Origin of the sequence: Phaeacidiphilus oryzae TH49, from assembly GCF_000744815.1 — a bacterium.
GTDB classification, from domain to species: Bacteria; Actinomycetota; Actinomycetes; order Streptomycetales; family Streptomycetaceae; genus Phaeacidiphilus; species Phaeacidiphilus oryzae.
Genome location: NZ_JQMQ01000005.1, coordinates 5823848 through 5935989 on the forward strand (window position 1 = coordinate 5823848; position 112142 = coordinate 5935989).

General features: G+C 74.4%; 100 protein-coding genes and 2 pseudogenes (2 of these 102 running past the window's edge). 55 read left to right on the forward strand and 47 right to left on the reverse strand.

What is annotated here, in order from left to right:
- The 5 genes from BS73_RS29640 to BS73_RS35210 form a co-directional block, all read left to right on the forward strand.
- A protein-coding gene (locus BS73_RS29640) for an IclR family transcriptional regulator (RefSeq protein ID WP_037581713.1) crosses the window boundary here: on the forward strand, positions 1-617 show its 3' portion. 100 nt of this gene lie to the left of the window's left edge; only the last 617 of its 717 coding nucleotides appear in the window; its start codon lies beyond the left edge, outside the window; the stop codon is at positions 615-617.
- A 96-nt stretch (positions 618-713) separates the two neighbouring features.
- The gene (locus BS73_RS29645; protein ID WP_037577559.1) at positions 714-1241 is read left to right on the forward strand and encodes a PadR family transcriptional regulator; all 528 of its coding nucleotides are present in this window, start codon (positions 714-716) and stop codon (positions 1239-1241) included.
- Positions 1238-1921, forward strand: coding sequence for an ABC transporter ATP-binding protein (locus BS73_RS29650; RefSeq protein ID WP_037577560.1), 684 nt, complete (start codon positions 1238-1240; stop codon positions 1919-1921). Before BS73_RS29645 ends, BS73_RS29650 begins: the two co-directional genes overlap by 4 nt.
- A complete protein-coding gene (locus tag BS73_RS29655; RefSeq protein ID WP_051941101.1) occupies positions 1918-4365 on the forward strand; it encodes an FtsX-like permease family protein in 2448 nt (815 codons plus the stop codon). Before BS73_RS29650 ends, BS73_RS29655 begins: the two co-directional genes overlap by 4 nt.
- Positions 4362-5858 (forward strand): glycosyltransferase family 39 protein, encoded by a 1497-nt coding sequence (locus BS73_RS35210; RefSeq protein ID WP_051941103.1) that lies wholly within the window; start codon positions 4362-4364, stop codon positions 5856-5858. The genes BS73_RS29655 and BS73_RS35210 overlap by 4 nt, the downstream gene beginning before the upstream one ends.
- On the opposite strand, the gene BS73_RS35215 is transcribed toward BS73_RS35210, so the two are convergent.
- From BS73_RS35215 to BS73_RS29715, 11 genes are all read right to left on the reverse strand, one after another.
- Complete coding sequence (locus tag BS73_RS35215) at positions 5849-6874, reverse strand: CAP domain-containing protein (RefSeq protein WP_051941106.1); 1026 nt, start codon at positions 6872-6874, stop codon at positions 5849-5851. The two genes, BS73_RS35210 and BS73_RS35215, sit on opposite strands and share 10 nt — an antisense overlap.
- A 170-nt stretch (positions 6875-7044) precedes the next feature.
- A complete protein-coding gene (locus BS73_RS29670; RefSeq protein WP_037577561.1) occupies positions 7045-8238 on the reverse strand; it encodes an XdhC family protein in 1194 nt (397 codons plus the stop codon).
- Positions 8239-8437: 199 nt separating this feature from the next.
- The gene (locus BS73_RS29675; protein WP_037577562.1) at positions 8438-9928 is read right to left on the reverse strand and encodes an NCS2 family permease; all 1491 of its coding nucleotides are present in this window, start codon (positions 9926-9928) and stop codon (positions 8438-8440) included.
- Positions 9929-10116: 188 nt separating this feature from the next.
- Positions 10117-12477 carry a xanthine dehydrogenase subunit D gene (gene pucD, locus BS73_RS29680; RefSeq protein WP_037577563.1) on the reverse strand — a complete coding sequence of 787 codons (2361 nt, stop codon included), beginning with the start codon at positions 12475-12477 and terminating at the stop codon, positions 10117-10119.
- Complete coding sequence (locus BS73_RS29685) at positions 12477-13019, reverse strand: (2Fe-2S)-binding protein (RefSeq protein ID WP_037577564.1); 543 nt, start codon at positions 13017-13019, stop codon at positions 12477-12479. Before BS73_RS29685 ends, pucD begins: the two co-directional genes overlap by 1 nt.
- Positions 13016-13924, reverse strand: coding sequence for an FAD binding domain-containing protein (locus tag BS73_RS29690; protein ID WP_037577565.1), 909 nt, complete (start codon positions 13922-13924; stop codon positions 13016-13018). The genes BS73_RS29685 and BS73_RS29690 overlap by 4 nt, the downstream gene beginning before the upstream one ends.
- 144 nt (positions 13925-14068) lie before the next feature.
- Positions 14069-15202, reverse strand: a complete 1134-nt coding sequence (locus BS73_RS29695) for an alanine racemase (RefSeq protein WP_051941108.1) — start codon at positions 15200-15202, stop codon at positions 14069-14071.
- Positions 15203-15249: 47 nt separating this feature from the next.
- On the reverse strand, positions 15250-16158 hold the full coding sequence (locus BS73_RS35220) for an SCO family protein (protein ID WP_152617770.1): 909 nt from the start codon (positions 16156-16158) through the stop codon (positions 15250-15252).
- 31 nt (positions 16159-16189) lie between these two features.
- Positions 16190-17098, reverse strand: coding sequence for an isocitrate lyase/PEP mutase family protein (locus tag BS73_RS29705; RefSeq protein ID WP_051941112.1), 909 nt, complete (start codon positions 17096-17098; stop codon positions 16190-16192).
- Positions 17099-17130: 32 nt separating this feature from the next.
- A complete protein-coding gene (locus tag BS73_RS29710) occupies positions 17131-17937 on the reverse strand; it encodes an ArsR/SmtB family transcription factor (RefSeq protein WP_084704445.1) in 807 nt (268 codons plus the stop codon).
- Between the two features lie 40 nt (positions 17938-17977).
- On the reverse strand, positions 17978-18679 hold the full coding sequence (locus BS73_RS29715; RefSeq protein WP_037577566.1) for an SDR family oxidoreductase: 702 nt from the start codon (positions 18677-18679) through the stop codon (positions 17978-17980).
- Positions 18680-18789: 110 nt separating this feature from the next.
- Here BS73_RS29715 and BS73_RS29720 point away from each other — a divergent pair, with 110 nt between their 5' ends.
- The 3 genes from BS73_RS29720 (at position 18790) to BS73_RS41045 (ending at position 21222) form a co-directional block, all read left to right on the forward strand.
- On the forward strand, positions 18790-19389 hold the full coding sequence (locus tag BS73_RS29720) for a TetR/AcrR family transcriptional regulator (RefSeq protein ID WP_037577567.1): 600 nt from the start codon (positions 18790-18792) through the stop codon (positions 19387-19389).
- A 196-nt stretch (positions 19390-19585) separates the two neighbouring features.
- Positions 19586-20815 carry a PucR family transcriptional regulator ligand-binding domain-containing protein gene (locus BS73_RS29725; protein WP_407675086.1) on the forward strand — a complete coding sequence of 410 codons (1230 nt, stop codon included), beginning with the start codon at positions 19586-19588 and terminating at the stop codon, positions 20813-20815.
- On the forward strand, positions 20812-21222 hold the full coding sequence (locus tag BS73_RS41045; RefSeq protein ID WP_407675087.1) for a PucR family transcriptional regulator: 411 nt from the start codon (positions 20812-20814) through the stop codon (positions 21220-21222). The genes BS73_RS29725 and BS73_RS41045 overlap by 4 nt, the downstream gene beginning before the upstream one ends.
- On the opposite strand, the gene BS73_RS35225 is transcribed toward BS73_RS41045, so the two are convergent.
- A complete protein-coding gene (locus BS73_RS35225) occupies positions 21198-22490 on the reverse strand; it encodes an MEDS domain-containing protein (protein WP_084704446.1) in 1293 nt (430 codons plus the stop codon). The two genes, BS73_RS41045 and BS73_RS35225, sit on opposite strands and share 25 nt — an antisense overlap.
- A gap of 144 nt (positions 22491-22634) precedes the next feature.
- Between BS73_RS35225 and BS73_RS29735 the strand changes: the two are divergent.
- From BS73_RS29735 to BS73_RS29790, 12 genes and pseudogenes are all read left to right on the forward strand, one after another.
- Positions 22635-23853, forward strand: a pseudogene (locus tag BS73_RS29735) (ROK family glucokinase).
- A 550-nt stretch (positions 23854-24403) separates the two neighbouring features.
- A complete protein-coding gene (locus tag BS73_RS41050; protein ID WP_235215580.1) occupies positions 24404-24865 on the forward strand; it encodes a winged helix-turn-helix domain-containing protein in 462 nt (153 codons plus the stop codon).
- A 64-nt stretch (positions 24866-24929) separates the two neighbouring features.
- Positions 24930-25253 carry an L-rhamnose mutarotase gene (locus tag BS73_RS29745; protein WP_037577568.1) on the forward strand — a complete coding sequence of 108 codons (324 nt, stop codon included), beginning with the start codon at positions 24930-24932 and terminating at the stop codon, positions 25251-25253.
- 111 nt (positions 25254-25364) lie between these two features.
- Positions 25365-26159 (forward strand): MHYT domain-containing protein, encoded by a 795-nt coding sequence (locus BS73_RS29750; protein ID WP_037581743.1) that lies wholly within the window; start codon positions 25365-25367, stop codon positions 26157-26159.
- A 22-nt stretch (positions 26160-26181) separates the two neighbouring features.
- On the forward strand, positions 26182-29004 hold the full coding sequence (locus BS73_RS40515) for a sensor histidine kinase (RefSeq protein ID WP_051941120.1): 2823 nt from the start codon (positions 26182-26184) through the stop codon (positions 29002-29004).
- Positions 29001-29465, forward strand: a complete 465-nt coding sequence (locus BS73_RS29760) for a roadblock/LC7 domain-containing protein (protein ID WP_051941122.1) — start codon at positions 29001-29003, stop codon at positions 29463-29465. The genes BS73_RS40515 and BS73_RS29760 overlap by 4 nt, the downstream gene beginning before the upstream one ends.
- The gene (locus tag BS73_RS29765) at positions 29446-29865 is read left to right on the forward strand and encodes a DUF742 domain-containing protein (RefSeq protein WP_037577569.1); all 420 of its coding nucleotides are present in this window, start codon (positions 29446-29448) and stop codon (positions 29863-29865) included. Before BS73_RS29760 ends, BS73_RS29765 begins: the two co-directional genes overlap by 20 nt.
- A 160-nt stretch (positions 29866-30025) precedes the next feature.
- Positions 30026-30598 carry a GTP-binding protein gene (locus tag BS73_RS29770; RefSeq protein ID WP_051941597.1) on the forward strand — a complete coding sequence of 191 codons (573 nt, stop codon included), beginning with the start codon at positions 30026-30028 and terminating at the stop codon, positions 30596-30598.
- 79 nt (positions 30599-30677) lie between these two features.
- Entirely contained in the window at positions 30678-31664 is a 987-nt protein-coding gene (locus BS73_RS29775) for an acetylxylan esterase (RefSeq protein WP_037577570.1), read from the forward strand.
- A gap of 96 nt (positions 31665-31760) precedes the next feature.
- Complete coding sequence (locus BS73_RS29780) at positions 31761-32495, forward strand: response regulator (RefSeq protein ID WP_037577571.1); 735 nt, start codon at positions 31761-31763, stop codon at positions 32493-32495.
- Entirely contained in the window at positions 32492-33631 is a 1140-nt protein-coding gene (locus BS73_RS29785) for a sensor histidine kinase (RefSeq protein WP_037577572.1), read from the forward strand. The genes BS73_RS29780 and BS73_RS29785 overlap by 4 nt, the downstream gene beginning before the upstream one ends.
- Positions 33632-33826: 195 nt before the next feature.
- Complete coding sequence (locus BS73_RS29790) at positions 33827-35272, forward strand: sugar porter family MFS transporter (protein ID WP_407675088.1); 1446 nt, start codon at positions 33827-33829, stop codon at positions 35270-35272.
- 349 nt (positions 35273-35621) lie between these two features.
- On the opposite strand, the gene BS73_RS29795 is transcribed toward BS73_RS29790, so the two are convergent.
- The 3 genes from BS73_RS29795 to BS73_RS29805 form a co-directional block, all read right to left on the reverse strand.
- A complete protein-coding gene (locus tag BS73_RS29795) occupies positions 35622-36389 on the reverse strand; it encodes an SDR family oxidoreductase (RefSeq protein ID WP_037577573.1) in 768 nt (255 codons plus the stop codon).
- A gap of 115 nt (positions 36390-36504) precedes the next feature.
- Positions 36505-37398 (reverse strand): Cof-type HAD-IIB family hydrolase, encoded by an 894-nt coding sequence (locus BS73_RS29800; RefSeq protein WP_037577574.1) that lies wholly within the window; start codon positions 37396-37398, stop codon positions 36505-36507.
- 55 nt (positions 37399-37453) lie between these two features.
- Positions 37454-38320 carry a class I SAM-dependent methyltransferase gene (locus tag BS73_RS29805; protein ID WP_037577575.1) on the reverse strand — a complete coding sequence of 289 codons (867 nt, stop codon included), beginning with the start codon at positions 38318-38320 and terminating at the stop codon, positions 37454-37456.
- Positions 38321-38414: 94 nt separating this feature from the next.
- On the opposite strand from BS73_RS29805, the gene BS73_RS29810 reads away from it, so the two are divergent.
- Positions 38415-38996 carry a TetR/AcrR family transcriptional regulator gene (locus tag BS73_RS29810; protein ID WP_037577576.1) on the forward strand — a complete coding sequence of 194 codons (582 nt, stop codon included), beginning with the start codon at positions 38415-38417 and terminating at the stop codon, positions 38994-38996.
- Between the two features lie 48 nt (positions 38997-39044).
- The gene (locus BS73_RS29815; RefSeq protein WP_037577577.1) at positions 39045-39833 is read left to right on the forward strand and encodes an enoyl-CoA hydratase/isomerase family protein; all 789 of its coding nucleotides are present in this window, start codon (positions 39045-39047) and stop codon (positions 39831-39833) included.
- Positions 39834-40057: 224 nt separating this feature from the next.
- Here BS73_RS29815 and BS73_RS29820 read toward each other — a convergent pair whose 3' ends face one another.
- Complete coding sequence (locus tag BS73_RS29820; RefSeq protein ID WP_037577578.1) at positions 40058-40696, reverse strand: class I SAM-dependent methyltransferase; 639 nt, start codon at positions 40694-40696, stop codon at positions 40058-40060.
- A 227-nt stretch (positions 40697-40923) separates the two neighbouring features.
- On the opposite strand from BS73_RS29820, the gene BS73_RS40520 reads away from it, so the two are divergent.
- Positions 40924-44565, forward strand: a complete 3642-nt coding sequence (locus BS73_RS40520; RefSeq protein ID WP_037577579.1) for an NACHT domain-containing protein — start codon at positions 40924-40926, stop codon at positions 44563-44565.
- 500 nt (positions 44566-45065) lie between these two features.
- On the opposite strand, the gene BS73_RS29830 is transcribed toward BS73_RS40520, so the two are convergent.
- Complete coding sequence (locus BS73_RS29830) at positions 45066-45920, reverse strand: NmrA family NAD(P)-binding protein (RefSeq protein WP_037577580.1); 855 nt, start codon at positions 45918-45920, stop codon at positions 45066-45068.
- Positions 45921-46026: 106 nt separating this feature from the next.
- Between BS73_RS29830 and BS73_RS29835 the strand changes: the two genes are divergently transcribed.
- Both BS73_RS29835 and BS73_RS29840 read left to right on the forward strand, forming a co-directional pair.
- Entirely contained in the window at positions 46027-46626 is a 600-nt protein-coding gene (locus BS73_RS29835; protein WP_037577581.1) for a TetR/AcrR family transcriptional regulator, read from the forward strand.
- A 430-nt stretch (positions 46627-47056) separates the two neighbouring features.
- On the forward strand, positions 47057-49033 hold the full coding sequence (locus BS73_RS29840) for an MFS transporter (protein ID WP_161789717.1): 1977 nt from the start codon (positions 47057-47059) through the stop codon (positions 49031-49033).
- Between the two features lie 7 nt (positions 49034-49040).
- Here the strand turns inward: BS73_RS29840 and BS73_RS29845 are convergent, their stop codons facing one another.
- Complete coding sequence (locus tag BS73_RS29845) at positions 49041-49964, reverse strand: LysR family transcriptional regulator (protein WP_037577582.1); 924 nt, start codon at positions 49962-49964, stop codon at positions 49041-49043.
- A gap of 204 nt (positions 49965-50168) precedes the next feature.
- Here BS73_RS29845 and BS73_RS29850 point away from each other — a divergent pair, with 204 nt between their 5' ends.
- Positions 50169-50942 carry an SDR family NAD(P)-dependent oxidoreductase gene (locus tag BS73_RS29850; protein WP_037577583.1) on the forward strand — a complete coding sequence of 258 codons (774 nt, stop codon included), beginning with the start codon at positions 50169-50171 and terminating at the stop codon, positions 50940-50942.
- Positions 50943-50954: 12 nt separating this feature from the next.
- Here BS73_RS29850 and BS73_RS29855 read toward each other — a convergent pair whose 3' ends face one another.
- Complete coding sequence (locus BS73_RS29855) at positions 50955-51812, reverse strand: alpha/beta fold hydrolase (RefSeq protein ID WP_037577584.1); 858 nt, start codon at positions 51810-51812, stop codon at positions 50955-50957.
- 142 nt (positions 51813-51954) lie between these two features.
- On the opposite strand from BS73_RS29855, the gene BS73_RS29860 reads away from it, so the two are divergent.
- Positions 51955-52461 carry a GNAT family N-acetyltransferase gene (locus BS73_RS29860; protein ID WP_037577585.1) on the forward strand — a complete coding sequence of 169 codons (507 nt, stop codon included), beginning with the start codon at positions 51955-51957 and terminating at the stop codon, positions 52459-52461.
- Here the strand turns inward: BS73_RS29860 and BS73_RS29865 are convergent.
- Positions 52456-53004, reverse strand: coding sequence for a YciI family protein (locus BS73_RS29865; protein WP_037577586.1), 549 nt, complete (start codon positions 53002-53004; stop codon positions 52456-52458). The two genes, BS73_RS29860 and BS73_RS29865, sit on opposite strands and share 6 nt — an antisense overlap.
- Positions 53005-53069: 65 nt before the next feature.
- Here BS73_RS29865 and BS73_RS29870 point away from each other — a divergent pair, with 65 nt between their 5' ends.
- Complete coding sequence (locus BS73_RS29870) at positions 53070-53555, forward strand: GNAT family N-acetyltransferase (RefSeq protein ID WP_037577587.1); 486 nt, start codon at positions 53070-53072, stop codon at positions 53553-53555.
- 45 nt (positions 53556-53600) lie between these two features.
- On the opposite strand, the gene BS73_RS29875 is transcribed toward BS73_RS29870, so the two are convergent.
- The 6 genes from BS73_RS29875 to BS73_RS29900 form a co-directional block, all read right to left on the reverse strand.
- A complete protein-coding gene (locus BS73_RS29875; protein WP_037577588.1) occupies positions 53601-54062 on the reverse strand; it encodes a DUF1877 family protein in 462 nt (153 codons plus the stop codon).
- A complete protein-coding gene (locus BS73_RS29880; protein ID WP_051941128.1) occupies positions 54062-54598 on the reverse strand; it encodes a DinB family protein in 537 nt (178 codons plus the stop codon). The genes BS73_RS29875 and BS73_RS29880 overlap by 1 nt, the downstream gene beginning before the upstream one ends.
- Positions 54599-54638: 40 nt before the next feature.
- Positions 54639-55739 (reverse strand): ABC transporter substrate-binding protein, encoded by a 1101-nt coding sequence (locus tag BS73_RS29885; RefSeq protein WP_051941130.1) that lies wholly within the window; start codon positions 55737-55739, stop codon positions 54639-54641.
- Positions 55740-55815: 76 nt separating this feature from the next.
- Entirely contained in the window at positions 55816-56889 is a 1074-nt protein-coding gene (locus tag BS73_RS29890; RefSeq protein ID WP_037577589.1) for a FecCD family ABC transporter permease, read from the reverse strand.
- Positions 56886-57953 (reverse strand): FecCD family ABC transporter permease, encoded by a 1068-nt coding sequence (locus tag BS73_RS29895; RefSeq protein ID WP_037577590.1) that lies wholly within the window; start codon positions 57951-57953, stop codon positions 56886-56888. Before BS73_RS29895 ends, BS73_RS29890 begins: the two co-directional genes overlap by 4 nt.
- A gap of 309 nt (positions 57954-58262) precedes the next feature.
- Positions 58263-60800: a DEAD/DEAH box helicase gene (locus tag BS73_RS29900; protein WP_037577591.1), complete on the reverse strand. Its 2538-nt coding sequence runs from the start codon at positions 60798-60800 to the stop codon at positions 58263-58265.
- 224 nt (positions 60801-61024) lie between these two features.
- Here BS73_RS29900 and BS73_RS38450 point away from each other — a divergent pair, with 224 nt between their 5' ends.
- From BS73_RS38450 to BS73_RS29920, 4 genes are all read left to right on the forward strand, one after another.
- Complete coding sequence (locus tag BS73_RS38450) at positions 61025-61885, forward strand: hypothetical protein (protein ID WP_161789718.1); 861 nt, start codon at positions 61025-61027, stop codon at positions 61883-61885.
- On the forward strand, positions 61882-63561 hold the full coding sequence (locus BS73_RS29910) for a coiled-coil domain-containing protein (protein WP_037577593.1): 1680 nt from the start codon (positions 61882-61884) through the stop codon (positions 63559-63561). Before BS73_RS38450 ends, BS73_RS29910 begins: the two co-directional genes overlap by 4 nt.
- 62 nt (positions 63562-63623) lie before the next feature.
- Entirely contained in the window at positions 63624-64436 is an 813-nt protein-coding gene (locus tag BS73_RS29915; protein ID WP_084704451.1) for a molybdopterin-dependent oxidoreductase, read from the forward strand.
- Positions 64420-65040 (forward strand): cytochrome b/b6 domain-containing protein, encoded by a 621-nt coding sequence (locus tag BS73_RS29920; RefSeq protein WP_037577594.1) that lies wholly within the window; start codon positions 64420-64422, stop codon positions 65038-65040. The genes BS73_RS29915 and BS73_RS29920 overlap by 17 nt, the downstream gene beginning before the upstream one ends.
- 13 nt (positions 65041-65053) lie before the next feature.
- Here the strand turns inward: BS73_RS29920 and BS73_RS29925 are convergent, their stop codons facing one another.
- The 4 genes from BS73_RS29925 to BS73_RS29940 form a co-directional block, all read right to left on the reverse strand.
- On the reverse strand, positions 65054-65806 hold the full coding sequence (locus BS73_RS29925) for a Type 1 glutamine amidotransferase-like domain-containing protein (protein WP_051941131.1): 753 nt from the start codon (positions 65804-65806) through the stop codon (positions 65054-65056).
- 22 nt (positions 65807-65828) lie between these two features.
- Entirely contained in the window at positions 65829-66749 is a 921-nt protein-coding gene (locus BS73_RS29930) for a dihydrodipicolinate synthase family protein (protein ID WP_037577595.1), read from the reverse strand.
- Positions 66746-67603, reverse strand: a complete 858-nt coding sequence (locus BS73_RS29935) for a fumarylacetoacetate hydrolase family protein (protein ID WP_084704452.1) — start codon at positions 67601-67603, stop codon at positions 66746-66748. The genes BS73_RS29930 and BS73_RS29935 overlap by 4 nt, the downstream gene beginning before the upstream one ends.
- A 202-nt stretch (positions 67604-67805) precedes the next feature.
- Positions 67806-68588, reverse strand: a complete 783-nt coding sequence (locus BS73_RS29940) for an IclR family transcriptional regulator (protein ID WP_037577596.1) — start codon at positions 68586-68588, stop codon at positions 67806-67808.
- Positions 68589-68681: 93 nt separating this feature from the next.
- Between BS73_RS29940 and BS73_RS29945 the strand changes: the two genes are divergently transcribed.
- Entirely contained in the window at positions 68682-70178 is a 1497-nt protein-coding gene (locus tag BS73_RS29945) for a UxaA family hydrolase (RefSeq protein ID WP_037577597.1), read from the forward strand.
- A 67-nt stretch (positions 70179-70245) separates the two neighbouring features.
- On the forward strand, positions 70246-71232 hold the full coding sequence (gene bla / locus BS73_RS29950; protein ID WP_084704453.1) for a class A beta-lactamase: 987 nt from the start codon (positions 70246-70248) through the stop codon (positions 71230-71232).
- Between the two features lie 51 nt (positions 71233-71283).
- Here the strand turns inward: bla and BS73_RS29955 are convergent, their stop codons facing one another.
- On the reverse strand, positions 71284-71604 hold the full coding sequence (locus BS73_RS29955) for an EthD family reductase (RefSeq protein ID WP_037577598.1): 321 nt from the start codon (positions 71602-71604) through the stop codon (positions 71284-71286).
- Positions 71605-71860: 256 nt separating this feature from the next.
- On the opposite strand from BS73_RS29955, the gene BS73_RS29960 reads away from it, so the two are divergent.
- The gene (locus tag BS73_RS29960) at positions 71861-74617 is read left to right on the forward strand and encodes a beta propeller repeat protein (RefSeq protein WP_037577599.1); all 2757 of its coding nucleotides are present in this window, start codon (positions 71861-71863) and stop codon (positions 74615-74617) included.
- Positions 74618-75062: 445 nt separating this feature from the next.
- Positions 75063-75854: an alpha/beta fold hydrolase gene (locus tag BS73_RS29965; RefSeq protein WP_037577600.1), complete on the forward strand. Its 792-nt coding sequence runs from the start codon at positions 75063-75065 to the stop codon at positions 75852-75854.
- Positions 75855-75896: 42 nt separating this feature from the next.
- On the opposite strand, the gene BS73_RS29970 is transcribed toward BS73_RS29965, so the two are convergent.
- Entirely contained in the window at positions 75897-76601 is a 705-nt protein-coding gene (locus BS73_RS29970; RefSeq protein ID WP_037577601.1) for a maleylpyruvate isomerase family mycothiol-dependent enzyme, read from the reverse strand.
- Positions 76602-76694: 93 nt separating this feature from the next.
- Positions 76695-77834, reverse strand: coding sequence for a hypothetical protein (locus BS73_RS38980; protein ID WP_037577602.1), 1140 nt, complete (start codon positions 77832-77834; stop codon positions 76695-76697).
- Positions 77835-78119: 285 nt separating this feature from the next.
- Between BS73_RS38980 and BS73_RS29980 the strand changes: the two genes are divergently transcribed.
- Positions 78120-78857: a class I SAM-dependent methyltransferase gene (locus BS73_RS29980; RefSeq protein WP_037577603.1), complete on the forward strand. Its 738-nt coding sequence runs from the start codon at positions 78120-78122 to the stop codon at positions 78855-78857.
- A 62-nt stretch (positions 78858-78919) separates the two neighbouring features.
- On the opposite strand, the gene BS73_RS29985 is transcribed toward BS73_RS29980, so the two are convergent.
- The 3 genes from BS73_RS29985 to BS73_RS29995 form a co-directional block, all read right to left on the reverse strand.
- Complete coding sequence (locus BS73_RS29985; protein ID WP_037577604.1) at positions 78920-79123, reverse strand: cold-shock protein; 204 nt, start codon at positions 79121-79123, stop codon at positions 78920-78922.
- Positions 79124-79397: 274 nt separating this feature from the next.
- On the reverse strand, positions 79398-80693 hold the full coding sequence (locus BS73_RS29990; RefSeq protein ID WP_235215582.1) for a glycoside hydrolase family 47 protein: 1296 nt from the start codon (positions 80691-80693) through the stop codon (positions 79398-79400).
- 459 nt (positions 80694-81152) lie between these two features.
- On the reverse strand, positions 81153-81830 hold the full coding sequence (locus BS73_RS29995; protein WP_084704454.1) for a TetR/AcrR family transcriptional regulator: 678 nt from the start codon (positions 81828-81830) through the stop codon (positions 81153-81155).
- A gap of 110 nt (positions 81831-81940) precedes the next feature.
- Here BS73_RS29995 and BS73_RS30000 point away from each other — a divergent pair, with 110 nt between their 5' ends.
- Both BS73_RS30000 and BS73_RS38455 read left to right on the forward strand, forming a co-directional pair.
- Positions 81941-83347 (forward strand): MFS transporter, encoded by a 1407-nt coding sequence (locus BS73_RS30000; RefSeq protein WP_051941133.1) that lies wholly within the window; start codon positions 81941-81943, stop codon positions 83345-83347.
- 14 nt (positions 83348-83361) lie between these two features.
- A complete protein-coding gene (locus BS73_RS38455; RefSeq protein ID WP_037577606.1) occupies positions 83362-83622 on the forward strand; it encodes a DUF6126 family protein in 261 nt (86 codons plus the stop codon).
- Between the two features lie 44 nt (positions 83623-83666).
- Here BS73_RS38455 and BS73_RS30010 read toward each other — a convergent pair whose 3' ends face one another.
- Positions 83667-84206: a hypothetical protein gene (locus tag BS73_RS30010; protein ID WP_037577607.1), complete on the reverse strand. Its 540-nt coding sequence runs from the start codon at positions 84204-84206 to the stop codon at positions 83667-83669.
- A gap of 225 nt (positions 84207-84431) precedes the next feature.
- Between BS73_RS30010 and BS73_RS30015 the strand changes: the two genes are divergently transcribed.
- The 6 genes from BS73_RS30015 (at position 84432) to BS73_RS30040 (ending at position 91765) form a co-directional block, all read left to right on the forward strand.
- Entirely contained in the window at positions 84432-85169 is a 738-nt protein-coding gene (locus tag BS73_RS30015) for an HAD family hydrolase (protein ID WP_051941134.1), read from the forward strand.
- A gap of 244 nt (positions 85170-85413) precedes the next feature.
- Positions 85414-85833 carry a hypothetical protein gene (locus BS73_RS40785; RefSeq protein ID WP_051941135.1) on the forward strand — a complete coding sequence of 140 codons (420 nt, stop codon included), beginning with the start codon at positions 85414-85416 and terminating at the stop codon, positions 85831-85833.
- A gap of 159 nt (positions 85834-85992) precedes the next feature.
- Positions 85993-87618: a phosphoglucomutase (alpha-D-glucose-1,6-bisphosphate-dependent) gene (pgm, locus tag BS73_RS30025; RefSeq protein ID WP_037577608.1), complete on the forward strand. Its 1626-nt coding sequence runs from the start codon at positions 85993-85995 to the stop codon at positions 87616-87618.
- Positions 87615-88883: a glycogen synthase gene (gene glgA, locus BS73_RS30030; protein ID WP_322987300.1), complete on the forward strand. Its 1269-nt coding sequence runs from the start codon at positions 87615-87617 to the stop codon at positions 88881-88883. The genes pgm and glgA overlap by 4 nt, the downstream gene beginning before the upstream one ends.
- 126 nt (positions 88884-89009) lie before the next feature.
- Positions 89010-90233 (forward strand): glucose-1-phosphate adenylyltransferase, encoded by a 1224-nt coding sequence (gene glgC / locus BS73_RS30035; RefSeq protein ID WP_037581788.1) that lies wholly within the window; start codon positions 89010-89012, stop codon positions 90231-90233.
- Between the two features lie 122 nt (positions 90234-90355).
- The gene (locus BS73_RS30040; RefSeq protein WP_037577609.1) at positions 90356-91765 is read left to right on the forward strand and encodes a glutamate decarboxylase; all 1410 of its coding nucleotides are present in this window, start codon (positions 90356-90358) and stop codon (positions 91763-91765) included.
- Between the two features lie 4 nt (positions 91766-91769).
- Here the strand turns inward: BS73_RS30040 and BS73_RS30045 are convergent, their stop codons facing one another.
- The 3 genes from BS73_RS30045 to BS73_RS30055 form a co-directional block, all read right to left on the reverse strand.
- On the reverse strand, positions 91770-92645 hold the full coding sequence (locus tag BS73_RS30045; RefSeq protein ID WP_051941136.1) for an acyltransferase domain-containing protein: 876 nt from the start codon (positions 92643-92645) through the stop codon (positions 91770-91772).
- 149 nt (positions 92646-92794) lie between these two features.
- On the reverse strand, positions 92795-93856 hold the full coding sequence (locus tag BS73_RS30050) for an adenosine deaminase family protein (RefSeq protein WP_051941137.1): 1062 nt from the start codon (positions 93854-93856) through the stop codon (positions 92795-92797).
- A gap of 64 nt (positions 93857-93920) precedes the next feature.
- A complete protein-coding gene (locus tag BS73_RS30055) occupies positions 93921-94622 on the reverse strand; it encodes a TetR/AcrR family transcriptional regulator (protein ID WP_063837090.1) in 702 nt (233 codons plus the stop codon).
- Between the two features lie 173 nt (positions 94623-94795).
- Between BS73_RS30055 and BS73_RS30060 the strand changes: the two genes are divergently transcribed.
- The 6 genes from BS73_RS30060 to BS73_RS30085 all read left to right on the forward strand — a co-directional run bounded on the left by BS73_RS30060 (position 94796) and on the right by BS73_RS30085 (position 101451).
- The gene (locus BS73_RS30060) at positions 94796-95707 is read left to right on the forward strand and encodes an ABC transporter permease (protein ID WP_037577610.1); all 912 of its coding nucleotides are present in this window, start codon (positions 94796-94798) and stop codon (positions 95705-95707) included.
- Positions 95700-96557 (forward strand): ABC transporter ATP-binding protein, encoded by an 858-nt coding sequence (locus tag BS73_RS30065; protein WP_407675090.1) that lies wholly within the window; start codon positions 95700-95702, stop codon positions 96555-96557. Before BS73_RS30060 ends, BS73_RS30065 begins: the two co-directional genes overlap by 8 nt.
- A gap of 111 nt (positions 96558-96668) precedes the next feature.
- Positions 96669-97697 carry a cytochrome c oxidase assembly protein gene (locus BS73_RS30070; protein ID WP_051941138.1) on the forward strand — a complete coding sequence of 343 codons (1029 nt, stop codon included), beginning with the start codon at positions 96669-96671 and terminating at the stop codon, positions 97695-97697.
- Between the two features lie 118 nt (positions 97698-97815).
- Entirely contained in the window at positions 97816-98535 is a 720-nt protein-coding gene (locus tag BS73_RS30075) for a DedA family protein (RefSeq protein WP_063837091.1), read from the forward strand.
- Between the two features lie 118 nt (positions 98536-98653).
- On the forward strand, positions 98654-100537 hold the full coding sequence (gene ggt, locus BS73_RS30080) for a gamma-glutamyltransferase (RefSeq protein ID WP_051941139.1): 1884 nt from the start codon (positions 98654-98656) through the stop codon (positions 100535-100537).
- Positions 100538-100647: 110 nt separating this feature from the next.
- Positions 100648-101451 (forward strand): exodeoxyribonuclease III, encoded by an 804-nt coding sequence (locus BS73_RS30085; protein WP_037577611.1) that lies wholly within the window; start codon positions 100648-100650, stop codon positions 101449-101451.
- Positions 101452-101497: 46 nt separating this feature from the next.
- Here the strand turns inward: BS73_RS30085 and BS73_RS38460 are convergent, their stop codons facing one another.
- From BS73_RS38460 to BS73_RS30110, 5 genes are all read right to left on the reverse strand, one after another.
- Positions 101498-102604 (reverse strand): mannosyltransferase family protein, encoded by a 1107-nt coding sequence (locus BS73_RS38460; protein WP_161789719.1) that lies wholly within the window; start codon positions 102602-102604, stop codon positions 101498-101500.
- Positions 102605-103016: 412 nt separating this feature from the next.
- On the reverse strand, positions 103017-104291 hold the full coding sequence (locus BS73_RS30095; protein ID WP_051941141.1) for an amidohydrolase family protein: 1275 nt from the start codon (positions 104289-104291) through the stop codon (positions 103017-103019).
- A complete protein-coding gene (locus BS73_RS30100) occupies positions 104291-105607 on the reverse strand; it encodes an amidohydrolase family protein (protein ID WP_037577613.1) in 1317 nt (438 codons plus the stop codon). Before BS73_RS30100 ends, BS73_RS30095 begins: the two co-directional genes overlap by 1 nt.
- A gap of 9 nt (positions 105608-105616) precedes the next feature.
- Positions 105617-106534, reverse strand: a complete 918-nt coding sequence (locus tag BS73_RS30105; protein ID WP_037577614.1) for an SDR family NAD(P)-dependent oxidoreductase — start codon at positions 106532-106534, stop codon at positions 105617-105619.
- Positions 106534-107340 (reverse strand): acetoacetate decarboxylase family protein, encoded by an 807-nt coding sequence (locus BS73_RS30110; protein WP_037577615.1) that lies wholly within the window; start codon positions 107338-107340, stop codon positions 106534-106536. Before BS73_RS30110 ends, BS73_RS30105 begins: the two co-directional genes overlap by 1 nt.
- Before the next feature lie 45 nt (positions 107341-107385).
- On the opposite strand from BS73_RS30110, the gene BS73_RS35230 reads away from it, so the two are divergent.
- The gene (locus BS73_RS35230; protein ID WP_051941142.1) at positions 107386-108063 is read left to right on the forward strand and encodes a TetR/AcrR family transcriptional regulator; all 678 of its coding nucleotides are present in this window, start codon (positions 107386-107388) and stop codon (positions 108061-108063) included.
- Between the two features lie 250 nt (positions 108064-108313).
- On the opposite strand, the gene BS73_RS38990 is transcribed toward BS73_RS35230, so the two are convergent.
- Entirely contained in the window at positions 108314-109228 is a 915-nt protein-coding gene (locus tag BS73_RS38990) for a lysozyme family protein (RefSeq protein ID WP_051941143.1), read from the reverse strand.
- A 50-nt stretch (positions 109229-109278) separates the two neighbouring features.
- The gene (locus BS73_RS30125; RefSeq protein ID WP_051941144.1) at positions 109279-109569 is read right to left on the reverse strand and encodes a hypothetical protein; all 291 of its coding nucleotides are present in this window, start codon (positions 109567-109569) and stop codon (positions 109279-109281) included.
- Between the two features lie 214 nt (positions 109570-109783).
- Between BS73_RS30125 and BS73_RS30130 the strand changes: the two genes are divergently transcribed.
- The 3 genes and pseudogenes from BS73_RS30130 to BS73_RS30140 form a co-directional block, all read left to right on the forward strand.
- Positions 109784-110653: a nitrilase-related carbon-nitrogen hydrolase gene (locus BS73_RS30130; protein ID WP_037577616.1), complete on the forward strand. Its 870-nt coding sequence runs from the start codon at positions 109784-109786 to the stop codon at positions 110651-110653.
- A 14-nt stretch (positions 110654-110667) separates the two neighbouring features.
- On the forward strand, positions 110668-112044 hold the full coding sequence (locus BS73_RS30135; RefSeq protein ID WP_084704457.1) for an aspartate aminotransferase family protein: 1377 nt from the start codon (positions 110668-110670) through the stop codon (positions 112042-112044).
- Positions 112045-112053: 9 nt separating this feature from the next.
- A pseudogene (locus BS73_RS30140) lies at positions 112054-112142 on the forward strand (amidohydrolase family protein); its annotated part runs 418 nt beyond the window's last position; the annotation flags it as partial.

The following is a 112142-nucleotide window of genomic DNA, read 5'->3' on the forward strand; positions in this document are numbered from 1 at the left end:
TTCGGCGGCTGCTGAACACCCTTGAGGCGGAGGGCTACGTCCACCGCCTCGACGACGGCTGCTACATCCTCGGCGGCGCGCTGGCCCTGCTCGGGCAGAGCAACCGGGAGCAGCTGGTGCGGGCCCGGCTGGTGGCCAAACTCAGTTCGCTCCGCGACGAGTTGGGGGCGGCCGTGTACTTCAGCCGCTACCACGACGGCGAGGTGACGGTCGACGCGGTGGTCGACGCGCCGGAGACGCCCCGGGTGCAGGAGTGGGTGGACTTCCGGGCCAGCGGGCACGCGTCCGCGATCGGCAAGTGCCTGCTGAGCCAGCTGGACGTGGACGGCAGGCAGGACCACTTCTCCCGGCACCCGCCCGCGCGGTTCACGTCCAGGACGCTGATCGACCGGGGCGCCCTGCTGCACAGCCTGGACCGGCAGCCGGCCACGGTGCCGACGCTGGATCTCCAGGAGTACGCGCTGGGGACGGTCTGCGCTGCGGTGCCGATCACGGCCGGCGACACGGTCGGCTGCCTGGCGCTCTCGCTTCCGCTGGACGACGCCTACCGGCTGCGGGACAGCGCGGAGGTCCTCTCCGCGCGGGCGGCGCCGGTCCTGCTGGCGCTGGCGCTGTAACGGTTCGCTCCGACCCTCCGGCCCTCCGGTCCCTCGGCCTGCCCTTGCGCGGGGGTATACACACCCCTGAATACACTCACGTGTATAGTCCCGCTCATGTCCTTGAGCCACGTCTTCCTCGGGCTGCTGGAGAACGCGCCCCGGCACGGGTACGACCTGAAGCGGAGCTATGACTCGCGCTTCGCCCACACCCGGCCGCTGCACTACGGGCAGGTGTACGCCACCCTGTCCCGTCTGCTGAAGAACGGGCTGGTGACCGTCGACACCGTGGAGCCCGGCGGGGGCCCGGAGCGCAAGCGGTACGCGATCACCGACGCCGGCGTCACCGACATCGAGGGCTGGCTCGGCAAGCCGGAGAGCCCCGAGCCGTACCTCCAGTCCACGCTGTACACCAAGGTCGTGCTGGCGCTGATGACCGGACGCCCCGCTGTGGAGTTGCTGGACGTCCAGCGCGCCGAGCATCTGCGCCAGATGCGCGAGCTGACCCGCCGCAAGGCCGACGGCGACCTCGCCGAGCAGTTGGTCTGCGACCACGCCCTCTTCCACCTGGAGGCCGACCTGCGCTGGCTGGAGCTGACCGCCGCCCGCCTGGACGAGCTGGGCAGGGAGGTGGCGGCCGCGTGACCGCCCTCCTCGAAGGCCTGGGCCTGGCCAAGGACTTCGGCGGCACCCCCGCCCTGCGCGACGCCTCGCTCCGGCTCGCGGCCGGGGAGATCGTGGCCCTGCTGGGCCCGTCCGGCTCCGGGAAGTCCACCCTGCTGCACTGCCTGGCGGGGATCATCGCCCCGGACGCGGGCACCGTCCGCTACAAGGGCCGCGACCTCGCCGAGTACAGCGACTCCGGCCGCAGCGCGCTGCGCCGCGGGGAGTTCGGCTTCCTCTACCAGTTCGGCCAGCTGGTGCCCGAGCTGTCCTGCCTGGAGAACGTCGCGCTGCCGCTGCGGCTCTCCGGGATCCGCCGGCGCGAGGCGGAGCGGGCGGCCACGGACTGGCTGGAGCGGTTCGGCGTCGGCGAGTTGGCGCGGAAGCGGCCGGGGGAGATATCCGGTGGCCAGGGCCAGCGGGTCGGCCTGGCCCGGGCGCTGGTCACCGGACCCCGGGTGGTCTTCGCGGACGAGCCGACCGGCGCGTTGGACTCGCTCGCCGGGGAGCAGGTGATGCGCCTGCTCACCGAGACCGCGCGGGCCGGCGGCGCGGCGGTCCTCCTGGTCACCCATGAGCCCCGGGTGGCGGCCTACGGCGACCGCGAGGTGGTCGTCCGGGACGGGCGCACCACCTCCCGGGCCGGGGCGGTGACCCTTTGAGGCGGCAGCCCGGGCCGAAGGCGCGCGCCGCCCTGGCCGAACTCGCCCTGGGCGCCCGGCTCGCCGCCACCGGCGGCCGGGACTGCCTGCTGCGCACGGTCCTCACCGCGGTGGGGGTCGCGGTCGGGGTGGCGGTGCTGCTGCTCGCCGCCTCGGTGCCGACGATGCAGGAACGGCGCACCGACCGGATCCACGCCATCACGGACGCGCTCTTCGCGGAGCCGGCCGCGCGGCCCACCGAGCGCACGGTGCTGGCGCTGTCGGTCGAGACCTCCTTCCGGGGTGCGGACATCCGCGGTGCGGTGGTCCGTCCGGAGGGCGCCCACCCGGTCGCCTACCCCGGGGTGGTGCGCTACCCGGCGTCCGGACGGATGCTGGTCTCCCCGGCGCTGGAGCGGCTGCTGAGGCAGCCCGGCAGCGCGCTGCTGCGCGGGCGGCTGGGCCTGAGCGGCGGCCGGGCCGACCGGGTGATCGCCGGTACCCTCACCGAGGCCGGGCTGACCGGCCCCCAGGACTATGCCTACGTGCTGACCTCGACCACCCTCCAGGCGACGACCGACGGCGCCGGCCGCTACGACCACTTCGGCTCCTCGCCCAGCCGACGGCCGCTGAGCGCCCCACTGCTGCTGTTGCTGCTGGTCGGCATGGTGGTGCTGTTCGCGCCTGTACTGGTCTTCATCGCGGTGTCGGCGCGCTTCGGCGGGGAGCGCAGGGACCGGCGGCTGGCCGCGCTCCGGCTGGCCGGCGCCGACCGGGCCGGGGTGCAGCGCATCGCGGCCGGGGAGTCCCTGGTCGGCTCCACGCTCGGACTGCTGCTGGGGGCGGCGGTGTTCCTGGTCGGACGCCGGTTCGCCGGTCTCGTCGTCGTGCAAGGGCTCAGCGTCTACCCGTCCGATCTGGTGCCGCGGCCCGGCCTGGCCGCGTTGGTCGCCGTCGGCGTCCCGGGGCTGGCGCTGGCCGTCACCCGGTTCTCGCTGCGGCGGGTGACCGCCGATCCGCTGGCCGAGGTCCGGCGCGGCGGCCGGCCGCACGGGGCCGCGGGGGAGCGGCCGCGGGGGCTCCGGGCCTGGGCGGTGGTCTGGCGGCTCGCCCTGCCGGTGCTGGGACTGGCCCTGCTCGCCGTCGCCGTGCCCCAGGCCGACGCGCTGTATGCCAGCCGGGCCAGGCTGGTGCTGGCGGTGGCGGCGATCCTGCTGGTGGTCCTGGGTGTGGCGGCGCTGCTGCCCTGGGTGCTGGCGGCGGTGCTGAGGGTGCTGCCGAGGGGGACGGTCTCCTGGCAGCTGGCCGTGCGCAGACTGCAGTTCGGGGGCGGCGCCGGACATCGGTCGGTGGTCGGGGTGGTGGTGCTGGTCACCGGGGCGCTGGCGGCGTCCATGCTGTTCAGCGGCATCAGCCAGGGTCTGGTGGTGCCGGCCGGTGCGCTCGCGGGCGTCGGCCCGGAGTCGGTTCCGCTGTCCAGGATGGCCGGGGCGGACGCCGTGGCGCAGCTCCACGTCCCGGCCATCGCCGCTGCGCGGGAGGTCCGGGACCTCGCTGCCCGTCCGGGCGTCTCCTGGGCCGAGGCCTACGGAGAGCTGGACCTGCGCGGTCCGGGCGACTGGTACGGCACGCTGGTGGTCGCCGACTGCCCGATGCTGCGCGGGCTGCTGGAGATCGCGCGCTGCGCCGACGGGGACGCCTTCGTCACCGAGGACCCGGCCGCCGCCCCGCCCTCCGGCAGCCGGGTCGTGGTGGCCGCCCCCGAGGGCAGCGCCGTGCAGGCGCGCTGGACGCTGCCGGCGGCGGGCGACCGGGTGCCCGGCGGCACCGCCCGGTACACCGCCGCACCGGCCGCTCCCGGCGCCGGCCGGTTCCTGATCGGCGGGACGCGGCTGCTCACCCCGCGTGCGGCGGCCGCCTACCCGGCGCTGGCGCGGTCGGTCGGCGTCCGCCTCTTCCTGGGCGTGGACCGACGGCGCGCGGACGCCGACGACCTGGTGCGGAACGCCGTCGCGGCCCAGGACCCGCTGGCCGAGACCCGGTTCGCCGGCGACCTCGGCACCGACAAGCAGTTCGCCGCGGTCACCCGCGACCTGCTGGCCGCCGCCGACACCACGATGCTGCTGGTCGCGCTCAGCATGCTGGTCGGACTGCTGGAGCAACTGCGCGAACGCAGAAGGCCGTTGGCGGTGCTGGACGCCTTCGGCACCCGGCGCGGCACCCTCGCCCTCTCCCTCCTCTGGCAGAGCGCCCTGCCCGTCGCGGTGGGCCTGGCGCTGGCGGCGGTCTTCGGGCTGGCCTGCGGCGCCCTCCTCCAGCACAGCGCGGGCCTGTCGTCGAGTCTGCCCTGGGCGCGGCTGGCGGTGCTGCTCGGCTCGGGCGGCGGGGTGGTGCTGCTGGTCACCGTACTGACGCTGCCGGCGCTGGGCCGGCTCACCCGCCCGGAAGGGCTGCGCTACGAATGACCCTCGTCGAAGACGGCCGCCGGCCGGCGCCGGTCCGGCTCTCCCGGCCGGCGCCGGGCCGCCGCCTGCTCGTGCTGCCCTCGTGGCTCTGCTGGGCGCTGCCCGGGCTGCTGACACTGGCCGCCTGCCTGGTGGAGATCGGCTCGCGGCCGGTCTGGCGGGACGAGGAGGCGAGTTGGGCGGCCGCCCGACTGCCGCTGCCGGAGCTCTGGCGGCTCGTCCAGCACGTCGACTTCGTCCTCGCGCCCTACTATCTGCTGCTGCATGGCTGGATCGCGGTCTTCGGCGACGGTCCCACCGCCCTCCGCCTGCCGTCCGCGCTGGCGATGGCGGGCGCCGGGGCGCTCCTCGGCGCACTGGGGCGCCGGCTGCTCGGCAGCCCGGGGGCCGGGCTCCGCGCCGGACTGCTCTTCGCGGTCACCCCCACGGTCGCCCGCTACGGGCAGGAGGCCAGGCCGTACGCCTTCGCCATGCTCTTCGCGCTGCTTGCCACCCTGCTGCTGACGCGCCGTCAGTGGCTCGGCTACAGCGCGGCTCTGGTGTGCTGCGGTGGGGCCCACGCGGTCACCCTCACCATCCTGGCCGCGCACGCGGCGTATGTCTGGCAGAGCGGCCGTGGTGAGCGGCGGCGCTGGGCCGCCGCGGTGGCGGCCGCTGTGGCGCTGCTCTCCCCGCTGCTCTGGTACGGGCACCGGCAGGGCGGCCAGATCGCCTGGAACCACACCACCTGGCCGGACGCGGCGGCGATGCCCTATATGCTCTTCCGCTCCCCGGCGGTCTGCGCGGCGGTACTGGCCGGAGTCGTGGCCCTGCTGCGGTCGGCCCTCCGGCGCGCGGTGCCCGCGGACCGGAGGCCGAGCCGCCCGGAGACCGCACTGCTGGCGCTCTGGGCCCTGCTGCCGCCCGCGGTGACCCTGCTGACCACGGACGCACTCCACCTCTTCCTCCCGCGCTACCTCCTCTTCACCGTTCCGGCCTGGGCGCTCGCGGCTGCGTACGGGTGGGGCGGGTGGGGCGGGTGGCCCGGCGGACGGCTCTGCGGGCGGCTGCGCGGCCGGGCTCTGCTGGGCGCGGGGCTGGTCCTCCTCGGCCTGGCGCTGCTCTCCCGGCCCGGAGTGGTGCTGCGCAACGACCCCTCGGAGCCCGCCTACCGGCCGGTCGCCCGGGCGGTGCTGGCGGGATACCGGCCCGGCGACGGCGTCGCCTACGCGGGGCACCGCCAGGAGCGCCGGGCGATGGCCTACTGGTGGCGGAACACCCCGCCGAAGGCCCGTCCCGCGGAACTGCCCGCCGGTGCGGGCTGTGCCGCGCAACCGACCGGCCCTCCGCGGGTATGGCTGGTCAGCACCGCCGCCGGCGGCGGCCCGTACCGGGCGATGCCGGCCTGCGAGGCCCGTGCGCTGCGCTCCCGCTATCGGGTGGAGCGGATCGAGCGGTTCCCGAACGTACGGCTTCTCCTGCTGGTGGCGCGGGGGGAGAGCGGTCAGCCGTAGAAGTCCTGGGTCATCCAGACCACGCCGGACGCGGTCCGGTGGACGGTTATCCCGACGTACTGGAAGGTGCCGCTGAGGATGTTCCGCCGGTGGCCGTCGTTCGGGGCCCGCTCGGCCAGCATGTCGCGGGTGAGGCCGACGGCCGCCTGGCTGATCGCCGAGGAGCCGTCCGCCGTGCCGGAGGCCTCGCCGATGTTCTCGCCGACCATCGACCAGCCGGTGACGCCCGCCGCGGATATCCGGTCGCCCAGCCCGGCCTCGCCGGGGCACTGGTGGGAGAGTCCGCAGCCGCTCGCCATCAACTCGGTGTGCGCGGCGGAACTGGCCGCCAGCCCGCTGCTGAGCCGCAGCGGCGGCAGCCCGGCCTGGGCGCGGGCCTGGTTCATGGCGTTCAGCACGGCCTGGGTGGCCGCGCTCGCGCCGGCGGCGGCGCCGAAGGTGCCCGAACCCCCGGTCGCGGAGGGCGAGCCGCTCGGGGAGCCGGTGCTCTGCCCGCCGTGCCCGGCCGCGGTCGGGGCCGGCTGCCGCGGGCTCCCGGAGGCGGAGCCGGAAGGCGAGCGGTGGCGCCCGGCGCCGGTCGGGGACGGTGTGGCGGAGGCCGAGCCGGTGCCGTGCCCGCCGCCGGACGCCGATCCGGACCGTCCGCCCGCGACCGCCCCGCCGCGGTGCCGTCCGGCGTCGGCCGGGCGCGAAGCGCCGGCGGTCGGGTGGGTGGCGGCGGAGGCGTCCTTCGCGCTCGGCGAGCCCCCATCGGTGACCGGCGTGGTCGCCGCGTCCCGCCATACCGCGCGCTTCCCGCCGCCGAGCGAGGAGGCAGCGTAGGCCGCGCCGCCGCCGAGGACCACCACCGCGGCTCCGGCCGCGATGGTGCCGCGCAGCCGGCGCAGCTCGCCTGCCCGGCGCTGCCGGGCGTGCCGGCCGTGGTGGGGGCGCGGCGGAGGGCCGAGCGGATCCGCGGCGGGGCCGTCGACGAGGTCGTAGGGCTCGTCGTACGGCCGCTCGCTCCCGATCGTCACCCTGCCTCCACGCCGTCGCTTCGATTCACTCGAATTCCGCGACAGACCCTAGGGCTGCAGTTCGAAGATCATGCGCCGGGGGCCCCTTCTTAGGGTTCCCCTAAGCCGGATTTAGGGTGGGCAGGCGAAGGCCTCACGGGCCCGGGGACCCGAAGGCCCCGGGGGTTCGCTCAGGCTATCCGCTGCTCGCCGCCCGGCAGCGGGGTGTGGTCGTGGTGGATCGGGGTCCGCACCGCGCTGAGCGGCAGATGGCCGCCGCCCCGGCGGTGGGCGACGATCTCGGCGGCGACCGCGACCGCGGTCTCCTCCGGGGTGCGGGCGCCCAGGTCCAGGCCGATCGGCGAGCGGAGGAGGGCCAGCTCGTCCTCGGTCAGCCCGGCCTCGCGGAGCAGCGCCAGACGGTCACCGTGGGTGCGGCGGGAGCCCATCGCACCCACGTAGCCGAGCGGCAGCCGCAGCGCGCGCTCCAGCAGCGGCACGTCGAACTTGTGGTCGTGGGTGAGGACGCAGACCACCGTGCGGCCGTCGATCCGGCCCGCCTCGACCTCGCCGTCCAGATAGCGGTGCGGCCAGTCCACGACGACCTCGTCCGCCTCCGGGAAACGCCGCTCGGTGGCGAACACCGGGCGGGCGTCGCAGACCGTCACCCGGTAGCCGAGGAAGGTGCCGATCCTGGCCACCGCCGCGGCGAAGTCGATCGCCCCGAAGACCAGCATCCGCGGCCGCGGGGTGTAGGACTCGACGAAGAGGGTGATCGCCTCCTCGCCCTCGGGCGAGCAGGGGCGGCCGTCCCCGGCCAGCGCCACCACCCCGGTGCGGCCGACCTCCAGCATGGCCCGGGCCTCGGTCGCCGCGGCGGCCCGCAGGCCCGGGTGGACCCCGGCCGGCTCCCCGTCCCAGGAGAGGGTGCCGGACTCGGCGTCTGCGGTCACCGCGACCGTCCCGCCGAGGAGGGCCGGGGGACCGTCGATCACCCTGGCCAGCGCCACCGGGGTGCCGGCGGCCAGGCCGGCCACCGCCGCCCGGACCCCGGGGGTGTCCCCGGCGGCTCCGGGAAGGACCGGCTGGACGAAGATGTCGATGATCCCGCCGCAGGTCAGGCCGACCGCGAAGGCGTCCTCGTCGGAGTAGCCGAAGCGCTGGAGCACCGGCCGGCCGTCCTCCAGGGCCTGTTGGCACAGCTCGTAGACGGCGCCCTCGACGCAGCCGCCGGAGACGCTGCCGACGACCTCGCCGTCCGCGTTCACCGCGAGCGCCGCACCGGGGTCGCGGGGGGCGCTCCCGGAGACCGCGACCACGCTGGCGATCGCGAAGGCCCGGCCGGCCGCGTGCCACGCGTTCAACTGCTCGGCGATCTCCCGCATGGGGGTTCCTTCCCTGTCGTTCGAGCCACTGGGGCCACCCGGGCCGTTCGGGCCGCCCGGGCCACCCGGCGACGGGCGCCCCTCCGCCTCTGGCAACGCGCGCGCCCGCCGGATCCTTCCTAGCCGCTGACCGGGCCCGGCTCAAGGGGTGCGCGGTCCCGGTCCTCCGCGGCTCGGCCCGCGGCCTCCTCACGAGACGTCAACTCAGGCCCAGCCACTCCTTGATGGGATGGAGGGCGAAGAAGACCACGAAGACCACGGCCAGCCCCCACATCAGCGCCCCCGGCTCGCGCCAGCGCCCGCGCCCCGCCTTGATGACACAGTACGAGAGGACGCCGGCGCCGACCCCCGCCGTGATCGAGTAGGTGAACGGCATCAGCGCGCAGGTGAGGAACGCCGGGACGGCCACCTCGCGGTCCGACCAGTCGATGTGCCGGGCCTGGGCCAGCATCATGGACCCGATCACCACCAGCGCCGCCGCCGCGACCTGGTCCGGGACCATGCCGGCGAGCGGGGTGAAGAAGAGCATCAGGGTGAAGACCGCCCCGGTCACCACGCTGCTCAGCCCGGTCCTCGCGCCCTCGCCGACACCGGTGGCCGACTCGACGAAGACGGTCTGCCCGGAGGCGCCGACCAGTCCGCCGATGGCCCCGCCGGCGCCGTCCACGAAGAGCGCCTTGGACAGCCCCGGCATCCGGCCCCGGGCGTCCGCGAGTCCGGCCTCGGTGCCGATCCCGATGATGGTCGCCATCGCGTCGAAGAACCCGGCCAGCACCAGGGTGAAGACGGCGAAGGCGGCGCTCAGCGCGCCCATCCCGTGCGAGCCGAAGGCGCCGAACAGGTCGACGTGCCCGAAGAGCCCGAAGTCCGGTGAGGCGACGGGGTTTCCGGGCCAGCGCGGCACCGAGAGCCCCCAGGCGCTGGCCGGCACCGCGCCGGTGGCGTTGACCGCCACCGCGACCACCGTGCCGAAGACGATGCCGATCAGGATGGCTCCCGGCACTCTTCGGGTCTGCAGCACGAAGATGGTCAGCAGGGTGACGCCGAAGATCAGTACCGGCCAGCCGGTGAGGTTGCCGGTGGCGCCCAGCTGGACGGGGGTGGTGGAGTGGCCGGCATCCGGGACGCGGCTCACGAAGCCGGCGTTGACCAGGCCGATCAGCGCGATGAACAGTCCGATGCCGATGGTGATGGCGTGCTTCAGGGCCAGCGGTATGCCGTTCATGATCTTCTCGCGCAGCCCGGAGACCACCATCAGGACGATGCAGGCGCCGTAGATCACGCACAGCCCCATCGCCTGCGGCCAGGTGACGTGCGGCACCATCACCACGGCGAGGGTGTTCGACACCGACAGCCCGGCCGCGGCGGCGAGCGGGGCATTGCCGACCACACCGAGGAGGACGGTGGTGACCGCCGCGCCCAGCGCGGTGGCGGTGGTGAGTTGGGCGTGGCTGAGATGGCGGCCGTGCACGTCGGCGACGGAGAGGATCACCGGGTTGAGGAGGAGGATGTAGGCCATCGCCATGAAGGTGGTCAGGCCGCCTCTGATCTCCCGCCCGAGGCTGGAGCCGCGGGCGCTGATCCGGAAGTACGCGTCCAGCGGGCCGCGCGGCTCGCCGGGCAGGGGCGGAGGGGTTCCGGTGTCCCCCTGCGCGGCCCTGGTGGGGGTGACGGGTGGTGTCTGGGTCATCGTGCGCTCCCAAGTTTCGTAGGGGGTTGGGCAAGCGCAGAGCAGTGGGGGACGGGCCACGACTCGCGTGTGCGGGCGGTTCTCCGGCGAAGTCTCATGGAATGCGGGCGAGTTGGGCGGCGGCCCCGGCGGCGGCGGACTCGGACGCCCATCGCCGTCCATCGCCGCCCTCCGCCGCCCAGGGCGGCTCAGGTGCCGGTCAGATGCTCCGGCCGGACCGGCACCCGGTCCAGCGGAAGCCCGGTGGCGGCGCGGATCGCCGCCACCACGGCCGGGGTCGAGGACAGCGTCGGCGCCTCTCCCGCCCCGCGCAGTCCGTACGGCGCATGCGGATCCGCCAGCTCCAGCACGTCCACCGGCTGCGGCGGCGTGTCCAGGATGGTCGGGATCAGATAGTCGGTGAAGGACGGGTTCCGCACCTTCCCGGCCTCGACCAGGACCTCCTCCATCAGCGCGAGCCCCAGGCCCTGGGTGGAGCCGCCCTGGATCTGGCCGACCACCGACTGCGGGTGGATCGCCCTGCCGACGTCCTGCGCCGCCGCCAGCTCCACCACCCGCACCAGGCCCAGTTCGACGTCCACGTCGACCACCGCGCGATGGGCGCAGAAGGAGTACTGGACGTGGCCGAAGCCCTGGCCGGTCTCGGGGTCGAACGGCTCGGTCGGCCGGTGCCGGAACACCCGGGTCTCCTCGACCACCTCGTCGCCGAGGAGGTCCGCGACCCCGGCCAGCACCCCGGCGCCGGCCGCCACCACCTTGCCGCCGGCCAGCGCCAGGTCCCCGTCCGGCTGGGCCCATCCGTACCGGGCCCGGCCCCGGGCCAGCACGGCGGCGCGCACCGCCGCGCAGGCGGCCCGCACCGCGCCACCGGTCATATAGGTCTGCCGGGAGGCGGAGGTGGACCCGGCCGAGCCGACCGCCGTGTCGGCCGGCCGGATCGCCACCCGCTCGACGCCCAGCTCGGTACGGGCGATCTGCCCGTGGACGGTCACCCCGCCCTGGCCGACCTCGGCCATCGCGGTGTGGACGGTGGCCACCGGCTCGCCGCCGATGACCTCAAGGCGCACCCGGGCCGTCGAGTAGTCGTCGAAGCCCTCGGAGAAGCCGACGTTCTTGATGCCGACCGCGTAGCCCACCCCGCGGACGACGCCCTCCCCGTGCGAGGTGTTGGAGAGCGCCCCCGGCAGCGCGCGGACGTCCGGCGCGGAGGTGTCCAGCGCGGGCGGCAGCGGCAGCGCCTTCACCCGGCGGAGGATCTCGGCGACCGGCGCGGCCGAGTCCACGACCTGCCCGGTGGGCATCACCGAGCCCTCGTGCATCGCGTTGCGCCGCCTGAACTCCACCGGGTCCAGGCCGAGTTCGGCGGCCAGCCGGTCCATCTGCGCCTCGTAGGCGAAGCAGGCCTGGACGGCTCCGAAGCCGCGCATCGCCCCGCAGGGCGGGTTGTTGGAGTAGAGGGCGACCGCCTCCATCCGGGTGTTCGGGATCTCGTACGGGCCCATGCCGAGCGAGGCCGCGTTGCCGACCACGGCCGGCGAGGAGGACGCGTACGCGCCGCCGTCCAGCACGATCCGGGCGTCGCAGTAGAGCAGCCTGCCGTCGGCGGTGGCGCCGTGCTCGTAGCGGAGCACGGCCGGGTGGCGGTGGACGTGCCCGAAGAAGGACTCCTCCCGGGAGTACACGATCTTGACCGGCCGGCCGGTGCGGAGGGCCAGCAGGGAGGCGTGGATCTGCATCGACAGGTCCTCCCGGCCGCCGAAGGCGCCGCCGACGCCGGCCAGGGTCAGCCGCACCTTCTCGGCCGGCAGGCCCAGCACGGGGGCGATCTGCCGCTGGTCGGCGTGCAGCCACTGGGTGGCGACGAACAGGTCCACCCCGCCGTCCTCGGCGGGCACCGCAAGCCCCGACTCGGGGCCGAGGAAGGCCTGGTCCTGCATGCCGACCCGGTACTCGCCGCGGACCACGGCGTGCGCGCGGGCCCGCAGCTCGTCGGTCACGCCCTGGCCGGAGACGATCCGCTGACGGTGCACCACGTTTCCGGAGGCGTGCGCCCGGTACTCGTCCGGGGCGTGGACATGGCCGTGGGTCTCGGGGTCGAGGCACTGCTCCTCGGTCCAGATCGGCTCCAGCGGCTCGTAGTCCACCACGATCCGGTCCAGTGCCCGCCGGGCGGTCTCCGGGTGGTCGGCGGCGACGATCGCCACCGCCTCGCCGTGGTAGCGGATCTGGTCGATGGCCAGCGCCGGCTGGTCGGCGATCTCCAGGCCGTAGAACTTGTCGCCGGGGACGTCCTCGTGGGTGAGCACCGCGTACACCCCGGGCAGGGCGAGGGCGCCGGTGATGTCCACCGAGCGGATCCGGGCCCTGGCGTGCGGGGCGCGCAGCGCCATCCCCCACAGCATGTCCTCGGCCCACAGGTCGGAGCCGTATGCGAACTCGCCGCGGACCTTGAGGTTCCCGTCCGGGCGGATCGGGGAGCCGCCGACGCCGCCGGGGTGGCTGGAGTCGATCCGCTCCAGGTTCTTCTCGCTCCGCATGGTTCCGGCCATCAGTCGACCACCGCCTCCTGCCTGCGCGTCGCGGCGAGGCGGACCGCCTCCATGATCTTCTCGTAGCCCGTGCAGCGGCACAGGTTCCCGGACAGCGCCTCCCGGATGTCCAGGTCGGACGGGGCCGGATCGCGCTCCAGCAGATCGTGGGCCTGCACCATGAGCCCGGGCGTGCAGAAGCCGCACTGCACGGCGCCGGCGTCCAGGAAGGCCCGCTGGACGACGGCCAGCGCCTCCGGCCGCCCGGCGCCGGCGGCCTGGCCGGGTGCCTCGCCGGTGGCCTGCCCCGCCGGCGCGTCCGCCTCCGCCAGGCCCTCCACCGTGCGCACCTCGCGCCCCTCCACCTGGCCGGCCGCGACCAGGCAGGAGCAGACCGTCCGGCCGTCCAGATACACCGTGCAGGAACCGCATTCGCCCTGCTCGCAGGCGTTCTTGGAGCCGGGGAGGCCGAGCCGCTCGCGGAGGACGTAGAGGAGGCTCTCGCCCTCCCACACGTCGTCCGCCTCGACCGTGCGGCCGTTGGCCGTGAAGGTGACCCTCATGCCGCCCTCCTCAGGTTGGTGGCGTACTCGTCCCAGGTCCAGGCGAGGGTGCGGCGGGCCATCACCGCCAGGGCGTGCCGGCGGTAGGCGGCGCTGCCCCGGACGTCGTCGATCGGGCGGGCGGCCGCCGCCACCAGCTCACCGAAGCGGCGGACCAGCCCGTCGTCCAGCCGCGCGCCGGTCCGCCACAGCCCGCGCGCGGCGAGCTCGCCGGTGAGGAACTCCTCCGCCTCGGCCGGGCGGATCGGGGTCGGTCCGGCCGAGCCGATCCCGGCGCCGACCGCGCCCCCGCCGGTCGCCGGGTCCGGGTGGAGCGCCACCGCGAACGCGCAGACCGCGATCACCATCGCGTTCCTGGTCCCGACCTTGGAGAACTGCTGGGGCCCCGCCGCGACCGGGATCCGGACGGCCCGGATCAGCTCGTCCTCGGCGAGGGCGTTCCGTTTCACCCCGGTGTAGAAGTCGTCGATCGGGATCAGCCGGGTCCCGCGGGCGGCGGACTCCGCCTCCACCCGGGTGCCGGGCCCGGCGGCCAGCAGCGCCGGATGGGAGTCCCCGGCGGGGGAGGCCGCGCCCAGGTTGCCGCCGACGCAGCCGCGGTTGCGGATCTGCGGCGAGCCGACGGTGTGGGCCGCGAGGGCGAGCGCGGGCGCCGCCGCCCGCAGCTCCCGCACGATCCGCGCGTACGGCACGGAGGCGCCGAGGCGGAGGACGCGGCCGCCCTCCGCGGTCTCCCAGTCCTCCAGCTCCCGGACGCGGTTGAGGTCGAGCAGCGCCTCCGGGCGGCGTCTGTCGAAGTTGAGCTCGACCATCAGGTCGGTGCCCCCGGCGATCGGGACGGCGGCCGGCCGCTCGGCCTTCGCCGCCAGTGCCTCCCCCCAGGTGGCCGGCCGCAGGAACTCCATCCGGTGACTCCTCGTCGGTCTCGGGCAGTTAGTGAGGTAGTACACAATCCCCGACCGGTGGGGCCCAGTCACCGAACCCCCGAACCCGTGTCGCCTCCCTGGCGCGAGACTTGTAGCTTCCGCCAGATCAGCAGGTCAACCGGGTCAGTTGAGGGCACCGCGGGCGGCCACCGGCCACCGGTCCACCACCTTGCCCTGCTGGACGACCACCAACCGGTCCACCAGGTTGACCGCGTTGCAGACGTGGTTGGGCAGCACCGCCACCCGCGTGCCGATCCCCGGCGCGGCCTGCCCCTCGGCGAGCGTCACCGTCGCATGGTGCTCGGAGAGCGCCGAGACCACCGCCCCCGGGAAGGCGGGCAGGCAGCCGTGCCCCGGGGCCCACGGCGAGAGGTCGGCGCCGAGCACCTTGCTCCCCGCGTCCAGCACGAACCGGCCGCCGCCCGGCGCGCTCACCACCGTGGCCAGCGCGTACAGGGCGACGTCGGCCGGGCCGCAGCTGCCGAGCCCGAGCTGGCCGGCGTCGTTGAAGACGTAGACGCCCGGACGCAGCTCGTCCACCACGCCCGGCCGCCACAGCCCGGCGGTCGGGGTCGAGCCGCCGCTGCGGACCGGGTCCGCGAAGCCCGCCTCGCGCAGCGCCTCGGCGGCCTCGCCGAGCGCCCGCTCCTCGTCCCGGGCGGCCCGCCCGCGGGCGCGGGGGTCGTGGCCGTAGCCGTGGCCGGGGAAGGTGAAGACGCCCGCCACCTCCAGACCGGCCTCGGCGGCGGCCTCGGCGACCGCGCGGGCCGCGGCGGGGTCCGCGACGCCGGTGCGGTGGTGCCCGGAGTCGACCTCCACCATCACCCGGACGTTCCCGCCGGGGCCGCCGGCCCCTCGCAGCGCCGCGCCGAGCCGCCGCGCCCCCTCCACCGACTCGGCCCCGACCCGCAGCTCGGCCACCTCTCCGGCGAGCGCGCGCAGCCGGGCCGCCTTGGACTCGTCCAGCCACAGCGGATAGGCGATGAAGAGGTCCTCCGCCACCCCCGAGCGCGCGAAGACCTCCGCCTCGCCGATCGTCGCCACCGTCAGCCCGACCGCCCCGGCGTCGAGTTGGCGCCGGGCGATCTCCGGGCACTTGTGGGTCTTGGCGTGCGGCCGGAGCGCGCATCCGCCCTCGGCGGCGGCCCGCGCCATCCGGGCGATGTTGCGGTCCAGCACGTCGGCGTCGACGACCAGCGCGGGGGTGGCCACGCCCTGGGGCAGATGATCCAGATGATTCGCGTGATGCGTAGTCATACCGGTCACACGTCCACCCCCGCCCCCGGGTTCCCGCGGGATCGACGTCAGGAGGACTTCTGGCCGGTCGGGAGCGGGCGGCCGAGGAGCCAGCCCACCGTCTGGAGGCCCTCGGGGACGGTCCAGGAGCTGGAGTCCGGGTGCTCGAGGTTGTTCACGCCCTCGGAGTCCAGGTAGTTCCGGACCGTCGGCGGGAGCACCGTGCCGGGCTGTACGTGCCCGGCGCCGTCGATGACGAAGCGCTCGTGGCCGCGTCCGTCGATGAAGAAGATCTCGTCGGAGTGGTTGAGGTCGTAGGTGAGGGTCTGCCCGGTGCGCCAGTTCTTCGCCGGCGGCTTGCCCTGCGGCACCTTCTGGTACCAGACGCCGAAGTACTTCCAGAGCTTCTGGACCACCGCCGGACTGCCGGTGAGCGTCTGCCAGTCGGCCGGCGGCGGCGAGTAGAGCCGGCGGTAGGCGGCGAGCTGGGCCGGGGTGTCCCGGGCCGGGTCGATGGTGATGGAGAGGAACTCGACGTCGGAGCCGGCGTGGTCGGCCTCCACCCGCTGGGCGGTCTGCACCACGTTCGCGGTGTCCAGCGGACAGGTCTCGGCGCAGAGCGTCATGATGTCCGAGACCACCAGCACCTTGTTCTTGAAGGCGGCCAGCGAGGTCGGCCTGCCGTCCTGGTCGGTGAGCGGGAGGTGGAGGATGTCGGCCGGCAGGGCGTGGTCGATCCGGGTGCCGACGTCCATCCCGGGCGCGGAGACCGCGTCACCCCTGCCGCTGCCGCTGTCGCTGCCGCCTCCGCTGCCGCCGGCCGCCGTCGAGCAGCCCGCCGCCAGCAGCGCGAGCACCGCCGCGACCGCCGCCCCCGTCGCCGTCCTCCGCTGGACGTCCGCCATCTCCGCCTCCGCGCTCCCGCCGTCACCGCTCCAGGACACCGCCGCCGACCCGGGCATACCGGTCGAACCCACCCGGCGAGGTTACCCGTCGCGCTCGGGCGGGCTACGCGGGCCCCCGCCCCCGGGCGGCGGAGCCCAGGGCGTCGGCCAGCCGCCCGTACGGCAGCCGGTCGGCCGGCCGTAGCGGGTCCGGGGTGCCGGTGCCGAGGAGGGCGGCCATCGAGTCCCGGGCGGCGGCCATCGCCAGCCGGTAGAGCGCCGAGCCGACCGTCACCCGGGCCACCCCCAGCTCGCCGAGGACCGGCAGCGGCGGCAGATCCGGGCGGTAGAGGAGGTTGACCGGCACCCCCTCCGCCAGGGCGACCAACTCCCTTATGGCGGACCGCTGCTGAGCGGGGGTCAGGCCCGGCTCGGGGAAGCCGGGGACGAAGAGGCAGTCCGCGCCGGCCGCCCGGTACTCGTCCAGCCGGCGGATGGTGGCCGCGAAGCGGTCCGGTCCCTGGTAGGGCCGCCAGTAGGTGTCGGTGCGGGCGTTGACCACGATCGGGACGCCCAGCTGGTCGGCGGCCGAGCGGGCGGCGGCGACCCGGGTCGCGTGCTCGCCCGCGGGCAGCAGCCGGCCGGGGGCGCCGGGATCGCCGTCCTCCAGGTTGACCCCGCAGGCCCCGCACTCCACCACCGAGGCCACCGAGTCGGCGACCTCCTGCGCGGAGCCGCCGTAGCCCGCCTCCAGGTCCACGCTGTACGGCAGTGCGGTCGAGCGCCCGATCAGCATCAGCGAGGCGAGGAGCCGGTCCAGGCCCAGCCGCTCGCCGTCCGGCAGGCCGTGCGCCGCGGCCATCCCGGCGCTGGTGGTGGCCAGCGCGCGGACCCCGGGGAGCTGTCCGAGCAGCGCCGCGGATCCGGCGTCCCAGACGTTGGCCGGCAGCAGCGGTCCGTCCCCCGGCGACCGGTGGAGCTCCCGGAAGAGCCGGGCCCGGGCCTGGAGGGCGTCCATGTCGATCCCACGCATACCGCTCACTCCCCTCACTCCCCTCACTCCCCTCACTCCCAGTCGATGCCGAATCGCGACCGCAGGACGTCTCGCCCCGTATCCGTCACCCGGACGGCTCGGCCGCGCTCCGGGCGGACGATCCACTCCGCGTCCAGGAAGCGGTCCAGCAGCGCCCGGCCGAGGCCGCCCGCGAGGTGGTGGCGCTGCTCGCTCCAGTCCACGCAGTAGCGGACCAGCGGGCGGCGGCGTCCGGCCGCCTCGCCCAGCGGCACGCCGAGGCCGGTCAGGAAGTCCGCGGCGGCGGGGCCGAGGGCGTAGTCGACCTCGCGGCCGCGGCCGCTGAGCCGGTCCGCGCCGGCCTCGTCCAGGTGGTGGAGGCCGTCCCCGCCGGTCAGGTGCCCGTCCCGGATCAGGGCGGCCATCAGCTCCACGCCGAGCCGGCCGGCCAGGTGGTCGTAGCAGGTGCGGGCGGAGCGCAGCCGGGCCGCGCGGTTGCCGTCGCGCAGCGAGCGGACCGGCCGCGCGGGCGCCAGCCGGCTGATCCGCTCCAGCAGTTCGCCGACCTCGGGGCCGGAGAGCCGGTAGTAGCGGTGCCGCCCCTGCGCCTTCACCGCCAGCAGCCCCGCCTCGGTGAGCCTGGCCAGATGCCCGCTCGCGGTGGAGCGGCTGACCCCCGCCTCCTCGGCCAGGACACCGGCCGGCAGCGCGCGGCCGTCGTTCAGCGCCATCAGCACCCGGCAGCGGGCGGGGTCCGCGAGCAGCGCGCCCACCTGCGAGATGTCGGCGTCCCCCGGGGCGGCCTCCGCGGCCGCCGCCGGGGGCGCCGGGGCGAGGGCGCGGGCCTGGTTCGGTTCCATGTGCCGAAGCTACCGCCGGGACGATTCGCCGCCGGCCGAATCATCCGGCCAGCTGCGGGTAGAGCGCCCCCACCTCTCCGGAGAGCCCCGCCTTGACCTGCCGGGAGACCTCGTCGGCCAGCACCTCGTACGCACCGCTCGCGATGCCCTCCACCGCCTGTGCGGCGACGTCCCGGGCGTCCGCCTTCGGGCCCTCGACGCCGGCCGCCATGTCGGTGTCCACGTATCCCACGTGGAGGCCGGTCACCGAGATGCCGCGGGGGCGGAGCTCCAGGCGGAGGGCGTTGCTCTGGGCCCACAGTGCGGCCTTGGAGGCGCTGTACGAACCGCCGAGGCCGATCCAGGAGAGGACGGAGTGGACGTTGAGGATGTGGCCGCCGCCGTTGCGCTCGATGGCTGGCACCAGGGCGCGGGTGACCAGCAGCGGACCGTAGAAGTTGGTCTCGAACTCCCGGCGGATGTCGTCCAGCGGGGAGTCCAGGAAGGGCGCGCGGACCAGCGCGCCGGCGTTGTTGACCAGGATGGTGGTGTCCGCCGCCTGCTCGGCGGCGGCCGCCACCGAGGCGGGGTCGGTCACCTCCAGGGCCAGCGGGACCGCGTCGGGGTGGGTGACGGAGCGCGGGTCGCGGGCGGTCGCGTAGACCTTGCGGGCGCCCCGGGCGTACAGCTCCTCGACGAACGCTCTGCCGATCCCGCGGCTGCCGCCGGTGACGAGCGCGACGGCGCCTTCGATGCCGGTCATGTGAGGGGTCCCTTCCTGGAGCCGGAGCCGGAAACCGATCGGTTTCCGGTGCGGCCGACTGTAAACCGATCGGTTTCCGATCGGCAAGCGGCCGCGCTAGCCTGAGGCCCATGACCGACCGCACGACCGCCGCCCCGGCCGACCGCACGCCCGCCCCCACGAGCCGGGAACGTCTGCTGGACGCCGCCGCCGAGCTGTTCTACCGGCGGGGCGTGCACATCGGCGTCGAGGAGCTGTGCCGTACCGCCGGCGTCTCCAAGCGGTCCATGTACCAGCTCTTCGCGAGCAAGGACGAGGTGGTCGCGGCCGGGCTGGCGCACCGGGCGCCCGGATACCGCGCGGGGCTCCTGCCGCCGGCCGACGACGGGCGCTCGCCGCGCGAGCGGATCCTGTACGTCTTCGAGCGGGTGGAGGAGGCCGCCGCCGATCCCGGCTACCGCGGCTGCCCGTTCCTCGCCGCCGCGGTGGAGGTCAAGTCCCCCGAGCATCCGGCGAGCCTGGTGGCCAGACGGGTCAAGTCCGGTCTGACCGCCTTCTTCCAGCGCGAGGCCGAACGCGGTGGCGCGCGCGAACCGGCCCTGCTGGCACGTCAGTTGACCGTCGCCTTCGACGGGTCGGGCGCCTGGTCGGTGGTCCGCGCCGAGCCGCTGGACGGCCTCGCCCTGGCCACCGCCGGGGCGCTGCTGGACGCGGCGGGGCTGACCGGCTGACCGAGGGGGCGAGCCGTCGCTCTCCAGCGTCCGTCGCTCCCCAGCGTCCGCCGTCGCCGCCGCCCGGACGAGGCGCGAGGGTCCACGACGCGGGCCTGGGGCCGCCGCGCCCGGCCGTCCGGTACCGTGCGGAAGACCCGGCCGACCTTGCCGACCAGGCCACCCGTGTCCACCCGTCCCCCCGGAGGTGCCCGCGTTGCGGATCGAGGCGCTGCTCGACCCCGCCGCCCCGCGACTGCAGCTCCTCACCGGAGAGGACCTGCTGGACCGGACGGTGACCGGGGTGATGACCACCGACCTCCGGGACCCCGGCCGCTACCTCCACGGCGGCGAGCTGGTGCTCACCGGCATGCTCTGGCGGACCGGCCCGGAGGACTCCGAGCGCTTCGTCCGCACCATCGCCGAGGGCGGCGCGGTCGCGCTGGCGGCCGGGGTCGCCGAGGTCGGGCCGGTGCCGGACGACCTGGTGGCGGCCGCGCTGCGGCACCGCGTCCCGCTCTTCTCCGTCCCCGAGGACACCGCGTTCGGGACGATCACCGAGTACGTGGTCAAGCAGATCTCCGCGGACCGCGCCTCCGACCTGGCCGCGCTGGTCGAGCGGCACCGGATGCTGGTGTCCGCCGCGGGCGGGGCCGGCGGGCTGGACGCGGTGCTCCAGCTGCTGGGCGGGGACCTCGACCTGGACTGCTGGGTGATCGCCCCGACCGGGCGGATCGTCGCCGGTCCCGCCGAGGCGCTGCCGGAGGCGCGGCGGCAGGCGCTGGCGCGCGCCGCGCTGGCCGCCCTCCGGCGCGGGCGGGCCGCGCCGTACCCGGTGCCCGGGGGTGGCGGCGAGGACGGCGGCCCGACCTTCTCCGTCCTCCCCGTCCCGGCGGAGGACGCGGAGCCGCAGCCGCTCGCCGACTGGCTGCTCGTGGTCGCGGGGGACGTCACGGAATGGACCCCGAAACGGCGTCATCTCGCCGAGAACCTGGCCCGGTTGGCCGGCGCGGAGCGCTCCAGGCGGGACCGCGGACAGGCGCTGCGGGCCCGGCTGGCCGACGAGGTCGCGGAGCTGCTCCGGCACGACGGCGACCCGGGCGAGCTGGCCCGCGCGCTGGACGCGGCCGCCGCGATGGCCGCCGGGGGCGGCGCCGGCGGCACGGAGGCCCGGCCGAGCTGGCTGGTGGTCTCCGCCGAGGGGCCGGGGCTGCCGCCGTACGCGGTCAAGGCGGCGCTGGCCGAGGCGCTGGCCCAGCCCGCTCCCCGGGCGCTGGTCGCGGCGGCGGGGGAGAGCGGGGCGATCGCGCTGGTCCCGGCCCCCGGGGGCCGGCGGCCGGGCCGGAGTCCGCGGCGGACGGGGGTTCCGCTGCCGAGCGGCTCGCCGCCCTGCTCGCCCCGCTGGAGGCCGCGCTCGGCGCCGACGCCCGGCTGGTGCTGGGGGTGAGTGCCCCGGCGGCCGAGGTCGGCGGGCTGCGCGGGGCGCTGGAGGAGGCCCGGCACGCGCGGCGGATCGCCGAGACGCGGGTCGGCCGGGTCACCGCGGCCGGCCCGGAGCAGCTGGCCTCGCATGTCCTGCTGCTGGCGGCGGTGCCGGACGAGATCCGCCGGGCCTTCCGGGAGCGCCTCCTCTCCCGGGTGATCGCCTACGACCTGGAGCACCAGGCCGACCTGGTCGACACCCTGGAGGCGTTCCTCCGCTACGACGGCTCCTGGACGCGCTGCGCCTCGGCGCTCCACGTCCACGTCAACACCCTGCGCTACCGCATCCGCCGGATCGAGGAGCTGACCGGCCGCGACCTCGCCCGCCTGGACGACCGGGTGGACTTCTACCTCGCGCTCGAACTCGCCTGACGAGCCGACGCGGCGGCTTGGCCGCATGCGGGGGGCGGGTACCGGTGAGTGGTCGGGGACCGGCCGGGTGCGCGAACCGGGGGCGGAACCGCGCGCCGAGCCCGCGCTTCCACGTCGGTCCGCGCTGCCCGCCGGGCGGCGAGCGCCGGCGGGGCCCCGGCGGGCACGGGCTCGGCACGGTGGCGGGTTCGGGCTCGGGTTCCGGCCCGGTTCGGGGCCGGTCTCGGGTTCGGGGCCCGGCCCCCGGGGCCGCGCCGGGGGATCGCAGCCGGGCCGGGGGTCGGGTGTCTCGGGGCGCGGCGGTGGGGGTCAGCGCGCGGGGGACGGCAGGGCGGGGCGGCCGGCGGGCCGGGGCCGCAGGTGGGGAGGGCGCCGCCGTACTGGTCTCCGCGTTCGCCGCCCCGCTCGTCCACGATGACCAGACCGGGCGTCAGGTCCCAGCCGACCACCCGCATCACCCGGCGGAGATGCGGGGCGAGGCCCACCAGCACCAGCCGCCGGCCGCCCTCGGCGTGCAGCCGGGAGGCGGTCTGCACCAGCAGCCGCATCCCGGTGACGTCGATGAAGTCCAGCCGGCCGGCCTCCAGCCGGAGCGCTTCCGGCTGCCCGCCGGGCCCTGTCGCCGGGCGCCGGCGGAGCCGGACGCACTCGGCGCCCAGCACCCGCGCGAGGTGGACGACGTTGGAGGCGTCGATGTCGCCCTCGGCGCGGAGGGCCGGCGGGGTGAACCGCCGCACCACCCGCAGCAGCCCGTCCTCGTACAGCGGGTCCAGCTCGACCAGGCCGCCGCCGTGGTCCCGGATCGCCTCCTGGATCTCCGACTGGGTGAAGGCCACCGCGTTGTAGGCGCAGAGCGCGAGCACCGGCTGCGAGGCCACTGCCGCCGCCAACCGCTCCTCCGTCGCCCGTAGTTCGTCGGCGGCCAGGCTGCGCGGGGCGTCCCGGCAGAGGCGTACCGCGGGGGCGCCGGAGAGGAGGGCCGCCTCCACGGCCCGGGCCGCGTCGGCGGCCGGGCGTACCGCGAGCACCCCGCTGTCGAGGTACGCGCCGGGATCCAGGCCGCGCGCGCCGACCGCGGTCAGCAGTCCGGAGAGATCGCCGAGCGTGCCCTCCGCGGAGAGGAGGAGCACCTTCTGGCGGTCCATCAGGCCGTCCGCGATGAAGTCCGCGAGCACCGACTCGCGCTCTTCAGGGGTCTCGTGGACCAGGCACAGATGATCCCCGGGTCGCATGCGGCCCACGCCGGAAACGGCCACGGGCATGCTCATCGCGGGCACCTCCCCCCGAGGGCCACTCCCCACCGCTGGAGAGCTGGGGTGTGCTCAGCCTATTTCCGGCCAGCCGGATTGTCACCCGTCGTGCGCGAAAGCCGGGCGATCGTATGCGCACGGTCACCGCACCGGCCGGACGCGATGGGCGTTCCCGGCCCGCTCCCGGATACGGTGGACACCGACCGAACAGCCGGCCGCGCGCCGGGCAAGACCGAGGGGCGGACCGTAGGTGAGCGGCCAGAACAGATATTCGATGCTGGGATCGGGGCGGTCGAACCGGGCGGAGCGCACCCGGCGCCTCGCCGCCCGCCGCGAGCGGGCGGTCGGCAACGGCGGGACCACCGCCGCCCAGCTCCTCCGGCTGCCGACGGTCGGCATCGACATCGGCGGCACCAAGGTCGCGGCCGGCGTGGTGGACGGCAACGGCAAGGTCGTCGAGCGGCTGCGCACCGAGACCCCGGACAAGAGCAAGAGCCCCAAGGTGGTCGAGGACACCCTGGTGGAGCTGGTGCTCGACCTCGCCGACCGGCACGACGTCCACGCCGTCGGCATCGGCGCGGCCGGCTTCGTGGACGCGGACCGGGCCAACGTCCTCTTCGCCCCGCACCTCTCCTGGCGGAACGAGCCCCTCCAGGAGGCGCTGACCGACCGGCTCAAGCTGCCCGTGGTGGTGGAGAACGACGCCAACGCCGCGGCCTGGGCCGAATGGCGGTTCGGCGCGGGCCGGGGCGAGGACCAGTTGGTGATGGTCAACCTCGGCACCGGGATCGGTGGGGCCATCGTGCGCGACGGCCGCCTGGAGCGCGGCCGGTACGGGATGGCGGGCGAGTTCGGGCACATGCAGGTGGTGCCGGGCGGGCACCGCTGCCCCTGCGGGAACCGCGGGTGCTGGGAGCAGTACTCCTCGGGCAATGCGCTGGTGCGCGAGGCGCGGGAGCTGGCCGCCGCCGAGTCGCCGGTCGCCCAGCCGCTGCTGGAGCGGGTGGGCGGCGACGTCTCGGCGATCACCGGCCCGCTGGTCACCCAGGCCGCCCAGGAGGGCGACGCGGTCGCCGTCGAGCTGCTTCAGGAGATCGGCCACTGGCTGGGCGTCGGCATCGCCAACCTGGCCGCCGCGCTGGACCCCGGGCGGTTCGTCATCGGCGGCGGGGTCTCGGCGGCGAACGAACTCCTGATAGGGCCGGCGCGGGAGGCCTACCGGCGGCAGCTGACCGGGCGCGGCTTCCGCCCGGAGGCCGAGATCGTGCTGGCCGAACTGGGCAACGAGGCCGGACTGGTCGGGGCCGCGGACCAGGCGCGGATGGTGGCCCGGCGCTTCCGGACGGTCAAGCGCCGGCGGGTGGAGCGCTCGGGGCGGTAGCGGACCCGCAGGGCCGCCGGGGCCGGGATCCGGCCGGGGGAGCGGCCCCGGGGAGCGGCCCCGGGCCCTGGTAATTGCTCCCTGCCAGCACGGTTGGCACATGTCAGATGACCGGAAACCGCCCCCCGGCCGGGCGCGAAGCGAAATTTCGTGCTTGGCCGGGGGATAGCGCTTAACCCCAAGTCGGCCACGGCCCGCGTTCGCTGACGGTGGGTCAGCGCCGGGCCCGGGGATCGGGCGGTTTGGTGATCTCTCGTCGATCACCCGGTGAAACCGCAGGTGGGAAGCGTCCGGTAGGGCGGCTGTGAAGGCACTTTCTGAGCACATGTCAACTCAGGGGGCCGGTTATCCGCCTTTTCCACTTTGGGTGATCGCCAGGCTACTCCCCGCAAGGTAGGTTCGTGGCAGACGGGCCGTCGCGGCACCGTCCCCACCACCGATGCCCCGATCCCCCGAAAGCGCAGGCAGACCGGTGACGAATCCGCAGATCCCGCCGATAATGCTGACCCGTGTCCCGGACCCCAGGGCCGCCGGAGAGGGAGACCTCCTGGTGGCCCATGTCGTCCTGGGGGTGGTCCGGGGGACCGGAGGGGTACCGCAGGATCCGCCTCAACCACCGCCTCCGCAGCAGCGGTTGGCGACGCAGACACCGCCGCATGCGCAGTCCCAGTCGCAGCCGCAGTCACCGCCGCACCCGTCGGAGGAGCAGGACGGGGCCCCCGCCCGGCGCGGCGTCGTCGTCGACCGGGACCGCCGGCTTGCCTGGGCCGATGGTGAGCAACTCGACCTGACCTACCTGCAGTTCGAGCTTCTCGACCACCTGGTGTCTCAGCCCGGCCGGGTCTTCCGCCGGGAGCAGCTGATCTCCGCGGTGTGGGGGTACGGCGGCGCCGGCTACGCCTCGGACCGGACCGTGGACGTCCACATCGCCCGGCTCCGCCGCCGTCTCGGACCGGCCGGCCGGCACCGGATCGTCACCGTCCGCGGGGCCGGCTACAAGTACGTGCCCTGAGGGGCGCATACGGTGGGGTGGCACGATCCGACGTCCGCAGATCCCACCGCCGAGGAGCCGCCCCATGGAGCGCCACGCCCAGATAGTCCGCCTGCGTCCGGAGCACGAGGCCGAGTACCGCCGGATCCACCAGCAGGTGTGGCCGGCCGTGCTGCGCACCATCCATGCCTGCAACATCCGGAACTACAGCATCTTCCTGAACGACGGAGTGCTCTTCGCGTACTACGAGTACGTCGGGGAGGACCACGCCGCGGACATGGCGAAGATGGCCGAGGACCCGGAGACGCAGCGCTGGTGGAAGATCACCGACCCGATGCAGTCCCCGCTCGACGGCACTCCCGAGGGCCAGTGGTGGGCGCCGGCGGAGGAGGTCTTCCATACCGACTGAGGCCGGGGAGAGGAGCCCATTGGAGCACACCTCCGCCCCCCGGACACTCCGTTCGCACAACTCCGCGTGGGGAGTGAAGGACGCGCGGTAACCTCCGGCGCCATGGGGAACATGGGCGCGATGACGGAGCTGGGTTACGGCTGGCTCACCCCCCTGCTGTCGTACCTGATGGCGGTGGTGGGCTCGGCGTTGGCGCTGCGCTGCATGGTGCGCGCGCGGGCGGCGGAGCCGGGCAGCCGCGGCCGGTGGAACTGGCTGGCGGTCGCCGCGGTCTCGCTGGGCATCGGCATCTGGACGATGCACTTCATCGCGATGCTGGGCTTCGGGGTGACGGGCAGTGAGATCCACTACGACGTTCCGCTGACCGTCGCCAGCCTGGTGATCGCGGTGGCCTTCACCGGGGCCGGAGCGCTGCTGGTCGGCCGCGGCGGCGGGGCGGTCCGGCTGCGCCGGCTGCTGCCGGCCGGGCTCCTCACCGGGGTGGGCGTCGCGGCCATGCACTACCTGGGCATGGCCGCGATGCGGCTGCACGGAGCGGTCTCCTGGGATCCGGTGCTGGTGGTCCTCTCCGTGCTGATCGCCGTCGTGGCGGCCACCGCGGCGCTGTGGGCCGGGCTGCGGGTGCGCGGGCGGGCCGCCGGGATCGGCGCCGCACTGGTCATGGGCGTGGCGGTGTCCGCCATGCACTACACCGGGATGGCCGCTATGCGGGTATCGCTGAGAGCCGCCGACCACACGCCCCTGGGAGGGGCCGGGACCATGGCCTTCGTCTTCCCCCTGGCCGTCGGTCTCGGCTCCTTCCTCTTTCTCACCTCGGCGTTCGTCGCCCTCTCCCCCGAGACGGAGGCGGACGCCGAGTCCGCGCGCGAGCGGCGGGGCGGGCCGAGCCTGCCCGTGCGGCCCTGAAACCGAAACGAGGAGCCGATCGATGCCGGACCAGCGCGAACAGCGCAGCAGGGCGCGGGCGCAGGGCCGGGACCGGCCACGCGGACGCGGGGCGCACGCCGGCCCGCCCGCCGACGAGAGTCCCGAACTCCTTCTGGGGCTGGGCGGATCGGCGCCGGGCCAGGACTCCGCGGGCGGCGGCGGGCAGACCGCGGCGGGGGCCGCCCTCGCCGTGCTCGCCGCCCGGCTCCGGCCGCGTACCGTGCGGGCCCGGGTGGTGGCGGTGCTCGCACTGCCGGTGGTGTCGCTGCTGGCACTGTGGGCGCTGGCCGCGGTCACCACCGCGCAGTCCATCGACCAGCTGATCCGCGCCGGGCGCACCGACGCCCGCCTGCTCGGCCCACTGGACTCCGCGATCGGCGCCCTCCAGGCCGAGCGCCTGGCCGCCGCCGCCTACGCCGCGGCCCCCAGTACCGGGCGCGCCCGGCAGTTGAGCGCGGGCGCGGCCGGCACCGACGCGGCCGCCCGGGCGCTGCGCACGGCGCTGACCGTGGCCGGACCGGACGCCTCCACGGCGGCCGCCGATCTGCCGGCCCGGATGACCGCCCTCTCCGGTGGGCTCGACCGACTCGCCGATCTCCGGCGGGAGTTGACGGGAGATCAGCAGCCGCCGCAGCGGCCCGCCCCCGGCGCCTGGCGAACCGCCACCGCGGCTTACGGCGGGGTCGTCGACCAGGCGCTCTCGGTGGTGTCCGCGCTGTCCGCCGGGCGGCCCGCGCTGGTCGCCTCGGCCCGCGAGGAGGAACTGCTGGCCCGCGAGGACACCGCGGTCCGCTCGGCCCAGGCGGCGGGCCGGCTCACCCCGGACGAGTACCAACTCCTCGACGGGGCCGCGTACGCCCGCGCGCATCCGGACCCGTCCGCCCCGAGCGATCCGATGGCGACCGACCTGGCGGACCCGGTCGCCGCCGCCGATCCCGCGGACGCCCGTACGGTGGCCGCGGCCGAGGCGGCCATCCGGCAGACCGGGCCGGGCGCAGGAGCGGGCGCGGGGGCAGGGGCGGGCGGCGACGCGAGCGTCCGGCTACCCTCCGACCCCTCCCTGACCGGCTGGCCGGACGCCGTCGGCAGGCTCGAATCAGCCCTCCAGGCCCGGGTCTCGGCGCAGCGCGCGGCGCTGACCGCGGCCGTCGCCACCCCCTACCGCACCGCCCTGGCCTCACCGGCGGGCGTCGCGGTGCTCCTCGGACTGCTCGCGGCCTGCGTCTCGCTGCTGCTCTCGGTACGAGTCGGCCGGGCCCTGGTGGTCGAGCTGGTGGCACTCCGCAACTCGGCCCTCGACCTGGCCTTCCGCCGGCTGCCGGACGCGCTGCGCAGGCTGCGCTCCGGCGAGGAGGTGGACCTGGACCTGGAGACCGCCCGGGCCCGGCCGGCCGGGGTGGCGGGCCGCGGGGAGGTCGGCGAGGTCGGCAACGCCCTCGGCCTGGTCCAGCGGGCCGCGCTGCAGGCGGCGGTCGAGCGGGCCGAGGTGATGAGCGGGGTCTCCGGGGTCTTCGTCAACCTCGCCCGGCGCAGCCAGGTGCTGCTCCACCGCCAACTCCGCCAGCTGGACGCGATGGAGCGGCGCACCGAGGACCCGGCGGAGCTCTCCGAGCTCTTCCGCCTCGACCACCTCACCACCCGGATGCGGCGGCACGCGGAGAGCCTGATCATCCTCTCCGGCGCCTCCCCCGGACGCGGCTGGCGCCGGCCGGTGCCGCTGCTGGACGTGGTCCGGGCGGCCGTCGGCGAGGTGGAGGAGTACGCCAGGGTGGACATCCGCCGGCTCAGCGACACCCGGCTCACCGGCGGCGCGGTCGCCGACGTCACCCATCTGCTGGCCGAACTGGTCGAGAACGCCACCGCGTTCTCCCCGCCGAACACCCCGGTGACGATCAGCGGCGACCGGGTCGGCGCGGGCTACGCGCTGGAGGTCGAGGACCGCGGGCTCGGGATGGGCGCGGATGCGCTGGCCGCGGCCAACCGCCGGATCGCCGAGTCCCGGCAGGGCGACTTCTTCGACGGCGACCGGCTGGGCCTGTACGTGGTGAGCCGGCTGGCCCAGCGCAACGGTCTCGACGTCGCGCTGCGCCGCTCGCCGTACGGCGGGATCACGGCCGTGGTGCTGATCCCGGCGGGGCTGCTGGCGGCCGGCGGGCCGGGCGAGGAGGCCGCCACCGGCGGCCCGCGCCGCCCCGAGCGGCCGGCCCCCGTACCGCGCCGGGTGCCCGCGGCGCCGTCCGCGCCCACCGTGGAGTGGGGCCCGCCGGCGGCCTCGGCGGGCGGGGAGCCGGATCTGCCGCCGTCCGCGGGCGTCCGTCCGGGCGGGCCGATCGCCTCGCCCCGGCCGCTCACCGCGCTGCCCGGCGGCGGCGGGCTCTTCCCGCTCGATCCGCTGGAGCCGACGCCGCCGGTGCCCACGACGCCACCGGGGCCCGCGACGCCGCCGGAGCCCGCGACGCCGCCGGCCTCCCAGGCGCCGCCCGAACCCCCGGTTCCGCCGGAGCATCCGGCCCCGCCGACGCCCACGCTGCCTCCGCTGCCTCCGCTCCCTCCACTGGCCGCCGATCCGCCCGGTGCGGACGAGGCCCTGCCGCGCCGGGTCCGCCAGGCGAGTCTGGCGCCGCAGCTGCGCGAGGAGCCGCCGGCCCCCGGCGGGGCGGAGCCGGCCGAGTCGGTGGAGCCGGACCGGGCCCGAGCCACCATGTCCGCCCTGCAACGCGGTTGGACCCGCGGCCGGCTGGACGACGCCGAGCTCCTCGGCGAATCCGCCGACGACCTCGGCGGCGCACACGACGTCACGAGGAAGGGACGGGGGTCAGCATGATCGGCACCGTTCGACCGTCGACCGAAGTCGACTGGCTGCTGGACGAGTTGGTGGCGGGCTGCCGGGGCGTGCGCAGCGCCGTGGTCCTCTCCGACGACGGGCTGGCCATCGGCCGCTCCACGCATCTCGGCCGCGCTGACGCGGACCATCTGGCGGCGGTCTCGTCCGGCTTCCACAGCCTGGCCAAGGGCACCGGCCGGCACTTCGGCGCCGGCTCCGTGCGGCAGACCATGGTGGAGCTGGAGGACGCCTTCCTCTTTGTGGTCGCCGCCGGGGACGGCACCTGCCTCGCCGTCCTCGCCGACACCCAGACCGATCTGGGCCAGGTCGCCTACGAGATGGCCCGGCTGATCCGGCGGGTCGGCGAGCATCTGCGCGCCGGCCCCCGGCAGGGGGCGCCGGGCGGCCCGTCCGCCGCCGCCGACCACTCGATCGGGAACGATGCGCACCCCGGACTCTGACGACCGCCCCAACCAGCCCTCCTGGTACGACGAGGAGGCCGGTCCGCTGGTCCGGCTGTTCGCGCTGACCAGGGGGCGCACCCGGCCGGACGCGCGGGAGGCCTTCGACCTGATCGCCCTGGTCGTCGCGGACAGCGCGTACGGCGGGGCGGGCTCGCCCTACGGCTCCGAGCCGGGTCTCGCGCCCGAGCACCGGCGGATCCTCGACCGGTGCCGGGAGGATCCGGCCTCGGTGGCCGAGATCGCCGCCCACAGCGATCTGCCGGTCGGCGTCGTCCGGGTGCTCCTGGGCGACCTGCTGGACCTCGGGCTGATCCGGGTCAGCCGGCCGGTGCCGCCCGCGCAGCTCCCGGACGAGCGGCTGCTCCGCGAAGTGATCAATGGACTCCGGGCTCTCTGAGCCGAACCGAGGGACCCAGAACCGAGGGATGATGACCCCGACTCCGGAACCACCCGAGAACCCGGCTCCCGCCGGCACCCCGTCCGGCACCTCTGCCACCTCCCCCGGCACCCCCGCCGGCACCTCCGCCGGCGGCCCGGCTGACCTGCTGGAGGCCGCGATGGCCCTGAAGATCCTGGTCGCCGGGGGCTTCGGGGTGGGCAAGACCACGATGGTCGGCGCGGTCAGCGAGATCCGCCCGCTGCGCACCGAGGAGACCCTCACCGCGGCCGGGGCGGGCGTCGACGACCTGGGCGGGGTGGAGCGGAAGACCACCACCACGGTGGCCATGGACTTCGGCCGGATCACCATCCGGGAGGGGCTCTCCCTCTACCTCTTCGGCACCCCTGGACAGGATCGTTTCTGGTTCCTGTGGGACGAGTTGGCGAACGGCGCGCTGGGCGCGGTGGTGCTCGCCGACACCCGCCGGCTGTCCGACTGCTTCCCCGCGGTGGACTTCTTCGAGCGCCGCGGCATCCCCTTCGTGGTCGCGGTGAACTGCTTCCACGGGGAGCGCCGGCACACCCCGGCCGCGGTCTCGGCCGCGCTCGACCTGGAGCCTGACACGCCGGTGCTGCTCTGCGACGCGCGGCAGCGCGCCTCGGGGAAGCAGGTGCTGATCGACCTGATCGAGCACGCCTCCCGGCGGCATGCCGCCCGGGTGCTGGCCCGCGCCTCCGGCTCCGGAGCGTGATCCGGGCCCTCTTCCCCTCGCGGGGTCCTTCTCCGGAGAATCTGGGGAGATCCCCTAGGAGCAGAGAGAAGAGAGCAGCGTGCCACTCACCGATCTGTCGCTGGACCAACTCCGCGAGTACCGCCCGGAGGTCCCGGAGCCCGCGGACTTCGACGCCTTCTGGGAGCGGACGCTGAAGAGCGCCCGCGAGTACCCGATCGGGGCGGTCTGGACCCCGGTGCCGGAGGCGGAGCACCAGCTGACCGAGTTCGAGGTCTTCGACGTCCGGTTCAACGGCTGGGCCGGGCAGCCGGTCGCGGCCTGGCTGCTGCTGCCGCGGGTGCGCCGGGGCCGGCTGCCGGTGGTGGTGCGCTACCTCGGCTACTCGGGCGGGCGCGGGCTCCCGCTGGAGCACGTCTTCTTCCCCGCGGCCGGCTACGCCCACCTGGTGGTGGACTCCCGCGGGCAGGGGCGGGACACCCCGGACCCGGTCGAGGGCGGCGGCACCCAGTGGGTGAACGGCTTCATGACCCGGGGCATCGAGCACCCGGACAACTACTACTACCGCCGGCTGACGACCGACTGCGTGCGGGCGGTCGAGGCGGTCCGCGAGCACCCGGAGATCGACCCGGACCGGGTCGTGGTGACCGGCGCCAGCCAGGGCGGCGGCCTCACCCTCGCGGTGGCCGGGCTGGTTCCCGACCTGGTCGCGGCGGCGATGGCGGACGTGCCCTTCCTCTGCCACTTCCGGCGGGCCGCGGAGATCGCCCCGCAGGCGCCGTACACGGAGTTCACCGACTACCTGAAGATCCACCACCGGGGGGCCGAGGAGACCGTCTTCGGCACCCTGGACTACTTCGACGGCGTCCACCACGCCGCCCGGGCCGACGGCGTCCCGGCGCTGTTCAGCGTGGCGCTGATGGACCCGATCTGCCCCCCGTCCACGGTCTACGCGGCCTACCACCGCTACGGCGGCCCGGCCGAGATGCAGGTGTGGCGGTTCGGCGACCACGGCGGCGGCCGCGCCGACCAGATCCGGGTGCAGATGGAGTGGCTGCGGTCACAGGGGCTCGCCCCGTCCCGTTGACCTCTCCCGCCCCTTCGAACCCCTACGCTACGGGGAAAGCGGGGCAGGGAACGGGGCGAAGAGGCAGTGAGCGAGACAAACGGGACGATCTCGGTGATGATCGTCGACGACGAGACGCTGGTCCGGTCCGGGCTGAGTCTGATCGTCGGCGCCGCACCGGACATCGAGGTGGTGGCCACCTGCCCGGGCGGCCGCGCCGTCGAGGAGGCGCGGCTGCACCGGCCGGACGTGGTGCTGCTGGACATCCGGATGCCGGACGTGGACGGCCTCACCGTGCTGTCCCGGCTGCGGGCGATGCCCCGTCCGCCCGCGGTGGCCATGCTGACCACCTTCGACATGGGGGCGCCTCCGGTCCCCGGCGGGGACGGGGGAGAGTACATCGGCTCGGCGCTGCGCGGCGGCGCCGCCGGCTTCCTCCTCAAGGACACCGACCCGGACCAGCTGGTGCACGCGGTACGGGTGCTGGCGCAGGGCGGCAGCATACTGTCCCCCGGCGTCACCGAGACGGTGATCAGCGGATACCTCTGCTCCGGCCCGGACCGTGCGACGGCGGCCAGACTGCGCACCAGGACCACCCGCGAGCTGGACGTCCTCGCGCTGCTCGGCGAGGGCCTCTCCAACGCGGAGATCGCCCGCCGGCTCTTCCTCTCCACCGGCACGGTCAAGGACCACATCAGCGCGATCCTGGCCAAGCTGGGCTCGGCGAACCGGGTGCAGGCCGCGGTGATCGCCCACCGGGCGGGGCTGGTCGGGCTGGACGGCGACGGCAGCGGCGACGGCAGCGGCAGCGGCGGCAGCGGCGGCGGCCGGCCAGGGGCGGGCCAGGAGTGACCGAGCGCCGCTGGTACCAGGCGGGCTGGCTGAACGTCCTGGTGCCGTTCCTCCTCGCGGTCGCGGACGCGCTGCTCGCCGACGACCTCCACTCGGTCTCCGAGATGGCCACCGCGCTGCCGGCCGCGGTCGTGCTGCTGGTCCGCCGCCGCTGGCCGGTGCCGGTCCTGCTGCTGACCCTGCCGGGCATGATGATGAGCTACATCTGGCTGGCCCCGATGATCGCCCTCTACACGGTGGCCGCCCGCTACCGGAACCGCTGGCTGATCGGGATCTGCGGGCTGCTGGTGGCCTTGACCCAGTTCATCCCGTGGCCGATGGACATCCCCTTCGGCCTGGACCGCACCACCCTCCTCTCCGGCGTGTACGCGGCGCTCACCGCGGGCGCGCCGGTGGCGCTCGGCCTCCTCGTCGACACCCGGCGCGAACTCGCGGTCCGGGTGGACGAGTTGACCCGCGGGCAGGAGCGCGAGCAGCGGCTGCTCGCGGCCACCGTGCTGTCCACCGAGCGGGCCCGGCTGGCCCGGGAGATGCACGACGTGGTCTCCCACCAGGTCAGCCTGATCAGCATCCAGGCGGGCGCGCTCCAGGTGCGGGCGGACAGCCCGGAGCAGCGGGAGGCCGCGCAGGCCATCCGCCGGCTGGCCGTCACCACCCTCAAGGAGCTCCGGCACATGGTCGGCGTGCTGCGGGCGGCCGGCGGCGACGCGGGGGAGCTCACCCCGCAGCCGACCCTGGCCGAGCTGCCCCGGCTGCTGGAGGGGGCCGGTCTGGACGCGGAGCTGGACCGGTCGGCACTGCCGGACGGCCGCCGCTTCCCGGTGCCCGTGGAGCGCGCGGCGTACCGGACGGTGCAGGAGGCGCTGACCAATGTCCGCAAGCACGCGCCGGGGGCCCCGGTCGAGGTCCGGCTCGGCCTCGGTCTGGACGGCGGCGGGCCGGACCGCCTTGTGGTCCTGGTCACCAACGGACCGCCGGCGGACGCGGCGGCCGGCCCCCAGCTGCCCGGCGGCGGCCACGGCCTGGTGGGGCTGCGGGAGCGGGCGGCGCTGCTGGGTGGAGCCCTGACGGCGGGCCCGCGGCCGGACGGCGGCTTCCGGGTGCGCGCGGAGTTCCCGACCGGTTTCAAGCCCTGACGGCAGCACCGCGTTCAAGTTGTGACCCGACCTCTGCGGGACGATCCCGACATCTTCACGACAACGCGACTTGTGTGGGGAGGCGTTGTTTCCGTAAGTTAAACGCTAATCATCAGAACAGCGGCGTGTTCGTTCAAAGACTGAACACAACTGCTGCACCCGACCGGCTCGACGTTGAGCCGCCAGGAGTCATCCGTGAGCATCACCAAGTCGTCCACGGGCCGATCCGAGACCGCGCCCGGGGCTTCCGCTCCTCGGCAGGAGCGACTCGGCCGCGTTGTCTTCATCACGGCAGCCGCCGCGCTCGGCGGCTTCCTCTTCGGCTACGACAGCTCCGTCATCAACGGCGCGGTCACCGGCATCCAGGACCACTACCACGTCGGCTCGGGGGAGACCGGCACGGTGGTCGCCACCGCGCTGCTGGGCTCCGCACTGGGCGCGATATTCGCCGGCCGGCTGGCCGACCGCCTGGGCCGGATCCGCATCATGCAGATCGCCGCCGCCCTCTTCGCCGTCAGCGCCGTGGGCTCGGCCATGCCGGGCAATATCGTCGGCCTCGGCATCTGGCGGGTCTTCGGCGGCATCGCCATCGGCCTGGCCTCCGTGATCGGCCCGACCTACATGGCCGAGATCGCCCCGCCGCGACTGCGCGGCGCGCTCTCCTCCTTCCAGCAGCTCGGCATCGTCGTCGGCATCACCGCCTCCCAGCTCATCAACTGGGGCATCGCGCAGGGCGCGGGCGGCGCCAGCCAGAACAAGCTGGGCTCCCTGGACGCCTGGCAGTGGATGCTGATGGCCTGCGCCATCCCGGCGATCATCTACTTCGTCCTCGCCTCGATGATCCCCGAGTCCCCGCGCTGGCTGATCTCCGTCGGCCGGCACGAGAAGGCCGCAGCGGTGCTGCGCGACGTCGAGGGCGGATCCATCGACGCCGACGCCCGGATCTCCGAGATCGAGCACGGTCTGAAGACCGATCACAAGCCGCGCTTCGGCGACCTGTTCAAGGGCAAGGCCGGGCTGCTCCCGGTGGTGTGGGTCGGTATCGGCCTCGCCGTCTTCCAGCAGCTGGTCGGCATCAACGTGATCTTCTACTACTCCTCGATCCTGTGGCAGTCGGTCGGTATCGACCAGTCCAGCTCGCTGCTGATCTCGCTGTCGACCTCGATCATCAACATCATCGGCACCGTGGTCTGCATGCTGCTGATCGACAGGGTCGGCCGCAAGCCGCTGGCGCTGATCGGCTCGGCCGGCATGACGGTCTCGCTGGGACTGGCCGCCTGGGCCTTCTCCTACAAGACCGGTTCCGGGACGAACATCTCGATCCCGCAGGTGGACGGCACCATCGCGCTGGTCGCGGCGCACGCCTTCGTCTTCTTCTTCGCGGTCTCCTGGGGCGTCATCCTGTGGGTGATGATCGGCGAGATGTTCCCGATGAAGATCCGCGCGGCGGCGATGTCGGTCGCCACGGCCTTCAACTGGATCGCCAACTGGGCCGTCACCAAGACGTTCCCGCAGATGTCGGACTGGAACCTGTCCGCCACCTACGTCATCTACGCCGCCTTCGCGGCCCTCTCCTTCTTCTTCATCGCCAGGTTCGTCCGCGAGACGAAGGGCAGGAAGCTGGAGGACATCACCGCCTGAGGCTGCCGCCTCGGCAGCCCCAGCGCGCACGGCCCGCCCGCGCCACCGGTCGTTCCGGTGGACGCGGGCGGGCCGTTTTGGCGGTGGTGCCGCTCTTGGTGGGCCGTCCGCGCCCGTCCGGGGCCGTCCGCGCCGGGCCGTCCGGGGCCGTCCCGCCGGGGCCGTCCGCGCCGGGGCCGTCCGGGGGCCGTCCCCGCCGGGCCGTCCCGCGCCGGGCCGTCCGGGGGCCGTCCCCGCCGGGGCCGTCCCGCGCCGGGGCCGTCCGGGGGCCGTCCCCGCCGGGCCGTCCCCGCCGGGCCGTCCGGGCCGGCGGCGGGCGCCGAGGGCGCGGCCCCCGGGCGGTGTGCGGTCAGGCGCGCTGCGCCGAGGGGGAGGCGAGCCAGGAGTCCACGTCCGGGCCGGCCACCCGGGCCGAGTCCGGGGCCAGCAGCACGCCCTCGGCCAGCTCCGGGAGGCGCGGCGGGACGGTGCGCACCGGGCGGGCGTCGCCGCGGGCCTTCAGCAGGCGGGCGGTCAGCTCCGGGAGGCGGATCCGCTGCGGGCCGGTGAGCAGCAGCGGTACCGGCCCCAGCGGCTCGCCGAGCGCGGTCTCCGCGAGCACCGCCGCCACGCTGTCCACCGCCACCGGCTGCACCAGCCAGTCCTGGACCACCACCTCGTCGCCGCTCTGCTCCACCGCCGCCGGGTTGGTCGCGAACTCGAACCACTGGGAGGTCTTGACGATGCTCGGCCGCACCGGGCCGGAGGCGACCAGCCGCTCCTGCTCGCGCTTGGCCAGGTAGTAGGGGAAGCCGTCGAAGACCGGCTGCTCGATGCCGATGATGGAGAGGAGCACCAGATGGCCGACGCCCTCGGCCGCGCAGGCGTCCAGCACGTTGCGGGTGGCCCGGGAGACCGCCTCGACCACCTCCGGGGAGGCCGATCCGGCGGCCGGGACCGGGTTCGAGGCGTCGACGACGGCGTCCGCCCCGCGCAGCGCCTCGGCCAGGCCCTCCCCGCCGACCAGGTCCACTCCGCGCGAGCGGGAGGCCTCGACCACCTCCGCTCCGCGTTCGCGCAGCGCCTCGGCGGTGCGCGAACCCGCGGTGCCGGTTGCTCCGAGCACGGTGATCCTCATGGCGTCGGCCTTTCTCCGGTGTCGCCGGTCCACCGCCGGCTCGGGTGCCGCCCACGGTAACGATCGTGGATAGTCGCTGTCCACGAATTGCGGCGGTGGGGGCTCCCGGGCCGGCTCATCCCTCCAGACCGAGTACCCGGTCCAGCACCTGGAGAACACCCGCGTCGGTGTGGGCCGGGGCCTCGTGCCGGGCCCGGCGCCTGATCTCCGGGTGGGCGCCGGCCATCGCGTACGACCAGTCGGCGGCGTCCAGGAGCTGGAGGTCGTTGAGGTAGTCGCCGAAGGCCATGGTCTGGGCGGGGGTGACGCCGAGCTCGCGCTGGAGGGCGCGGAGGGCGGTGCCCTTGTCGGCGTCCTTCCTCAGCACGTCCACCCAGTGCTGCCCCGAGACGACGACCTGGTGGCTCTCGGCGAAGGCGCGGAGGGCGGGGGCGGTGTTCCGCTCGCCGCTCTGGAAGTCGTAGAGGGCGATCTTGAGGACCTCGTCCACCGGGGCCAGGACGTCGTCCACGGTCTCCAGCGCGGCGTAGTAGGTGGCCGCCTCGGAGCGGAAGGCGTCGTCCCGGCGCTCTATGTAGGCGGAGCGCTTCCCGCAGACCACCACGCCCAGGTCCGCACCGCCGGCGGCCAGGCCGCGGGCGGTCCGCACGACGTCGACCACCGTCCGCCGGTCGAGCGGGGCGGAACTCAGCTCGCGCCCGTCGCGGACCACATAGGTGCCGTTCTCGGCGATGAAGACCATCTCGGACAGCGCCTCCGCGCCGGCCCGGGCGAACTGCCGGGCCAGGGTGGCGTACTGGCGGCCGCTGGCCGGGGCGAAGGCGATGCCGCGCTCGCGCAGCAGCTCCAGCCTCGGCCAGAGGCCGTCCGGTATCCGGCCCTCGCCGTCCAGCAGGGTTCCGTCCATGTCGGTGGCGACCAGGCGGATGTCGGGGGTGATGGCGGCGGGAGCGGTGGTGGCGGCAGCGGTGGTGGCGGGAGCGATGGCGGCGGGGGTGGTGCGGGGCATGGTGCGGGTGCTTTCTCGGATCGGTCGGCGCGATCCCCGAGCCTAGCCCAACGGATCAGGCCTCCCGCCGGACCGCCTTCACCAGCCAGGCCGAGGTGCGCAGCCGGACGCCGTCCGCGCCCTGGTGCGCGGCCAGCTTGCCGACCAGCGACTTGCGGGCGGTGGCCAGCGCCTCCGGGTCCAGACCGCTGGTCAGGTGCCGGCCGGGGCCGGAGCCCAGCATGAAGTCCGCGGCGGCCTCGGCGTCGGCGCCCCAGCGGGGCAGCGCCTCGGCGCGGTCCACAGTGATGCCGGAGAAGCCGGCGGCGGTCAGTGTCGAGCGGGTCCGCTCCGGGTCGGCGAGGGAGAACATCCCCGGCTCGGTCGGCGACAGCGGTGCCGCGGGGGCCGCAGCGCCGGGCGGCAGCAGGCCGCCCACCAGGGCCACCCAGTCGTTGCGGAGCGGTTCGCCGCCGCAGACGAAGGCCAGCCGCCCGCCGGGGCGCAGCGCGCCCGCGACATTGCGGAAGGCCGCCACCGGATCGGCGAAGAACATCACGCCGAACCGGCTGACCGCCGCCGCGAAGCGGTCCCGGGGGAGCGGATGGAGCTGGGCGTCGGCCTGCACGAAGTCGATGTTCTCCAGCCCCTCCGCCCGGGCCGTCTCGCGGGCCCGCCGCAGCATCGGACCGGAGAGGTCCACCGCGAGCACCCGGCCGGGCGCGGCCCGGCGGGCGGCCAGCCGGCTGACGGCGCCGTTGCCGCAGCCGATGTCGAGCACCTGGTCGCCCGGCCGGATCCCGGCGGCGTCCAGCAGCGGGTCGTTGAACTCGGCGTTGATGGCGTCCCACTGTGCCTGGTGGTCCGCCCAGTGGCGGCCCTCGTAGCCGTTCCAGGCCTCGGCCTGCGCGGGGGCGGCGGCGCGGGGTACTGACTCGGACATGGTCCCTCCCCTAATATGGGCACTTGCCCAAACTGTATGGGCGCTTGCCCAAACCCGCAACGGCCTTACGCGGAAAGGAAACTGACGAGGCGACATGTCACCACGCGGACGTGCGACACCGGATGTGCGAGGGCTGCTCTTCGACGCCGCCGAGCGGGTCGTCCTCAGATCCGGTCCGGCCGGGCTGACCAGCAGGGCGGTGACCACCGAGGCCGGCTGCGCCAAGGGCCTGCTGCACGCCCACTTCGGCGGGCTCGACGAGTTCGTCGCCGAACTCTGCCTGGACCGGATCGACGGGGTGGCGGCCCGCGCCTCCGCGCTGGCCGACCGGGCCGGGCAGGGCGAGGTCGCGGAGAACCTCCACACCGCGCTGGACGTCCTCCTCGGCTCGACCGGCCCCGCGCTCGCCGCCGCCGCGATGACCAGGGCCGGATCCGCGCGGCGCGTACGGGAGGCGATGGCCTCGGGGGACCGCGGCTTCGCCGTCATCCAGGACGCGCTGGCCCGCTACCTCGCCGCCGAGCTGCGGCTCGGCCGGGTGCCCGCCGGGACCGACCCGCAGGCCGCGGCGCTGGCCCTGGTCGGCACCGCCCACCACCTGCTGATGACCGCCCCGCCCGGCGAGCCGGCGGCGGCCGGGGGGCTGTGGGCGGTGGTGGCGCTGATCCTGGGGTGATCGGCGGGCGATCCTCGGGTGATCGGCGGGCCGCATAGGGTGGCCGCCATGACGAGCTCTCATCTGCGGTTGGACGTGTCCGGTCCGGTGGCGACGATCACCATCGACCGCCCGGCGAAGCGCAACGCCATGAGCCTGGAGATGTGGGGGGCGATCCCGGCCCTCGTCAAGGAGGTGGAATCCGACCCCGCCGTCCGGGTGCTGGTCCTCCGCGGCAACGAGCACTTCTCCGCCGGCGCGGACATCTCCGAGTTCCAGACCCACCGGCAGGGCGCCGAGGGCGCCCGGAACTACAGCGCCGTGGTGCACGCCGCCGAACGCGCCCTGGCCGAGCTCGCCCTGCCCTCCCTGGCGGCGGTCCGCGGGTTCTGCATCGGCGGCGGCTGCGAGCTCGCCCTCGCCTGCGACCTCCGGATCGCGGCGGCCGACGCGCGGTTCGGGATCACCCCCGCCAAGCTCGGCATCGTCTACCACTACTCCTCCACCAAGCAGCTGGTGGACGCGGTCGGCCCGGCCTGGGCCCGCCAGATCCTGTACAGCGGCGAGCAGTTGGACGCCGCGACGGCGCTGCGCATCGGCCTGGTCAACGAGGTCCACGAGGTCGCCGACGGCGCCTTCGACCGCCGCGTCGACGAACTCGCCGAGACCATCGCCGCCCGCGCCCCGGTCTCCGTCCGCGGCACCAAGGCCATCACCCGCCGCATCCTCGACCAGGGCGCGGCCGGCGCCGACGCCCCCGAGGTCGAGGCCCTCTACCAGGCCTCCTACACCAGCCGGGAGTACGCCGAGGGCGTCCAGGCCTTCCTGGACAAGCGTCCGCCCCGCTTCGCTCCGTAACACGCGGTGCCATGCCTCGTCGGGCGATCGCCCCGCCGGCACCCTCGGCGATGTGGTCTGTGACGCGCTGGTGGCGACGACAGCGGTCGAGCTGGGGGCGGCCGGCGTGGCGAGCGCGGATCCTGGGGACGTCCGTGGCTGCCTCGCCGAGATCCCAGGGGGGCACCGCCGTCGACGTCCTGCCGGTCTGAACTCCCCTTTGCAGACCGAAAGCTGATCGGCCGTCAGTAATCGGCTCGGGCCAGCAGCATGGGGGCCGTCGGCGGGGCCAGGCGCGTCGGGGGGAGGCGGAAGCGGGTGAGGTCGCCGGGGCGGAGGGTGAAGCCTGCGGCGCGGAGGGCGGGGAGGGGGTCGCGGTGGGTGTGGCAGTTGCCGGCCAGACGGGGCCAGCCGCAGGCGTCCGCGATCCGCTGGAAGCGCTCCATCGGGGTGCCGGGCGGGGCCTGGACGTGTTCCCAGAGGCGCAGCCGGCCGCCGGGGCGGAGGATGCGGCGGGCCTCGCGGACGGCCGCGTCCATGTCCGCCACCGAGCAGAGGACCAGGGAGAAGACCACCGCGTCGGCCGAGTCGTCGGGGAGCGGCAGGCGTTCCGCCGTGCCGTCCACCACGCGGATCTCGGGGAGGGCGATCCGGCCCGCGGCGACGCCGGCGGAGGCCCGCAGTCGCCGTTCGGGCTCGACGGCCGTCACCCGGCGCACCGACCGCGGATAGTGGCCGAAGTTGAGCCCGTTCCCCGCGCCCACCTCGACCACCTCGCCCCCCAGCCCGGCCAGCAACCGCCGCCGGTACTCGGCGAGGAGGGGCTCCGCCCGGACGCTCATCCGCGCGTAGTACCGGGCGAAGAGGGGGTGCTGCTCGGCCATTCCGGCTCCCGGCGGTGAGGGCGCGCACGGGCGCGTGAGGGGCGCCCGGGATCAGGATGCGGGAGCGGGGACGGGCGGACAAGGCGGTCGGTGGGGCCGTCCGCGGGCTCGCGCCCCCGGTCGGGACTCCTGGTCCGGCCCGCGCTCCCCCGAAGGGGTGATCTGCGGTTACGGGCTACCGGCCCCGGCGGCCCGCAGGCTAAGAGTTGGCTGTGATCAGGGAGTTGATGGCACGCCATCTCCGCACCGGGCTCCTAGTCGGCCTGGGCGTCTTCGGGGGCTGGGTCTCGCTGGTGTTCCTGCGGGACTCGCAGGGCTCGCAGGAGTTCATGGGCTACGCGGGCTTCGTGGTGTCGGCCGGGGCGCTCGGGGTGGCGCTCCTCGAACTGCCCCGCAGGGGCGTGCCCACCGACGCCGCGCGGCCGGCCGAGGAGCTGGCGAACGAGGTGCGGCAGCAGTGGGAGGAGGAGGCGCGGGTCCGCGGCCTCTTCGAGCCGGAGGCCGGGACGCTGCCGCTGAGCTGGACCGCCTCGGCCCGGGGGCTGCGCGACAGCCGGCCGGCCCGGCTCGCCTCGGTGGCCGGGGGAGAGCGGTACTCGCTGCCCGCGCGGGGCGGAATCAGCGGGGACGCGCGGTGTGCGGCGCGGGAGTTGGCCGAGCAGTACCGGCGGGTGCCGGGCGGCCGACTGGTCGTGCTGGGCGAGCCGGGGGCCGGGAAGACGGTGCTGGCACTGCTGCTGGTGCTGGGGCTGCTGGGCGAACCGGGAGGCCGGGAGCCGGGGCCCGTTCCGGTGCTGCTGGCCGCCGCCCGCTGGGACCCGGTCTGCGAGTCGCTCGACGACTGGCTGCTGGACAGCATCGCCAGGCACTACTACGGCGGCCGGCGGGACGTGGCGCGGCGGCTGCTCGCGGCCGGGCTGGTGCTGCCGGTGCTGGACGGCCTCGACGAGGTCTCGGAGGTCGCCCGGCGGAGCGCGATCGAGCGGATCAACAGCGCCCTCTGCGCCGACGGTGACCGTCCGATCGTGGTCACCTGCCGGTCGTTGGAGTACGGCGACCTGATCGCGGCCGGCTCGCCGGTGCTCCGGCGGGCCTCGGTGGTGGAGGTGGACCGGCTCACCGCCGAGGAGGTCGCCGACCATCTGCTGCCGCGCGGGGCAGGCTGGCTGACGATCCGTCAGGCACTGCTGGCCGACCGCGACGGGCCGCTGGCCGAGGCGCTGTCGACCCCGCTGATGGTGGGTCTGCTGGTCCGCGTCTGCGGGCGGTTGGACGGGGCGGTCGCGGCGGACAGCGCGGACGCGGCCGAGGGGGTGGCGGAGGGCGCGGAGGGCGCGGAGGGAGCGGCTGCGGCGGTCGGCGGCCAGGGGCCCGGCGGAACGGCCGGGAGCGCCGCGGCGGCCGAACTGCTCGCCGCCGCAAGGGAGTCCCGGACGGCGGTGGAGAACCACCTGCTGGACGCCTTCGTGCGGATGGCCTTCGAGGAGCCCGCCGCGTCCGGTGCGGCGGCCGGCCGCCGGTGGCCTGCGGACCGGGCCGAGCGGTGGCTGACCTATCTCGCCACCTACCTCCACGCCCACCGGGAGCGCGAGCTCGCCTGGTGGCGGCTGGCGCCGAGGCTGCTGTCGCCGTGGGTGGCGCCGGTGCTCGCGCTGGTCGGCGGAGGCGGGCTGGCCTGTGCGATGGCGGCGTGGATCGCCTGGCTGGACCCGGGGATGAGCCAGGCCCCCAGCGTGGGCGGCGGTGTGCTGTTCGCCGTGCTGGCGCTGGTGGTCTGGCTCGCGGTGCCGGCGCCCGAGCCGCGCCGTACGGTGCCCTCGCTGCACGGTGGGGCCGGCCGGTTGCGGCGGGGATTCCTGCGCGGCGCCGGGCTGGTGGCGCTGATCGCCGTGCCGGTGGTGGTCGGGCAGCTGGTGGTGGACGCGATGTCGCCGGGGGGTTGGACCGAGGAGCCGATGGACGCGCTGGGGACGCTGCTCGGCGGAGGGGCCGGGGTGGCCTCGGCGTTTGGCCTCGCGCTCGCCGTCGAGCAGTGGCTCCAGGTCGAGCCGAGCCAGGCGCGGAAGGCGGCGGTGCTGGACTCCGTACGGCAGGACCGGAGGTCCTCGCTGGGCAGTACGCTCTGCACCGGCCTCGTGGTCGGGCTGCTCGGGCTGCCGGGGTGTGCGGCCGGGATGGGACTGGGGCGGGCGGTGTTCCAGGCGCTGACCGGGGGGTCCGGATTCCCCGGCGGCTGGGCGCCGTTCCGGGTGGTGCGCTGGTGCTGGGATGTGCTGCTGGAACGGCTGCCGGGGGCGGAGCAGCCGATTCCCGCCGCGCGCTCCGGGTTCCTGGTCCCGGTGGCGCAGTACGCGCTGCTCCCGGGGGCCGTCACCGCCGCGCTGGTGCTGCTGTCGCAGGCGTGGCCGCGCTGTGTGGTGGTGCGGTGGTTCCTCGCCGCGCGGGGGCGGCTGCCGTGGCGGCTGCTGTCCTTCCTCGAGGACGCCCGGGCGCGGGGGCTGCTGCGGCAGGCGGGCGGGGTCTACCAGTTCCGGCATGTGGCGCTGCAGGAGCGGCTGGCCGGGCGGCCGGGGAGGGGGGACCGTCACGCGGCCGCGGAGTCCCCCGCGGAGCCCTCCGCGGAGTCCCCTGGCGGGGCGGCGCGCCGGCGGACCCGGCGCAGCGTGCTGGCGGGGGCCGGGGTCGGGGCGGTGGCGGTGCTGGCCCCGGTGCTGCTGCGGGAGGCGGAGCGCAGCGGTGACGCGGCCTTCGCCGTCCAGGCGGATCGGCTGGGGGCCTGGGCGGTGGCCCCGGACCGGCCGTGGATCGCCCGGGTGCAGCGCCGGGCCGCCCCCGATCCGCGCTGCGACGTGGAACTGCTGCGGCTCGGCGAGGAGGACTGGCGGACCGTCCTCGCCCGGGACGTGGTGGCCGGGATCGGGGAGATCCGGGTGGGCGCGGGCGGGGCGTACACCGTCTGGACCGCCGACACCGGGGTCCTCTACCGGCACGACCCGGCGAGCGGTGAGGTGCGGTGGCTGCCGGTGGAATCGGGCTGCGCGCTGGCGCCCGACGGGTCGTCGGCCGTGCTGCTGGGCGCGGACGGGCGGCCGTTCCGGCTCGATCTGCGGGCCGGCCTGCGGGGCGGACGTGCGGGGTTGGGACCGGGGTTGGGGCTGGGACCGGGAACGGGGCCGCGGACGGGGCCGGGGACGGGGACGGGGACGGTGGTGGGGCGGAACCCGGCCCGCGGCTTCTCCGCCCCCGGCACGGTGCTGCTGCCGACGGTCGACGGGCGGTACTGCGCGGTGGTGGAGGACGGCGGGCCGTGCGCGGTGTGGGCGCTGGAGGGCGAGGGCACGCCGGTGCGGCTCGGCGGGATGCCGGGCGTCGGCTCCGGCGGCGAGCTGCTCGGCCTGCGGGCGGACGGCCGGGTGCTGGCGTATCTGGCCGGGTCCGGGGCGGCGGCGCCGAGGCGCTGCGTGCTGTGGTCGGTGGCGGACGGGAGGGAGACCGGCGGCTTTCCGTCCGGCGACGCGGCCCCGGCGGTGAGCGCCGACGGGCGGGTACTGGCCGCCTACGACCAGGACCGGGAGCGCTGGGCGGTCCGGTCGGGGAGCGGGGGGCGGCTGCTGGCCGAGGTGGGCGACTTCGGCGCGGAGGACACGCTGTATCTGAACCCGACCGGGACGGTGCTGCTGGGGCCGGGGCCCGCCGACACCGTCCTGCTGTGGGACGTCCGTCCGGGCGCGGTAAGGAGGTTGAGGCATCCGCTGGGCGGTGACACCGGCGCGCTGGCGGCGGCGAACTTCTCCTTGGACGGGCGCTGGGCGGCGACCCACGACGGGCTGATGCTGCGGGTGTGGCGGGGTGGCTCTCCGAGAGGGTGAGGGGAGGGGCGGAGCGGGGTCGGTGCGGCGGGGTGGGTGGTTGGCCGCGCAGTTCCCCGCGCCCCCTACTTGCGCCTGCGGCGCTGCGGTTGGGTGCGCGGTTGGGTGCGGCTGGGTGGGTGGTTGGGCGCGCAGTTCCCCGCGCCCCCTACTTGCGCCTGCGGCGCTGCGGTTGGGTGCGCGGTTGGGTGCGGCTGGGTGGGTGGTCGGGCGCGCAGTTTCGCGCGCCCCCTACTTGCGCCTGCGGTGCTGCGGTTGGGCGATCGTCGGCGTCGGACTGCGCCGGCAGCGCGGTGAGCACTCGCCGCCAAGTGCCGTCAATGGCCCACATTCCGGTCTGGAACTTGAACGCGACGGCGTCGATGACCTGCCGGTGGTCTCTCCACCTGCCACCGCGCTTCGGTGTCCGACTCGGAGGAGGTGGCTCGACCCGCGCCCACCGGGCGTCGGTCAACGGCATGCCCAGACCCACGATCAGGGGATCGAGAAGAAGCTCGGCTTCAGGTGGCGATGGGACCTGCGAGCCGTTCCGCGATGGTGCGCGGCCCGCGGCCGAGCAGTTCGGCCAGCAGGGGGCCGGCTTCGGCGAAGTAGCCGGCGCGGGCGGCCTGGTACCAGGTGAGCATGAGACGGGCCATCTGCTCCGGGACACCGATCGCGATCTGGTCGGCGACCCACTGCTCGTCGTCCACGACGATGCGCTCAACAGGGCGACCGGTGAGGGCAGACGCGGTCTGGGCGACATCGTCGAAGGTGACGGCGTTCGGCGCGGTGAGGTTGACGGGGCCGTCGAAGGCGCGGTCACCGGCGAGAAGGACCGCGGTGGCCTCGGCTATGTCGTCCCGGTCCGTATAGGGGACGGGGCCGTCTTGCGGCTGGGCGATCACGCCGGTGTGCTGCCACGGGCCGAGCACCTGATCCAGTGGGCCGTAGGCGCCGTTGCGCAGAGCGGTCCAGGCGATGCCCGAGTCGTCGAGGAGTGCCTCGGTGGCGATGTGGATGTTCGACGGCTGGTACGGGTTGCCGGGGACGGCGCCCTGCTGGCTGGTGTAGAGGATGCGCCGGGCCTCGGCTGCGACCGCGGCTTCGATGGCGTTGCGGTGCAGGCTGACCATGTCGGCGGCCGGGTCGTTACCGGATATCAGAAGGATCTGCTCGGCACCGGCGAAGGAGTGGCGCAGTGCGGCCGGATCCTCGTAGGTGCCCTGCCGTACGCGTATGCCGCGGTCGGCGAAGTGCTGCGCCTTGGCGGTGTCGCGGACGCTGACGCCGATCTGGTCAGCGGGTAGGCGGTTGAGGAGGTGCTCGACGACGGTGCCGCCCAGTCCGCCGGTGGCGCCGGTCACAACGATCATGTTCTTGACCTCTCGGAGCTTAAGTTGACCAAGTGGGTCAGTTTCGCTTCTGGATGCGACCGTAGGTAAACTGACCAGGCGAGTCAAGTTATGGCGATGAGGGGAGGTGAGTGCGGTGTCTTCGGGAACGGGGCTGCGCGCTGACGCCCGGCGCAATTCCGAACAGATCCGCTCTGCCGCGATCGACGCTTTCCAAGGGCAGGGCCTGACGGTGCCGCTGGAGCAGGTCGCCGAGGCGGCAGGGGTGAGCAAAGCCACGATCTTCAACCGGTTCGGCGGACGGGTCGGCCTCATCGAGGCCGTTATCGAGGAACTCGTAGCGAACGAGCTGTTCGCCGTCATCGACCACGCTCGGGCCATCGACGACGTGAGCGAGCGCATCACCTACTACGTCACCGCGCTCCGCGACCTCCAGTACCGCCAACCCGCCTTCAACGACGTGCTGTTGCAGACGTATCCGCATTCGCGGCAACTGATGAGGATCTGCCGGGTCGGAAGCGAGGCCAACGAGGAGCTCATCACAGCCGCTCAAGCCGCTGGTGCGCTGCGGCCTGAGTTCACGGCGGGCGACCTGCACGCACTCGTCGTCGACAACGCCCTTGCCCTCAAGCACGGCAAGCGGCCTCTCCGTGACGACTACGACCGCCGAACCAGCTACCTCCTGGACGGAATCCGAGGCCCTTCCTCCGCTGTCGGCGAACGATAGCTGCATCCTTGCCCTGCCCCGGAGCCGGAGGCCTGCCGTCGGCGCCCGGCGCCCGCGCGGCCGTCGACAAATCCCCGCCGGAGGAGGAGAGTTCACCCATGACGGCCGCGTCCGCCGCTCGCCGGATCACCGGAGGCGAGCGCGGTGGGGACGGGCCGCGGGGGACCGCGAAGGCGGGTACCGGCGTCGCGTGACCGGGGAAGCGCCCCGGCGCCCGCCCGCCGGCGTACCGGTGGATTCCGGGTCTCCCCCGCCCGGGACCGCCCGATCCGACGACGCATCGGGCGAGGCGCGGGACGGTGCCGCGCGCCGGCCGCGCGCGGACCGCGCGAATCGAACACCGATCGCGCGCGAAACTCGTACAGTGGGCGCCCGCGAGTGGGTCCGTATGGGAACGGGCCACGCGGCGACGGGGAGGCGGGGGAGGAGCATGGCATCGAGACAGGCCGCGCCGGCGGCGGTGGCCGCGGCGGCGGATGCGGGACCGGGGGCGAGGGAGCGCTGGGTCCTGCCGATCGTGCTGGTCGGGACCTTCATGGCGATCCTGGACGTGGCCATCGTCAACGTCGCCATTCCGTCCATCAGGAGCGGACTCCACGCCGGCTTCGGGGCGGTCGCGCTGGTGGTGTCCGGCTACACCATCACCTACGCCTGCCTGCTGGTCACCGGCGGGCGGCTGGGCGACGTCCACGGCCGGCGGAGGCTCTTCGTCATAGGCCTGCTGGTCTTCACCGCCGCCTCCGCGCTCTGCGGGGCCGCCCCCGGGATCGGGGTGCTGGTCGGCGCCCGCGCCCTGCAGGGCGTCGGCGGGGCACTGCTCTACCCGCAGGTGCTGGCGATCATCCAGACCACCTTCAAGGGGGCCCGGCTCGGGCGCGCGCTGGGCACCTTCGGCGCGGTCATCGGCATCGCCTCGATCGCCGGGCAGTTGATCGGCGGGGCGCTGCTGGCCGCCGACCTCTTCGGCTGGACCTGGCGGCCGGTGTTCCTGGTCAACGTCCCGGTGGGGCTGATCGCGGCGGCCCTCGCCTGGGTGGTGCTGCCCGCGGACCGGCCCGATCCGGGCATCAGGCTGGACCTCGGCGGGGTGGGGCTGGTGACCCTCACCCTGGTGCTGTTCTGCGTGCCACTGCTGGTCGGCCGGGACGCCGGCTGGCCGGTGTGGCTGATCGTGGCACTGCTGGCCTCGCTGCCGGTGGGCTGGTGGTTCGTCAGGTACGAGCGGGGAGTGGCAGGCCGGGGCGGTCAACCGCTGGTGCGGTTCGACCTCTTCCGCAACCGCTCGTTCGCCACCGGGGTGCCGATCGCCATGTGCTTCATGGCCTCGTACGCCGGCTTCCTCTTCACCCTCGCCGTCTATCTGCAGACCGGCCTCGGCTTCTCGCCGATCCGCTCGGCGCTCGTCTACACGCCGTCGGCGCTGGGCTTCTTCGCCGCCTCGCTGCTGGCGCCGCGGCTGGTGCCGGTCTTCGGCCGGCACGTGCTGTCGGCCGGCTACCTGCTGGCGGCCTTCGGCCTGGCCGCGACGGCGCTGGCGGTGTACGAGGCGGGGACCGGCCTCACCGTCTGGACGCTCGCCCCCAGCCTGCTGCTGACCGGCGTCGGGCAGGGACTCGGGCTGAGCCCGCTGGTCGGCACGATCGTCTCCGGCATCCCGCCGGAGGACGCCGGGTCGGGGTCGGGCGTCGTCACCACGTCGATGCAGACGGCCAACGTGCTGGGGGTGGCCGGGTTCTCGCTGCTCTTCTTCTCGCTGCTCGGGGCGGCGGGCGCGGGCGCGGGCCGTGGCTACGTCGACGCCTACGCCGAGGTGCTGCCGGTCTGCTCGCTGCTGCTGGTGGTGGCCGCGGTGCTGGTGCACCGGCTGCCGACCGCGCCGGGGCAGCCTGCCAACGCGCTGATCGAGCGGCTGCCGGGCTGGGCGGGCGGCTTCGCCTGGTCGATGTTCCTGGCCACCGGCGGCCGGGTCGGCGACGCGCTCTTCGCGGACGTACTGCGGGGGGTGCGGGCCCGGCGTCTCTCCCGGGTGGAGGCGGCGCCGGCCGGGCTCGGCGAGTTCCTCGCCTTCCACCACCGCGAGCAACTCGCCGGCGACCAGGCCTGGTTCCACTACCTGGAGCGGGAGGCCCTGGCGTACGGCGAGCGGCCGGTGCCGCACGAGGAGGAGCGGCGTCCGGTGATCCGGGCGCAGGTGGAGGAGATCGCCCGGCGGGCGGCCGAGGGCGGGCTGGACGACGCGGGCGACCCCGAGCTGTTCCGCCTGGTGTGCTTCGCCCTGGTCAGCTACCCGTCCCTGCTGCCGCAGATCACCCGGATGGTGACCGGTCTCGCGCCCTCGGACCCGGAGTTCACCGAGCGCTGGGAGGCGTTCCTGCGGGTGATGGGGGAGCGGCTGGCGCGGCCGTGAGGCCCGGTCAGTGCCCGGGCCAGTCGGCCAGCACCCGGCGGGCGCAGGCGGCGACCGCCTCCGCCCGCCGGGTCGGCCGGGTGCCCGCCACCCGGGCCAGGGCGACCGGCAGCGCCGGCAGCTCGTCGCGGAGGGCCAGTGCGGCCACCCGGCCGCCGTCGTAGGTGCGGTCGCCGACCGGGCGCTGGTTGAGGATCGACCAGCCGTACCCGGCCGCGACCAGCGAGCGCACCGTCTCGTAGCTGGTGGTGCGGTGGCGGACGATCGGCTCGGCGCCGGTCCAGGCGACCAGCGAGCGGAAGTAGTCCCTGCTGTGCGGCAAGTCGTAGAGGACCATCGGCTCGCCGGCCAGGTCGGCCAGCCGCACCGGACCGCCGCCGGCGGCCAGCCGGTGGTCCGGCGGGACGATCGCGTACGGCGGCGCCTCGGCGAGGATCTCCAGATCCAGGCCCTCGGCCCCGTCCAGGGCGTAGCCGATGGTGAGCTCGCACTCGCCGGAGAGGAGGGCGGAACGCAGCCGGGCGGCGTCGCCCTCGATGACCTCCAGGCTCAGCCCGGGGTGGCCGGCCGCGCAGGCCGTCAGCAGCCGGGGGAGGAGGAAGGGCGCGACCGAGGTGAAGCAGCCGACTGTGATCACGCCCACCGCCGTCGTCCCCAACCCCCGTGCCGTCTCGGCGAGTTCGGCGGCATGACCGAGGAAGCCGCGGGCCTCCTGAAGGAACCGCTCCCCGGCGGGGGTGAGGGAGAGCCCGCGCGCGTGGTGCCGGATCAGCAGCTGCACCCCGAGCTCCCGCTCCAGCTGCGCCACCGCGGTCGACACCGCCGACTGGGAGACCAGCAGCCGCTGTGCCGCGCCCGTCATCGACCGCGCCTCGGCGGCCGCGGTGAAATACCGCAGCTGCACCAGAGTGAACGGCGGCACCTCGCCCACCCGCACCCACCTCCCTGCCGTCCGCGACCCGGTCCGAGCCGCTCGGGGGTACCACACGGTACCGAGGGGCGGGGGGATGCGGGGCGCGGGGGCGCGGGCGCGGTGGATTGTACTTGCCGGTCCATTTTTCGCTCGGCACAGTGGCCGTAGCGCCCCCGCGAAGGCAGGCGGGGGCGGAGCGACTGTCGAGGAGTGCCGGGCATCATGTCAGGACGACTGCAGGGCAAGACCGCGCTGGTCACCGGTTCCACCAGCAACATCGGACGGGCCATCGCCGAGGCGTACGCCGCCGAGGGCGCGTATGTGCTGGTGTCCGGCCGGAGTGAGCGCCGCGGAGCGGAGGTGGTGGAGGGGATCCGTGCGCGCGGCGGGCGGGCGGACTTCCTCCGGGCGGAGCTGGACGGCAGCGCGGCGGCCTCCACCGAGCTGGCCGAGCGGGCCGAGCGGGCCGCGGCGCTCCTCGGCGGGCGGATCGACATCCTGGTCAACAACGCCGGGATCTACCCGGGCGACGGAACGGCGGACACCGACGAGAAGACCTTCGACGCGGTCTACGCGGTCAATGTGAAGGCGCCGTTCTTCCTCACCGCGGCCGTCGCCCCGGCGATGGCCGAGGCCGGCGGCGGGGTGATCGTCAACATGGGGTCGTGGATCGCCCGGCTGGCCGTGCCGATGGGCGCCCTCTACAGCTCCACCAAGGGCGCCATGGAGACCCTCACCCGCGCCTGGGCCGCGGAGTTCGGGCCGCGGGGGGTCCGGGTGAACGCGATCTCCCCCGGGGTGGTGCTGGAGCCGTCGGAGGACGACTCCCACCCGGCCGGGCGGATGATGGCCGGCACCCCGGCGGGCCGGCTGGGCCGGCCGGAGGAGATCGCGCAGGCCGCGGTCTACCTCGCCGCCGAGGAGTCCTCCTTCGTCCACGGCACCGTCCTGGACGTGGACGGCGGCCGCACGGGGGCGGCCGTCATCGCGGCCTGAGCGGCGCCGCGGTCAGGCCGAGGTCGGGGGGACCCGCGCCAGCAGGAAGGCGAGCAGCCGACGGTTGAACTCCGCCGGCTGCTCGGCGCCGGGCAGGTGACCCGCGTCCGGGATCACGGCCAGCTCGGCGTCGGGCAGCAGTCCCGCCAGCTCCTCCGCCTGCGGCAGCGGGGTGTAGACGTCGTCCGCGCCGACCAGCACCAGCGCGGGGACGGCGGCCGCGGACAGGGTCGGGCGGTAGTCGGGGCGCTCGGCGCGGCCGCGCAGCGCCGCGGCGGCCGCCCGCGGGTCGGTCTCGCGCATCATCCGCCGGATCCGCTCGGCGAGCCGCGGTTGGGCGTCGACGTTGTAGGGGGCGATCATCTTGTCGATGACCTCCTCGGCGTAGCCGGCCATCCCCTCCGCCAGCAGCCGGTCCGCCATCCGGTTGCGGAACTCCCTCCCGTCCGGGGTCTCCGGGGGAGCGGAGGTGTCCGAGAGCACCAGCGCGAGCACCCGTTCGGGGTGCTCGGCGTGCAGCGCCATGGCGATCTGGCCGCCCATCGACACCCCGCCGACCACGGCCTGCCGTACGCCGAGCCGGTCCAGCAGCTCGGTCAGATCGGCGGCGAAGTCGGACTGGAGGACGATGCCGGCCTCCGCGCCGTCCGCGCCGTCCGCGCCGTCCGTGTCATCCCCCAGCGGGCTCTCCCCGTAGCCGCGTAGATCGGGGGCGATCACCCGGTACCCGGCCGCCGCCAGCGCCTCGGCCTGCGGTCGCCACATCCCGCGCGCGAACGGGTGCCCGTGCACCAGCAGCACGGCGGTGCCGTCGGCCGACCCGAACTCGTCGTAGCCCAGGACGTGTCGGCCTATCGCAACACGTGGCATGGAACGGCTCTCCCAACTGGCGTGGTGGTGAGGACACGATCATGGCAGGGAACCCGCCCGAGATCGGTCCGCAGCCTACGGCGCCGGTGCCGGTGCCGAAAACCCTTGTCCTGATGGGCGGGAGACGTGGTAGTCCGTTGCCATGGATGCTTTCCGCACCGCCCGGCTGCTGCTCCATCCGCTGTCCCCGGACGAGGCCGAGCGGCTGGTCGCCGGCGTGCCCGGGGCGGGTGAGGAGTGGGCGCCCGGCTACCCGCCGGAGGGCGACATCCGGGCCGCCAGTGCCTTCCTCCGCACCTGCGCGGAGGAGGGCGACCCCTGGCCGTTCGGCGTCTACCAGATCCGCCTGCTCGGGGACGGCCGCGCGATCGGCGGCATCGGCTTCCACGGCGCTCCGGACGCCGAGGGCTGGGTCACCGTCGGCTACGGCCTCGTCCCGTCCGCGCGCGGCAACGGCTTCGCCTCCGAGGCGCTCCGCGCGCTCCTGCGCTTCGCCAGGGAACACGGAGTCAGCGGCGTCCACGGCGACACCGAGCCGGGGAACCTGCCCTCGCAGCGGGTGATGACCGCCGCCGGGATGTCCCCGCAGCCGGTCGGACGGGAGCCCGACGGCCTGCTGCACTACGCCGTCGCCTGGCCGGTGTCATGACGGGCGGCCGCCGAACTGCCAGGCGTGGACGTGGATCTCGGTGTGGCGGTCGGGGCTGAGGAGCGCGCGTGCGGCCTCCCGGTCCGGCGCGCGGAGGAGGGCCGCGGTGCCGAGGCGCCGCTCGCCGTCGTCGGAGAGGAGGGGGCCGTAGGCGATCAGCTCGCCGGCGTCCTGAGGCGCGGAGTCGTCCTTCTCGCCCTCGCCCAGGCCGAGCACCAGGTAGCGGTTGCCGCCCGTGCGGCCGCCGGGGAAGTCCCACATCGTGCGGCCCAGCAGGTTGCGCCACCGGCGCAGCAGCACGTCCCGGTAGACGCCGGCCTGGTAGCCGGGCTCGTCGAAGGCGAACGCCCGGGCCGCGGCCGGGTCCGGCAGGCGGACGATGTGGACGCTCCCGGTCGGCAGCCCCGCCGGGCCGTCCAGCGTCGGCCCGCGCGCGATCAGCTCGGCGGCGTACCGGTCCATGTACGCCCAGTGCTCCTCGACCAGCTTCTGACGCAGCGTCAGCACACCGCGCCGGTCCCGGTGGTAGCAGAAGAACTCCATGCCGGGCAGTCTCGCCGGGGCGGCGTCCCTGGTACAGCGGATATCCGGGTCCGTACCCTCCCTCCATGGACATTCGAGTCGCGCTCGACGAGGACTGGCCCCGGATCTACCCGTTCTACTCCGCGATCATGGCCGAGGGCCGGACCTACGCCTTTCCCGAGGGGCAGAGTCCGGAGGAGGCGCGGCCGTGGTGGATGGAGCGGCCGCCGGGGCGGACGGTGGTCGCGGTGGACGGGGAGACCGTCCTCGGTTCGGCCAAGATGGGGCCGAACCGGCCGGGCCGGGGCGCCCACATCGGCACCGCCTCCTTCCTGGTCGACCCGGCTCACCGGGGCAGGGGGGTGGGCCGCGCCCTGGGCCGGGAGATGATCGAGTGGAGCCGCGGGCAGGGCTTCCGCGGCATCCAGTTCAACGCGGTGGTCGAGGTGAACGCGCCGGCCGTGCACCTCTGGAAGTCCCTCGGCTTCGAGGTCGTCGGCACCGTCCCGGAGGCCTTCGACCATCCCGAGGAGGGGCTGGTCGGCCTCCATGTGATGTACCGCCGGCTGTGACCCGGGGCGGGCGGCCCCGGGCATCCCGGCCCCGGGCCTCCCGGCTCAGAGCCAGAAGGCCTTGATCACGGCGTCGCCGGAGTCGGCGGCGTCCAGGTAGAAGTCGAGGAGGTCTTCGTGGGTGTCCAGGTCGTCCTCCTCGTCCAGACCCAATTCGCGGCGCTGGGCCGTGAGTTCGTCTATCGGGAAGGCGGAGAGGAAGGCGGCGGCGCGGCGGACCTCGGTGGGGTCGAGGACCAGGACCGGCGGGTCGACGTCCTCCGGGTCGGGGTAGGAGCGGCCGCCGTAGACGGGGAGTTCGCCGTCGCCCGGGCCGTACATCCGGGCGATCCGGTGGGAGTTGCGGCAGAGGGAGGTGGCGATGCCGTCCTCGGTCTCCTCCTCGTGGTCCTCCCAGGCGTCCAGCATGAAGTCGACCAGCTCGGTGTAGTCGTCCTGGAGGTCCGCCAGCTCCTCCGGGGTGACGGCCCGGAGGTGGAGGTGGAGGGCGAGCTGAGGGAGGGTCATCAGACGCCCACCGTTCCGTCCACGGCCTCGCGGAGGAGGTCGGCGTGCCCGTTGTGCCGGGCGTACTCGTGCACCAGATGGTTGAGGATGTGGCGGAGCGAGACGTCCTCGCCCCAGCGCTCGGCGTGCACGGTGACGTCCAGCGAGGCCGCCTCGCGCTCGATCCGGCGGGCGTGCCCGACCTCGGCCTGCCAGGCGGCGAAGGCCTCCTGCCAGGTGCAGTCGCCCGGCTCGTAGGCGGCCTGGTAGTCCATCGAGTCGGACCAGACCAGCGGCAGTTCGCTCTCCCCGGCGAAGACGATCCGGAACCAGGTCCGCTCGACCTCCGCCATGTGCCGGAGGAGGCCGAGGAGGGACAGCGTGGAGGGCGGGCAGGCGCGCCGGCGCAGCTGCTCGTCGGTCAGCCCGTCGCACTTCAGCGCGAGGGTGGCGCGGTGGAAGTCCAGGAACTCGCGCAGCGTCCGCCGCTCGTCCGCGGTGCTGGACGGGCCTATCCGCTCGATGCCGCCGGCGCTCACGCCGCTGCTGGTGGTCATGGGCTAGAACCTAGCGCATGCGATACGCCGTCAGGCGAGGTCAGCCCAGGTGCTTCTGGAGGTCGTCGAGGACCGAGTCGGCCGCGGTGACGCCCAGGCCCAGGTACCAGGTCTCGTCCGGGACGTCGACGGCGTGGCCGGCCTTGACGGCGGAGAGGTTCCTCCACAGCGGGCTGTTCCGGGTCTGCGACTGCTTGGTCTGGTCGGCGGGGCCGTAGACGCCGGTGAAGATCCAGTCCGCGTCGGCCTGGTCGATGTTCTCCGGGCTGGTCTCCACCGCCAGCTCGTCCACGTCCTGGTTCTTCGGCCGGGGCAGGCCGGTGTCCTGCAGGATGGTGCCGATGAAGGACTTGTTCGCGTAGAGCCGGATCCGGTCCGGCATGAAGCGCAGCATCGAGATGGTCGGCATCCGGCCGCCGTTGTGCCGCTTGACCGCGGCGCCGACCTGTTGCGCCTTCCGCTGGTAGGCGCTGAGTTCGGACTCCGCCTGCGCGGTCCTGTCCAGCGCGGCCGCGTTCAGCAGGAAGTTCTGCTTCCAGGTGTAGCCGGGGCGGACCGAGAAGACGGTCGGCGCGATCTGCGACAGCGTCTTGTACTGGCCGCCGGCGCGCAGCTTGCTGCCCAGGATCAGGTCGGGGTGGAGGCCGGCGATGGCCTCTAGGTTGAGGTTGTCGATGGTGCCGACCGACTTCGGCGTGCCGGCCTTCGCCTTGAGGTAGCTCGGCATCTTCTGGGAGCCGTCGGTGTAGGCCACGCCGACCGGCTTGACGCCCAGCGAGACCACGTTGTCGAGCTCGCCGACGTCCAGCACCACCACCCGCTCGGGCCGGGACTCGATGACGGTGCTCCCCATCGCCTGCTTGATCGTCCGCGGGAACTGCCCGGCCTTCGCGGTGGTGCCGAAGGCGGCGCTGAGCTGCCCGGCGGTGCCGAACCCCTTGCTGCCCTGGGCGACCGCCCGGTCCCCGGCGCCGCTGCCGGCACTGCCGCCGCCGGCGCCGCCGTCCGCGCTGGAGCCGGACGAGCCGCAGGCGGTGAGGACGACGGCGGCGGCCGCGGCCGCCGCGGTTCCGGCGACGATGCGACGGCTACGGCGGCGGCTTCGGCTGTGGCTTCCGCTGCGGCGGCGCTGCTGCTCCACGGGGCACGACTCCTCGGCAGGGGGGGCCGGGCCCGCGAGAAGACCCGGCTGTCAGTTAGGTAAGACTAACCTAACATCATCCTCGACTGGCCTGTCCCGGCCGCCCCCTGACGAGCAGCCACATCAGATACGGCGCGCCGATGAACGCGGTCACCACCCCCACCGGCAGCTCCGTCGGGTCCAGCGCCGTCCTGGCCAGCAGGTCCGCCAGCACCACCAGCAGCGCCCCGCCCAGCGCCGAGGAGGCCAGCGGGATCTGCGCGGTCCGCGCCAGTCGCAGGGCCACCTGCGGAGCGACCAGGGCCACGAAGTCCACCGGCCCCGACGCCCCGACCGCGATCGAGGCGGCCAGCACGCCCAGCGCGGCCAGACCGAGGCGGCTGCGCCCCAGCCGGACGCCCAGCGAGGTCGCCGTCAAGTCGTCAAGACCGACCACGCGTTGGGCCCGGGCAGCCCACGGCAGCGCGCAGGCGACCACCGCCAGCACGCCGAGCACCGGCCAGGACTGCGACCAGACCGCCCCATTGAGGCTGCCGGACATCCACACCTTGGCCTGCTCGGCCTGCAGGGCGTCGCCCTTGGTCAGGAAGAGCTGGGTGACCGCGCCGAGGGCGATGCTGATGCCCACCCCGATCAGCACGAAGCGCTGCGCGTTGATCCCGCGCCGCCAGGCCGTGCCCCAGACCAGCGCGGCGGTGGCGACGCCGCCGGCCACGGCGGCCAGCGCGGCCTCCGCGGTGTCGTCCACCACCCCGTACGCGAGGAGGCCCACCGTCACCGCCGAGGCGCCGTGGCTGATGCCGATCACGTCCGGGCTGGCCAGCGGGTTGCGGGCGACCGTCTGCACCAGCGCTCCGGAGACGCCGAAGGCGGCGCCGACGAGCGCGCCGAGGACCACCCGGGGGAGGCGGAGGGTGCCGACGGTGAAGCCGTCGGGGTCCTGGCCGCCGAGAACGACCCTGAGCGCATGGGAGGGGGCGACCAGGGTCTCGCCGACGCAGAGGGAGAGGAGCATCGCCGCCGCCAGCAGCACCAGCAGGCTGGAGGCGAGGAGGAGGGAGCGGCGGTGGGTCAGGAAGGAGGCCCGGCCGCGCCGGGTGAGGGCGTAGCCGGCGGGGCGGACCGCCGGCTCTCGGACGTCGGCGCTCACGACGCGACCACCGCCCGGCGGCGGACCAGGAACACCAGCACGGGAACTCCGATCAGCGCGGTCATCACCCCGGCCGGGACCTCCGACGGCGGGAACAGGACGCGGCCGGCGACGTCGGCGAGGAGCAGCAGCGAGGGTCCGAGGAGGGCCGACATGGCCAGCACCCAGCGGTGGGAGGCGCCGACCAGCGCCCGCGCGGCATGCGGAACGGCAAGTCCGACGAAGGCGATCGGGCCGGCCGCGGCGACCGAGGCGCCGGTCAGCACGGTCGCGCCGAGCGCGCCCACGGCCCGAACGCCGCCGACCCTGCGGCCGAGCGAACGGGCCGCGTCCTCGCCGAGGGCGAGGGCGTCGAGCCCTCCGGCGACGGAGAACACCAGGACCGCGCCGACCAGAAGGAAGGGCAGCAGCTGCCAGGCCACCTCGCCGGTGGCGCTGCCCAGCGCGCCCACCTGCCAGAAGCGGAAGCGGTCCAGGGTGGCGGACTGGGTGGTCAGCACGGCGGTGATCAGGGAGGCGACGAAGGCCGAGAAGGCCGAGCCGGCCAGGGCGAGGCGGACCGGGGTGGTCGAGGCGGCGCGCCCCCGGCCGGCCAGTCCGTAGACCAGGAGGGCGGCGAGGACGGCCCCGGCGAAGCCGAACCAGACGTAGCCGACGAGGGAGCCGATGCCGAAGGCCGAGATGGCGAGGACGACGCCGGCGGCGGCGCCCTGCGAGACCCCGAGGATGCCGGGCTCGGCGATCGGGTTGCGGGTGATGCCCTGCATCACCGTGCCGGCCATGGCGAGCGAGGCGCCGACGACCAGTCCGACGACGGTGCGGGGCAGCCGGAGGGAGCGGACGACCAGGGCGTCGTTCGAACTCCCGCCGTGGAAGAGGGCGTTGAGGACGTCGCCGGGCGGGATGGCGCGGCTGCCGACGGCGAGGCTGAGCAGCGCGGCGAGCAGCAGCAGTGCGGCGGCGGCGAGCAGCCAGGCCGCGCGGCGGCGGGTGCTGCTGCGCGGGGCGGCGGCGGGCCGGGGCCTCGCGGGGGGCGCGGCGGGCGGCGCGGCGGGCGCGGGCATGGGTCTCCCGGCGGGGGTGGTGGGCAGGTGAGGCTAACCTTACCCGGCCGGCCCAGGCTTCTTCCCCGACCCCGCCCTTTCCTCGTTTCCCGGGGCTGCCGCCCTGCGCCCCGCGATGACGCCCGGAGGGCGAATCAAGGGGCGCGGGGAACTGCGCGGCCCGCCGCTAACGGTCCGCGGCCGGCGGCGGAGTTCGGGTTGCAACCCGGTAGCCGTTGCCGGGTGCGGCGCCGTAGCGGGCTGGGCGCGCAGTTCCCCGCGCCCCTTACGCGCGCCTGCGGCGCTGCGTCCGGGGCGGTCGCGCGCGGCTTACAGCTTCGAGAGCCGGTTGACGCCGGTGACGCGGATCACCGCGCGGCCCTCCTCGTCGGAGGAGTGGAGGTCGACCTCCGCGGTGATCCCCCAGTCGTGGTCGCCCTCGGGGTCGTCGAAGGCCTGGCGGACCAGCCACGCGCCCTGCGTGGACTCCTCGTCGATCCGCAGCAGATGCGGGCCGCGGGCGTCGGGTCCGGTGCGGATCTCGTCGTACTCGTCCCAGTAGCCGTCCATCGCGTCCGCCCAGCGGTCCGCGTCCCAGCCGCCGCTCTCCTCCTCCAGCTCGGCGAGCTGCTCGTACTCCTCCAGCGCGGCCAGCTCGACCCGGCGGAACATCGCGTTCCGCACCAGCACCCGGAAGGCCCGCGGGTTGGCGGTGACCGGCGCCGGCTTGTCGTCGAGCGGGGTGCCCTCCTCGTCGGTGGCGTCCTCCTCGTCCTCCGGATTGGCCAGCTTCTCCCACTCGTCCAGCAGCGAGGAGTCGACCTGGCGGACCAGTTCGCCCAGCCACTCGATGAGGTCGCGGAGGTCGTCGTTCTTGGTGTCCTCGGGGACGGCGTGCTGCAGCGCCCGGTACGCGGAGGCGAGGTAGCGCAGCACCAGGCCCTCGGTGCGCGGCAGCTCGTAGAAGCCGACGTAGTCGACGAAGGTCATGGCCCGCTCGTAGAGGTCGCGGGCGACCGACTTCGGCCGCAGCGGGTGGTCGCCGATCCACGGGTGGGCGCGGCGGTAGACGTCGTACGCGTGCTCGAGCAGCTCTTCCAGCGGCTTGGGGTAGGAGATCTCCTCCAGCCGCTCCATCCGCTCCTCGTACTCGATGCCCTCGGCCTTCATCGCGGCCACCGCCTCGCCCTTGGCCTTGTGCTCCTGGGCGACCAGGATCTGCCGCGGGTCGTCCAGGGTGGACTCGACGACGGAGAGGACGTCCAGCGCGTAGGTCGGGGACTCCGGGTCGAGGAGCTCGAAGGCGGAGAGGGCGAAGGTGGAGAGCGGCTGGGTGAGCGAGAAGTCCGACTGGAGGTCGACGGTGAGGCGGACGAAACGTCCGGTCTCGTCCGGTTCGTCCAGGCGCTCGACGACTCCGGCGTCCAGCAGCGAGCGGTAGATCGCGATGGCCTCGCGGATGTGCCGGCGCTGGGCGCGGCGGTCGTCGTCGTTCTCGGTGAGGAGGTGGCGCATCGCCTCGAAGGCGTTGCCCGGCCGGTTGATGACCGAGAGGAGCATCAGGTTGCTCACCTTGAACCGGGAGACCAGCGGTTCCGGTTCGGCCTCGGTCAGCCTCTTGAAGGTCTCGTCGCTCCAGTTGACGAAGCCCTCGGGCGGCTTCTTGCGGACCACCTTGCGCCGCTTCTTGGGGTCGTCACCGGCCTTGGCCAGCGCCTTCTCGTTCTCCACCACATGCTCGGGGGCCTGCGCCTCGACGTAGCCGACCTCGTCGAAGCCGGCCCGGCCGGCCCGGCCGGCGATCTGGTGGAACTCGCGGGCGCGGAGCACCCGCACCCGCCGGCCGTCGTATTTCGACAGTGCCGTGAAGAGGACGGTCCGGATCGGGACGTTGACGCCCACGCCGAGGGTGTCCGTACCGCAGATCACCTTGAGGAGGCCCGCCTGGGCCAGCCGTTCCACCAGGCGCCGGTACTTGGGCAGCATCCCCGCGTGGTGGACGCCGATCCCGTGCCGGACGTAGCGGGACAGGTTGCGGCCGAACTTGGTGGTGAAGCGGAAGTTGCCGATCAGCTTGGAGATCTCCTCCTTCTCCGCCCGGGTGCACATGTTGATGGACATCAGCGACTGGGCCCGCTCGACCGCCGCGGCCTGGGTGAAGTGCACCACGTAGACCGGGGCGCGGTCGGAGGAGAGGAGGTCCTCCAGGGTGTCGTGGAGGGTGGTGCGCCGGTACTCGTAGAAGAGCGGGACCGGGCGGGTCGCGTTGGCGACGGTGGTGGTCGGGCGGCCGGTGCGGCGGGTGAGGTCGCTCTCGAAGCGGCGGACGTCGCCGAGGGTCGCCGACATCAGCACGAACTGCGCCTGCGGCAGCTCGATCAGCGGCACCTGCCAGGCCCAGCCGCGGTCGGGATCGGCGTAGAAGTGGAACTCGTCCATCACCACCTGGCCGACATCGGCCAGCCGGCCGTCGCGCAGGGCGATCGAGGCCAGCACCTCGGCGGTGCAGCAGATGATCGGGGCGGTCGGGTTGACCGAGGCGTCGCCGGTCATCATCCCGACGTTCGAGGAGCCGAACATCTTGATCAGGTCGAAGAACTTCTCCGAGACCAGGGCCTTGATCGGGGCGGTGTAGAAGGTGCGGCGGCCCTCGGCCAGGGCGGCGTAGTGCGCGCCCGCGGCCACCAGTGACTTGCCCGAGCCGGTCGGTGTGTTAAGGATCACGTTCGATCCCGAGACCACCTCGATCAGCGCCTCCTCCTGGGCCGGATAGAGGGTGACCCCTCGCTCCTCCTGGGCCCAGGTGGAGAAGGACTCGAACAGGTCGTCGGGCGTGGGGCTCTGGGGGAGGCGGTCGATAAGGGTCACCCGCCCATCTTGCCCGGTGAACGCCCTCGGAGGGGAATTCCGCCTGCTGCGCGGGCGGGGCGCGGGCGGCGCGCGGGGGCGGCGCGGCGGCGCCGCGGAGGCCGCCGTGAATCGATCGCACACAATCCCGACTGGCCCTCCGCCGGTCGTCCATACAAGAATGCGGGGCTTTGAAGACGGATCAGCGCTGGAGTGACGAGGCGTGCAGAAGGGGTGTGGAGGACGTGGCCGAGCGAGAGCCTGACGCCGCCGGCGGCGCGGGGAGCGACCCCGGCGGCGGCCCGGACGGCGGCGCCGGAGACCCGGCGGGGCCGGGTGGCGCCACCGGCTCGGCGGCCGAACTCCCGGGCCGGGGAGCCGGCCTGACCTCCCGTGCCGGCTCAAGCGCGACCGTGGTCGCGAGCGCCGGCGCCGACGCCGACGCGGGTGCGGGTGCCGCCGTGGACGCCGTAGTAGAGCAGCGGGCCGCGCGCCGGGCGCGGATCGCCGCCGCCCACCGGGAGGCCGGGGGAGGCTCCCCCCGCGCCCTGGACGCCCTGCTGCGCGAGGCCGCGGAGCTGGCCGCCTGGGAGCGCGCCACCGCGCTCCGGCTGGACCGGCCGGCGCGGCGGCGCAGCGTGCTGGCGCTCCGGGCGGCCGGTGCCGTGGTCTGCGTGCTGACCCTCCTTCAGATCGCCCTCGCGGCGGCCGGACTGACGGAGCTGTGGCGGATCGGCCCGGCGGGCCTGCTGCTGGCCGGCGGCCTGTACGAGGTGCTCGCGGCCGGGCGGGTCGGCTCCGGGGCCCGCCATCTCTGGCGCCGGGGCGGTGCGCTCGGGCTGCTGGTCGCCGCGCTGGCGGCGGGGGTGTGGGCCTGGGTGGACGGCTCCGCGCCGGCGCTGGTCGCCGTGGTGCTGGGGGCGGTGGGCGCACTCGGCTACCTGGCCGGCCTCTTCGGCGAGTGGTTCGTCGGCCGCCGGGACTCCGGCGCGGAGCCGCCGGACTCGGCCGAACCGGTCCGCCTCCCCGCCGCCGCGGCCTCCGGAGCCGCCGGCACCCCTGCCTCCCCGTCCTCCGCCGCCGCTTCCAAGGAGGCCGACGCATGAGCTCCGACGAGCAGCGCTTCGACCGGGATCACGATCCGGACGCCGGCCGGGAGCCGGGCCGCGACGGAGGCGGTGAGCGCGACCGCCACCGCGACCGCGACCGCGATCGTCCCGGCCCCGCCTCCGCCCAGCCCCCCGGCCCGATCGCCCGCGTGCCCCGCCCGCGCCCGGAGACCGCCCGCCCGGAGACCGCCCGCCCGGAGACCGCCCGCCCGGGGACCGCCCGCCCGGACACCGCGCGCCCCGACGCCCTCCGTCCCGACGCCCTCCGTCCCGACGCCGGACGCCCCGACCCGGGCCGTCCCGACCCGGGCCGTCCCGATCCGGGCCGTCCCGACCCGAGCCGTCCCGACCCGGGACGCCCCGACCCGGGCCGTCCGGAAACCGCCCGCCCCCGCCCCGACTTCGGCCGCTCGGAGCGGGTCGGCGGCGGCTCCGCCCGGGGCGGCGCGGACTCCGCCGGGGACTCCGCGCGCCGGCTCTTCGGCCTCCTCCAGCGCGACCTGGCCGAGCTCCAGCAGCGGATGGACACCCTCTCCGCCGAGGTCCGCTCCCGGGAGACCACCCTCCGCCTCTCCACCGCCGAGACCCGGCTGAAGTCCGCCGAGAACGCCCTCGCCGAACTCGACGGGCTGCCCCGCCGGCTGGCCGCCGACCTCGGCGCCAAGGTCGACGCCGCGGAGCGGGCCGCCACCGAGCGCGAGGAGGCCGCCCGCACCCGGGAGGCCGCCGCCCGGCAGGCCGCGTTCACCGAGCAGAACGACCGGCTGGAGGCCGAGCTCGAACGGTTCCGCGCCCAGGCCGCCGAACTCACCCGCCGGGTCTCCGGATACGAGGCGCGGCTGCGCGACACCGCCCGCCGGATGGACCGGCTGGAGCCCCGGCTGGAATGGCTGGAACGCACCGGCCGGATCCGCTCGGGCGCCCACGAGGTCGACCTCGACCACTCGGACGACACCGTGCTCAGCCTCCGCGACACCATCCACACCGGCCGCCGCAGCGCGGACGACCTCCTGGACGAGCCGGCCAGGGAACGGGCCGCCGCCGAGGTCGAGCGCCATCAGCGGGCCTGGCGCGCCGCCCATGAGCGGGTCGCCGGCGCGTCCGCCGCGGCCGGCGCGCTGGCCACCGCGCCCGGCGCGGACTCCCCCCGCCCGGCCGGCCGGTACCGGCGCGCGCTGCGGGAGTTCGAGCAGCAGCACGCCCGGCTGCGGAAGGCCGCCGCGGAGGAGCAGCGGCTGCGGGAGCCCGCCCGCCAGGCCCAGCAGCGCCTGGACCGGGACAAGCAGGCCCGGGCCAGCACGGCCGCCCTGCGTGCGGCGGCCGAGGCGGCCAGGGCGCGCCTGCTGGAGGTCGCCGAGCGGCGGATCGAGCAGGCCTGTACGTCCGGCGCGGTGCCGCCGCTGTGGTTCTGGGAGACCTTCTATCCGGGCCCGCGCCCGCGCCCGAGCGGCAGTTGGGAGCGGCTCGCCTCGGATGTGCTGGCGTACCGGCTGGCCTGGGGCGTCCACGCGCCCTCGCCGCTGGGCGACGAGCCGCGGGGCGAGGAGGCCTCCGGCGGCCGGCTGGCCGAGTACCGGGCGCTGAGCGGCCGGCTGGCCGCCCTCGACCGCGCGGAGAACGCTCCGGCCGCGCCGGGGGAGGATCCCTCGCCGGCAGAGATTACGGATCGCTGACGTATCGCCCGGAACCGCCGAAGGGCCTGGCGGTCGGCCCCGGAGGGTGGTCGAATCGGCGTATGGCGAGGGACAGGGAACCCGGTGCCTCGGCGGGATCGGACGATCCGGGGGACGAGCGCGCAGACGGCACGGCCGGGCGCGGGTCCGACCGCGCCGAGGCGCCGGGGAGGCCGGCCGGCGCGCCCGTCGGCCGGCGGGTGGTCCTCGGCCTCCTCGGGCTCGGGGCGGTCGGGGTGGCCACCGGGTCCGCCCTGCAGAACGGGCTGGACAACGCGCTCGCCGGGGTCGAGTCGCACGACCCGACCGGGGTCACGGGGCTGATCCCGGGCGGGGGCTTCGAGTTCTACTCGGTCGCCGACTCCATCCCGCACCGCTCGCCCGCCGCGTACACCCTCACCGTCTCCGGGCTGGTGGACCGGCCGCTGACCCTGTCGCTGGACCAGCTCAAGGCGCTGCCCCCGACCCGGCTGGTGCGGGACGTGCAGTGCGTCACCGGCTGGCGGGTGCCGCGGACCGCCTTCACCGGCGTCCGCCTCTCCGATCTCCTGGACCGGGCCGGCGTCCGCCCGGGCGCCCGGGCCCTCCGCTTCATCTGCTACGACGGCGTCTACACCGAGAGCCTGACCCTGGACCAGGCCCGACGCCCGGACATGATGGTGGCCTACGCCATGAACGACCGCCCGGTGAGCGACGCCCACGGCGGCCCGGTGCGGCTCTACGCGGCCCCGATGTACTTCTACAAGTCCGCGAAGTGGCTGGCCGGGATCACCGTGACGGACCATGTGCAGCCCGGCTACTGGGAGCACTACGGCTACGACGTCGACGCCTGGGTCGGCCGCTCCAACGGGCGCGACGATGAGCCGACCTCCTGAGGCGCCGGGGACGGGCACCGTCCTCCGGTTCAGCGCCGCCGAGCGCTGGGTGCACCGGGCCACCGCCTGGCTGATGATGACCTGCATCGTCACCGCGCTCTTCCTCTATGTCCCCGGCCTGGCCGAACTCGTGGGCCGCAGAAGGCTGCTGGTGGTCGTCCACGAGTGGTGCGGCGCCGCCCTGCCGGTGCCGCTGGCGCTGGGCCTGGCCAGCCGCGCCCTCCGCGCGGACCTGCGGATCCTCAACCGCTTCACCGACCACGACCGGCGCTGGCTGCGCGGCGCCGTCCGCCGTTCGGCGCGCGAACTGCCGCCCCCGGCGGGGAAGTTCAACGCCGGGCAGAAGCTGTACGCGGCCTTCGTGCTGGGCGCGGCGCTGGTGATGCTCGGCACCGGGCTGCTGATGTGGTTCACCCACCTGGCGCCGCTGGTCTACCGGACCGGCGCCACCTTCGTCCACGACTGGCTGGCGCTGCTCACCGGCATCCTGGTGATCGGCCACGTCTGGATGGCCGCCACCCATCCGGAGTCCCGCCGGGCCATGCGCACCGGCCGGGCCTCCCGGGCCTGGTCCCGGGCCGAACACCCGCACTGGGACCCCTGACCCGGCCCGCCGCCTACCGCTCGGCCGCGGCCAGCACCCGGTGGGGGAGGGGCCGCTCCAGGACGCCCTGCCCGGCGTCCGGCTCCACCCGGTAGGACCGGGACTCCGCCGTCCGGCTCACCGCCTCGGTCGGCCGCTCGTCCGTGAAGAGGACCGCCGCGCCGTCGTCCAGCGCCCAGCCGGCGGGCAGCGCCCCGGTGGACACCGCCTGCCGGTAGGAGGGGCGGCGGCCCGGCTCCGAGTCGTAGTGCGGGCAGACCGAGCCGGGCAGCAGCCCGAGGCCGTCCGGGAGGAAGGTCAGCGAGCCGAAGGAGTCCGTGTGGGAGCCCTCCGCCCAGCAGTTGGCACCTGCGCTGATCCCGCAGAGCAGCGTCCCGCCCCGGTACGCCTCGGCCAGCAGCCGGTCCACGCCGTGCACCCGCCACACCGCCGGCATGTTCGCGGTGTTGCCGCCGCCGACGTAGACCACGTCCTGGGAGAGGAGGTGCCGACGCAGCCCCGCGTCGTCCAACTGCCGCTGGAAGAGCGGCAGTACGGAGGCCTCGCAGTCGCGGCTCGCGAAGGCGGCGGTGAAGCGGTCGACGTACGAGGCGGCGTCGCCACTGGCGGTGGGGAGGAAGCAGACCTTCGGGCGCGGGTTCGGGGTCTGCGCCGGCAGCCAGTCGTCCAGCAGGCCGTCGTCGTCGAGGGAGAAGCCTCCGCCGAGCAGTGCGATCCGCCGGCTGGGCGGCCGCTCCGCCGCTGCCGGCCCGGGGGCCTCGCCCATGGTTCCGCTCCTTCCCTGGCGGTCACTTCGCCCAGTTGAGGATGAACAGGTCGCGGGCGCGAGCGAGTTCGAGGAGGGCGGCGGCCGTGGCCGGATGCAGCGGGGCCAGCGGGGCGCGGGTGCGGGGAGAGCCGATGACGCCGGCCGCGGCCAGCAGGTGCTTCTGCGCGCGCGGTCCGCACTGCCGGTTCTCGAAGTGGAGGAGGGGGAGGAGGTCCTCCCAGGCACGGGCGGCGGCCGGCCGGTCGCCGGAGCGGTGGGCGCGGACGACGGCGGCCAGTTCGTACGGGGCCGTGGCCGAGCACATGGTGCCGGTGGCGCCGGCGTCCAGATCGGGAAGGAGGGTGACCGCCTCCTCCCCGTCGAACCGGCCGGGGAGGCGGTCGGCGGCGGCCTCGGTCAGCGCGCGGAGGGTGTCGGCGGCGCCCGGGGTCTCGATCTTGACGTGGGTGACCGCGGGGACCTCGGCGGCGAGCCGGACGATCAGGTCGGCCGGCAGCCGGGTGGGGGAGAGCGGGGCGTCCTGGACCATCAGCGGCAGCCCGGGGGCCGCCGCGGAGACGGTGCGGAACCAGTCGAGGACGCCGGCCGGCGGCACCGCCATGGTCGCGCCGAAGAACGGCGGCATCAGCATGGCCATCGCGGCCCCGGCCCGCTGCGCCTCCCGGCAGCGGGCGGCGGCGATCCGCGCGCTGTAGTGGCTCGCGGTGACGACGACCGGGACCCGGCCGGCGGCGCGGTCGAGGACGGTGTGGAGGACCGCGTCCCGCTCCTCGTCGGTGAGGGAGAACTGCTCGGAGAAGTTGGCCAGCACGCAGAGGGCGTCGGCCTGGCCGTCGATCAGGAGGTCCACGACGCGGGCGGTGCCGGCCAGATCGAGAGACTCGTCCTCGTGGAAGGCGGTGGGGACGACCGGCACCACGCCGGACTCCGGGGCCCTCACACCGTCACCACCGGGTTGCTGAGCCGCCCGATCGAGTCGATCTCGATGGCCACCGTGTCTCCGGCCCGCAGGGTGAAGGAGGAGTCCGGGACGGCCGAGGTGCCGGTGGCCAGGAGGACGCCGCGCGGGTGGTCGTCGGCGCGGAAGAGGTGCTCCGCCAGCTCGGTGAGCTCGCGGTGGAGTGAGCCGGTGTGGGCGCTGCCCCGCCAGACCGGCTCCGCGGCGCCGGGCCGGTGGATCTCGCAGGCGATGCCGAGGGAGCGCGGCGCCGGGACGGCCCTGGCCAGCCGGATCCACGGCCCGACGGCGCAGGAGTGCCGGTAGACCTTGGCCTGCGGCAGGTAGAGGGGGTTCTCGCCCTCGATCGAGCGGGAGCTCATGTCGTTGCAGGCGGTGTAGCCGACGATCTCGCCGAACGCGTTGAGCACCAGGGCGAGTTCGGGCTCGGGCACGTTCCAGGCGGAGTCCGCGCGGATGCCCACCGGGCCGCCGGGTCCCGAGGCGCGGCGGCCGGTGGACTTGAAGAAGAGCTCGGGCCGCTCGGCGCTGTAGACCTTGTCGTAGATGTCCGGCTCGCCGCTCTCCTCCATCCGGGCGGAGCGCGAGGTCTCGTAGGTGACGCCGGCCGCCCAGATCTCGGTCTCCGGGTCGACGGGGGCGAGGAGCGGGCCGCCGGCCGGCGCCCCGTCGACGGCCGGCGCGGAGTCGACGCGGGCGTGGAACTCCCCGCGGGGGAGCGCGAGGAGGTCGCCGAGCGAGCCGGGGAGGACGGCGGTGCCGCCGGAGGCGGTGACGGCGAACCAGCCGTCGGCGGTGCGGAACAGCGTGTCGGGGGAGCCGGGCGCGGAGGTCATGGGCGGCACCTTGTCGTCAGGACTCGGACTCGTCTGAAATCTCGAACGGCGTACGGCGGATGGGACGGCCGGGGCCGAACATAGGCGGCCGCCGGAGACCGCGCAAGGGAGCCGCCCGGGGCCCGCCGCCGTGCCGCCCTGCCCCCTCCTCCTGCTCCTGCCCTGCCGCCCCTGCCGTGCCGCCCCGCCCCAGCCGAGCCGCTCAGCGCGCCCCGAGCTGCCGGGAGAGCCGGGAGGCGCCCTCCACCGCGAACCCGGCCCACTCCTCGGCCGCCCGCTGGGACCAGCGCATGTCCGGCACCGAGACGCTGACCGAGGCGACCACCGACCCCCGGTGGTCCCGCACCGGCGCCGCCGCGCAACTCACCTGCGGGGTGGACTCGCCGTACTCGAAGGCCAGGCCGGTCCGCCTGGTCTCGGCCAACTGGGCCAGCAGGGCGTCGGGTTCGGTGAGCGAGGCGCCGGTCAGCCGGGGCAGGCCGCCCTCCGCGCCCAGGTAGAGCCCGCGCACCACGTCGTCCGGCTGGTAGGCGATCAGCGCCTTGCCGAGGGCGGTGCAGCAGGCCGGCACCCGGCGGCCGACCGCCGACACCATCCGCACCGCCTGCCGGCTCTCCACCTTCGCCATGTAGACCACGTCCGGCCCGTCCAGCACCCCGACGTTGACCGTCTCGCCGCACTCGGCGGCGATCTCCCGGGCGATCCGCTGCCCCGCCGTCACCAGGTCCAGCCGCTCCCCGTAGGCGTTGCCCAACTGGAAGACCCGGAGGCCGAGATGGAAGCGGCCGGTGGGCTCGTCCTTGCGGAGATAGCCGCGGGCGGAGAGGGTGGTGAGGAGTTCGTGGACGGTGGTGCGGGGCAGTCCGGTGGCGCGGGCCACCTCCGGGGCGGACAGCCCGGACGCGCCGGCGTCCGCGTCCCCGGGCTCCAGGAAGAGCTCCAGGATGTCCAGACCGCGGGCGAGGGCCGGAGTGAGCCGGGGCATGGCGCACCACCTTCGGGATCGATACCGTGACCGCGATCGGCAAGATAGCGGACACCGTCCGAAATATCGAACGAAGCCCGTCGAGGAGGTCCGATGCCGCAGCGACTGATCCAGCTCAGGAACGAGGACGACGTCGCCATCGCCGCCGAGGATCCCCCGGAGGAGGCCGGCGGGGGCGTCCCGCGCGGCCACAAGGTGGCCCTCAGGGACCTGACGGAGGGTCAGCCCGTCCTCCGCTACGGGCAGGTGATCGGCTTCGCCGCCCGGGACATCGCCGCCGGGGAGCACGTCCACCTCCACAACCTGGAGTACCGGGAGTTCGACCGCGAGTACCGGTTCGCCGTGGACGCGGCCGAGGTGCCGCTGGTCCCGGAGTCCGAGCGGGACACCTTCCAGGGCTACGTCCGCTCCGACGGCTCCGTCGGCACCCGCAACTTCCTCGGCGTCCTCACCACCGTCAACTGCTCGGCCACCGCCGCGAAGCAGATCGCCGCCCGGGTCAGGTTCTCCGGCCTGCTGGACGACTACCCCCACGTGGACGGGGTGGTCGCGCTCACCCACGGCCAGGGCTGCGGGATGGCCCCGGACGGCGAGGGGATGGCGGTGCTCCGCCGGGTGATGCACGGATACCTCCGGCACCCCAACTTCGCCGGCTTCCTGGTCCTCGGCCTCGGCTGCGAGGACAACCAGATCAGGGAGCTGACCGAGGGCCTGGAGCTCCGCCCCGGGCTCCCGCTGGTCACCAGCACCATCCAGGAGTTGGGCGGCACCCGCAAGACGGTGGCCGCCGGGGTCGCCGCGCTCACCGCGATGCTGCCGGAGGCGGACTCCGCCCGCCGCAGCACCGTCCCCGCCGACCGGCTGATCCTCGGCACCAACTGCGGCGGCTCGGACTCCTATTCGGGCCTCACCGCCAACCCGGCGCTGGGCGACGCCGTGGACCGGCTGGTCCGCCAGGGCGGCACCGGCGTGGTCGGCGAGACCCCGGAGATCTACGGCACCGAGCACATGCTGGTCCGCCGCGCGGCCAGCGAGGCGGTCGGCCGCCGCCTGCTGGAGCGGATCGACTGGTGGCGGGGGTACACCGCGCGGCACGGCGGCTCGATGGACAACAACCCCTCGCCGGGCAACAAGCAGGGCGGCCTGACCACCATCCTGGAGAAGTCCCTCGGCGCCGTCGCGAAGGGCGGCACCACCCCGCTCGCGGACGTCGTCGAATACGCGGAGCCGGTACGCAGCAAGGGCTTCGTCTTCATGGACACCCCCGGCTACGACCCGGTGTCGGTGACCGGCATCGTCGCCGGCGGGGCCAACCTGGTCTGCTTCACCACCGGCCGCGGCTCCGCGTTCGGCTGCGCGCCGGTGCCGAGCCTCAAGCTGGCCACCAATACTCCGCTCTACGAGCACATGTCCGAGGACATGGACATCAACGCGGGCGGCATCGCGGACGGCTCGGCCACCGTCGAGGAGATCGGCGAGGAGATCTACCGCCGGGTATTGGCGGTCGCCTCCGGCGAGCGGACCAAGAGCGAGGGCCTCGACTACGGCGAGGAGGAGTTCGTGCCGTGGCACCTGGGCACGGTGATGTGAGCCGCCGGCCCGGGACGCGGCTCGTGGCGGGCTTGGTGGGCGCGGGCGATCACGGCAGGCTGTGGGGATGCGAAAAGCGATCGTTCTCCTGGCGGTGACGGCCGGGTTGCTGCTCACCGGCTGCGGCGGCGGCAGCGGCAGCGGCGCCGACGGTGCCGCGGACGGCATCCCGGGCGGCCGGGCGAACGCCACCGCGAACGCCACCGCGAACGCCACCGCGCGCGGCGCCTCCGCCGCGGCCTCCGCGCCCGCAGCCGCGTCCCCACAGCACCCGGCGGCCGCCGCCGCCTTCGCCGCTCTGGAGCGGCGCTATCGGGCGCGGCTCGGCGTCTACGCCGTGGACACCGGCAGCGGCCGTGCCGTCGCCTACCGCGCAGACGAGCGGTTCGGGTACTGCTCCACCTTCAAGGCGCTGGCCGCCGGGCTGATCCTGGCCCGGGCCACCGACGCCCGGCTCGGCACCGTGCTCCACTACCGCCGTTCCGACCTCCTCGCCCACTCCCCGGTGACCTCGGAGCACCTCGCCGAGGGGCTCCCGCTGCGGGCGGTGCTCGCCGCCGCCGTCCAGTACAGCGACAACACCGCCGGCGACCTGCTGCTCAAGGAGCTTGGCGGGCCGTCAGGGCTGGCGGCGGCGCTCCGCGGCCTCGGCGACCGGGTCAGCCTCCCCGCCCGTACCGAGCCGGCCCTCAACGTCATCGCCCCGGGCGACACCCGGGACACCAGCTCCCCCCGCGCCTTCGGCACCGACCTCCGCCGACTGGCCCTCGGCGACCTCCTCCCGGCCGCCCGCCGGGCGCAGTTCGCCGCCCTGCTGCGCGGCAACACCACCGGCGGCGCCTACATCCGGGCCGGCGTCCCCGCCGGCTGGCGGGTGGGCGACAAGACCGGCAGCAGTACCGCCGGCATCCGCAACGACATCGCCGTGCTGTGGCCGCCGCGGGGCGCCCCGATCGTGCTGGCCGTGATGACCGACCGGGGCGCCGCGCAGCCGCCCGCCACCGACCCGCTGATCGCGGACGCGACGAGATCGGCTCTCGCGGCCCTGCGGTGACCCGGTGACCCGGTGACCCGATGACCCGGTGACCGGAAGCGGCGCGAGCGGTCAGAAGACGTCCTCCAGCTCGCAGAGGGCGTTCGTCATGGTCGCCGTCTTCGCCATCAACTGCCCGTCCGCGCCGACCGCCTGGCCCTCGGGGGAGGAGAGCGCCGTCTTCATCGCGGCCATGTCGTCGAAGTCCAGCTCGGCGATCAGGTAGTGCGGCTCCCCGCCCCGCACCGGCCGGGCGTTGCGGATCACCGTGTAGCGCCGGAGGCCCGGAAGCTTGTTGGCCAGCGGGATGTGGACCTCCCGATAGTGGCGGTCGAACTCGGCCGGATCCTGCGGGTCGTCCCAGAAGACCAGGAGTCGCGCCTTGGTCGCCATCTCTCCACCTCCGTGAGGGGGCCGCCGTCGGTCCCGCCGGCCCGTGCGTCCTGCGGTCTTCTCACTACCCGAAGCGGAAGGCGTTGTCACCCCCGATGTCACCCGCCCGGACCGGCATCCCTCCGACCGGACAGATGCGCCCGTCCCGGGACAGAAGTGCCGGGAGTGCGCCCGCGGGGGCACCGGTCCTCTATGGGAACCCTGTGGTCGGGAGTACTCTCACGCCGTTCTGGTACCCGGTCTTCCGGAGGGGTTCATGGGTTCCACGGCACCACAGCGCCGACGCAGACGAACTCTGCTCGCCGCTCTCATATCCGCCGCCCTGATCGGTGCGGCGGCCCCCGCCGCACCGGTGTGGGCGGCGTCCGGCACCGCCGCCGGCACCGGCGGCACGACGGCGTCCGGCACCGGGGGCGCCAGCCCGAAGCACGACCAAGCCGGCGACGAGTCGGGCGAGTTGATGGAGGCCACCGACGCCTACAACGAGCCCAGGCTCGCCCCCGGCGGCTCGGTCGCCCAGGGCGCCTACCAGTCGGCCTGGCAGCACGCCACCGCGATGCCGGTGGCCGGCGGCGCCTTCAGCGAGGTCACCACCCAGCCGTACGACTCGGACGCGCTCCACTACCGCGACCACGCCGCCTCCAACAGCAGCGGCGGCGCCGGCTACTCCGCCGGCCGGATCGCCGCACTGGCCACCGACCCGACCCACGCCGGAGTGCTCTACGCCGGCGCGGCCGGCGGCGGCGTCTTCCGCTCCACCGACGACGGCGGCACCTGGACGCCGATCGCCGACCACCTGCCGGCCCTCTCCGTCGGCTCGCTGGCCGTCGCCCCGGACGGCTCCCTCTGGCTGGGCACCGGAGAGGCGACCACGGCCTCCGACAACTACCAGGGCAGCGGCGTCTACCGGCTCGCCGACCCGGTCACCGGCAGCTTCACCGCCGCCGACCAGCTCGGCGGCACGGTCCTGGACAACACCTCGATCCACGAGATCCGGATGGACCAGGCGGCGGGCTACGCCTTCGCCGCCACCTCCCACGGCGTCTACCGGATCGCCCTCGGCTCCGCCGCCGGCGGCGCCACCTGGCAGCGCGTTCTGGCGCCCTGCGCGGGCGTCGGCGTCTCCGGGGTGACCTGCGGCACCAGCCAGTACTTCGCGGACATCGCCAACGACGTGGCCGTCCAGCCCGGAACCGGCGGCAAGCGGCTGGTCGCCAACGTGGCCTGGCGCTCCGGCGCCTCGTACAACGGCTTCTACTACTCGGACGACGCGGGGGTCAGCTGGCATCCGGCCAACCCGCAGGGCGCGATCAACCCGAAGGACATCGGCAACGCCACCTTCGCCTACTCGGCGGACGGCAGCCGGCTGTACGTGGTGATGGAGTCGCCCACCCTGCTCAACAAGGCCTCCGGCGGCAACTCTCCCTACACCGTGCTGGCCGGCGTCTACGTCAGCCCGAACGGCGACGTCGCGGGCCCGTACAACCAGGTGGCCAACTCCAGCGTGCTGGCCAACTCCGGCTCGGCGATGAAGAAGACCGTGATGGGGGCGGGCTACCAGCCCGGCACCCAGGCCTGGTACGACCAGTCGCTGGCGGTCGACCCGAACAACCCCCAGCACCTCTACCTGGGCCTGGAGGAGCTCTACGAGTCCTGGGACGGCGGCGCCAGCTGGCAGACGGTCGGCCGGTACTGGAACTTCGGCCTCGACTGCTTCAGCTACGTCGGCTCGCAGAACACCTGCGACGGCAACGTGATGCACTCCGACCAGCACGCGCTGGCCTTCTCCGAGTGGCCGGGCCACGCCCCCGAGGTCTACGCGGGCAACGACGGCGGCGCCTACGCCCGCCCGGTCGCGCAGACCGCGGCCGGCTGGCGGAACCTCAACAGCAGCGGCACCCTGCGCAGCCTCCAGTACTACTCGGTCGGCGTCGGCACCCTGCCCAACGGCAGCGGCACCGCGGTCTGGGGCGGCCTCCAGGACAACGGCGTGTCCATGCAGGTCGACAAGGGCGCGACCTACTCGTACACCTACCCGGGCACCAGCACCCCGGTCACCGAGAACCTCAACCCGGACGGCCGAATGGTCGAGCCGTACGGCGGCGACGGCGGAGACCAGCTGGTCGATCCGGCCAACGGCTGCGAGACGCTGGGCGAGTACACCAACCTCACCCTGCAGATGACCGACAACTGCGGCTACACGGCCAACGACGACGGCACCCCGTCGGCGATCACCAACATCGCGCCCGGCGACCCGAACGCCCGCTTCACCGCGCCGTTCGCCGCCGACGCCAAGGACAGCGGCTACTGGGTGGCCGGCGGCGAGTACGTCTGGGGCAACGCCAAGACCTGGGCGAGCACCTCGGGCGCCGACTGGACCAGGCTGGCCGACGCCGGCGCGGGGAACTCGATCACCGCGATCGCCTCCCAGCGGAACGCCGCCGGCGACCACGTCATCTGGGCCGCCTGGTGCGGAGCCTGCAACGCGGGCAGCACCTTCGGCCGCGGCATCCTGACCAACTACGGCGGCAGCTGGCACCAGCTCGCCCTGCCGGCCGCCTTCCCGGACCGGTACGTCGCGGACGTCACCATCGACCCGGCCGACCCGAGCGGCAAGACCGTCTACGCCACCCTCTCCGGCTTCTCCCGGGCCTGGAACGAGGGCCCCGGCGAGGCCGGTTACGGCCACGTCTGGATGACCAAGGACGGCGGCGCCAGCTGGCAGGACGTCAGCGGCGCGACCGGGGCGGCCGACCAGCTGCCCGACGCCCCCGCCAACCGGCTGCTGGTCAGCCCGGACGGCACCCTGGTGGTCGCCACCGACCTCGGCGTGTACACCGACGACGTGGCGGCCGACGGCCTCGGCCACTGGAAGCGGCTCGGCCAGGCCGCCATCGACGCGGCCGGCAACCTGCCGACGGCGCCGGCCGTCTACCTCACCCCGAGCCCGGACGGCAAACGGCTCTACGTGGCCACCCACGGGCGGGGGATCTGGAGCACCCCGATGCCCTAGCCGGCCCCGCTGATCAGGGGAGTGATCCCCCGTCAGTTCGATGCAGAACGCGCCTCCCGGCCGCGCCGCACGCGCGGCCGGGAGGCGCGCGCGCATAGGTTCACCGGCACGTCCAGCCGCCTCCTCCGCCCAGCCGTCTCCTCCACACAGCGGCCGCCTCCGCCGCGGCCACCGGCCTCGGCCCCACCCCACTGCTGCTCAACCCGGCCGCCGAGGCCGCGCTCGGCGGGGCCCTGCCGGGCGGCGGCGCGGCGGCCCTCCCGTGGTCCAGGCGGCGGTTCGGCGACCGCCGCTGAGCAGGGGGCGGACGGCTGCTGACACCGCGTCAGCCGCCCGGTCCGCAAGCCGTCTGCCCGTCCGCGCCCCGCCACCGACCACACGGAAGGCGTCGGCTAGCCTGGCTCGCCTGCCCAGCGGGGCCGGAGCGAACCAGGGAGGGGATCCGATGCCGATCACCGTCGCCGCCGACGGCTACCGGCTGTGGTACGAGGCGGTGGGCGAGGCGGGCGCACCGGCGATCGTCCTCCCCGTCCGCAGGCGAGACGAATTCGGCGCGCTGGCAGAGGCGTTGGCCGAGCGCCACCGGGTGGTCAGGTACAAGCCCCGGCGGGTGGTCGGCGAGATGGAGCCCGATCCGGAGGCGGGCGGCGGCAGCGCCCCCTGGGACCCGGCCTCGCTGACCGAGACCCCCGTCGCCCTGGAGATCGCCGACCTCCACGCGGTCGCCGACGCGGCCGGCGCCGAGGGGTTCCTCCTCGCCGGATACTCCGGGATGGCCGCGCTCGCCGGCTTCCTCGCCCCGCTCAGCGAGCGCGTCCGCGGCCTGCTGCTCGGCGGCTTCCCGCTGCTGAGCGGCTGGGACTACTGGCTCGGCTTCGAGGAGGGCGCGCGGGCCGCCCTGATCCAGGCCGGCATGCCGGAGGCCGCCGCCCAGCACCACCTCGGCCGGCTGCTCTTCCGCGAGTGGGCGGCCAGGGACGACCGCGCCGCCCTCGCCGCTCTCCCCGGCCCCAAGGTCCTCTGGTACGGAAGCCGGGACAGCACCCCCGACTGCCGGATGTACGACTACGTCGGCGGCGGGGCCATCGCCAGCCGGAACCGGGACGACGCCGGGCGGCTCCGCGAACTCGGCTTCGCCGTACTGGAGATCCCCGAGCAGGACCACATCGGAGCCCTGGCCGAGACCGCCCTGATCGCCCCGCAGCTCCTGGCCGCTCTGGAGAAGTCCCCCTGGTGACCCGGCCGGGGTGACCCGGCCGGGGTGGCCCGGCCGGGGGGCTCAGGGCGCCAGCGCGCCGGCCAGCACCGCGCGGGTCCCCTCGACATCGCCGGACCAGCTCAGCGAGGGATCGTCGGCGGGTATCCGCTTCCACAGCTGGAGCAGCAACCGCTCGGCCGTGCCGGTGACCTCACCCACCGGCTCGCCGGGTCCCCAGGTCCAGGAGCCGCCGGTGTCCGAGGCGGTCAGCCGAACGGCCCGCTGCGGAGCGGCCATCCGCTCCACCTTGACCTGGCGCGGCGCCATGGTGTCCAGCACCTCGGCGACGCCGTCCGCCGCGAAGGCCGGGTCGAGCGGCGCCTCCTTCCCGGCGGCGTGCTCCGCGTCCCAGACGTGCACCTGCATCTCGTGCACCCGCCGGCGGCGCCAGAAGCCGACGGTGTGCGGGGGCCAGAAGGTCCAGACGTCGGTCTCCGGATCGAGCGCCAGGGCATCCGCCAACTCGGCCACCATGCCCTCGAACCAGGCCCGGACCCCGGCGTCCTCGGCCGGCGGCGGCGTGCCCCCGCGGTCCTTGCGGTGCTCGCGGATCGCGCCGACCACCCAGGCGTTGCCCTGGCCGACGTGGCCGGCCAGATCGCGCAGGGTCCACTCACCGCAGTGCACGACCGGCACGGAGAGGTCCCCGTCCAGGCAGTCCGAGAAGCGGCGCGAGAGCTCGTCGTGCTGCTTGAGATAGTCCAGGGCGTTCACGTCGTCTGCCATGCGGCAGATGGTAGATCAGGGCACTGACAACCCACCGCCCACGGACCCTCGCGCCCACGTCCGGCACCTGAGCCATGCCAGGTGCCCTCCCGGTCACTGCGGCGGTGGCCAGGGCGGCTGTTGCGAAGGGGAGCGGTACGGCTGCTCTGGCGGGTACGGCTGCCCCGGCGGGTACGGCGGGTACGGCGGCCCCGGGGGGTACGGAGGCGGCGGCGGATACACCGTCTGTCCCGGTACGCCCGCGGCCGGCGCCTTCGCCCCCGCCTTCGCCCGCGGGAACCCCTTCGCCCGCGGCGCCCCCTTCGCCCGCGGCGGCAGCGGGCCGCGGAAGCCGACCCGCAGGCGGAGCCGGAGCAGCACCAGCTCGACCACGGCCGTCAGCGTGACTCCGATCGGCCCGGCGACCAGCCCGATCCACCACGCCGCCGTGTGCGGGGTCTCCACCGGCCCGTCGATCAGCTCCGCATGCCCCAGCGCCGTCAGCCACACCAGCAGCACGCTGGTCAGCGGACGCACCAGCGGATGCGCGCGGACGGCGAAGGAGTTCCGGTGCATCAGATACATCGCCGGAAGGGTGAACGCGAAGATCCAGAACATCAGGCCGAGCATCACGAGGAAGCCGAGGGCTCCCAGCACCCGGTTGTGGACGCCCAGGTCCGGCACGTGGCCGTTCTGCCGCTCCATGGCCATCACCAGTGCCGCGATGCCCGCCGTCAGCAGGGCGACCAGCAACGGCCGCAGCACCATCCGGGAGACCCGCAGCCGGGCCCCGTGCCTGGCCAGCCCGACCACTGCCGCGGATGCCAGGAGCAGCGCGAGCGGCCCGGTGAACAGCACCACGATGCTGTCCCCGAACACCTCGGTGAAGAGGTCGTTCATGCTGGTGCCGGTGGACAGCCGGACGATCAGCAGCACCACCCCGAGGCCGAGCAGCGCCCGCGGCAGCATCAGCCGCTCGATCAGCGGATCGAAGGCCTCCTCGGCGACACTGCCGGCGACCGGCCCTGCGTACGGGCCGATCAGTGGCCCCGAGGCGGCCACCAGCGCGGACGGGGTCAGCCTCAGCATCCGATAGGGCCCGTAGAACCGCCTCGCCAGCAGCCAGGGGAAGACCAGCTCCACCAGCCAGCGGAAGGCCGCTCGCTGACGCGGCGTCAGATCCTTCCCGAACCTGGAGGTCCGCTCCACCGCCTCCACCCGGTACGGCGGCCGGTCGTACCCCGCGTCCCCCATCCCCGCAGACCTCCCCCGTCGATCAACGCCCTACCGGAGTCTGCCAGAGACACCCGCGACTGGCGATCGCCCCGCACATCGAAAAAGTCCCCCGGCGCCCAGCCGAAAGCCCCCACCCCGCCCCTCACCGGCCCCGCCGGCCCCTCCCGGCCCCCTCCGGTGTCCGCCCCGCCGACCACCCGCCCGAAGGGCGTCCAGCGCCTCTCCAGCCCTTCGGTGCAACCCATCTGACCTGGTCTTTCGCCGAATCCCCGGATAGCCTGCGAGCCGACTGAAGGGGGTCCGATGGACCGTTCGACACGCACCTTCGAAGACGTCCTCACACTCTTGGACGGCCTCTTCCGCAGTGCGGAGGAGGGGCGCCGCTCGACCGGCGACGCCGCCGACTACTGGGACCGGTTCTACGCCGACCGCGCCCGCGGCATCCCGTTCTTCGTGCCCAAGCCGGACGAGAGCCTCGTCGCCCACCTCGACCGCGGCACCATCGCCCCGGGACGCGCCCTGGACCTCGGCTGCGGCCCGGGCCGCAACGCGGTCCACCTCGCCGCCCGCGGTTTCCAGGTGGACGCCGTCGACCTCTCCCGCGTCGCCCTCGCCTGGGCCGGGGAGCGCGCCGCGGCCGCCGGCGTCGAGGTCCGCCTCCTCCAGGGCGACGCGTTCGCGCTGCTCCCGGACCAGCTGCCCGGGCCCTACGACCTGATCGTCGACTCCGGCTGCTTCCACCATCTGCCACCGCACCGCCGAGTCAGCTACCTCGGCCTCCTCGACCGGGTGCTCGCCCCCGGCGGCCATCTCGCGCTGACCTGCTTCGCCTCCGGCGCGATGGGCTCCGAGCTGTCCGACGCCGAGCTCTACCGCGCCCGCGACCTCCAGGGCGGCCTCGCCTACACCCCCGACGCGCTGCGCTGGATCTTCTCCGGCCTCGAAGAGCTGGAGCTCCGCAGAATGCGGGACGAACCCGCGGATGCCCCGGTCTTCGGGGAGTCCTTCCTCTGGGCCGGGCTCTTCCGCCGTCGCGGCTAGGGCGCGCGGAGACGGCGAAGCGCCCCGCGCCGGGGAGGCGTGGGGCGCTTCGGTGGTACCGGCTACTGCGGGGTGACGTTCTCCGCCTGCGGGCCCTTCGGGCCCTGGGTCACGTCGAAGGTGACCTTCTGGCCCTCGTCCAGCGAGCGGAAGCCGCCGGCGTTGATGTTGGAGTAGTGGACGAAGACGTCGGGGCCGCCACCGTCCTGCTCGATGAAGCCGAAGCCCTTCTCGCCGTTGAACCACTTCACGGTGCCGTTCGCCATGCTGTTCTCCCTGCCGGGACACGGGGTCCGCGGAACCGCGCACCCCTGGGGTGTCGCCCTGGATCCTCGGACTGCTGAACAGCAAAAACGCCCGCGTCATCTGACGCGGGCGAACGACTTCGGAACCACGACTTCTGATCACGACGCTACAGCATCGGCGGCCGATCGGCAGGGAACCGCGATCATCCTTCACCGATTCGGGCGGACGCGCCCCCCGAACGGGGGCGTCGGGGCCGGCCGCCCGAACCGGCGGCCGACCCCGCACGGCGGTCCCTCAGCGGACGCCGCGGATGATGTTGCCCTCGGTGGTGAGGTACCCGGTGCGGTAGTCGTACCGCGGGGTGTCGGCGAAGGTCAGATACAGGTACTTCATGTTCTCGGAGAACCAGTACGCCTGGGTCAGGTCGCCCAGCTGCATCGGCGACGTGGTCACGTCGTTGGCGATGGTGTAGCCGTTGGCGACCCGGAGGTTCTTCATCCCGATGAAGTACTGGTAGGCGGTCGCCCGGTACTTCGGGTGGCGGGTCTTCTGGTAGAGGTCGAAAGAGGAGTTGACGTACTCCGGTCGCATGTTGTTGCTGGCCGAGGTCACCGCGCCGGTGGAGTAGTCGATCTCCTCCGGGAGGACCGGGTACTTGTCCAGCACCGAGGTCCAGGAGTCGTAGTACGCGTCGCCGTCGGTGAGGTCGCCGCCCTTGCCGAGGAGGCCGGCGTAGAAGGCGGCCAGCTCGGAGGCGGAGCTGCCGGTCGGCTTGCCGGTCTTGTAGTCGACCTGCTGGAACCACAGGTGGCCGCCGGACCGGACGGCCATGTGCTTCAGGATCGCGGCGGTGGTCTGCCGGTACCAGGTCAGCAGCTCGCGGTCGCCGAACATGGTCCAGCCGCCCCACAGGTACTCGTAGAACGAGTCCACCGGCGGGTTCGGCGCCTGGTCGGTGCCGTCCGTCGGGAGCCCGGTCTCGACGTCGAGGTAGGTCGGCAGCAGCCCGATCGGGCTGACCTGCGTCATCGCCGCGCGGTAGGCCTTCTTCGCCGCGTCGTAGTACTTGCTGTCGCCGGTGAGCTTGGACAGCATGCCGAACTCGAGGATGTTGGTGCCGATCTCGGCCAGCGGCGGGGTGTTCCCGTGCACCTCCCCGGTGGCCATGTTGCACTGCGTGTACGGCATGCCGGTCGGCGACTTGGTGAAGGCCGGCATCAGCCGGTCCGCCGCGTCCACGGCGAGGTCGAGGAGCTTGCTGTCCCGGGTGGTCATGTACCCGGAGAGCAGGCCGCCGACGACTCGTATGATCGCCTCGAAGACGTGGAAGTCCGCGTCGATGTCCAGGCTGAGCTCGCTGGTGATCCACTTCTTGGAGATCGCCAACTCCTGGTCCAGGCCCAGGAGATAGTGGGTGTCGAGCGCCTCGATGATGGACAGCCCGATCGGGTGGCCGTCCGCGAAGAACTCGTTGTAGCCGCCGGAGACCGGAAGCACCTGGTCGTGGCCCCAGGCGAACTTCTTGTAGCCGTTCCAGGCGTGGAGGAACTCCTCGCGCACCGCGGCGGCGATCTTCGCCGGGGACGGCATGGCGTCCGCCGACAGAGCCCCGCCGGCTCTGCCGGACAGGGCGGACGAGGTGGAGCTTGTCGCGGCGTGCGCCCGGGGGGCGCCAGCCAGTAGACCCGCGCCAGCGGCGCCGGTCACGGCGAGGGCGCTGAGGAAGGTGCGACGCGGGAGTGCTGCCGGAATGCCGTGCATGAAGCCTGCCTCCAGGGCGGTCGGAGCGGTCTGGTGAGACCGGCTAGACAACGTTGTCGTGGAACGCCTCGCAGAGCACGCTAGCGCTCTTCCGCCCCTCCTTCAATCCTCCATCACCGCCCACTTTTTGATGAACCCTCAGCTCAGAGGGAACCGGCGCACCCTCGGCCGGGGCAGCAGGCGCCCAGGTCAGCGCGGGGTGGACCGGCGCGTCGAGCCGTCCCGGCGCGCCGGGCGCGGGGGTCTCCGGGGGCGGCCGACCGCCGTCAGCGCCCCGTCATCGCTCCGTCAGCTCTCCGGCGTCGGCCGGGACCGCTCGGGGGCGGTGCCGGCCAGCATCTCGTCCACCAGGTGGTGGACGTAGGCCGGGCTCGCCGGCTCGGGGCCGATCAGGACCCGGAAGTAGATCGGGGCGACCACGTGGTCCAGCACCCGTTCCAGAGAAGGCGGCGCCTCGTCCCGGGCCAGCGAGGCCTCCAGGATCGACTCGATCTGACCGGCCCGGGACCGGATGCAGGCGTTCCAGCTGTCGCCGCGGGCGACCGCCCCGCGCAGCAGCGCCTGGCTGTCCGGCAGGGTGATGCTGACCAGGGTGCGCTGGGCCCACTCGTGGAGGTCCGCGCCCAGGTCCCCGGTGTCCGGGGCCGGGTCCTGCGGGCGCAGCCGGTGCAGCGCGACGGCCTCCAGCAGATGCTGCATGTCGCCCCAGCGCCGGTACACCGTGGTCGGGTTGACGCCCGCCCGGGCGGCCACCAGGGGGATGGTGACCTCCTCCGCGCCCAGCTCCGCGATCAGCTCCACGACCGCCTGGTGCACCGCCGCCACGACCCGTGCGCTCCGGCCGCCGGGGCGCGCGGCCTTGCCGCCGGGCTCGCGGTCGCCAGGCTCACGCTCACTGCGCTCGAGGGCGCCGGACTCGGGGGCGCCGGGCTCGTTGGGGTCGTGGTCGGATGCGGGGCCGTTCATGGAATGCAGTCTAACGCAATGGGGTTTGCTTTTGTCAGTGGGCAGGGCTAGGCTCCCTAAAGCCAATCAGATTGCTTTAGCTTTCCTGCCCTCGGAGGCGAGGTCCCGCCATGCCCCTGCTCGTCCCCCACTCCTCCCGATTCGGACGGCCCGCCGCGTTCGTCCTGGTCGGGGCGGTGCTGGCGGCGCTGATGTTCGCCGCCGGCGCGCCGTCCCCGCTGTACGTCGTCTACCAGGGCGAATGGCAGTTCTCTGCGGGCGTGCTGACCACGGTCTTCGCCGTCTACGCCGTCTTCCTGCTGTTCGCCCTGCTCACGGTCGGCTCGCTGTCCGACTTCGTCGGGCGGCGGCCGGTGCTGATCGGCTCGCTGCTGCTGGAGGCCGCGGCGATGCTCCTCTTCGCGTTCGCGGACGGCGTCGGCTGGCTCTTCCTCGCCCGCGCGGTGCAGGGCTTCGCCACCGGAGCGGCGACGGGGGCGGTCTCCGCCGCCCTCCTCGACCACCAGCCCCGGCGCGGTCCCGGGCTGGGTTCGCTGGTCAACGGCGCCGCCGCCACCGGCGGGCTGACCCTGGGAGCCCTCGGCTCCGGGCTGCTGGTGCAGTACGCCCCGGCGCCGACCACCCTCGTCTTCTATCTGCTGGCCGCGGTCTTCCTGGCCGGTGCGGCGACACTGCTCCGGCTGCCCGAGACGGTGCCGGCGCGGGCGGGGGCGCTGGCCTCGCTGCGGCCGCGGATGCGGATACCGCGCGGCGGGATGCGGGTCTTCCTCGCGATGCTGCCGGCGCTGGTCGCGATCTGGGCGGTGATGGGGCTGCAGCTCTCCCTCGGCGGCTCGCTCGCGGCCGCGGTGCTGGGGGTGGGCAGCCACTTCGTCGCCGGGGCGCTGGTGGCGGTGTTCACCGGTGCCTCGACGGTGGGCGCGCTGGTGATGCGGTCGCGATCGGTGCGGAGTGCCGTGATCACCGGCACCGCGCTGCTGGTGCTGGGCATGGTGCCGACACTGGTCTCGCTGTCCGCGTCCTCGCTGTGGCTATTCCTGGCCGGTTCGCTGGTCGCCGGGTTCGGTACCGGGGCCGCGTTCTTCGGCGCGCTGAAGGGGCTGGGCGCGCTGGCGGCCCCGGAGGAGCGGGCGGAACTCTTCGCGGCCGTCTATGTGGTCAACTACCTGGCCTTCGGCGTCCCCGCGGTGATCGCAGGCTTCGCGGTTCCGCGCTTCGGCCTGGAGCCGACGGCGGTGGTCTACGGCGCGATCGTGGCGCTGCTGTCGCTGGCCGCCCTGGTGGCGACCGCGATACGCCGCACCGGCGCGACGTCGGCCGCGCCCGCGACGGCGGCCGCGCCCGCAGCGACGGCGACCCGGGTCCCGCAGACGGCGTCCACCGTGCCGGCCCCGTCGGCTCCTGCGGCCCCGATCCTTGCGGCTCCGCGTCCGGCCGGTCCACTCCCGGCGGGAGCAGGAGCCGGGGCCGGGACCGGCCCCGCGGCTGAGGCGGCGGGCGGATGCCCGGAGGGCTGACCTACCCTGGGTCCATGACCCAGCCGCCCGAGGACCCCGTCGCCGAGCCGGCGCCGGCCGCACCGCGCACACCGGTCGCGCCGGCGGCGCCGGCCGCGCAGCCCGCGCCGGCCGCGCCGGTCATGGAGCGGCTGATCACCACCATGGACGACGACGGGGACCGGCGGACGGAGGCCCGGGTCGGTATCCGGGTCCTCTTCTTCTTCATCGGCCTGCACGCGATCGCCGGACTGGTGATGCTCCTCTTCTACGTGGGCGACCACGCCCACCACTGACCTGACCGGGCTGACCGGCCCGGCCGGTCACGGCAGCGCCGGCCTCACGGCGTCCGGTAGTCCTTGATCCCCGAGATCAGCCGGGTGGCCAGGTCGCTCTGGACGGCCAGCCTCGTGGTGGTCGCATGCCGGCCGGTGCCCCAGGTGAGGGTGACCACCGACCACATGTGCCCCATCCCGGAGCCCTGGTAGGAGACGCTCCAGCGGCTCGGGGTGTCCTGGGCGCGCAGGACGCCGTCGGCGTGGTTGCGCTGCTCCCAGATCGCCAGCTGGGTCTGCAGGGAGTGGGTGAGGTAGTCCATCCGCAGCACCCCGGCGAGCCGGGGGTGGTTGCCGTACACGGCGTCGATGTAGGCGCCGTAGAAGTCCGCGACCCGGTCCAGCGCCGAGTTCGGGGCGCCGCCGCGGACCGGCGCGATCGCGTCGGCCTTGACGGCCGGCCGGGCGGTGGGGTGCTCGGCGTTGCCGCCGAGCGGGGCGGCGGCCGCGGGGATCGCCGCCGAGCAGGCGAGTACCACCGCCGAGGCGGCGCTGACCAGCGCGGTCCGGCGGTGGGGTGGGCGGAGGCTTCGGGTGACGCGCATGGGGCGACCTTCTCCGAGGAATCGACGACTGGTCGGCTCGATGACACACCCATGTGTCGACGAATGGTTTCATTGGCATCGCGTGTCGTCCCCGGGTTCGCCGGATCGGCCGCTTGTGTGACTGTGTCTGTGCCCTCGCCTGTATCCGGGCCTGGGCCTGGGCCTGCACCGGTGTCTGTGTCTGTGACCACGTCCGCCGTCCGCGCGGAAGGGAGCGCCGCCGCGATGAGCCGCATGCTCTTCCCCACCCCGACCGAGAACCACCCGGGTGAGGAGGCCCTGGCCGCCCCGGTTCCCCCGATCGAGGCGGTGCTCTTCGACTTCTCCAACACCCTCTTCCGGATGATCCCGGTGGAGGAGTGGGTGCGCCGGATCGCCGAGCGCACCGGCCGCCGCGGCGTGCTCGACGCGCCGGGCGCGCCGGACGCGATCGCCGACCGGGTCGCCGAGGCGATGGCGCTCCCCGAGGTGGCCGCCGCCCAGGTCGGACGGGACAGTTCCCGGGAGCGGCACCGGGCCGCGATGGAGGCCCTCTTCTCCCGGGTGGAGTTCCTGGCCGGGGCGGAGGAGGCGGCCTACCAGGAGCTGTGCGCGCCGGACGCCTGGGTGCCGTACCCGGACACCGAGCCGGTGCTGCGCGCGCTGCGGGAGCGGGGGCTGCCGGTGGGGATCGTCAGCGACTTCGGCTGGGACCTGCGGACGCATCTCCGGCGTTTCGGATTGGACGGACTGATCGGATCCGTGGTCCTCTCCTGCGATCTGGGCCGCGAGAAGCCGGATCCCCAGCTGTTTCTGAAGGCGTGCGCGGAACTCGGCGCGGATCCGCGCCGGAGCCTGATGGTGGGTGACAATCCGGTGCGCGACGGCGGCGCCAACGCGGTGGGTCTGAGGGCGTACATCCTGGCCGGCGAGCAGCGCACCGGGGAGCGCGGCCTCGCCGAGGTATTGCGCCTGGTCGGGTAGGGGGCGCGGCGGCCGGCGAGCGGTTCGGGGGGACAAGGCGACATTCCGACAATGCGACGGACCGTCAAACCGCCGTTGCGGTAAAGCAGATGGAATTCCGAGTTCCGGACCCCCGCTGCGGGGGGGCGCGTGCGGGGCGGTACGGTGTGCATCCCGGTAATCGTTTTGAACAGTTGCGCTCGGACCGCTCCTGGCGGATAGTCTTCGGTTCACGGCCCTGGTGCCTCCCAAGGGGTGGGATGTCATGGAACAGATGCAGCAGCCGCGGCAGCGGCTCGACCGCCCGCGGATTCCCGCGGTCCAATGCGGTGCCGGTGCCACCAGCCGGCGGCTGGACCGGCACCTGGCGGTGCTGGGCGCCCCGGCGGGCTCGCAGGTGGACAGCGCCGCGGCGGCCAGCCTGATAAGGGAGTTGACGCCGCGCGGGGTCAACATGCCGCAGAACAGGACGACCACCCCGCAGCGCGAGACCTGGGCCGCCGTGGGCTCGGCCGCCGCGAGCGCGGCCAACGCGATGCCGGTCGGCGCCGGCGCGGCGGGAGCGTCCGCGAACGCCTCGGCCGCCGCCGAGAGCGGGATGGCCGGCCGCCGGGCGCGGATCGCCCGGGTGTCCCTCCTCGCCCCCCTTCGCAAGCTCCGCAGGACGCTCTTCGGCGGCCGCTGACGGCGCGGGGGCCGACGCAGGGCCGGCCGCTGGGCCGGCGCCGGGCCGCGAACCACCGGACGCCACGCGGGGGGACTGCACCGGGTCTGCGGTGGGTAGTGACATCGCCAGAGGTTAGCCTGCTCTTGATCGCACACAGTGACGAGACGGAGGCTGAACATGGTGGACGCGCGCGCCGGCGAACGGGCGATCCCGGCGGACCTCGTCGATGTGTCCAGGCTGGTGACGGCGTACTACGCCCTCCGCCCGGACCCTGACGAGCCGTCGCAGCGCGTGGCCTTCGGCACCTCGGGCCACCGCGGCTCCTCGCTGCACACCGCTTTCAACGAGTGGCACATCGCCGCCACCACCCAGGCGATCTGCGACTACCGGGCCGCCCAGGGCATCGGCGGCCCGCTGTTCCTCGGCATCGACACCCACGCCCTCTCCGAGCCGGCCCGAGCCACCGCCCTGGAGGTGCTGGCGGCCAACGGCGTCACCGTCCTGCTGGACGAGGGGGACGGCTACACCCCCACCCCGGCCGTCTCCCACGCCATCCTGACCCACCGTCAGCACCGGGCCGACGGCATCGTGGTGACCCCCTCCCACAACCCGCCCACCGACGGCGGCTTCAAGTACAACCCGCCGAACGGCGGGCCGGCCGGCTCCGACATCACCGGCTGGATCCAGGACCGCGCCAACCAGCTGATCAAGGACGGCCTGGACGGCGTGCGCCGGATCCCGTACGCCCGCGCGCTGGCCGCGGAGACCACCCAGCGCTACGACTTCACCGGCCGCTACGTGGACGACCTGCCCAGCGCGCTGGACCTGGACGCGGTCCGGGAGGCCGGGCTGCGGATCGGCGCCGACCCGCTCGGCGGCGCCTCGGTCGGCTACTGGGGCCGGATCGCCGAGACCCACCGCCTCGACCTCACCGTGGTCAACCCGGAGATCGACCCCACCTGGCGGTTCATGACGCTGGACTGGGACGGGAAGATCCGGATGGACTGCTCCTCGCCGTATGCGATGGCCTCGCTGATCGAGCGCCGCGACCAGTACGCCATCGCCACCGGGAACGACGCCGACTCCGACCGGCACGGCATCGTCACCCCGGACGGCGGGCTGCTCAACCCCAACCACTTCCTGGCGGTGGCCATCGAGTACCTCTACGCCCACCGGGACGGCTGGCCCGCGGCGACCGGGGTGGGCAAGACCCTGGTCTCCTCCTCGATGATCGACCGGGTGGCCGCCGACCTCGGCCGCAAGCTGGTCGAGGTGCCGGTGGGCTTCAAGTGGTTCGTCGACGGGCTGCTCGGGGCGGCCATCGGGTTCGGCGGCGAGGAGTCCGCCGGGGCCTCCTTCCTCCGCCGCTCCGGCCATGTCTGGACCACCGACAAGGACGGCATCCTGCTGGCCCTCCTCGCCTCCGAGATCACCGCGGTCACCGGGGAGACCCCCTCCCAGCGCTACGCCAAGCTGACCGAGCGGCACGGCGCCCCGGCGTACGCCCGGATCGACGCGCCCGCCGACCGCGAGCAGAAGGCCCGGCTGTCCCGGCTCTCCGCGGACCAGGTCGGCGCCGAGAGCCTGGCCGGGGAGCCGATCACCGCGGTGCTCACCGAGGCGCCGGGCAACGGGGCGGCGGTCGGCGGCGTGAAGGTCTCCACCGAGAGCGCCTGGTTCGCCGCTCGCCCGTCGGGCACCGAGGACGTGTACAAGATCTACGCCGAGAGCTTCCGCGGACCGGAGCATCTGGCCCAGGTCCAGGACGCCGCGAAGGAGTTGGTGAACGGAGTGCTGGGGTGACGCCGCCGGCGGGTACGGACGCCGAGCGCCTTCGCATCGGGTTGCTGACCCGGGAGTACCCGCCGTCCGTGTACGGCGGGGCCGGGGTGCACGTCGAGTTCCTCGCCCGCGCGCTGCGCTCGCTGGTCGATCTGCGGGTGCACTGCTGGGCGGAGCCGGACGCGAAGCCGCCGGCCGAGCCGGACGCCACCCCGCACACCCACGCGGCCGCGCTGGACCACGCCGATCTGGCGCTGCGTGTCCTCTCCACCGACCTGACCATGGTGGACGCCGTCGCGGGCGCCCAGCTGGTGCACTCCCACACCTGGTACGCCAACCTGGCCGGCCATGTCGCGAAGCTGCTGCACGGCGTCCCGCATGTGATGACCGCGCACTCGCTGGAACCCCTCCGCCCGTGGAAGGCCGAGGAGCTGCGCGGCGGCTACGCGGTCTCGCGGTGGATCGAGCGGACCGCGGTGGAGTCCGCGGACGCGGTGATCGCGGTCTCCGAGGGGATGCGCCGCGACCTCGTCGACTGCTACCCGGCGCTGGCCGACCGCCCGGACCGGGTGCACGTCGTCCACAACGGCATCGACACCCGGCTGTTCCGCCCGGTGCCGGAGACCGACGCGCTGCGCCGGCACGGCATCGACCCGGAGCGCCCCACGGTGCTCTTCGTCGGCCGGATCACCCGCCAGAAGGGCGTGCCCCATCTGCTGCGGGCGGCGAAGGCGTTCGACCCGGGCGTGCAGCTGGTGCTGTGCGCGGGCGCGCCGGACAGTAAGGCCCTGGACGAGGAGTTCCGCGCGCTGGCCGGTGAGCTGCGGCGGACCCGGGAGCACGTCTTCTGGATCCCGGAGATGCTGCCCCGCGCGGAGCTGGTGCAGTTCCTGAGTCAGGCCTCGGTCTTCGTCTGCCCCTCGGTCTACGAGCCGCTGGGGATCGTCAACCTGGAGGCGATGGCCTGCGGTACGGCGGTGGTGGCCAGCGACGTGGGCGGGATCCCGGAGGTCGTGGAGGACGGGCGGACGGGGCTGCTTGTGCCCTGCGGCGAGCCGGCGGCCTTCGAGGCGGGGCTGGCCGAGGCGGTCGGCTCGCTGATCGGGGACCCGGGGCGGGCCGCCGAGTTCGGCCGGGCGGGCCGCGAGCGCGCGGTGGCGAGGTTCGGCTGGGACGCGATCGCGGCCCGCACCGTCGCGGTCTACCACGCGGCGCTGGCCGTCGCCGGCGGAGCCGGGGGAGGACCCGGCACCGAGGCGGACACAGGTAAGGGCGCGGCGAGTTGACGGTTGGTCAGGCGGCCTGAGCCGCCGCGGCCGCGGTCCGCCGAGCCGCCGGAGCGGCGGTACGGCGGGGCGAGGTGGGCGGCGGCGACCGGCGGCAGTCGGCGGACAGGGGAGGGCGGGATGCTGATGGATCCCGGTGTGGGCGGCCGTGTGCTCGGAATGGTGCTGGCGGGGGGTGCGGGGAAGCGGCTGATGCCGCTCACCGCCGACCGGGCGAAACCCGCGGTGCCGTTCGGCGGCGGTCACCGGCTGGTCGACTTCGTGCTGTCCAACCTGGTCAACGGCGGGATCCGGCGGATCTGCGTGCTGACCCAGTACAAGAACCACTCGCTGGACCGGCACATCACCCAGACCTGGCGGATGGCCGGGCTCCTCGGCGACTACATCACCCCGGTCCCCGCCCAGCAGCGGCTCGGCCCGCGCTGGTACCTCGGCAGCGCGGACGCCATCTACCAGTCGCTCAACCTGGTCCACGACGAGCAGCCGGACCACATCGTGGTCTTCGGCGCCGACCACGTCTACCGGATGGACCCGCGCCAACTCCTCCAGCGGCATGTGGAGTCCGGGGCCGGGGTCACCGTCGCCGGGATACGCGTGCCGCGCGCCGAGGCCTCCGCCTTCGGCGTGATAGCCACCGGCCCCGACGGCCGCCGGGTGGACGCCTTCCTGGAGAAGCCCGAGCAGCCGCCGGGGCTGCCCGGCAGGCCGGACACCTCCCTGGTCTCCATGGGCAACTACGTCTTCACCACCAAGGTGCTGCTGGACGCCCTCCAGCGGGACGCCGAGGACGAGGGCTCCGCCCACGACATGGGCGGCTCGCTGCTGCCCCAGCTGGTCGAGCGCGGCCAGGCGCAGGTCTACGACTTCGACGACAACCACGTCCCCGGCGAGACCGAGCGCGACCACGGCTACTGGCGGGACGTCGGCACCCTGGACGCCTACTACGCCGCCCACCGCGACCTGATCTCGATCCACCCGGTCTTCAACCTCTACAACCGGCACTGGCCGATCTACACCCAGCCCGCGCAGCGCCCGCCGGCCAAGTTCGTGGCCGGCGGGATCGCGGGGGAGTCCATGGTCTCGGCCGGCTGCATCATCAGCGGTCAGGTCACCGGCTCGGTGCTCGGCCCCGGCACGCTGATCGAGGCCGGAGCGGTGGTACAGGACTCGGTGCTGATGGACGGGGTGCGGGTGGGCCGCGGGGCGGTGGTGCGGCGGGCCATCCTGGACAAGAACGTCGAGGTGCCGCCGGGCGCGGTGGTGGGGGTGGACCCGGACCGCGACCGGGAGCTTTACACGGTCTCGCCGGGCGGAGTGGTGGCCCTGGGCAAGGGCCGCCGGGCCGAGTGACCGGGGTCGCCGGGCCGGGTAAGCGGACCGGCGCGTTCCTACCGCTGCGGCTTACCCGCCGGTGGAAGACTGCCGTGCGTCCGCAGCGCCCGTGATCGACAGAACGTGCAGGGAGACCGCAGGTGAACCACCAGCGCAAGACCCGCGACGAGAAGGACAGGCTGTCCGTCAACCCCCTGGTCGGAGAGGCCAATCCGGCCGCCGGGATGGAGGCCGCGCCGCCCCGCAACCGGTTGGACGCCGGGCCGATCGCGGCCTCCGCGGCCTACCAGCTGATCCACGACGAGCTGATGCTGGACGGCAACGCCCGGCTCAACCTGGCGACCTTCGTCACCACCAGCATGGAGCCGTTCGCCGAACGGATCATGACGGAGTCGCAGGACAAGAACATGATCGACAAGGACGAGTATCCGATGACAGCGGAGCTCGAACAGCGCTGCGTCGCGATACTGGCCGATCTGTGGCACGCCCCGGACCCCTCGCACGCGGTCGGCTGCTCCACCACCGGCTCCAGCGAGGCCTGCATGCTGGCCGGGATGGCGCTCAAGCGCCGCTGGGCCCGGCGGCCCGAGAACGCCGAGCGCTACGCCTCCGGCGTCCGCCCCAACCTGGTGATGGGCATCAACGTCCAGGTCTGCTGGGAGAAGTTCTGCAACTACTGGGAGGTGGAGCCGCGGTACGTGCCGATGGAGGGCGACCGCTTCCACCTCGACCCGGAGGCCGCCGCCGAGCTCTGCGACGAGAACACCATCGGCGTGGTGGCCATCATGGGCTCCACCTTCGACGGCTCCTACGAGCCGGTCGGCGAGCTCTGCGCCGCCCTGGACCGGCTCCAGGAGCGCGCAGGCCACGACGTCCCGGTGCACGTGGACGGGGCCTCGGGCGGGATGGTGGCGCCGTTCCTCGACCCCGACCTGGAGTGGGACTTCCGGCAGCCCCGGGTGGCCTCGATCAACACCTCGGGCCACAAGTACGGGCTGGTCTACCCGGGCGTCGGCTGGGCGATCTGGCGGGACCGCGAGGCGCTGCCGGACGAGCTGGTCTTCCACGTCAACTACCTCGGCGGCGACATGCCGACCTTCGCCCTCAACTTCTCCCGGCCGGGCGCCGAGGTGGTCGCCCAGTACTACTACTTCCTGCGGCTGGGCCGGGACGGCTACCGCGCGGTCCAGCAGGCCAGCCGGGACGTGGCGACCCACCTGGCCCGGGAGATCTCCGCGCTGGACTCCTTCCGGATGCTCACCTGGGGCGACGAACTGCCGGTCTTCGCCTTCACGGTGAAGGACGAGGTCACCGCGTTCAACGTGTACGACGTCTCGCGGCGGCTGCGCGAGCGCGGCTGGCAGGTCCCGGCGTACAGCTTCCCGGCGAACCGGGAGGACCTCTCGGTCCTGCGGGTGGTGTGCCGCAACGGCTTCTCCATGGACCTGGCCGACCTGCTGCTCCAGGACCTCAAGCGGCTGCTGCCCGAGCTCCACGCCCAGCCCGGCCCGCTGCATCCGGCGATGACCTCCACCGGCTTCCACCACTGAGGGCTCAGGGCCTGTCGCGGAGCACACCCCGCCTGGCGTGCCAGTGACCGCCCGTCAGGAGCCGCTCCACGACGGCGTGCTGGAGCCGGGAGCGGCAGGGCAGTGTCGACAGATCGACAGGCGGTCGGACGCCGAAGACGAAGTACACCACGTCCTCGTCCGCGGGGGCGTCCGGTCCCGCCCCGTCGGCCGGTTCGAAGCGCCGCTGGAAGCGGAGGATGTTGGACTCGGCCGGCAGCGCCTCCCGCAGCGCCGGATCCAGCAGCCAGGAGTGGCATTCGATCCGGCGAGGCGGCTCGCCGAACCAGCGGGCCCAGCCGCCGGGTTCGCCGAGCGCGGCGAGCGACTCGTCCACCGCGTGCGGGTGCAGCGGGCCGGACTCCGGGATGTGGAGGGTCACCGCCCCCGGGGAGAGGTGCTCGGCCTGGAGCCGGCCGAGGGTGACGATCCGCCCGGTCCAGGTGCGCAGCAGCCAGCCGGGGGTGTCGATGCCGAACCGGCCGCCGGAGGAGCGGCGGTAGAGGCGGGCCTGCCGGCCGAGTTCGGCCAGGGAGTCGGCGGAGGCCCGGGCGGGTATGCCGCGGCGCCGGTGGTGGGCGCGGGCGGCCTCCGCGGTCTCGGCGAAGACCAGGGCGTCCGCGGCCGGCTCCTCCGGATGCGGGGGCGCCGGCGGGCGGTGCCGCGGCCCGGCGGTGTGTGGGCCGTCCAACGGCTGCCGCGCGGGCGGCGGTTCCTCCTCCACGCGGCCGATCCAGCCGCGCACCCTCGCGATCCGCTCGGCGACCAGCGGCGCGAGCGCCGGGTCCCGGCGGATCCGGGCGAAGGCGCCGGGCGCCTCCGCACGGTCCTCGTCGGTCAGCAGTAGGTCGCCAAGTCGCATGCGGCCATTGTCCTCAGCCGCCGTCCCGCCGGGAGAGCCCGGGGCGTCCCGGCGGCGTCCGGAGGCCGGTGCCGAACCCCGTTCCGAAGCCCGTGCCGACGCCCGTTCCGGCGCCCGTCTCCGCGCCCGCGCCGCCCGCCGCCCGCCGCCTATCGCGCCGTCAGCCGGCCGATCTCGCGCTCGAAGTCGGTGCGCAGCCGCGCCCGCTCCGCCTCGTCCAGCCAGGCCGCGTCGACTCCGGCCAGGGCCAGTTCGGCCGCCTCCTCGCGGTCCAGCCGCAGGAAGCCGCCCATGACGGCGAAGGCATCGCCGGGGCCGCTGCCGAAGATCGCCGGGTCGCCGGTGGCGAGGACGCAGCGCAGCCCGGCGTCCAGCATCGCCCGGATGTTGCGCCGCCGCCGCGTGGTCAGCCTCGGGACCGAGGTGTCGGCGCAGACCGTGAACGGCACCCGCTGCTCCCGGAAGCGGTCCAGCAGGATCGGATCGGCCAGCAGGTTGCAGCCGTGGTCGATCCGCTCGCAGCCGAGGACGTCCACGCAGACGGCGGCGGACCGGGGCGGGCCCTCGGCGAGGGTCCCGGTGTCCTCGCAGGCGTGCGCCGTGCGGCGGAGTCCGGCCTCCCCGGCGATCCGGAAGGCCTCGGCGAAGAGCTCGGGCGGGCCCGCGCCCTCGGCCGAGTCCAGGCCGACGCCGGCCACCAGGCCGTCGTCGGAGGAGAGCTCCTCGACCACCTCGCGGACCATCTCCACGGCGAGGTCCGGCGACTCCGCCCGGTTGACCGAGGGGATCAGCCGGCAGCGGACGCCGAACTCCTCCTCGGCCCGCCGGATGCCCTCCCGCAGCCCGGCCAGCTGCGTCCGGTAGGGGACGTCGGCCTTGCGGTGGTCGGTCGGGTCGAAGGCCATCTCGCGGTAGCGGAGGTTCTCCGTCCGCGCCGGCTCGGCCAGCGAGGCGTACGCCGCCTCGGCGAAGTCCCGCTCGTCGCGCAGCGCGGCCGCCAGTGCGGCGCGGAGGGCGCGGAAGGTGCGGGGGTCGCGGAAGGAGTAGAGGTCCTGGGGACCGGTGGCCCCCGCCGGCAGCGGGACGCCGTTGCGCCGGGCGATGGCCCAGGCGGTCTCCGCCGGGATCGCGCCCGTCAGGTGGCAGTGGAGGTCGGTCTTCGGCAGTCGGCGCAGGAACTCCTCGTCGGCCGTCGGCTTCAGCTGGTCCACCGGTACCGCCTCTTTCGTCGGCTTTCGTCAGCTTTCGTCGGCTGAGCCATTCCCGCCAGGGCGGTTACCCCGACGTGCCCCGGGAACCGGAGGCGGCCGGTCCGGCCGCCGGGGCCGCGATCGCGGCCGCGCGCAGCGCCGCCACCGTGGACGCCGTCAGCCGGTCCAGGAAGCCGCGCGGCAGGGGCGCCCGGACGACGGCGAGGTGCCAGTAGAGCGGGCCCGCGATCAGGTCGAGGGCGAGGTCAGGGTCGATCTGCCGGGCCAGCTCCCCGCGGTCCACGGCCTTGGCGATCATGGCCGCGGTGGACTCCAGCTGGGCCCCGCGGAGGGTGCGCTCCAGCAGCTGGCCGATCTCCGGCGAGCGGGCCGCCTCGGCCAGCAGGTCGGGGATGATCTGCGAGGCCAGCGGGGTGCGGAGGGCCCGGGTCACCATCCCGGCGAACAGCCGCAGGTCGCCGACCAGGGATCCGGTGTCGGGGAGGATGGCGCCCAGCGACACGAACTCGGAGACGACGTCTATCACCATCACCGGCTTGGACTTCCACCGCCGGTAGACGGCGGTCTTGCCCACGCCCGCCCGGCGGGCGACCCCCTCGATGGAGAGCCTCCCGTACCCGGAGGCGGCCAGCTCCTCGAAGACGGCGTCCCGCAACGCCTCCGTGATGTCGTCCCGAAGGACCGCCGCACCGGCCGGCTGTCGGGTCTCGCGGCGGGCGGGACGGGCCGGCGGAGCGGTGGTCGCGGCGGTGTCGGTCGGCTCCATACGGCCGAGTGTAGCGTGACGACGATACGGTTGCGTTCCGACGCGCGATGCCCTAGCGTTCCGGCAGTATCGGCTACGACGGTACGGTACCGTCCTGTCGCAGTCCTTAACTGGAATCTGGAATCGCGAACCGGCCAGACCGAACAGCCGGCGGATCTCCGCTGGGGAGGAACATGTCCACGGTGTACGAGCAGGGTCCGGCGGTCACGACCGTCGCGGACCCGAACGCCGGACTCAGTCCGGTGGAGTTGGCGCGCAAATACGGCCTGGCCGTCTCGGGCGCCCGCCCTTCGTTGCGCGAGTACACGCGCCAGCTGTGGAACCGGCGGCACTTCATCGTGTCGTACGCCACCGCCCGGCTCACCGCGATGTACACCACCGCGAAGCTGGGGCAGATCTGGCAGGTCGCCACGCCGATCCTGAACGCGGCGGTGTACTACCTGATCTTCGGCGTGCTGCTGGCCACCAGCCGCGGCATCCCGAACTACATCGCCTATCTCTGCACCGGCATCTTCACCTTCCAGTTCACCCAGTCGGCGGTGCTGGCCGGCACCCGGTCGATCGCGGACAACCTGGGGCTGATCCGGGCGCTGCACTTCCCGCGGGCCTGCCTGCCGATCGCCATGACGGTGATCCAGCTCCAGCAGCTGTTCTTCTCGGTGCTGGTGCTCGGCGTGATCAACCTGCTGACCGGTGAGCCGTTCGACGCCCGCTGGGCGCTGATGATCCCGACGCTCTTCCTGCAGTTCGTCTTCAACGCCGGGCTGGCCATGTTCATGGCCCGGATCGGCGCCAGGACCACGGACACCGCGCAGCTGATGCCGTTCATCCTGCGCACCTGGATGTACATGTCCGGGATCTTCTACTCGCTCAAGGGCCACGTCTCCGGCCACCTGCTGGACGTTCTGAACTTCAACCCGGCGATGACCTACATCTCGCTGATGCGGTACTCGATGATGCAGTCGTTCACCTCGGCCGACCTGCCCCGGCACGTCTGGGCGATGGCCGTCGGGTGGGCCGTCGTCGTCGGGATCGGCGGCTATGTGTTCTTCTGGAAGTCCGAGGAGGAGTACGGCCGTGGCTGACGAGAACGTGAAGACGACCATCGACGACAGCAGCGCGTCGGCGACCGGCGAGGCCGGGATCACCGAGAAGTGGATCCCCAAGGAGCGCTCCCACGAGCCGACCGTGGTCTGCGACGACGTCCACATCGTCTACAAGATCCACGGTGCGGGCTCCGGCAAGGGCTCGGCGACCTCCGCGCTCTCCCGGATCATCTCCCGCAAGTCCTCGCCGACCATCCGCGAGGTGCACGCCGTCAAGGGCGTCAGCTTCACCGCCTACAAGGGCGAGGCGATCGGCTTGATCGGCTCCAACGGATCCGGCAAGTCGACCATCCTGCGGGCCATCGCCGGCCTCCTCCCGCCCGAGCGCGGCAAGATCTACACCGAGGGCCAGCCCTCCCTCCTCGGCGTCAACGCGGCCCTGATGAACGACCTCACCGGGGAGCGGAACGTCGTCCTCGGCTGCCTCGCCATGGGGATGAGCTCGGCCGAGGTGCGCAGCCGGTACGAGGGGATCGTCGACTTCTCCGGCATCAACGAGCGCGGCGACTTCATCTCGCTGCCGATGCGGACCTACTCCTCCGGTATGGCCGCCCGGCTGCGGTTCTCCATCGCCGCCGCCAAGTCGCACGACGTGCTCCTCATCGACGAGGCGCTGGCCACCGGTGACGTCCGGTTCCAGAAGCGCTCCGAGGGCCGGATCCGCGAGCTGCGCGAGGAGGCCGGAACGGTCTTCCTGGTCTCGCACAACAACAAGTCCATCCGCGACACCTGCGAGCGCACCCTGTGGCTCGAGGGCGGAGTGCTCCGCGCCGACGGTCCCACCGAGGAGATCGTCTCCGAGTACGAGAAGTGGATGAAGAAGAAGTAGGAGTCCCCCCGCCCCCGCCGGGTTCGTTCGCGACACCGGCGGGGGCGGTGCCGTTCGCGGCGCCGGCGAGGAGGAGAATCGTCCGCGGTCGGGACGAAAGGAACCAACACCATGCCGCAGCCGCTGGCCGCCGCGACGTACGCCGGCCCGCCGGAGTGGACGCTCGGGCGGGTCTTCACCAGCTGGCAGTTCGAGCCCGCGGTGGTCGCCGTCGCGGTGCTCGCCGCGGCGGCGTACCTGTACGGGGTGGCGCGGGCCCGGCGCCGGGGGGCGGGCGCGTGGGCGCCCGGGAAGACCGCGGCCTTCCTCGGCGGGCTGGCGCTCTGGGTCTTCACCACCTGCTCCGGCCTCGGCGTGTACGAGCGGGTGCTCTTCACCGACCGGGCGGTGCAGGCGGTCACCCTGCTGATGATCGTCCCGCTGCTGCTGGCCATGGGCGGCCCGGTCGGCCTGCTGGTCGCCGCCTGCGGCCCGGGCTCGCGCGGGGAGCGCTGGATCACCGGCGCGCTGCGCAGCCCGGTCTCGCAGTTCCTGATGTTCCCGCTGGTCTCCACGGTGGTGCTGATGCTCCCGCCGTGGCTGTTCTACTTCACCGGCTGGTACGCGGCGGCGCTCCGCGGCGGCGCCGCCGACACCCTGTTCCATCTCGGCTTCGTCCTCCTCGGGATGGTCTACTTCTGGCCCCGGCTGCAGATCGACCCGGTGGCGAAGCACTACCACCCGCTCTTCTCCATCCTGGTGACGGTGGGCGAGGTGATCGCGGACGCGGCGCTCGGCTTCGTGATGGTCTTCGGCTCGCACCACTTCGCCCACCTCTACCGGCCCTGGGGGATGGACCCGGTGGACGACGTGAAGTGGGGCGGCGCCACCCTCTGGGGCCTCGGCGACATCGCCGGGCTGCCGTTCCTGGCCGCGCTGATCGTCCGGGTGGTCCGCGAGGAGCGGACCAGGACCGCCGAGGTGGACCGGCAGCTGGACGAGGCGGAGGCGGCCGAGGCCGCGGAGACCGCGCGGGCCGCCGCCGCGGCCGTCGCCCTGGGCGAGCCCGAGCCCGAGCCGCCCGCGCAGCAGGGCCTGGCCCGGCCCTGGTGGGAGACCGACCCCCGGTTCGCCCACCGCTACGGACGGCCCTCCTCCTGAGCCGGAGAACGTCGGGCCGGACGGGAACTGCCGCCCGGTGAGCGGGCGTTCATAGTCATGCGGTAGAAAGATCCCGGGGGACGGCGCTTTGTCGTGCGCACAGATCGGATCCCCCGCCATGTTCTCCAACCTTGCCGTCGACCCCATGAGCGGCGGCTCGGTACTCGCCGCCTTCGGGGCGCTCGGCGTGCTGGTCGTGACCTTCGCCGAGTCCGGGCTGCTGGTCGTCGGCTTCCTGCTGCCCGGGGACACCCTGATCTTCCCGGCCGGAGTGCTCTGCGCCGGGGGGCAGTTGTCGCTCTGGGAGGTGCTGGCCTCCGCGGCGGTCGGCTCCTTCCTCGGCGGCCAGGTCGGCTACGAGATCGGCCGGCGCGGCGGCCGGCCGCTGCTGGCCAGGAGCCACAGCCGCCAGCTCGGCGAGGGCGTCGCCCGGGCCGAGCGGCTGCTCTCCCGCTACGGGTTCGGCAAGGCCATCGTGCTGGGCAAGTTCGTGCCGCTGGCCCGGACCGTGCTGGGGCCGGTCGCGGGGATCCTGGAGGTGCCCGCGCGCACGTATCTGCTGTGGCAGGCGGTCGGCACCCTGGCCTGGAGCCAGAGCCTGGTGCTGGCCGGCTACTACCTGGGCACCTCGGTGCCCGGCGTGGACCGGTACCTGCTGCCGATCGTGGCCGCCGTGGTGGTGGTCTCCGCGGCGCCGCTGCTGATCCAGCTGGTCCGGGCCCGGCGGGCGCGGGCGGCCGCCGGCAGCAGGGTGGTGGCGGTGCACGACCTCCCCGAGAAGCCGCAGGACCCGCCGAAGCCGAAGCCGAACGCCTCCGGCGGCTCCCGGCTGCGCTGAACGCCTCGGGGCGCCGGGCAGGTCCTGCGGGGGCGTTGTGGTCGACGGGGTGAGCGTGACGTAATGGACCGTTGACCCGGTGTCAGACGCGCGCCACCGCGCTCCAGGAGGTCCGGACATGCCCCTGAACCACCTGAAACACCCCAGGCGCCACCCCGGTTCGAGAAGCCTCGCGCTGGCCGCCGCCGGCGCGCTGCTGGCGAGCCTGGCGGGGACGGCGGCCGCCGGCCCGTCCGCCGCGGCCGGCACCCCCGCCGGCACCGCTCTTCCGAAGACCCCCGTGGCCACCGGTTACGGCGGCGCCGTGGCCAGCGTCGACGCGGACGCCACCGCGGCCGGGATCCAGGTGCTGCGGGAGGGCGGCAACGCGGTGGACGCCGCCGTCGCCACCGCCGCCGCCCTCGGCGTCACCGAGCCGTTCTCCTCCGGGATCGGCGGCGGCGGGTACTTCACCTACTACAACGCCCGTACCGGGAAGGTCTCCACGATCGACGGACGGGAGACCGCCCCCGCCGCCGACGACCAGAACCTCTTCGTCGAGAACGGCAAGCCGCTCCCCTTCGCCGACGCCGTCACCAGCGGCCTCTCCACCGGCGTCCCCGGCTCGCTGGCCACCTGGAGCGACGCCCTGCGGCAGTGGGGCACCCGCCCGCTCGGGCAGCTCTTCCGCCCGGCCGAGCGGATCGCCCGCTCGGGCTTCACCGTCGACCAGACCTTCCATGACCAGGTCGCCCAGAACCAGACCCGGTTCGCGGCCTTCCCGGCCACCGCGAAGATCTATCTGCCCGGCGGCCGGCCCCCGGCCGTGGGCAGCGTGCTGCGCAACCCCGACCTGGCCCGCACCTACGACGAGATCGGCAGCGCGGGGATCGGCGCGCTGTACGGCGGGGACATCGGGCGAGACGTGGCCGCCACCGTCCAGCATCCGCAGACCACGCCGGGCACCCCGCTCACCGTCCGCCCCGGCAGACTGGCCGTCTCCGACCTGGCCGGGTACGCGGTGAAGCGGCAGGCGCCGACCCACGAGAACTACCGCGGCCTGGACGTCTACGGCATCGCCCCGTCCTCCTCCGGCGGCACCACCACCGGCGAGGCGCTCGACATCCTCCAGCACTTCGACCTCAAGGACGCCTCGCAGACCCAGTACCTCCACGACTTCCTGGAGTCCACCCGGCTGGCCTTCGCCGACCGCAACCGCTGGGTCGGCGACCCGGCCTACGAGAACGTCCCCACCCGGCAGTTGACGTCCCCTCAGTTCGCGGACAGCCGGTACTGCCTGATCTCGCCGACCAGCTCGCCGAGCGGCCCGGTCGCGCCCGGCGACCCGTACGGCGGCAGCGGCTGCCCGTCCGCCGGCGCGTCCAGGGCCGTGCCCACCGGCTACGAGGGCACCAACACCACCAACATGACGGTCGCCGACCGTTGGGGGAACGTCGTCGAGTACACCCTGACCATCGAGCAGACCGGCGGCAACGCCATGGTGGTCCCCGGGCGCGGCTTCCTCCTCAACAACGAGCTGACCGACTTCGACTTCGTGCCGCTGGTCGCCGGGGTGCCGGATCCCAACCTGCCGGCCGCGGGGAAGCGGCCGCGCTCCTCGATCTCGCCGACCATCGTGCTGGACCACGGGAGATTCGACTTCGCCACCGGCTCGCCGGGCGGGGCCACCATCATCACCACCGTGCTGCAGATCCTCCTCGGCCACATCGACCGGGGGCTGAGCCTGGAGGACGCCATCGCGGCCCCGCGGGCCAGCCAGCGCAACTCGGCCAACGGCGGGACCGACGTCGAGCAGGCCTTCCTCGACCAGCCCTACGCGGCCGGGCTGAAGGCGCTCGGCGAGACCTTCAACGCGCCGGCCGAGATCGGCGCGGCCACCGGGATCCAGGCGCTGCCGGGCCCGGAGTCGTCCAGGCCGGGGCTCGGGGCCGGCTACCAGGCCGCCGCCGAGCCGGTGCGCCGGGGCGGCGGCTCGGCGGCGGTGGTGCGGCCGGCCGGATAGCGGCGGGGCGGGCCGGGGCCGACTCCTCCGCGTTGTCGTACCCACCGGGTACATTCGGGGGAGTCGACCCGCCCGCGTCCCGCCCCGTCACAGAAACCGGAAGCCGAGCCGTGACCGTCCGCATCGCCACCTGGAACATCAACTCCGTGACCGCGCGGCTGCCCAAGCTGCTGGAGTGGCTGAGCTCCGCCGCACCGGACGTGGTCTGCCTCCAGGAGCTGAAGTGCTCCACCGAGGCCTTCCCGTACGAGGCCGTGGAGGCCGCCGGGTACCAGGCGGCCGCGCACGGCACCGGCCGGTGGAACGGCGTGGCGATCCTCTCCCGGATCGGCGTCGAGGACGTCGTCCGCGACCTCCCGGGCCAGCCCGGCTTCCTCGCCGAGGACGCCATGCTGGAGGTCCTGGAACCGCGGGCGATCGCCGCCACCTGCGGCCCGGTGCGCGCCTGGTCGGTGTACGTGCCGAACGGGCGCGAGGTCGACCACGCCCACTACGCCTACAAGTTGAAGTGGCTGGGCGCCCTGCGGGACGCCGCCGCCGAGGACGCGGCCGGCTCCAGGCCGTTCGCCGTCCTCGGCGACTACAACGTGGCCCCGACCGACGAGGACGTCTGGGACCCGTCGCTCTTCGTGGGCGCCACCCACGTCACCCCGGCCGAGCGCGAGGCGCTGGCCGCGCTGCGCGCCACCGGGCTGGAGGACGTCTACCCGCGCGCCCTCAAGTACGACCGCCCGTACACCTTCTGGGACTACCGCCAGCTGGCCTTCCCCAAGAACAACGGGATGCGGATCGACCTGGTCTACGGCAACCCCGCGTTCCGGTCCGCGGTCTCGGACGCCTATGTCGACCGCGAGGCGCGCAAGGGCAAGGGCACCTCGGATCACGCCCCGGTCGTCGTCGACCTGGACCTCTGAGCCGGGCCGCCGGCGGCCGGGGCCCGTCGGCCACCGGTGCGACCGGCTACGGCGCCGTCAGCGAGACGAAGACCAGGTAGCCGCCGTAGAGGGCGGAGGCCCCCGCGGAGGCGGCCAGCACCGCGGCCCTGGAGCCGCGCGAGCGGACCTTCGCCAGGGCCACCGCCATCGGGATCATCAGCGGGAAGCCGGGCAGCAGGAAGCGGTCCCGGGAGGCGAAGTGCGCCGCGTCCCCGAGGGAGATCAGCAGTAGCACCGCCGAGTAGGCCAGGAACGGCAGCGGCTGGCGCTGGATCACGCCGATCACCAGCAGCAGCACCGAGCCGAGGAGGATGCAGGCGGTGACCGGGGTGGTGAGGTAGAGCTCCTTCGGGGTGGTCACCATCACCCGCAGCGCATGGCCGGTCTCCATCCCGAAGTCGAACTTGGACCCCCACAGGTCCTGCACCCGGAAGTAGCCGTCCCAGCGGTGGAGCACCGCGCCGGTCCAGACGATGAAGCCGACCCAGCCGAGCGGGGACAGCGCCGCGGCGGCGACCGGCCGCCAGGGCCAGGGCCGGGACAGCGGTCGGGACTGCGGCCGGGCCCCGGCCCGCCGGCTCAGGTACAGATGCGCCCCGGCGGCGACGATCACCGCCGCCGCCACCGCGACCCCGGTCGGCCGGGTCAGCCCCGCCAGCCCCGCCAGCACCCCGGCGGTCAGCCAGCGCCTGCGCAGCAGCGCCCACAGCGCCCACGCCGCGAAGGCGGTGAAGAGCGGCTCGCTGTAGGCCATGGATTCGACGACCGCGTACGGTGCCGCACCCCACAGCAGGGTGGTGTAGAGAGCGGTCCGCCGGCCGTAGCGGGCGGCGACCGCGGAGAGGATCCCGGCCGCGGCGGCCAGCGAGCTCAGCCAGGCCACCAGCAGTGCGGCCGCGCCGACCGGCAGGAAGAAGAGCACCGTGTGGGCGGCCTTGATCAGCAGTGGGTAGACCGGGAAGAACGCCAGGTTGGTGTACTTGCCGTGGTGGTGCCCCGGGAGCGGGGAGATCAGGGTGTGGGCGTAGCCGTGGACGGCGATGTCCTGGTACCAGGCGGCGTCCCAGGCGTGGGCGAGGGCGTGGACGCCGTTGCGGTGGGCGGCCGCGCCCCAGGCGACGATCACCAGCACGCCGACCGCCCGCACCGCCGCGTACAGCGCGACGGCGGGAAGGGCCGCCCGTACGGCGGGCAGGGTGCGGCGGCCGAGCTCGGACAGTGTCCCGCGCAGGGCGGCGGCCGCGGCGGGGCGCGGGCCCGCGCGGGGCCCGGGGCCGGTTCCGGGGATCCCAGCGGCGCGGGCCGGGACGCGGCGTCGGCCCTGGCGGGCCGGCCGCGCGGCGCGGGGCCGTGGTCGGGATGGGGAGCCGGAGGTGAGGAGGCAGCCGTCACGGGCTCAGAATCGCATCCGGAAACCGGACGAATCGCCCGAGACGCCGTCATCACAACGTATGCCGACCTGGTTCCTGTGCGACTCTGGCTTTCCTCATATTCGGTCACCCACCGTTACCGCCACGGCCTCCCGCCGGTCTCCCGCCGTTCGCTCACCAGACCCGGACCTGCCCGCCCGGCGCGAAGACCGGGCTGGTGGCGTCCGGCGGCGGCGCGTCCAGCGGGCGGGCGACCTCCTCCACCAGCGGCCCGATCCCGGCCGCCGTCGCGTCCAGGGCGGCCAGGTCGAACCCGTAGACCCGGGCCGCGTTGCCGCCGACCATCGCCGCCACCTCGTCCTCCGGCAACCCGGCGTACGCGGCCCGGAGGGCCTCCGTGGTGTACGGGTAGACCCCCTCGTCGTGGGGGTAGTCGCTGCCCCACATCAGCTTGGACAGGCCGATCCGGTCGCGCAGCGGCACCTCGTGGGCGCGCATGAAGCTGGCTCCCACGTAGCAGTTCCGCTCCCAGTACTCCCGCGGGGAGCCGCCCACCGCCTCGGCCAGGCCGGCCCCGAACTTGGCCTCGGCGGTCGCCGCCCCGGTGGCTGCCCGGGTCAGCCGGGAGTGGTAGTACTCCAGCATGTCCAGCACCCCGGGGATCCAGCCGGAGCCCTGCTCGGTGAGTACCAGCCTCAGCTCCGGGAAGCGCCGGAACGCCCCGCCGAAGACCAGGTGCCACAGCGCCCGGTGGGAGAACCAGGTGGTCTCCACCATGAACACGGCCCGGGAGGCCGCGGTCTCCCCGAGGCCCGGCCCGGCCGAGCCGGCGTGGTGGTTGACCGGGGCGCCGAGCTCCGCGCAGACCGCCCAGATCGGGTCGTGCTCGGCCGAATGCAGCTCCGGTACGGGGGAGTTGGGCGGCACGCCGGGCAGCAGCACCCCGCCGAAGAGCCCGGCGCGGTGCGCCCGCCGGATCTCGGCGGCGGCCCGCTCGGCGTCCCCGAGGAGGATCTGGCAGACCCCCGCCCGGCGGCCCGGGGCCAGCCCGCAGAAGTCGGCCAGCCAGCGGTTGTGCGCCTCCAGCCCGGCCCAGCGCAGCTCGAACTCCCGGGCGCCGGTGGGCGGCGGGGCGCTGAGCGAGGCGGACGGGAAGAACGGTGGCACGGTGTTCGGGAAGATCACCTCGGCGGCGACCCCGTCCGCCTCCAGCTCGGCCAGCCGGCGCGGGGAGTCCCAGTTGCGGTCGGCCTCGGGGGCGACCAGGTCAGCGAAGGGGTTGACGTAGCCGGCCGCCCAGGCGTCGAACTCCTCGTGGAGACGGGCGGGGAGGTAGGGGCGGTAGTCCAGGAGGTCGGCGCCGGCGTGGCAGTCGGCGGAGATGACCGTGTAGCGCTCCCGGCGGTGCTCACCGCGGTCCTCCCGGCGGCCGTTCCGCGGGCCGGCCATCAGAGGGTCCTCCCCTCGGTGGGGGCGGCGGTGCCGATGAACGGGAAGTCGTGGCCGGTCAGCCAGTGCCGGCCGACCTCGCGGGCCGGCGCCCAGGCGGCCTCGACCGCCGACTGGTCGGCGGGCTGGCCGAGTTCGGCCGGGGTCGGCCCGATCCGTCCGGCGACGGGCGCCAGCGCGGCCGTGTCGAAACCGAAGACCTCGGCCGCGGACTCGCCCAGCATCCGGCGGGTCTCGGCGATCGGGACGTCGTGGAAGGTGGTGCGCAGCCACTCCCGGGTGCGCGGCCAGGTGCCCTCCGGGTGGGGGTAGTCGCTGCCCCAGCAGATGTTGCCCACCCCGATCTCGTACCGGTGGGCCAGCTCGCGCCGCTTGGTGTTGGTGGCGGCCACGAAGAAGTTGCGGTCCACGTACGCGCTGGGGGCCATCGACAGCTCGGCGAACGGGCTGAGCTTCTTGCCGCCGTGCGCGCCCAGGTAGAGCCGGTCCATGAACCACAGCAGGTTGGGCAGCTGCCAGCAGCCGGACTCGGCCACCCCGAAGCGCAGCCCGGGGAAGCGCTCGAAGACCCCCGACCACAGCAGGAACCAGAGCGGCCGGAAGGGCCACCAGGTCACTTCCGTCACATAGATCCCGAGGAAGTCACCGTACTCGTGGCGGGGGGCCGCGCCGGAGTGGGTGCAGGCCGGCATCCGCAGCTCCTCCAGCACCGCCCACACCGGGTCGTAGCGGCGGGAGTGGTACGGCTCCCGGCCCACCCACATGGAGGGGATCATCACCGCCCGCAGCCCCTCCGCGTGCGCCCGCCGCACCTCGGCCACCACGGCGTCCGGCTCGCCGGTGATCGGCAGCAGCGCGACCCCGCAACGGCGGTGCGGGCTGGGGCCGTCGGCGATGAACTCGGCCAGCCAGCGGTTGTGGGCGCGGGCCCCGGCGAGGCCCAGCTCCGGGTCCTGGTCGCCGGAGAGGCCGAGGCCGACGCCGAAGGGGGCGGCGGTGGAGGAGTCCACCGCGTCCGCGTCCGGGAAGACCACCTCGGCGGCGACCCCGTCGCCGTCCAGCTCCTTGTCGCGCTGGGTCGCGTCCCAGCCGCCGCGGAGGCCCTCGGCGTTCTCCTCGAACCACTTGGCGGCGAAGGCGTCGTTGCGGACGCCGAGACGGGTGGACTCCTCGATCCTGGACCGCGCCTCGACGAGGAACTCGTCGAACTGCCGGTGGTAGCGGGACTCCAGATAGGGCCGGTACCGCTCGGTGGGCAGGCCGGCGTGGCAGTCGGAGGAGACGATCAGATAGCGGTCCTCGGTCTCATCGGGCATGACGGTACGTCAGCTCCTCTCGCTGTCGTCAGCGTCGTCGTCCTCGTCGAGGACGAAATGCTCCAGGTAGGACGGGGCGGACCGGTCGAGCATGGACTGCGCGCGGGCCCGGATCTGCCGGTCGCTGTGCTCGCTCGGCGGCAGCATCCAGAAGCGGTCGGCGGCGATCCCGCGCCACACCTCGTCGGCGACGTCCTCGACCGGGGTGAACTCGACCTCCTGGCCGGCCGCCCGCATCGCCGACTCCCACTGGTCCAGGGAGCGGTAAGGGGTGCGCCGGGGCCGGGACTTGGCATACCTCTCGGGGCGGTTGCGGTGGGACTCCCAGAGGCCGGTGCGCAGCATGTGCGGGCCGGGGAAGAGGACGGAGGCGCCGATCGGCGCCCGCTCGGCCCGCAGATGGGCGTAGAGCGACTCGGTGATGGTCACCACCGCCGACTTGGTCACGGCGTACACCGAGGCGGTGGGCAGTGGGGCGATCCCGCCGTCCCCGGAGGAGGTGTTGACGATGTGGCCGGGGGTGCCGGCCGCCAGCATCCGGGGCACGAAGGCCTGGATGCCGTGGAAGACGCCCCACACGTTGACCGCGAAGGCCCAGCGCCAGTCCTGCGGGTCGTGCTCCCACATCCGGCCCTCGGCGCCGGAGCCGACCCCGGCGTTGTTGCAGACCACGTGCACCGCGCCATAGGCGCGGTAGGCGGCGTCGGCCAGGGCCCGGACCGACTCCGGCTCGGAGACGTCGGTGGGCACGCCGACGGCGGTGCCGCCCTCCTCGCGGATGCCGGCCACCGCCTTGTCCAGCGCGGGTTCCTCGACGTCGGCGAGCACCACCCGGAGGCCCTCGCCGGCGAACCGGCGGGCCATGGCCAGCCCGATCCCGCCGGCGGCGCCGGTCACCACGGCGACCTGATCCCTCGTCAGCTCCATCAGGCGGCACCGCCGTTCGCCGGCCCGGGGGGAGCGTCGGTGATCTGCCGCGGGTCGTCGTAGCGCTGGTGGAGGTAGGGGAGGAGGGCCTGGGCGCTGACCCGCTCGGCGACCCGGCCGCGCTGGTCGGAGGTCTTCTCGCCGACGGTCAGCTCGCGCAGCCGGCGTACCGGCAGGTCCGCGACCGGGTCGTAGGCCGACTCGCGGAGGATCACCTCTCCGGTGAGCCGCTCCAGCCGGCGGACGCGCTCCCGGCGGAGGCAGTGCACCAGCAGCGGGTCGCCGTCGGTGCCGTCGCCGTCCACCGCGGGCAGCACCTTGAAGTAGAAGGCCAGCGACTCGCTCTCGGGCGGGAGCGGCAGCTCCTCGCTCACCCGGGCGTCCACCTCGGTGAAGGCGATCCCGTGCCGGACCATCCTGGCCAGCACCCGGTCGCCGTCCCGCTCGACGGTGACCTCGCCGAGCTTCTTCGGCTCGCCGAACACCTCGCGTCCGGAGACCAGTGCCCGCTCGGTGCTCATCGGCATCACCAGGGCGTACCAGCCGGCCCGGTCCCCGTGCCGGGCGCTGACCGAGACCGACCCCGCCCCCAGCGGGTGGCCGAGGAGGTCGACCTGGCTGATGTTCAGCCGGACCAGGGCGTGCTCGTCCGGCTTGAGCGGGGGCGGCAGGACGGCGGCGACGGCGTCCGGGTCGGTCTCCCAGACGGCGGCCACCCCGGTGGACCAGATGTCCGGCAGCGGGCCCCCGGTGCGGGCCGCCGCGAGCTCCTCTTCGCTTCGCGCTGAATATCGGATCCGTTTCATGTAACAGGGTTACAGCGGATTCCGCGAAGGGTCCATACTTCTCGCATGGCGACGACGCGGCGGGCACCCCGGGAGTCACCGCTCACCCGGGACGCCGTCCTCGACGCCGCCGCCGCGCTGGTGCGCCGGGACGGGGTGGCCGCGCTCACCATGCGCGCCCTCGCCGCCGAGCTGGGCACCGCGGTCACCGCCATCTACTGGCACGTCGGCAACCGCGAGGCGCTGCTGGACGAGCTGGTCGCCCGGACGGTACGGGAGCTGGGGATGATCCGGGCGCGCGGGCGGACCCCCGCCGAGCGCGCCGAGTCGATCGCCCACGCGCTGCGCCGCGAACTCCTCGGCCACCCGCATCTGATCGCCCTGGTCCACGAGCGCGGGCTGACCGAGCTGATGATGCTGCCCGCCCAGCGGGCGCTGGCCGAGGAGGCGCACGCCGCCGGGCTGCGCGGGCAGCGCGCGGCGGAGGCGGTGCGCGCCGTACAGGTGCAGGTGATCGGCCATGTGCTGGTCGGGAGGGCGCGCGAGCGGGCACCCGAACAGCGGCCCGGGGAACCGGAGTTGTGGACGCCGGAGGCCACCGGCGACCCCGGCCTGGCGGCGGCGCTGGCCGCCCCGCTGGACGAGGACGCCCTCTTCACCCTCTCGGTACGGGCGCTGGTCCGCTCCCTCTGGGCGGGCGGCGGGGCTTCGGACGCCGGGACTGGCGGGACTTCGGACGCCTGACCAGCGGACGCCTGGGCAGCGGGCACCGGGTCTGCGGGCGCCGGGTCTGCGGGCGCCGGGTCTGCGGACGCCGGGTCTGCGGGCGCGCCGGGTCTGCGGGCGGCCGGCTTGCGAAGGGCGGGACCACGAACGGTGGCCCCGCGAGGGGCAAGACTGCGAAGGGCGCCCCCGCGAAGGGCGCCCCCGCGAAGGGCGCCCCCGCGAGGGGCCGGCCCCCGGACGGCCGTTAGCCGGAGCCCGCGCCCCGGGCTCAGTACCCGTGCGGCGGCCGGTTCGGGTCGGCCTGCTGGACGTTCTGGGCGAGGTTGGAGCCGTCCTTGCGGACCTGGTACGTGCCCATGCAGTAGTTCATCGCCGCCGCCGTGTTGGCCACCGGGTCGTAGATCTCCGTGGAGGTCCCCGGCTGGTGGTAGCGGGCGAAGGTGGCCGGGACGGTCTGGCAGGCGCCCCGGGAGCAGTTCGCCGGGGAGCCGTCCGCCATCGGCGCGCCATGGGCGTTGCTGTCGCCCTCGTTCACCTGGAAGCCGGGGGAGTTGTAGGCCGACTCGCGGGACATGATGGTCACCATCCCCTGCTCCCAGTTGGCCCGCGCCTGCGGGTCGGTGATGCCCATCGTGTCCAGCGCCTGGTCCACGTACTGCCGGCAGGCCGCTTCCCCGGAGGGCCAGGCGCCCTTGTCGCGGTAGGAGACCTGGTCCGGCGCGATCGCCTGGGCGTCGCTCTCGCCCGGGTGGGGGACCGGTCCGGTCGGGCCGCCCGGTCCGCTCGGTCCGCCCGGGCCGCCCGGCGGGAGGCCGCCGCCCGGGAGGCCGCCCTTTGCCCGCCCCTCGGCCTCGGCGTAGGCGTCCCTGGTCGCCTGCAGCTTCCCGGCGTCCTCGGCCAACTCGGGGGAGAGGGCGGCGTGTTCGGCGGTCACCTGGTGCGAGCGCTGGGCGGTCGCCGAAACGTCGGAGCGCACCTGCCCGGCGACCGTCGCCACCTCCTGCGGAGGACCGGTCACCGCGGTCGGGTCCACCGGGCGGGCGGCGCCGGCCGCCAGCGCGGCGTCGGCCTGCCGCAACCGCTGGTGGATCTCCGCCATCCGGGCACCGGCCGTCTCCAGCACCGCCGCCATCTCGTCCAGCTCGGTCAGCTGGACCTGGAACTCCCCCTGGGCGGTGGTCATCCCCCCGTCCCTCCCCTTCTCCACGGCGCTTCTGCGCTTCTGAGCGCCCGTCAGTACGCGTCGGCCAGCCGGCTCACGGTCTGCGCCAGCGCCTCCATGTCCTGCGCGGTGCGGTAGATCTCGTTCACCCGGGCCCGCTCATGGGCGATGAAGGCGTCCGCCGCCGCGCCCCGCCAGGTCAGCCGGTCCAGGGCCTGGTCGATCTGGGCGCCCTGGTCCTCGGTCTCCTTGGCCAGCCGGTCGATCTCGGCGGCGATCTCGCGCAGCCGCCCCTCGCCGCCCGCGAACATCTGGCCGATGACCTGGTGGGCGATCTGCCGCGGATCCGCCGGTGTCCCCATCCCCGCTCCCCTCGGAATCGCCCGGTCGACGGACGGCCGCGCCCGGGCAGTGGTCCGACGATACGTCAGTCGCCCAGACGGGCAGAAGTGTCGGCCCGGTTCCAGGTCGCCGAAGCACCACCCGAACGGTCCCGGCACGCCGTCTTGCGGCGGACTCCGCCGGGCGCGAAGCTCGAAGCTCCGAGGCGCGGAGGATCACGGGAGGTCAGTGCAGATGGCCGCAGCGCAGGAGCCCGCAGAGCGGATCGTTCGAGCCGCGATCGTGCAGGCGAAGTGGACCGGGGACACCGCGTCGATGGTGGACGCCCATGAGCGGCACGCGCGCGAGGCAGCCGCCCAGGGCGCCCGGATCATCGGCTTCCAGGAGGTCTTCAACGCCCCCTACTTCTGCCAGGTGCAGGACCCCGAGCACTACCGCTGGGCGGAGGCGGTCCCGGACGGCCCCACGGTCTCCCGGATGCGCGAACTCGCCCGCGAGCTGCGGATGGTGATGGTGGTCCCGGTCTACGAGGCGGAGGCCGGGCAGGACGGGATCTACTACAACACCGCCGCCGTCATCGACGCCGACGGCAGCTACCTGGGCAAGTACCGCAAGCACCACCTGCCCCAGGTGCACGGCTTCTGGGAGAAGTTCTACTTCCGCCCCGGCAACCTCGGCTTCCCGGTCTTCGACACCGCCGTCGGCCGGGTCGGCGTGTACATCTGCTACGACCGGCACTTCCCGGAGGGCTGGCGGGCGCTCGGCCTGGCCGGGGCGCAGATCGTCTTCAACCCCTCCGCGACCTCCCGCGGCCTCTCCGCCTACCTCTGGCAGCTGGAGCAGCCGGCGGCCGCCGTCGCCAACGAGTACTTCGTCGCCGCCATCAACCGGGTCGGCGTCGAGGAGTACGGGGACGACGACTTCTACGGCACCTCGTACTTCGTCGACCCGCGCGGCCAGTTCGTCGGCGAGGTCGGCTCGGACAAGGAGGAGGAGCTGATCGTCCGCGACCTGGACCTCGGCCTCCTGGAAGAGGTCCGGCACCAGTGGGCCTTCTACCGCGACCGCCGCCCGGACGCCTACGGGCCCCTCACCCAGGCCTGAGAGGAGCCCGCGCGATGGCCGAAAGCGACCGCCACCTCGGCAGCGACCGCCCCCCCGGCAGCGACCGCAGTCCCGGCAGCGACCGCCACCCCGGCAGCGGCCCGCAGGCCGAACTCCTGGCCCGCCACCGGGCGGTGACGCCCAGCTGGCTGTCCCTCTACTACCAGAGCCCGATCGAGCTGGTCCGAGGCGAGGGCCGGCACGTCTGGGACGCCGAGGGCCGCCGCTACCTGGACTTCTTCGGCGGCATCCTGACCACCATGACCGCCCACGCCCTCCCCGAGGTGACCAAGGCGGTCGCCGAGCAGGCCGGCCGGATCATCCACACCTCGACCCTCTACCTCTCCACGCCCATGGTCGAGCTGGCCGAGCGGATCGCCGAGCTCTCCGGCATCCCCGACGCCAAGGTCTTCTTCACCACCTCCGGCACCGAGGCCAACGACGCGGCCCTCCTCCTCGCCACCACCCACCGCCGCTCGAACCAGATCCTGGCCCTCCGCAACAGCTACCACGGCCGGTCGTTCTCGACGATCGGCATCACCGGCAACACCGCCTGGTCCCCGACCAGCCTCTCCCCGCTGCAGACCCTGTGGGTGCACGGCGGCGTACGGCACCGCGGCCCCTTCGCCGCCCTCTCCGACGCCGAGTTCATCGAGGCCTGCACCGCCGACCTGGAGGACATCCTCGGCCAGGCCGAGGGGACGGTCGCCGCCCTGATCGCCGAGCCGATCCAGGGCGTCGGCGGCTTCACCCAGCCGCCGGACGGCCTCCTCGCCGCCTTCAAGCGGGTGCTCGACCGGCACGGCATCCTGTGGATCACCGACGAGGTGCAGACCGGGTGGGGCCGTACCGGCGAGCACTTCTGGGGCTGGCAGGCGCACGCCGCCGCCGGGCCCCCGGACCTCCTCACCTTCGCCAAGGGGCTCGGCAACGGCCTCTCCATCGGCGGGGTGGTCGGCAGGGCCGAGCTGATGGACGGCCTCGGCGCCAACTCCATCTCCACCTTCGGCGGCTCCCCGGTCACCACCGCCGGCGCCCTGGCCAACCTCGACCACCTGCTGGCCCACGACCTCCAGGGCAACGCCCGCCGGGTCGGCGGGCACCTGATCAGCCGGCTCCGCACGGCCGCCGCCGGACTCCCGGTGGTGACCGACGTCCGCGGCCGGGGCCTGATGATCGGCGTCGAGCTCACCGACGGCGAGGCCGCCGCCCGCACCCTGGAGGAGGCCCGCGACCTGGGCCTGCTGATCGGCCGCGGTGGCCGCCGCGGCGACGCCCTGCGCATCGCCCCACCGCTCTCGCTCACCGAGGCGGAGGCCGGGGAGGGGGCGGACCTGCTGGTCCGGGCCCTCCGCCGGGTCTCCGACTCCCGTCCGCCCACCGAGGAGTGACGGCCCGTCATGCCCCTTCCCGCGCCCGCCTCCCGCACCGCCGTCACCGGCGGACTGGTGATCACCGCCGCCGATGAGCTGCACGTCGACGTCCTCAT

What these genes read in the sequence shown, in the direction of transcription:
- BS73_RS29645 (WP_037577559.1), top strand. Translation starts at nt 714, where the DNA reads ATGTCCTTGAGCCACGTCTTCCTCGGGCTGCTGGAGAACGCGCCCCGG.
- BS73_RS35210 (WP_051941103.1), top strand. Translation starts at nt 4,362, where the DNA reads ATGACCCTCGTCGAAGACGGCCGCCGGCCGGCGCCGGTCCGGCTCTCC.
- BS73_RS29670 (WP_037577561.1), bottom strand. Translation starts at nt 8,238, where the DNA reads ATGCGGGAGATCGCCGAGCAGTTGAACGCGTGGCACGCGGCCGGCCGG.
- BS73_RS29675 (WP_037577562.1), bottom strand. Translation starts at nt 9,928, where the DNA reads ATGACCCAGACACCACCCGTCACCCCCACCAGGGCCGCGCAGGGGGAC.
- pucD (WP_037577563.1), bottom strand. Translation starts at nt 12,477, where the DNA reads ATGGCCGGAACCATGCGGAGCGAGAAGAACCTGGAGCGGATCGACTCC.
- BS73_RS29685 (WP_037577564.1), bottom strand. Translation starts at nt 13,019, where the DNA reads ATGAGGGTCACCTTCACGGCCAACGGCCGCACGGTCGAGGCGGACGAC.
- BS73_RS29690 (WP_037577565.1), bottom strand. Translation starts at nt 13,924, where the DNA reads ATGGAGTTCCTGCGGCCGGCCACCTGGGGGGAGGCACTGGCGGCGAAG.
- BS73_RS29695 (WP_051941108.1), bottom strand. Translation starts at nt 15,202, where the DNA reads ATGACTACGCATCACGCGAATCATCTGGATCATCTGCCCCAGGGCGTG.
- BS73_RS29705 (WP_051941112.1), bottom strand. Translation starts at nt 17,098, where the DNA reads ATGCGTGGGATCGACATGGACGCCCTCCAGGCCCGGGCCCGGCTCTTC.
- BS73_RS29710 (WP_084704445.1), bottom strand. Translation starts at nt 17,937, where the DNA reads ATGGAACCGAACCAGGCCCGCGCCCTCGCCCCGGCGCCCCCGGCGGCG.
- BS73_RS29715 (WP_037577566.1), bottom strand. Translation starts at nt 18,679, where the DNA reads ATGACCGGCATCGAAGGCGCCGTCGCGCTCGTCACCGGCGGCAGCCGC.
- BS73_RS29720 (WP_037577567.1), top strand. Translation starts at nt 18,790, where the DNA reads ATGACCGACCGCACGACCGCCGCCCCGGCCGACCGCACGCCCGCCCCC.
- BS73_RS35225 (WP_084704446.1), bottom strand. Translation starts at nt 22,490, where the DNA reads ATGAGCATGCCCGTGGCCGTTTCCGGCGTGGGCCGCATGCGACCCGGG.
- BS73_RS29745 (WP_037577568.1), top strand. Translation starts at nt 24,930, where the DNA reads ATGGAGCGCCACGCCCAGATAGTCCGCCTGCGTCCGGAGCACGAGGCC.
- BS73_RS29750 (WP_037581743.1), top strand. Translation starts at nt 25,365, where the DNA reads ATGGGCGCGATGACGGAGCTGGGTTACGGCTGGCTCACCCCCCTGCTG.
- BS73_RS40515 (WP_051941120.1), top strand. Translation starts at nt 26,182, where the DNA reads ATGCCGGACCAGCGCGAACAGCGCAGCAGGGCGCGGGCGCAGGGCCGG.
- BS73_RS29760 (WP_051941122.1), top strand. Translation starts at nt 29,001, where the DNA reads ATGATCGGCACCGTTCGACCGTCGACCGAAGTCGACTGGCTGCTGGAC.
- BS73_RS29765 (WP_037577569.1), top strand. Translation starts at nt 29,446, where the DNA reads ATGCGCACCCCGGACTCTGACGACCGCCCCAACCAGCCCTCCTGGTAC.
- BS73_RS29770 (WP_051941597.1), top strand. Translation starts at nt 30,026, where the DNA reads ATGGCCCTGAAGATCCTGGTCGCCGGGGGCTTCGGGGTGGGCAAGACC.
- BS73_RS29780 (WP_037577571.1), top strand. Translation starts at nt 31,761, where the DNA reads ATGATCGTCGACGACGAGACGCTGGTCCGGTCCGGGCTGAGTCTGATC.
- BS73_RS29795 (WP_037577573.1), bottom strand. Translation starts at nt 36,389, where the DNA reads ATGAGGATCACCGTGCTCGGAGCAACCGGCACCGCGGGTTCGCGCACC.
- BS73_RS29800 (WP_037577574.1), bottom strand. Translation starts at nt 37,398, where the DNA reads ATGCCCCGCACCACCCCCGCCGCCATCGCTCCCGCCACCACCGCTGCC.
- BS73_RS29805 (WP_037577575.1), bottom strand. Translation starts at nt 38,320, where the DNA reads ATGTCCGAGTCAGTACCCCGCGCCGCCGCCCCCGCGCAGGCCGAGGCC.
- BS73_RS29810 (WP_037577576.1), top strand. Translation starts at nt 38,415, where the DNA reads ATGTCACCACGCGGACGTGCGACACCGGATGTGCGAGGGCTGCTCTTC.
- BS73_RS29815 (WP_037577577.1), top strand. Translation starts at nt 39,045, where the DNA reads ATGACGAGCTCTCATCTGCGGTTGGACGTGTCCGGTCCGGTGGCGACG.
- BS73_RS29820 (WP_037577578.1), bottom strand. Translation starts at nt 40,696, where the DNA reads ATGGCCGAGCAGCACCCCCTCTTCGCCCGGTACTACGCGCGGATGAGC.
- BS73_RS40520 (WP_037577579.1), top strand. Translation starts at nt 40,924, where the DNA reads ATGGCACGCCATCTCCGCACCGGGCTCCTAGTCGGCCTGGGCGTCTTC.
- BS73_RS29830 (WP_037577580.1), bottom strand. Translation starts at nt 45,920, where the DNA reads ATGATCGTTGTGACCGGCGCCACCGGCGGACTGGGCGGCACCGTCGTC.
- BS73_RS29840 (WP_161789717.1), top strand. Translation starts at nt 47,057, where the DNA reads ATGGCATCGAGACAGGCCGCGCCGGCGGCGGTGGCCGCGGCGGCGGAT.
- BS73_RS29850 (WP_037577583.1), top strand. Translation starts at nt 50,169, where the DNA reads ATGTCAGGACGACTGCAGGGCAAGACCGCGCTGGTCACCGGTTCCACC.
- BS73_RS29855 (WP_037577584.1), bottom strand. Translation starts at nt 51,812, where the DNA reads ATGCCACGTGTTGCGATAGGCCGACACGTCCTGGGCTACGACGAGTTC.
- BS73_RS29860 (WP_037577585.1), top strand. Translation starts at nt 51,955, where the DNA reads ATGGATGCTTTCCGCACCGCCCGGCTGCTGCTCCATCCGCTGTCCCCG.
- BS73_RS29865 (WP_037577586.1), bottom strand. Translation starts at nt 53,004, where the DNA reads ATGGAGTTCTTCTGCTACCACCGGGACCGGCGCGGTGTGCTGACGCTG.
- BS73_RS29870 (WP_037577587.1), top strand. Translation starts at nt 53,070, where the DNA reads ATGGACATTCGAGTCGCGCTCGACGAGGACTGGCCCCGGATCTACCCG.
- BS73_RS29875 (WP_037577588.1), bottom strand. Translation starts at nt 54,062, where the DNA reads ATGACCCTCCCTCAGCTCGCCCTCCACCTCCACCTCCGGGCCGTCACC.
- BS73_RS29880 (WP_051941128.1), bottom strand. Translation starts at nt 54,598, where the DNA reads ATGACCACCAGCAGCGGCGTGAGCGCCGGCGGCATCGAGCGGATAGGC.
- BS73_RS29895 (WP_037577590.1), bottom strand. Translation starts at nt 57,953, where the DNA reads ATGCCCGCGCCCGCCGCGCCGCCCGCCGCGCCCCCCGCGAGGCCCCGG.
- BS73_RS29910 (WP_037577593.1), top strand. Translation starts at nt 61,882, where the DNA reads ATGAGCTCCGACGAGCAGCGCTTCGACCGGGATCACGATCCGGACGCC.
- BS73_RS29915 (WP_084704451.1), top strand. Translation starts at nt 63,624, where the DNA reads ATGGCGAGGGACAGGGAACCCGGTGCCTCGGCGGGATCGGACGATCCG.
- BS73_RS29920 (WP_037577594.1), top strand. Translation starts at nt 64,420, where the DNA reads ATGAGCCGACCTCCTGAGGCGCCGGGGACGGGCACCGTCCTCCGGTTC.
- BS73_RS29925 (WP_051941131.1), bottom strand. Translation starts at nt 65,806, where the DNA reads ATGGGCGAGGCCCCCGGGCCGGCAGCGGCGGAGCGGCCGCCCAGCCGG.
- BS73_RS29935 (WP_084704452.1), bottom strand. Translation starts at nt 67,603, where the DNA reads ATGACCTCCGCGCCCGGCTCCCCCGACACGCTGTTCCGCACCGCCGAC.
- BS73_RS29940 (WP_037577596.1), bottom strand. Translation starts at nt 68,588, where the DNA reads ATGCCCCGGCTCACTCCGGCCCTCGCCCGCGGTCTGGACATCCTGGAG.
- BS73_RS29945 (WP_037577597.1), top strand. Translation starts at nt 68,682, where the DNA reads ATGCCGCAGCGACTGATCCAGCTCAGGAACGAGGACGACGTCGCCATC.
- bla (WP_084704453.1), top strand. Translation starts at nt 70,246, where the DNA reads ATGCGAAAAGCGATCGTTCTCCTGGCGGTGACGGCCGGGTTGCTGCTC.
- BS73_RS29955 (WP_037577598.1), bottom strand. Translation starts at nt 71,604, where the DNA reads ATGGCGACCAAGGCGCGACTCCTGGTCTTCTGGGACGACCCGCAGGAT.
- BS73_RS29960 (WP_037577599.1), top strand. Translation starts at nt 71,861, where the DNA reads ATGGGTTCCACGGCACCACAGCGCCGACGCAGACGAACTCTGCTCGCC.
- BS73_RS29965 (WP_037577600.1), top strand. Translation starts at nt 75,063, where the DNA reads ATGCCGATCACCGTCGCCGCCGACGGCTACCGGCTGTGGTACGAGGCG.
- BS73_RS29970 (WP_037577601.1), bottom strand. Translation starts at nt 76,601, where the DNA reads ATGGCAGACGACGTGAACGCCCTGGACTATCTCAAGCAGCACGACGAG.
- BS73_RS38980 (WP_037577602.1), bottom strand. Translation starts at nt 77,834, where the DNA reads ATGGGGGACGCGGGGTACGACCGGCCGCCGTACCGGGTGGAGGCGGTG.
- BS73_RS29980 (WP_037577603.1), top strand. Translation starts at nt 78,120, where the DNA reads ATGGACCGTTCGACACGCACCTTCGAAGACGTCCTCACACTCTTGGAC.
- BS73_RS29985 (WP_037577604.1), bottom strand. Translation starts at nt 79,123, where the DNA reads ATGGCGAACGGCACCGTGAAGTGGTTCAACGGCGAGAAGGGCTTCGGC.
- BS73_RS29990 (WP_235215582.1), bottom strand. Translation starts at nt 80,693, where the DNA reads ATGCCGTCCCCGGCGAAGATCGCCGCCGCGGTGCGCGAGGAGTTCCTC.
- BS73_RS29995 (WP_084704454.1), bottom strand. Translation starts at nt 81,830, where the DNA reads ATGAACGGCCCCGCATCCGACCACGACCCCAACGAGCCCGGCGCCCCC.
- BS73_RS30000 (WP_051941133.1), top strand. Translation starts at nt 81,941, where the DNA reads ATGCCCCTGCTCGTCCCCCACTCCTCCCGATTCGGACGGCCCGCCGCG.
- BS73_RS38455 (WP_037577606.1), top strand. Translation starts at nt 83,362, where the DNA reads ATGACCCAGCCGCCCGAGGACCCCGTCGCCGAGCCGGCGCCGGCCGCA.
- BS73_RS30010 (WP_037577607.1), bottom strand. Translation starts at nt 84,206, where the DNA reads ATGCGCGTCACCCGAAGCCTCCGCCCACCCCACCGCCGGACCGCGCTG.
- BS73_RS30015 (WP_051941134.1), top strand. Translation starts at nt 84,432, where the DNA reads ATGAGCCGCATGCTCTTCCCCACCCCGACCGAGAACCACCCGGGTGAG.
- BS73_RS40785 (WP_051941135.1), top strand. Translation starts at nt 85,414, where the DNA reads ATGGAACAGATGCAGCAGCCGCGGCAGCGGCTCGACCGCCCGCGGATT.
- pgm (WP_037577608.1), top strand. Translation starts at nt 85,993, where the DNA reads ATGGTGGACGCGCGCGCCGGCGAACGGGCGATCCCGGCGGACCTCGTC.
- glgC (WP_037581788.1), top strand. Translation starts at nt 89,010, where the DNA reads ATGGATCCCGGTGTGGGCGGCCGTGTGCTCGGAATGGTGCTGGCGGGG.
- BS73_RS30045 (WP_051941136.1), bottom strand. Translation starts at nt 92,645, where the DNA reads ATGCGACTTGGCGACCTACTGCTGACCGACGAGGACCGTGCGGAGGCG.
- BS73_RS30055 (WP_063837090.1), bottom strand. Translation starts at nt 94,622, where the DNA reads ATGGAGCCGACCGACACCGCCGCGACCACCGCTCCGCCGGCCCGTCCC.
- BS73_RS30060 (WP_037577610.1), top strand. Translation starts at nt 94,796, where the DNA reads ATGTCCACGGTGTACGAGCAGGGTCCGGCGGTCACGACCGTCGCGGAC.
- BS73_RS30070 (WP_051941138.1), top strand. Translation starts at nt 96,669, where the DNA reads ATGCCGCAGCCGCTGGCCGCCGCGACGTACGCCGGCCCGCCGGAGTGG.
- BS73_RS30075 (WP_063837091.1), top strand. Translation starts at nt 97,816, where the DNA reads ATGTTCTCCAACCTTGCCGTCGACCCCATGAGCGGCGGCTCGGTACTC.
- ggt (WP_051941139.1), top strand. Translation starts at nt 98,654, where the DNA reads ATGCCCCTGAACCACCTGAAACACCCCAGGCGCCACCCCGGTTCGAGA.
- BS73_RS30095 (WP_051941141.1), bottom strand. Translation starts at nt 104,291, where the DNA reads ATGGCCGGCCCGCGGAACGGCCGCCGGGAGGACCGCGGTGAGCACCGC.
- BS73_RS30100 (WP_037577613.1), bottom strand. Translation starts at nt 105,607, where the DNA reads ATGCCCGATGAGACCGAGGACCGCTATCTGATCGTCTCCTCCGACTGC.
- BS73_RS30105 (WP_037577614.1), bottom strand. Translation starts at nt 106,534, where the DNA reads ATGGAGCTGACGAGGGATCAGGTCGCCGTGGTGACCGGCGCCGCCGGC.
- BS73_RS30110 (WP_037577615.1), bottom strand. Translation starts at nt 107,340, where the DNA reads ATGAAACGGATCCGATATTCAGCGCGAAGCGAAGAGGAGCTCGCGGCG.
- BS73_RS35230 (WP_051941142.1), top strand. Translation starts at nt 107,386, where the DNA reads ATGGCGACGACGCGGCGGGCACCCCGGGAGTCACCGCTCACCCGGGAC.
- BS73_RS38990 (WP_051941143.1), bottom strand. Translation starts at nt 109,228, where the DNA reads ATGACCACCGCCCAGGGGGAGTTCCAGGTCCAGCTGACCGAGCTGGAC.
- BS73_RS30125 (WP_051941144.1), bottom strand. Translation starts at nt 109,569, where the DNA reads ATGGGGACACCGGCGGATCCGCGGCAGATCGCCCACCAGGTCATCGGC.
- BS73_RS30130 (WP_037577616.1), top strand. Translation starts at nt 109,784, where the DNA reads ATGGCCGCAGCGCAGGAGCCCGCAGAGCGGATCGTTCGAGCCGCGATC.
- BS73_RS30135 (WP_084704457.1), top strand. Translation starts at nt 110,668, where the DNA reads ATGGCCGAAAGCGACCGCCACCTCGGCAGCGACCGCCCCCCCGGCAGC.